The organism is Streptomyces sp. NPDC046931, assembly GCF_040644655.1.
In the GTDB taxonomy this organism is placed as follows: Bacteria; Actinomycetota; Actinomycetes; order Streptomycetales; family Streptomycetaceae; genus Streptomyces.
The window spans coordinates 115,344-229,714 of the sequence record NZ_JBEYWX010000002.1 but is presented as its reverse complement, the minus strand read 5'-3'; the positions used below and the strand labels follow the sequence as shown (position 1 = coordinate 229,714).

96 protein-coding genes, 4 tRNA genes, 5 pseudogenes and 1 riboswitch (2 of these 106 cut by a window edge) are annotated in these 114,371 nt (G+C 69.8%); of the genes and pseudogenes, 52 read left to right on the top strand and 53 right to left on the bottom strand.

Annotated features, from left to right (window positions below; genetic code table 11):
• The 4 genes from rsmG to ABZ876_RS05075 form a co-directional block, all read left to right on the top strand.
• Window positions 1-97 carry the 3' portion of a 16S rRNA (guanine(527)-N(7))-methyltransferase RsmG gene (rsmG, locus tag ABZ876_RS05090; protein WP_361774434.1) on the top strand. It extends 620 nt beyond the left edge of the window, so 97 of the gene's 717 nt are visible here — the last part of the coding sequence; its start codon lies off the left edge, out of view; its stop codon occupies window positions 95-97.
• Window positions 98-402: 305 nt separating this feature from the next.
• Window positions 403-1,476: a ParA family protein gene (locus tag ABZ876_RS05085; RefSeq protein WP_361775552.1), complete on the top strand. Its 1,074-nt coding sequence runs from the start codon at window positions 403-405 to the stop codon at window positions 1,474-1,476.
• Window positions 1,473-2,576 (top strand): ParB/RepB/Spo0J family partition protein, encoded by a 1,104-nt coding sequence (locus ABZ876_RS05080; protein WP_361774431.1) that lies wholly within the window; start codon window positions 1,473-1,475, stop codon window positions 2,574-2,576. The genes ABZ876_RS05085 and ABZ876_RS05080 overlap by 4 nt, the downstream gene beginning before the upstream one ends.
• A 329-nt stretch (window positions 2,577-2,905) precedes the next feature.
• On the top strand, window positions 2,906-3,523 hold the full coding sequence (locus tag ABZ876_RS05075) for a GNAT family N-acetyltransferase (protein ID WP_361774429.1): 618 nt from the start codon (window positions 2,906-2,908) through the stop codon (window positions 3,521-3,523).
• A gap of 95 nt (window positions 3,524-3,618) precedes the next feature.
• Here the strand turns inward: ABZ876_RS05075 and trxA are convergent, their stop codons facing one another.
• The 7 genes from trxA to ABZ876_RS05040 all read right to left on the bottom strand — a co-directional run bounded on the left by trxA (window position 3,619) and on the right by ABZ876_RS05040 (window position 13,430).
• Window positions 3,619-3,954, bottom strand: coding sequence for a thioredoxin (gene trxA / locus ABZ876_RS05070; RefSeq protein ID WP_361774426.1), 336 nt, complete (start codon window positions 3,952-3,954; stop codon window positions 3,619-3,621).
• Between the two features lie 42 nt (window positions 3,955-3,996).
• Window positions 3,997-4,968, bottom strand: coding sequence for a thioredoxin-disulfide reductase (trxB, locus tag ABZ876_RS05065; protein WP_361774423.1), 972 nt, complete (start codon window positions 4,966-4,968; stop codon window positions 3,997-3,999).
• A 186-nt stretch (window positions 4,969-5,154) separates the two neighbouring features.
• Window positions 5,155-6,084 (bottom strand): hypothetical protein, encoded by a 930-nt coding sequence (locus ABZ876_RS05060; RefSeq protein ID WP_361774420.1) that lies wholly within the window; start codon window positions 6,082-6,084, stop codon window positions 5,155-5,157.
• Entirely contained in the window at window positions 6,081-6,794 is a 714-nt protein-coding gene (gene sigM, locus ABZ876_RS05055) for an RNA polymerase sigma factor SigM (protein ID WP_361774417.1), read from the bottom strand. Before sigM ends, ABZ876_RS05060 begins: the two co-directional genes overlap by 4 nt.
• Before the next feature lie 25 nt (window positions 6,795-6,819).
• Entirely contained in the window at window positions 6,820-8,544 is a 1,725-nt protein-coding gene (locus ABZ876_RS05050; protein ID WP_361774414.1) for a protein kinase family protein, read from the bottom strand.
• A 118-nt stretch (window positions 8,545-8,662) separates the two neighbouring features.
• Window positions 8,663-10,957: a murein biosynthesis integral membrane protein MurJ gene (gene murJ / locus ABZ876_RS05045; protein WP_361774411.1), complete on the bottom strand. Its 2,295-nt coding sequence runs from the start codon at window positions 10,955-10,957 to the stop codon at window positions 8,663-8,665.
• Between the two features lie 46 nt (window positions 10,958-11,003).
• Window positions 11,004-13,430, bottom strand: a complete 2,427-nt coding sequence (locus ABZ876_RS05040; RefSeq protein ID WP_361774408.1) for a DUF6049 family protein — start codon at window positions 13,428-13,430, stop codon at window positions 11,004-11,006.
• A 243-nt stretch (window positions 13,431-13,673) separates the two neighbouring features.
• On the opposite strand from ABZ876_RS05040, the gene ABZ876_RS05035 reads away from it, so the two are divergent.
• Window positions 13,674-15,143, top strand: a complete 1,470-nt coding sequence (locus ABZ876_RS05035; RefSeq protein WP_361774405.1) for a CCA tRNA nucleotidyltransferase — start codon at window positions 13,674-13,676, stop codon at window positions 15,141-15,143.
• Window positions 15,144-15,262: 119 nt separating this feature from the next.
• Here the strand turns inward: ABZ876_RS05035 and ABZ876_RS05030 are convergent, their stop codons facing one another.
• The 4 genes from ABZ876_RS05030 to ABZ876_RS05015 form a co-directional block, all read right to left on the bottom strand.
• On the bottom strand, window positions 15,263-15,775 hold the full coding sequence (locus ABZ876_RS05030) for a hypothetical protein (protein ID WP_361774402.1): 513 nt from the start codon (window positions 15,773-15,775) through the stop codon (window positions 15,263-15,265).
• Window positions 15,776-15,890: 115 nt separating this feature from the next.
• Window positions 15,891-17,153, bottom strand: a complete 1,263-nt coding sequence (locus ABZ876_RS05025) for an MFS transporter (RefSeq protein ID WP_361774399.1) — start codon at window positions 17,151-17,153, stop codon at window positions 15,891-15,893.
• An 81-nt stretch (window positions 17,154-17,234) separates the two neighbouring features.
• Window positions 17,235-18,317: an inositol-3-phosphate synthase gene (locus tag ABZ876_RS05020; protein WP_361774396.1), complete on the bottom strand. Its 1,083-nt coding sequence runs from the start codon at window positions 18,315-18,317 to the stop codon at window positions 17,235-17,237.
• Between the two features lie 44 nt (window positions 18,318-18,361).
• Window positions 18,362-19,042 carry a helix-turn-helix transcriptional regulator gene (locus tag ABZ876_RS05015; RefSeq protein WP_361774393.1) on the bottom strand — a complete coding sequence of 227 codons (681 nt, stop codon included), beginning with the start codon at window positions 19,040-19,042 and terminating at the stop codon, window positions 18,362-18,364.
• Window positions 19,043-19,413: 371 nt separating this feature from the next.
• Between ABZ876_RS05015 and ABZ876_RS05010 the strand changes: the two genes are divergently transcribed.
• Together ABZ876_RS05010 and ABZ876_RS05005 are read left to right on the top strand one after the other, a co-directional pair.
• Window positions 19,414-22,077, top strand: coding sequence for a transglycosylase domain-containing protein (locus ABZ876_RS05010; RefSeq protein ID WP_361774390.1), 2,664 nt, complete (start codon window positions 19,414-19,416; stop codon window positions 22,075-22,077).
• 120 nt (window positions 22,078-22,197) lie between these two features.
• Window positions 22,198-23,715, top strand: coding sequence for a glycosyltransferase 87 family protein (locus ABZ876_RS05005; RefSeq protein ID WP_361774387.1), 1,518 nt, complete (start codon window positions 22,198-22,200; stop codon window positions 23,713-23,715).
• A gap of 97 nt (window positions 23,716-23,812) precedes the next feature.
• On the opposite strand, the gene ABZ876_RS05000 is transcribed toward ABZ876_RS05005, so the two are convergent.
• From ABZ876_RS05000 to ABZ876_RS04990, 3 genes are all read right to left on the bottom strand, one after another.
• Window positions 23,813-24,844: an alanine racemase gene (locus ABZ876_RS05000; RefSeq protein ID WP_361774384.1), complete on the bottom strand. Its 1,032-nt coding sequence runs from the start codon at window positions 24,842-24,844 to the stop codon at window positions 23,813-23,815.
• 123 nt (window positions 24,845-24,967) lie between these two features.
• Entirely contained in the window at window positions 24,968-26,086 is a 1,119-nt protein-coding gene (femX, locus tag ABZ876_RS04995) for a peptidoglycan bridge formation glycyltransferase FemX (protein WP_361774381.1), read from the bottom strand.
• Between the two features lie 159 nt (window positions 26,087-26,245).
• Window positions 26,246-26,566, bottom strand: coding sequence for a hypothetical protein (locus ABZ876_RS04990; protein WP_361774379.1), 321 nt, complete (start codon window positions 26,564-26,566; stop codon window positions 26,246-26,248).
• A gap of 275 nt (window positions 26,567-26,841) precedes the next feature.
• Between ABZ876_RS04990 and rpsF the strand changes: the two genes are divergently transcribed.
• From rpsF to rplI, 4 genes are all read left to right on the top strand, one after another.
• Window positions 26,842-27,132: a 30S ribosomal protein S6 gene (gene rpsF, locus ABZ876_RS04985; RefSeq protein WP_014673750.1), complete on the top strand. Its 291-nt coding sequence runs from the start codon at window positions 26,842-26,844 to the stop codon at window positions 27,130-27,132.
• Between the two features lie 75 nt (window positions 27,133-27,207).
• Complete coding sequence (locus tag ABZ876_RS04980) at window positions 27,208-27,795, top strand: single-stranded DNA-binding protein (RefSeq protein WP_361774376.1); 588 nt, start codon at window positions 27,208-27,210, stop codon at window positions 27,793-27,795.
• Between the two features lie 81 nt (window positions 27,796-27,876).
• Complete coding sequence (rpsR, locus tag ABZ876_RS04975; protein ID WP_003949403.1) at window positions 27,877-28,113, top strand: 30S ribosomal protein S18; 237 nt, start codon at window positions 27,877-27,879, stop codon at window positions 28,111-28,113.
• Window positions 28,114-28,131: 18 nt separating this feature from the next.
• A complete protein-coding gene (gene rplI, locus ABZ876_RS04970) occupies window positions 28,132-28,578 on the top strand; it encodes a 50S ribosomal protein L9 (protein ID WP_361774373.1) in 447 nt (148 codons plus the stop codon).
• Between the two features lie 154 nt (window positions 28,579-28,732).
• Here the strand turns inward: rplI and ABZ876_RS04965 are convergent, their stop codons facing one another.
• Window positions 28,733-30,070 carry an MATE family efflux transporter gene (locus ABZ876_RS04965; RefSeq protein ID WP_361774370.1) on the bottom strand — a complete coding sequence of 446 codons (1,338 nt, stop codon included), beginning with the start codon at window positions 30,068-30,070 and terminating at the stop codon, window positions 28,733-28,735.
• A gap of 459 nt (window positions 30,071-30,529) precedes the next feature.
• Here ABZ876_RS04965 and dnaB point away from each other — a divergent pair, with 459 nt between their 5' ends.
• Entirely contained in the window at window positions 30,530-32,005 is a 1,476-nt protein-coding gene (gene dnaB, locus ABZ876_RS04960) for a replicative DNA helicase (RefSeq protein ID WP_361774367.1), read from the top strand.
• Between the two features lie 89 nt (window positions 32,006-32,094).
• On the opposite strand, the gene ABZ876_RS04955 is transcribed toward dnaB, so the two are convergent.
• Window positions 32,095-33,219 (bottom strand): FAD-dependent monooxygenase, encoded by a 1,125-nt coding sequence (locus ABZ876_RS04955; protein ID WP_361775549.1) that lies wholly within the window; start codon window positions 33,217-33,219, stop codon window positions 32,095-32,097.
• A 68-nt stretch (window positions 33,220-33,287) separates the two neighbouring features.
• On the opposite strand from ABZ876_RS04955, the gene ABZ876_RS04950 reads away from it, so the two are divergent.
• Together ABZ876_RS04950 and ABZ876_RS04945 are read left to right on the top strand one after the other, a co-directional pair.
• Entirely contained in the window at window positions 33,288-33,968 is a 681-nt protein-coding gene (locus ABZ876_RS04950) for a TetR/AcrR family transcriptional regulator C-terminal domain-containing protein (protein WP_361774364.1), read from the top strand.
• Window positions 33,969-34,133: 165 nt separating this feature from the next.
• Window positions 34,134-35,519, top strand: coding sequence for a serine hydrolase domain-containing protein (locus ABZ876_RS04945; RefSeq protein ID WP_361774361.1), 1,386 nt, complete (start codon window positions 34,134-34,136; stop codon window positions 35,517-35,519).
• An 8-nt stretch (window positions 35,520-35,527) separates the two neighbouring features.
• Here the strand turns inward: ABZ876_RS04945 and ABZ876_RS04940 are convergent, their stop codons facing one another.
• From ABZ876_RS04940 to ABZ876_RS04930, 3 genes are all read right to left on the bottom strand, one after another.
• Window positions 35,528-35,980, bottom strand: a complete 453-nt coding sequence (locus ABZ876_RS04940) for a GNAT family N-acetyltransferase (RefSeq protein WP_361774358.1) — start codon at window positions 35,978-35,980, stop codon at window positions 35,528-35,530.
• 25 nt (window positions 35,981-36,005) lie between these two features.
• Window positions 36,006-36,491 carry a MarR family transcriptional regulator gene (locus tag ABZ876_RS04935; protein ID WP_361774355.1) on the bottom strand — a complete coding sequence of 162 codons (486 nt, stop codon included), beginning with the start codon at window positions 36,489-36,491 and terminating at the stop codon, window positions 36,006-36,008.
• Window positions 36,492-36,729: 238 nt separating this feature from the next.
• Window positions 36,730-37,596, bottom strand: a complete 867-nt coding sequence (locus ABZ876_RS04930) for a GNAT family N-acetyltransferase (RefSeq protein ID WP_361774352.1) — start codon at window positions 37,594-37,596, stop codon at window positions 36,730-36,732.
• 527 nt (window positions 37,597-38,123) lie between these two features.
• Between ABZ876_RS04930 and ABZ876_RS04925 the strand changes: the two genes are divergently transcribed.
• Window positions 38,124-39,641, top strand: a complete 1,518-nt coding sequence (locus tag ABZ876_RS04925) for a globin domain-containing protein (RefSeq protein ID WP_361774349.1) — start codon at window positions 38,124-38,126, stop codon at window positions 39,639-39,641.
• Between the two features lie 65 nt (window positions 39,642-39,706).
• Here the strand turns inward: ABZ876_RS04925 and ABZ876_RS04920 are convergent, their stop codons facing one another.
• The 5 genes from ABZ876_RS04920 to ABZ876_RS04900 form a co-directional block, all read right to left on the bottom strand.
• A complete protein-coding gene (locus ABZ876_RS04920; RefSeq protein WP_361774346.1) occupies window positions 39,707-40,189 on the bottom strand; it encodes an NUDIX hydrolase in 483 nt (160 codons plus the stop codon).
• Window positions 40,190-40,319: 130 nt separating this feature from the next.
• Window positions 40,320-41,225, bottom strand: coding sequence for a LysR family transcriptional regulator (locus ABZ876_RS04915; protein ID WP_361774343.1), 906 nt, complete (start codon window positions 41,223-41,225; stop codon window positions 40,320-40,322).
• Between the two features lie 258 nt (window positions 41,226-41,483).
• Entirely contained in the window at window positions 41,484-42,689 is a 1,206-nt protein-coding gene (locus ABZ876_RS04910; protein WP_361774340.1) for a cystathionine gamma-lyase, read from the bottom strand.
• Window positions 42,686-43,177 (bottom strand): low molecular weight protein-tyrosine-phosphatase, encoded by a 492-nt coding sequence (locus ABZ876_RS04905; RefSeq protein ID WP_361774337.1) that lies wholly within the window; start codon window positions 43,175-43,177, stop codon window positions 42,686-42,688. The genes ABZ876_RS04910 and ABZ876_RS04905 overlap by 4 nt, the downstream gene beginning before the upstream one ends.
• A gap of 8 nt (window positions 43,178-43,185) precedes the next feature.
• Entirely contained in the window at window positions 43,186-43,566 is a 381-nt protein-coding gene (locus ABZ876_RS04900; RefSeq protein WP_361774335.1) for a phage holin family protein, read from the bottom strand.
• A gap of 68 nt (window positions 43,567-43,634) precedes the next feature.
• On the opposite strand from ABZ876_RS04900, the gene ABZ876_RS04895 reads away from it, so the two are divergent.
• The 4 genes from ABZ876_RS04895 (at window position 43,635) to ABZ876_RS04880 (ending at window position 45,967) form a co-directional block, all read left to right on the top strand.
• Window positions 43,635-43,952 carry a cupin domain-containing protein gene (locus ABZ876_RS04895; protein ID WP_361653866.1) on the top strand — a complete coding sequence of 106 codons (318 nt, stop codon included), beginning with the start codon at window positions 43,635-43,637 and terminating at the stop codon, window positions 43,950-43,952.
• Between the two features lie 166 nt (window positions 43,953-44,118).
• Window positions 44,119-44,331, top strand: a complete 213-nt coding sequence (locus ABZ876_RS04890) for a DUF5326 family protein (RefSeq protein WP_361774333.1) — start codon at window positions 44,119-44,121, stop codon at window positions 44,329-44,331.
• Window positions 44,332-44,715: 384 nt separating this feature from the next.
• Window positions 44,716-45,429, top strand: a complete 714-nt coding sequence (locus ABZ876_RS04885) for an IclR family transcriptional regulator C-terminal domain-containing protein (RefSeq protein ID WP_361775546.1) — start codon at window positions 44,716-44,718, stop codon at window positions 45,427-45,429.
• Window positions 45,430-45,529: 100 nt separating this feature from the next.
• Complete coding sequence (locus ABZ876_RS04880) at window positions 45,530-45,967, top strand: SsgA family sporulation/cell division regulator (RefSeq protein WP_361774332.1); 438 nt, start codon at window positions 45,530-45,532, stop codon at window positions 45,965-45,967.
• 56 nt (window positions 45,968-46,023) lie between these two features.
• On the opposite strand, the gene ABZ876_RS04875 is transcribed toward ABZ876_RS04880, so the two are convergent.
• Window positions 46,024-47,388: a YibE/F family protein gene (locus tag ABZ876_RS04875; protein WP_361774329.1), complete on the bottom strand. Its 1,365-nt coding sequence runs from the start codon at window positions 47,386-47,388 to the stop codon at window positions 46,024-46,026.
• A gap of 71 nt (window positions 47,389-47,459) precedes the next feature.
• A riboswitch (TPP riboswitch) is annotated at window positions 47,460-47,615 on the top strand.
• Here ABZ876_RS04875 and thiC point away from each other — a divergent pair.
• The gene (gene thiC / locus ABZ876_RS04870) at window positions 47,608-49,410 is read left to right on the top strand and encodes a phosphomethylpyrimidine synthase ThiC (protein ID WP_361774326.1); all 1,803 of its coding nucleotides are present in this window, start codon (window positions 47,608-47,610) and stop codon (window positions 49,408-49,410) included. Its footprint overlaps the riboswitch before it by 8 nt.
• Before the next feature lie 95 nt (window positions 49,411-49,505).
• Here thiC and ABZ876_RS04865 read toward each other — a convergent pair whose 3' ends face one another.
• The 3 genes from ABZ876_RS04865 to ABZ876_RS04855 form a co-directional block, all read right to left on the bottom strand.
• On the bottom strand, window positions 49,506-50,378 hold the full coding sequence (locus ABZ876_RS04865; protein ID WP_361774323.1) for a hypothetical protein: 873 nt from the start codon (window positions 50,376-50,378) through the stop codon (window positions 49,506-49,508).
• A 194-nt stretch (window positions 50,379-50,572) separates the two neighbouring features.
• The gene (locus ABZ876_RS04860; RefSeq protein WP_361774320.1) at window positions 50,573-51,679 is read right to left on the bottom strand and encodes a metallophosphoesterase; all 1,107 of its coding nucleotides are present in this window, start codon (window positions 51,677-51,679) and stop codon (window positions 50,573-50,575) included.
• A 255-nt stretch (window positions 51,680-51,934) separates the two neighbouring features.
• Window positions 51,935-53,047, bottom strand: coding sequence for a LacI family DNA-binding transcriptional regulator (locus ABZ876_RS04855; RefSeq protein WP_361774317.1), 1,113 nt, complete (start codon window positions 53,045-53,047; stop codon window positions 51,935-51,937).
• Window positions 53,048-53,562: 515 nt separating this feature from the next.
• Here ABZ876_RS04855 and hisC point away from each other — a divergent pair.
• From hisC to ABZ876_RS04830, 5 genes are all read left to right on the top strand, one after another.
• Entirely contained in the window at window positions 53,563-54,642 is a 1,080-nt protein-coding gene (hisC, locus tag ABZ876_RS04850) for a histidinol-phosphate transaminase (RefSeq protein ID WP_361774314.1), read from the top strand.
• A gap of 263 nt (window positions 54,643-54,905) precedes the next feature.
• Window positions 54,906-56,414: a cytochrome ubiquinol oxidase subunit I gene (locus ABZ876_RS04845; protein WP_361774311.1), complete on the top strand. Its 1,509-nt coding sequence runs from the start codon at window positions 54,906-54,908 to the stop codon at window positions 56,412-56,414.
• 20 nt (window positions 56,415-56,434) lie between these two features.
• Window positions 56,435-57,454 carry a cytochrome d ubiquinol oxidase subunit II gene (cydB, locus tag ABZ876_RS04840; protein WP_361774308.1) on the top strand — a complete coding sequence of 340 codons (1,020 nt, stop codon included), beginning with the start codon at window positions 56,435-56,437 and terminating at the stop codon, window positions 57,452-57,454.
• Window positions 57,455-57,514: 60 nt separating this feature from the next.
• Window positions 57,515-61,048 carry a thiol reductant ABC exporter subunit CydD gene (gene cydD, locus ABZ876_RS04835; protein ID WP_361774305.1) on the top strand — a complete coding sequence of 1,178 codons (3,534 nt, stop codon included), beginning with the start codon at window positions 57,515-57,517 and terminating at the stop codon, window positions 61,046-61,048.
• 144 nt (window positions 61,049-61,192) lie between these two features.
• On the top strand, window positions 61,193-62,254 hold the full coding sequence (locus ABZ876_RS04830; protein ID WP_361774302.1) for a M23 family metallopeptidase: 1,062 nt from the start codon (window positions 61,193-61,195) through the stop codon (window positions 62,252-62,254).
• Between the two features lie 337 nt (window positions 62,255-62,591).
• On the opposite strand, the gene ABZ876_RS04825 is transcribed toward ABZ876_RS04830, so the two are convergent.
• From ABZ876_RS04825 to ABZ876_RS04810, 4 genes are all read right to left on the bottom strand, one after another.
• Window positions 62,592-63,461, bottom strand: a complete 870-nt coding sequence (locus ABZ876_RS04825) for an HAD-IIB family hydrolase (protein ID WP_361774299.1) — start codon at window positions 63,459-63,461, stop codon at window positions 62,592-62,594.
• A gap of 128 nt (window positions 63,462-63,589) precedes the next feature.
• Complete coding sequence (locus tag ABZ876_RS04820) at window positions 63,590-64,492, bottom strand: LLM class flavin-dependent oxidoreductase (protein WP_361774297.1); 903 nt, start codon at window positions 64,490-64,492, stop codon at window positions 63,590-63,592.
• 79 nt (window positions 64,493-64,571) lie between these two features.
• Window positions 64,572-65,132, bottom strand: a complete 561-nt coding sequence (locus tag ABZ876_RS04815; RefSeq protein ID WP_361774294.1) for an RNA 2'-phosphotransferase — start codon at window positions 65,130-65,132, stop codon at window positions 64,572-64,574.
• Window positions 65,133-65,376: 244 nt separating this feature from the next.
• Complete coding sequence (locus ABZ876_RS04810) at window positions 65,377-67,134, bottom strand: SDR family oxidoreductase (protein WP_361774291.1); 1,758 nt, start codon at window positions 67,132-67,134, stop codon at window positions 65,377-65,379.
• 310 nt (window positions 67,135-67,444) lie between these two features.
• On the opposite strand from ABZ876_RS04810, the gene ABZ876_RS04805 reads away from it, so the two are divergent.
• The 6 genes from ABZ876_RS04805 (at window position 67,445) to ABZ876_RS04780 (ending at window position 71,725) form a co-directional block, all read left to right on the top strand.
• Window positions 67,445-68,407, top strand: coding sequence for an ABC transporter ATP-binding protein (locus ABZ876_RS04805; protein ID WP_361775543.1), 963 nt, complete (start codon window positions 67,445-67,447; stop codon window positions 68,405-68,407).
• Complete coding sequence (locus ABZ876_RS04800; protein ID WP_361774288.1) at window positions 68,397-69,305, top strand: ABC transporter permease; 909 nt, start codon at window positions 68,397-68,399, stop codon at window positions 69,303-69,305. Before ABZ876_RS04805 ends, ABZ876_RS04800 begins: the two co-directional genes overlap by 11 nt.
• Complete coding sequence (locus tag ABZ876_RS04795) at window positions 69,302-70,213, top strand: ABC transporter ATP-binding protein (protein WP_361774285.1); 912 nt, start codon at window positions 69,302-69,304, stop codon at window positions 70,211-70,213. The genes ABZ876_RS04800 and ABZ876_RS04795 overlap by 4 nt, the downstream gene beginning before the upstream one ends.
• Before the next feature lie 10 nt (window positions 70,214-70,223).
• A complete protein-coding gene (locus ABZ876_RS04790) occupies window positions 70,224-70,943 on the top strand; it encodes an ABC transporter permease subunit (RefSeq protein ID WP_361774282.1) in 720 nt (239 codons plus the stop codon).
• Window positions 70,944-71,122: 179 nt separating this feature from the next.
• Window positions 71,123-71,362: a hypothetical protein gene (locus ABZ876_RS04785; protein ID WP_361774279.1), complete on the top strand. Its 240-nt coding sequence runs from the start codon at window positions 71,123-71,125 to the stop codon at window positions 71,360-71,362.
• A 275-nt stretch (window positions 71,363-71,637) separates the two neighbouring features.
• Window positions 71,638-71,725, top strand: a tRNA-Ser gene (locus ABZ876_RS04780).
• 52 nt (window positions 71,726-71,777) lie between these two features.
• Here the strand turns inward: ABZ876_RS04780 and ABZ876_RS04775 are convergent.
• The 9 genes from ABZ876_RS04775 to ABZ876_RS04735 all read right to left on the bottom strand — a co-directional run bounded on the left by ABZ876_RS04775 (window position 71,778) and on the right by ABZ876_RS04735 (window position 81,947).
• Window positions 71,778-72,596, bottom strand: a complete 819-nt coding sequence (locus tag ABZ876_RS04775) for an HAD family hydrolase (protein ID WP_361774276.1) — start codon at window positions 72,594-72,596, stop codon at window positions 71,778-71,780.
• The gene (gene serS, locus ABZ876_RS04770) at window positions 72,593-73,870 is read right to left on the bottom strand and encodes a serine--tRNA ligase (RefSeq protein ID WP_361774274.1); all 1,278 of its coding nucleotides are present in this window, start codon (window positions 73,868-73,870) and stop codon (window positions 72,593-72,595) included. The genes ABZ876_RS04775 and serS overlap by 4 nt, the downstream gene beginning before the upstream one ends.
• Before the next feature lie 539 nt (window positions 73,871-74,409).
• Window positions 74,410-75,342, bottom strand: a complete 933-nt coding sequence (gene pheA / locus ABZ876_RS04765; protein ID WP_361774271.1) for a prephenate dehydratase — start codon at window positions 75,340-75,342, stop codon at window positions 74,410-74,412.
• A gap of 107 nt (window positions 75,343-75,449) precedes the next feature.
• Window positions 75,450-76,841: an iron uptake transporter deferrochelatase/peroxidase subunit gene (efeB, locus tag ABZ876_RS04760; RefSeq protein WP_361774268.1), complete on the bottom strand. Its 1,392-nt coding sequence runs from the start codon at window positions 76,839-76,841 to the stop codon at window positions 75,450-75,452.
• Between the two features lie 7 nt (window positions 76,842-76,848).
• Entirely contained in the window at window positions 76,849-78,867 is a 2,019-nt protein-coding gene (locus ABZ876_RS04755; RefSeq protein WP_361775540.1) for a copper resistance protein CopC, read from the bottom strand.
• A 127-nt stretch (window positions 78,868-78,994) separates the two neighbouring features.
• On the bottom strand, window positions 78,995-79,456 hold the full coding sequence (locus ABZ876_RS04750) for a copper chaperone PCu(A)C (protein ID WP_361774265.1): 462 nt from the start codon (window positions 79,454-79,456) through the stop codon (window positions 78,995-78,997).
• Entirely contained in the window at window positions 79,453-80,127 is a 675-nt protein-coding gene (locus ABZ876_RS04745; protein ID WP_361774263.1) for an SCO family protein, read from the bottom strand. Before ABZ876_RS04745 ends, ABZ876_RS04750 begins: the two co-directional genes overlap by 4 nt.
• Window positions 80,128-80,233: 106 nt before the next feature.
• Window positions 80,234-80,977, bottom strand: coding sequence for a YcnI family protein (locus tag ABZ876_RS04740; RefSeq protein ID WP_361774260.1), 744 nt, complete (start codon window positions 80,975-80,977; stop codon window positions 80,234-80,236).
• 151 nt (window positions 80,978-81,128) lie between these two features.
• Window positions 81,129-81,947 (bottom strand): hypothetical protein, encoded by an 819-nt coding sequence (locus ABZ876_RS04735; protein WP_361774257.1) that lies wholly within the window; start codon window positions 81,945-81,947, stop codon window positions 81,129-81,131.
• 245 nt (window positions 81,948-82,192) lie between these two features.
• On the opposite strand from ABZ876_RS04735, the gene ABZ876_RS04730 reads away from it, so the two are divergent.
• On the top strand, window positions 82,193-82,648 hold the full coding sequence (locus ABZ876_RS04730; protein WP_361774254.1) for an ATP-binding protein: 456 nt from the start codon (window positions 82,193-82,195) through the stop codon (window positions 82,646-82,648).
• Window positions 82,649-82,796: 148 nt separating this feature from the next.
• Here ABZ876_RS04730 and ABZ876_RS04725 read toward each other — a convergent pair whose 3' ends face one another.
• Window positions 82,797-84,275 carry an aminopeptidase P family protein gene (locus ABZ876_RS04725; protein ID WP_361774251.1) on the bottom strand — a complete coding sequence of 493 codons (1,479 nt, stop codon included), beginning with the start codon at window positions 84,273-84,275 and terminating at the stop codon, window positions 82,797-82,799.
• A 94-nt stretch (window positions 84,276-84,369) separates the two neighbouring features.
• A complete protein-coding gene (locus ABZ876_RS04720) occupies window positions 84,370-85,887 on the bottom strand; it encodes a PP2C family protein-serine/threonine phosphatase (RefSeq protein WP_361774248.1) in 1,518 nt (505 codons plus the stop codon).
• 479 nt (window positions 85,888-86,366) lie between these two features.
• Here ABZ876_RS04720 and ABZ876_RS04715 point away from each other — a divergent pair, with 479 nt between their 5' ends.
• A complete protein-coding gene (locus ABZ876_RS04715; RefSeq protein WP_361774245.1) occupies window positions 86,367-87,032 on the top strand; it encodes a bifunctional DNA primase/polymerase in 666 nt (221 codons plus the stop codon).
• Window positions 87,033-87,088: 56 nt separating this feature from the next.
• The gene (locus ABZ876_RS04710) at window positions 87,089-87,697 is read left to right on the top strand and encodes a hypothetical protein (protein ID WP_361774242.1); all 609 of its coding nucleotides are present in this window, start codon (window positions 87,089-87,091) and stop codon (window positions 87,695-87,697) included.
• Window positions 87,698-87,969: 272 nt separating this feature from the next.
• Here the strand turns inward: ABZ876_RS04710 and ABZ876_RS04705 are convergent, their stop codons facing one another.
• From ABZ876_RS04705 to ABZ876_RS04695, 3 genes are all read right to left on the bottom strand, one after another.
• Complete coding sequence (locus ABZ876_RS04705) at window positions 87,970-88,935, bottom strand: DUF5926 family protein (RefSeq protein ID WP_361774239.1); 966 nt, start codon at window positions 88,933-88,935, stop codon at window positions 87,970-87,972.
• A 327-nt stretch (window positions 88,936-89,262) separates the two neighbouring features.
• Window positions 89,263-89,892, bottom strand: a complete 630-nt coding sequence (locus ABZ876_RS04700) for an ATP-binding protein (protein WP_361774236.1) — start codon at window positions 89,890-89,892, stop codon at window positions 89,263-89,265.
• A 122-nt stretch (window positions 89,893-90,014) separates the two neighbouring features.
• Window positions 90,015-90,824, bottom strand: a complete 810-nt coding sequence (locus ABZ876_RS04695; RefSeq protein WP_361774234.1) for a glycerophosphodiester phosphodiesterase — start codon at window positions 90,822-90,824, stop codon at window positions 90,015-90,017.
• 279 nt (window positions 90,825-91,103) lie between these two features.
• On the opposite strand from ABZ876_RS04695, the gene ABZ876_RS04690 reads away from it, so the two are divergent.
• The gene (locus tag ABZ876_RS04690; protein ID WP_361774231.1) at window positions 91,104-92,534 is read left to right on the top strand and encodes a trypsin-like peptidase domain-containing protein; all 1,431 of its coding nucleotides are present in this window, start codon (window positions 91,104-91,106) and stop codon (window positions 92,532-92,534) included.
• Between the two features lie 89 nt (window positions 92,535-92,623).
• Window positions 92,624-92,708, top strand: a tRNA-Ser gene (locus ABZ876_RS04685).
• A gap of 196 nt (window positions 92,709-92,904) precedes the next feature.
• Here ABZ876_RS04685 and ABZ876_RS04680 read toward each other — a convergent pair.
• Entirely contained in the window at window positions 92,905-95,142 is a 2,238-nt protein-coding gene (locus ABZ876_RS04680) for a VCBS repeat-containing protein (protein WP_361774228.1), read from the bottom strand.
• A 434-nt stretch (window positions 95,143-95,576) separates the two neighbouring features.
• Window positions 95,577-95,879 (bottom strand): annotated as a pseudogene (locus ABZ876_RS04675) (PP2C family protein-serine/threonine phosphatase); the annotation flags it as partial.
• A 67-nt stretch (window positions 95,880-95,946) separates the two neighbouring features.
• Here ABZ876_RS04675 and ABZ876_RS04670 point away from each other — a divergent pair.
• On the top strand, window positions 95,947-96,126 hold the full coding sequence (locus ABZ876_RS04670) for a hypothetical protein (protein WP_361774225.1): 180 nt from the start codon (window positions 95,947-95,949) through the stop codon (window positions 96,124-96,126).
• Window positions 96,127-96,262: 136 nt separating this feature from the next.
• Here ABZ876_RS04670 and ABZ876_RS04665 read toward each other — a convergent pair whose 3' ends face one another.
• The gene (locus ABZ876_RS04665) at window positions 96,263-97,135 is read right to left on the bottom strand and encodes a bifunctional DNA primase/polymerase (protein WP_361774222.1); all 873 of its coding nucleotides are present in this window, start codon (window positions 97,133-97,135) and stop codon (window positions 96,263-96,265) included.
• A gap of 345 nt (window positions 97,136-97,480) precedes the next feature.
• On the opposite strand from ABZ876_RS04665, the gene ABZ876_RS04660 reads away from it, so the two are divergent.
• The 6 genes and pseudogenes from ABZ876_RS04660 to ABZ876_RS04635 all read left to right on the top strand — a co-directional run bounded on the left by ABZ876_RS04660 (window position 97,481) and on the right by ABZ876_RS04635 (window position 103,217).
• Window positions 97,481-97,792 carry a hypothetical protein gene (locus ABZ876_RS04660; protein WP_361774219.1) on the top strand — a complete coding sequence of 104 codons (312 nt, stop codon included), beginning with the start codon at window positions 97,481-97,483 and terminating at the stop codon, window positions 97,790-97,792.
• A gap of 199 nt (window positions 97,793-97,991) precedes the next feature.
• Complete coding sequence (locus tag ABZ876_RS04655; protein ID WP_361774216.1) at window positions 97,992-98,903, top strand: bifunctional MaoC family dehydratase N-terminal/OB-fold nucleic acid binding domain-containing protein; 912 nt, start codon at window positions 97,992-97,994, stop codon at window positions 98,901-98,903.
• A 55-nt stretch (window positions 98,904-98,958) separates the two neighbouring features.
• Window positions 98,959-99,315, top strand: a pseudogene (locus tag ABZ876_RS04650) (MaoC/PaaZ C-terminal domain-containing protein); the annotation flags it as partial.
• Between the two features lie 203 nt (window positions 99,316-99,518).
• A complete protein-coding gene (locus tag ABZ876_RS04645) occupies window positions 99,519-100,685 on the top strand; it encodes a lipid-transfer protein (RefSeq protein ID WP_361774213.1) in 1,167 nt (388 codons plus the stop codon).
• A gap of 202 nt (window positions 100,686-100,887) precedes the next feature.
• On the top strand, window positions 100,888-101,463 hold the full coding sequence (locus tag ABZ876_RS04640; protein WP_361774210.1) for a SigE family RNA polymerase sigma factor: 576 nt from the start codon (window positions 100,888-100,890) through the stop codon (window positions 101,461-101,463).
• Between the two features lie 77 nt (window positions 101,464-101,540).
• Window positions 101,541-103,217 carry a long-chain fatty acid--CoA ligase gene (locus ABZ876_RS04635; protein WP_361774207.1) on the top strand — a complete coding sequence of 559 codons (1,677 nt, stop codon included), beginning with the start codon at window positions 101,541-101,543 and terminating at the stop codon, window positions 103,215-103,217.
• 98 nt (window positions 103,218-103,315) lie between these two features.
• On the opposite strand, the gene ABZ876_RS04630 is transcribed toward ABZ876_RS04635, so the two are convergent.
• Both ABZ876_RS04630 and ABZ876_RS04625 read right to left on the bottom strand, forming a co-directional pair.
• Window positions 103,316-107,473 carry a PAS domain-containing protein gene (locus ABZ876_RS04630; RefSeq protein WP_361774204.1) on the bottom strand — a complete coding sequence of 1,386 codons (4,158 nt, stop codon included), beginning with the start codon at window positions 107,471-107,473 and terminating at the stop codon, window positions 103,316-103,318.
• A 188-nt stretch (window positions 107,474-107,661) separates the two neighbouring features.
• The gene (locus ABZ876_RS04625; protein WP_361774201.1) at window positions 107,662-108,141 is read right to left on the bottom strand and encodes an SSI family serine proteinase inhibitor; all 480 of its coding nucleotides are present in this window, start codon (window positions 108,139-108,141) and stop codon (window positions 107,662-107,664) included.
• Window positions 108,142-108,351: 210 nt separating this feature from the next.
• Between ABZ876_RS04625 and ABZ876_RS04620 the strand changes: the two genes are divergently transcribed.
• From ABZ876_RS04620 to ABZ876_RS04605, 4 genes are all read left to right on the top strand, one after another.
• Window positions 108,352-108,442: transfer RNA gene (locus tag ABZ876_RS04620), tRNA-Ser, on the top strand.
• Between the two features lie 228 nt (window positions 108,443-108,670).
• A tRNA-Arg gene (locus ABZ876_RS04615) sits at window positions 108,671-108,743 on the top strand.
• 654 nt (window positions 108,744-109,397) lie between these two features.
• A complete protein-coding gene (locus ABZ876_RS04610) occupies window positions 109,398-109,586 on the top strand; it encodes a hypothetical protein (protein WP_361774198.1) in 189 nt (62 codons plus the stop codon).
• Window positions 109,587-109,714: 128 nt separating this feature from the next.
• The gene (locus tag ABZ876_RS04605; protein WP_361774195.1) at window positions 109,715-110,200 is read left to right on the top strand and encodes a hypothetical protein; all 486 of its coding nucleotides are present in this window, start codon (window positions 109,715-109,717) and stop codon (window positions 110,198-110,200) included.
• 162 nt (window positions 110,201-110,362) lie between these two features.
• On the opposite strand, the pseudogene ABZ876_RS04600 reads toward ABZ876_RS04605, so the two are convergent.
• Window positions 110,363-110,527: pseudogene (locus ABZ876_RS04600) on the bottom strand (DUF4345 family protein); the annotation flags it as partial.
• Here ABZ876_RS04600 and ABZ876_RS04595 point away from each other — a divergent pair.
• Window positions 110,522-110,935: pseudogene (locus tag ABZ876_RS04595) on the top strand (TetR/AcrR family transcriptional regulator); the annotation flags it as partial. The pseudogenes ABZ876_RS04600 and ABZ876_RS04595 overlap by 6 nt on opposite strands.
• Window positions 110,936-110,949: 14 nt before the next feature.
• Here ABZ876_RS04595 and ABZ876_RS04590 read toward each other — a convergent pair.
• Window positions 110,950-111,522, bottom strand: coding sequence for a DUF1707 domain-containing protein (locus tag ABZ876_RS04590; RefSeq protein ID WP_361774192.1), 573 nt, complete (start codon window positions 111,520-111,522; stop codon window positions 110,950-110,952).
• Window positions 111,523-111,937: 415 nt separating this feature from the next.
• Between ABZ876_RS04590 and ABZ876_RS04585 the strand changes: the two are divergent.
• The 4 genes and pseudogenes from ABZ876_RS04585 to ABZ876_RS04570 all read left to right on the top strand — a co-directional run.
• Window positions 111,938-112,201, top strand: a pseudogene (locus ABZ876_RS04585) (hypothetical protein); the annotation flags it as partial.
• Between the two features lie 88 nt (window positions 112,202-112,289).
• Entirely contained in the window at window positions 112,290-113,156 is an 867-nt protein-coding gene (locus tag ABZ876_RS04580; protein ID WP_361774189.1) for a DUF2797 domain-containing protein, read from the top strand.
• An 84-nt stretch (window positions 113,157-113,240) separates the two neighbouring features.
• Window positions 113,241-113,663, top strand: coding sequence for an antibiotic biosynthesis monooxygenase (locus tag ABZ876_RS04575; protein WP_361774187.1), 423 nt, complete (start codon window positions 113,241-113,243; stop codon window positions 113,661-113,663).
• Between the two features lie 112 nt (window positions 113,664-113,775).
• Window positions 113,776-114,371: the 5' portion of a response regulator transcription factor gene (locus ABZ876_RS04570; RefSeq protein WP_361774184.1), read on the top strand. 145 nt of this gene lie beyond the right edge of the window; the window shows 596 of its 741 coding nt (coding positions 1-596); its start codon is at window positions 113,776-113,778; the stop codon falls past the right edge of the window.

Genomic DNA, 114,371 nt, shown 5'->3' with positions numbered 1-114,371 from the left:
GGTCCGTGTAGAGGTGGGGGAGAGCCCTGGCGGCGTGCGCTTCGCGGCCAAGCGGGCGAAGGCGGCCCGGACGGGACGCGTGCGACGACGTCGCTGATCGCCCCGCATCCTGGATGAGCCGCGGTACTCCACCCAAGCTGCCCCGCCTACGCATCTCGGAGTGTCGCGGAGGTCCGGGCAGGGCCGCTGTGCATCGTGTTTCACGTGAAACGTCGCTCACTGCTGCACGGCATCATCAGTCGGGGCCGCGCTGCGGCCGAACCCCGCGACCGTAAACCGCTCGGAACCCTTGGAGGGCTGTCCACCTCGGGAGCTCCGTCCCCCGGGAAGGGCACGCAGTTGTCCACAGAGGTGGATTTCTCCACAGAAGACCAGACCTCACTGGTTCACCACCCCGAAGGCATGGGAGGCTCTGTTCATCGCGAGCCTGAAGTCGAGGAGAGTGAATCCTTGCGGTCCGACGCCAACATCGCGGGACCGATGACCGATCCGGTCCCCGGTCCCCGTACCGAGTCGATGGGGGAGGATGTTTCACGTGAAACACCGCCCCCAATGGACGACACTCCCATCGGTCGTGCTGCCCAACTGGCGGTGGAGGCACTGGGGCGCGCCGGTGAGGGCCTGCCGCGACCGGAGCAGACCCGGGTCATCGTGGTCGCCAACCAGAAGGGCGGGGTGGGCAAGACCACGACGACGGTCAACCTCGCTGCGTCGCTTGCGCTGCACGGTGGCCGTGTCCTGGTGATCGACCTCGACCCTCAGGGCAATGCGTCCACGGCGCTGGGGATCGACCATCACGCCGAAGTACCTTCCATCTACGACGTCTTGGTCGAGAGCAAGCCCCTCGCTGAGGTGGTCCAGCCCGTTCCCGATGTCGAGGGTCTCTTCTGCGCCCCCGCAACCATCGATCTCGCCGGTGCGGAGATCGAGCTGGTGTCTCTCGTAGCGCGGGAGAGTCGACTGCAGCGGGCAATCCAGGCCTACGAGCAGCCGCTGGACTACATCCTCATCGACTGCCCGCCGTCGCTCGGCCTGCTGACGGTCAACGCGTTGGTCGCTGGGCAGGAGGTCCTCATTCCGATCCAGTGCGAGTACTACGCATTGGAGGGCCTGGGCCAGCTGCTGCGCAATGTCGACCTGGTGCGGGGACACCTCAACCCCGCCCTGCATGTGTCGACCATTCTGCTCACCATGTACGACGGCCGGACGCGTCTTGCCTCTCAGGTCGCGGAAGAGGTGCGGAGCCACTTCGGCGACGAGGTGCTGAGGACGAGCATTCCCCGCTCGGTCCGCATCTCGGAGGCCCCGAGTTACGGGCAGACGGTGCTGACCTACGATCCAGGGTCGAGCGGTGCTCTCTCGTATCTTGAGGCGGCACGAGAAATCGCGCTGAAGGGTGTCGGCGTCAGCTATGACGCGGAGCAGGCCCATATCGGCGCTCAGAACGAACAGAGCATGGTGGAGGGGATCCAGTGAGCGAGCGACGGAGGGGGTTGGGCCGTGGTCTCGGCGCCCTGATCCCTGCCGCCCCGACAGGGGAGAAGGCGGCGGCCCCGGCTGCGACGGGCGGCGGTCCGTCCGTCTCGCCGGGGGCGATGCCCGTACTGACCACGGACCGAGGAGTGGCGGCCGCGAAGGTGGCCACGCTTCCGTCGGTTTCACAGGAAACCGAGGAGTTGTCGGCGACCGGCACCGGAGAGACGCCCGCGCCTCCGATGGGTGCCCACTTCGCCGAGCTGCCCCTCGACTCGATCACCCCGAACCCGCGGCAGCCCCGTGAGGTGTTCGACGAGGACGCGCTCGCCGAACTCGTCACCTCCATCAAGGAAGTCGGACTGCTCCAGCCCATTGTGGTGCGGCAGCTGGGTGCTTCGCGCTACGAGCTCATCATGGGCGAGCGGCGCTGGCGTGCCTGCCGTGAGGCCGGCCTCGACGCCATTCCGGCGATCGTGCGGGCCACGGACGACGAGAAGCTCCTCCTGGACGCCCTCCTGGAGAACCTGCACCGGGCCCAGCTGAATCCGCTGGAAGAGGCCGCCGCCTACGACCAGCTCCTCAAGGACTTCAACTGCACCCACGACCAGCTGGCGGACCGCATCGGCCGGTCGCGCCCGCAAGTGTCCAACACCCTGAGGCTGCTGAAGCTGTCGCCGGCGGTGCAGCGCCGGGTCGCTGCCGGGGTGCTGTCCGCGGGGCACGCCCGGGCCCTGCTGTCCGTGGAGGACTCGGAGGAGCAGGACCGGCTGGCTCACCGCATCGTGGCCGAGGGGCTGTCCGTGCGAGCCGTCGAGGAGATCGTCACCCTCATGGGCTCCCGGCCGCAGAGCGCTCCCCGCTCCAAGGGGCCGCGCGCGGGGGCTCGCGTCTCCCCCGCACTCAGCGAACTGGCGACCCGACTCTCCGACCGCTTCGAGACCCGGGTGAAGGTCGACCTCGGTCAGAAGAAGGGCAAGATCACCGTCGAGTTCGCCTCGATGGAAGACCTCGAGCGAATCCTGAGCTCGCTCGCGCCGGGTGAGGGACCGGTCCTTGAAAGGAGCCTGGCCGACGACGACTCCGAGGAGTCCGAGGTCTGAGCCCGCCGCTGACACCGCGGGAGCCGATCGACCGTCGTAGAGAAAGCGGGCTGTGTCCGGTGTGTACCGGAACACGGCCCGCTCTTTGCTTTCAGGGCGTATCGAGCGAATCGCATCATGGATACGATGCGAGGGGTTATGGCGCATCCACCTGGCGGTACCTTCATTAGGGAGGCGGGGGCCATGCGAACCATGGGCCGTACCGGACTGATGACCGCGGGCTTGAGCCTGGGAGCGGTCGGCGGGTTCGTCGGCAGCCTGCTCAGGGAGCGGAGTGCTCTGACAGCCGCCCGTGGTGCTGCGGGCGAAGGAAGCGAGGAACTGCCTTCATGGGGCGTCGGCTCGTACCGCTCACGCTGGACAACCTTCCGGACGTTCCCAAGCGCTGTCGCGCGTGTGTCTTCTGGGAGCTGGACCCCGTCAGCGCTGAGGCAGCGGTAAAGACCGGAACCTCCGCGCTGGAGAAGGAGGCGTGGATCTCCGCCGTTCTCCTGGACTGGGGTTCCTGCGGCCGGGTGGTCTATGTGGACGACGTGCCGGTGGGCTTCGTGCTCTATGCGCCCCCCGCCTACGTTCCGCGCTCCACGGCGTTCCCCACGAGTCCGGTCTCGCCGGATGCGGTCCAGTTGATGACCGCCTTCATCATGCCCGGATACCAGGGCCAAGGGCTCGGTCGTGCGATGGTCCAGACGGTCGCCAAGGATCTGCTGCGTCGAGGCTTCAAGGCGATCGAAGCCTTTGGTGATGCCCGCTGGAAGGAACCGGCGTGTCTCCTTCCCGCCGATCACCTTCTGGCCGTGGGCTTCAAGACGGTCCGTCCGCACCCGACGTACCCCCGGCTGCGGCTGGAGCTGCGCTCGACGCTCTCCTGGAAGGAAGACGTGGAGCTGGCGCTCGACCGCCTTCTGGGAGCCGTACAGAAGGAGCCGGCGCTGCGGCCGCTGTGACCGGAGAGCACTCATGGGAATGGGCCGGCCCTTCCGGGCCGGCCCATTCGCGTTTCACGTGAAACATTGCCGCTTCGAGTCAGCGGCGTCACCGCTCACGACTCGGCGATGAAGTCCTCGAGGTCGCGGACGATCGCGGCCTTCGGCTTGGCACCCACGATGGTCTTGGCGACCTCGCCGCCCTGGTAGACGTTCAGGGTCGGGATCGACATGACACCGTACTTGGCCGCGGTGGCCGGATTCTCGTCGATGTTGAGCTTGACGACCTCGAGCTTGTCGCCGTACTCAGCGGCGATCGCCTCCAGCGACGGTGCGATCTGGCGGCACGGACCGCACCAGGCGGCCCAGAAGTCCACCAGGACGGGCTTGTCGCTCTTGAGTACGTCCTGCTCGAAGGAGTCGTCGGTCACGTTCTTCAGGGTGCCGGCCACAGTGGGCTCCTTATATCGATGGTGCAGTGGGGCGGGAGGGGGTCAGACGGAGGTCTTCTCGGGCTCGGCCTGCTGCTCGGTGTCCGCGAGGGCCGCGAGGAAGCGCTCGGCATCAAGGGCGGCGGAGCAGCCGGTACCGGCCGCGGTGATTGCCTGGCGGTAGGTGTGGTCGACGACGTCGCCGGCGCCGAAGACACCGGTCAGGTTGGTCCGGGTCGAGGGGGCGTTCACCTTGAGGTAGCCCTCCTCGTCGAGGTCCAGCTGGCCCTTGAACAGTTCGGTACGCGGGTCGTGTCCGATCGCGATGAACAGACCGGTCGCCGGCAGCTCAGTGAGCTCCCCGGTCTTCAGGTTGCGCAGCGTCAGGCCTTCCAGCTTCGGGTCGCCCTTGATCTCGGCAACCTCGCTGTCCCAGACGAACTTGATCTTCGGGTCGGCGAAGGCGCGGTCCTGCATCGCCTTGGAGGCGCGCAGGGTGTCACGGCGGTGGACGATCGTGACTGACCTGGCGAAGCGCGAGAGGAAGGTGGCCTCCTCCATCGCGGTGTCGCCGCCGCCGATCACGGCGATGTCCTGGTCCTTGAAGAAGAAGCCGTCACAGGTGGCGCACCAGGAGACACCGCGCCCGGAGAGGGCGTCCTCGTTCGGCAGGCCCAGCTTGCGGTGCTGCGAGCCGGTGGCGATGATGACGGCCTTCGCCATGTGGACCGTGCCGACGGTGTCCGTGACCGTCTTGATCTCACCGGAGAGGTCGACGGAGACGACGTCGTCCGGAACCAGTTCGGCACCGAAGCGCTCGGCCTGCGCACGCATGTTGTCCATGAGCTCGGGGCCCATGATGCCGTTCGGGAAGCCGGGGAAGTTCTCCACCTCGGTGGTGTTCATCAGCGCACCACCCGCGGTGACGGCGCCCTCGAACACCAGCGGCTTCAGCGAGGCTCGCGCGGTGTAGAGCGCCGCCGTGTAGCCGGCGGGCCCGGAGCCGATGATGATCACGTTACGGACGTCGCTCACGGCTTGATTCCTCGTCTCTGGAGACTGCTGCTGATACTGCCGGTGGGAGCTTCTCTCAGTACTCTCACCCCACCCAACGGATCCTAAGGGGCCCGCATTCCCGGTGTGCCCGGGCACACGCGGGGCCCGGGCACCGCACACACATGCCCGGCGGCGCCTGGGTGGGAACCGTCCGGTGCGCGAGCCTCAGGAGCGTTCGTACGAACGCGTCAGCAGCAGCTTGCCAGGCGTGACCGATGCCTTCTTCACACAGGCGGCGTCGACGAGGTAGGCCGTGACCTTGGTGGTGTCGGAGGCGTCGGGGGTGACGACGAGATAGACGGTGATTCCCCGGTACACGCCCTTGTCCGCGGTGAGCATGGTCTGGTGAGTGCGGATGGCCTGCTCGATGCAGCTCGGCACGTTGGCGGTGGTGTCCTGGAAGGTCCTGTTGGGCCGCATGCCTGTGGGCCCCGACGTGTCCCCTTCGGACTCGACGCCCCACGGCTTGCCGCTGCCGGCGCGGCCCCCGCCCCTCTTCTGTCCGGCGAGCAGGTCGGTCACCTGCTTCTGGAGGGTGTTCTCGGCGTACGTGTGGGCCGCGTCGGTGTGCTGCTCTGCGACCGTGTTCCGGGTCTTGCCCGTGTCATCGCCCAGGGTGTGCATCAGCAGGGCGCCCAGGCCGAGGGCCCCGGTCGCGAAAGCGGCTCCCAGCAGGACGGTCCTGCGGCCGGCTCGACCTGTGCGCGGGGTACGACCGGGTCCCGTGGCTCCGCGGCCGTGCCCCGAAGGACGGTCGGCCGGAAAAGCGGGCGATGTTTCACGTGAAACACGCATGGCTGCCGACTCCACGGAGGGAGTCTCCGCGGTGTCGGGCGCGGTCGCGTCCAGTAGGGCCTCCGCGGCAAGTGCGGCGTCGATGCGGCCCGCGACATCGTCCGGCATGCGCTGCGGTGCCGGCAATGTGCCCAGGAGACCGCGGATCTCCGCGAGGGAGTCGTAGACGTCCGCACAGAGAGTGCAGTCGTCCAGATGCCGTCGCACGTCCGCGGTACGAGACGGCGGGAGGAGACCTTCGCTGAGGTCGGAGAGCTCCTCGACTTCCGGGTGTCCGGCCGTGCCGGTCGTGGATGTCACGCTCGCCCACCTCCGCCCTTCACAGCAGCTGAATCACTGGACCCGGTGTCACGTGGTCCCGCTGCGGGTGGGACGGATGTTCCCCGCGTCCGGTTCCGCCCGTCGACCGACTTCTTGCCGTCCCGGCCGCTGCCCTCCGTCCGTAGATGGGTGAGCAGCGGCAGCAATCTGGCTCTACCGCGGGCGCAGCGGCTCTTCACCGTGCCGGTCGGCACATCGAGGATGCGGGCGGCCTCAGCCACCGGATAGCCCTGCATGTCCACCAGGACCAGGGCAGCCCGCTGGTCGGCCGGAAGAGTGCCCAGGGCTTCCAGCAGCTCGCGGTGGAGATCGTTGCGCTCGGCCGGGGCGGATGCCGACTCGTGCGGCTCCAGGAGCTGCTCCAGCCGTTCCGTGTCGTCGACGGGTGAGGTCTTCCTGGATGCTGCCTTGCGGGCGCGGTCGAGGCAGGCGTTCACCGTGATCCGGTGCAGCCAGGTCGTGACGGCCGACTGCCCGCGGAAGGTGTGGGCGGCCCGGTAGGCGGAGACAAGGGCGTCCTGGACGGCGTCTGCGGCCTCCTCGCGGTCCCCCAGCGTCCGCAGGGCCACCGCCCAGAGCCGCTCACGGTGGCGCCGGACCAGCTCACCGAAGGCGTCGCTGTCGCCCTCCACGTGCCGGGCGAGGAGGTCCTGATCGCTCGCATCGCCGTATGCGGCTTCGTCCGCCACCGGACCCCTCCCCCTCGGCGTCTGCTCAGCCCGTGAACTTCACGTCGCTGATGGCCTGCTTGTAACCGGCGCCGGTGTACGCGCTGGCATCGGAGCCCGAGTACGGCACGGCGGTGAGCCACACGAGCACGTACTGCGTCTTCACCGGCTTGGCGACCTTCACCGTGGCCGTGGTACCGCTCGTCGTGATGGTGCCGATCTTGGTCATCGAGGTCAACGACGACGGCGTCAGGGAGTCGGCCGCGTACAGATCGACCGTCGTGTGATCGCCGCCGTACCGGAGCCCGATGGACGCCGTGGCGAGCTTCTGGGCCGAACCGAGGTCGTAGACGATGCCCACGCCCGGCTTGTACGGCGCGAGGGCCGGGCCGTCTATGAACGTGCTGGTCTTCCAGAAAGTCGAGCTGTTGCCGTCATACGTCTTGTCGACGTCGTTGGGGTGCTGCGCATCGCCCTTCGCCACGAACTCCCTGGCGCCCTGGACCTTGATCTGCGCGCCGGTGCTGTTCTTGCCGTCGCTGTTCTTGTCGTTCCCGCCGGGCGTCTGCGTCTGGTGGGTGTCGTTGGACTTGTCGCCCTGGTGCATCAGCGCCTCGGCCAGCTGCCAGCTCCCCAGTCCCAGCGCGGCGATCAGCAGCGCCGACACGACCCACTTGAGGGCCTTGCCGGTGCGGCTCTGCAACGGGGGCGGGGGCGTCGGCACGGGCTGGGTGAGGCCCGGGGCGCCCGAGGGACGGCCGTAGGTGCCCTGCTGATACGTGGTGCGCTGATATTCGGGCGGCGCTGTGAACGCCGACTCCGGGGGACGGATGCGGGGCATCTCACCGATGGCCTTCGCCAGTTCCTCGGGCGTGGTGCACGGGGACTCGTGGCGAGAGGCGGTGGCACCGTTGTTGGCGAGCGCCCGCATGGCCAGCTCGGACAGGCCCCGGTGGACGCCGGCGCGTACCTGGTCGGGGGCGATCAGGCCGACGCCCTTGGGTAGCCCGGACAGACCGTAGGCGTCGTCCTCGTACGGCCAGCGCTGGGTGAGGGCGGCGTACAGGAGGGCGCCGATGGCCTCCGTGTCGGTGCGCTGCGGTGTGTCGGAGCCGATGCCGCGCAGCGCGGCATTCACGGCGAGGCCACGGATGCGCCACTGACCGGAGGAGGTACGCAGCACGGTGCCCGGGTTCAGGCGCAGATGGGAGAGTCCCTCGCGATGGGCGGCGGCCATCGCCTGGGAGACATGGGTGACCATCTGGTAGGCGTCATGGGCCTCCAGGGGCCCCGAGGCGAGCAGCGTGGTCAGCTCGGTGGCGTCGGGAAGCCACTCGTGCACGACATAGACGAGGTCGTTCTCGTCGACCGCGTCCAGGACCTGCACGAAGCGAGGATCACCGAGCAGTGCGGAGGAGCGGGCCGCGGCCAGCACGGAACGGGCCCGCGCATGGTCCGCGGGCAGGATGTGCACACCGACGGCGCGGCGGAGTTTCTCGTCCACCGCACGCCAACTGCTGAAACCGTCCAGACGGGTGAGGCACTCCTCGAGACGGTACCGTCTGGCGAGTTTGTGGCCGCTGTGCAATTCGGGTGGTGAGGCCTTCCCGGGATGCCCGGTTCCTCCGCCCCCCGGCGTGTCGTCGGCGTCCGTGTCCCTCTCCCGCTTCTGGGCCACCCCGTCGGACGTGGACTGGTCCGCCTTGGCGGTCAGCGGCTCGTCACCGCTGTTGTCTGCCACGTCGACGGCAGCCGTGCTCCGTTCCGCCACCGTCGTCCCTGCCTCCCCATCCGTTGCGCGCTGTCCGACGCAGAAACCAATTGTGCCCACAGTCCGTCGCTATGCACGACACACGGCGACGCACGATGGTTGTGCGCGTACCCCCGCCTCAGCGCCCCAGGCGCCCGCGGACCATCCCGACCATTGAGTTGAGTTCCTCGATGCGCATCTTGCGTGCGGCGACGTAGAAGACACCGAGGAGCAGGGCGCCACCGCCGACCAGGGCGGCGAGCGAGCCGCCGACACCCTGGCCCAGCGTGTGGCCGATTGCGTAGCAGGCGGCGCCGCTCAGCGCGGCGGCCGGTACCGAGGCGATCGCGAGCCGTGCGTATGTACGCAGTACCCGGGCGCCGTCCAGGTCGCCGCCCAGCCGCTTGCGTAGCCGTGCCCAGGCCACTCCGACGCCGATGGCGTACGCGAGGCCGTAGGCGGCCGCCATACCGATCACGGCCCAGCGGGCCGGGAGCAGGATGTAACAGGCGGCCGAGGCGCCCGCGTTCACGGCGGCGACGATGACCGTGTTGTAGAAGGGGGTGCGGGTGTCCTCGTAGGCGTAGAAGGCACGCAGCACCACGTACTGCACCGAGTAGGGGATCAGGCCCAGACCGAAGGCCATCAGCATGTACCCCATGTTGGTCGCGGAGCCGGTGCCCGAGGAGCCGAAGATCAGTGTGCACATCGGGATGCCGAGCGAGAGGAACCCGAAGGCGATCGGCACGATCGCGACGGCGGTCGTGCGCAGGCCCTGGGAGATGTCGTCCCGGACGGCGCCTCCGTCGCCTTCGGCGGCGGAGCGCGAGATGCGCGGCAGCAGGGCGGCCATCAGGGAGACGGTGATGATGGCCTGGGGGAGGCCCCAGATCAGCTGGGCGTTGGCATAGGCGGCGAAGCCGGTACCGGGGAACTTCTTGCCGGCGTGCTCGCCCGCGGCGGTGGACAGCTGGCTGACGACCATGGCACCTGCCTGGTTCGCCAGGACGAAGAGCACGGTCCACTTGGCGAGCATGGCGGCCTTGCCCAGGCCGTGGCCCTTCCAGTCGAAGCGCAGGCGCAGCCGGAACCCGGTCTCGCGCAGATACGGGATCATGGCGAGGGCCTGGACGACGAGGCCGAGCAGCACACCGACGCCGAGGAGCCGCTGGCCCTCCGGCGGGATGTTGTCCACCGTCATCCCGGAGTGCGCGGCGCTGCCGTAGACCCAGAGGAACATGCCCAGCGACACGATGATGACGATGTTGTTCAGGACCGGGGTCCACATCATCGCGCCGAACCTTCCGCGGGCGTTGAGGATCTGCCCCATCACCACGTGGATGCCCATGAAGAAGATCGAGGGCAGGAAGTACCGGGTGAAGGTGACAGCGACCTCATTGGCCTGCGGGTTGCTCGCGACCGAGTTCGACAGCACCCGGACCAGCAGTGGCGCCGCGACCATCGCGAGTGCCGTCAGCAGGCCCAGCGCCACCATCACGAGCGTGAGCAGCCGGTTCGCATACGCCTCGCCGCCGTCCTCGTCCTCCTTCATCGCGCGGACGAGCTGGGGTACGAAGACGGAGTTCAGGCCGCCGCCGACAGTGAGGATGTAGATCATCGTCGGGAGCTGGTAGGCGACCTGGAAGGTGTCACCGAGTACACCGACGCCCAGGGCGGAGACGATCATCGCCGAGCGGATGAAGCCCGTGAGCCGGGAGACCATCGTGCCCGCCGCCATCACCGCGCTGGACTTCAGCAGGCCCGAGGCCCGCCCGCCCTTCTTGGCCGGTGCGGCGGGTGCGGCGGCCGGTGCGGCGGCGGGAGCCGCTGCGTCGGTCGGCTCGGGCGTGTACGGCCCGACCGGGGCGGACGAGGGGGCGGGGGCCGGTTCCTGGAAGTAGCCCACGGCGTCCTGGCCCGGAGCGGGGGCGGGCACGGACGTCGGCTGCGTGTACGGCTGACCGCCCTGCTGCTGGTCCCGGAAGAGGTGGGCGAAGGCGTCCGGCTCATGGCGTTCTTCGCCGGCCTGGATGACCAGGTCGTCGACGCCGACGAACTGCGTCGTGCGGGGGTCGTCGCCGTAGGGAAGGTACTGCGTCGGTCCCTCGGGCTCGGGCGCGGGCGGCTGGGCCCACACACGGGAGTCCGGGGCGTACTGCGGCGCCGGCGGCTGTCCGTAGAGCGGCTGCTGCGGCTGGTAGGTGCCCGGCGGTGGTGGGGGGTGTGCGGCGCGGTCGTAAAGGGCCTCGGTGACCGGGTCCTGGGCGGAGAGGTCCTGCGCCCGGTAGGGGTCCTGCTGGTAGGCGTCCTGGAGGTACATGTCCGCGGGGGGCTGCGGCGGAACCTGGCCGGGCTCGCGCGGCGGCGGGCCCTCGGGGTGGCCCGACCCGCCCACGGCGCCCTGGCCGTGGTCACCGTCGTACGGCGCGTTCATGGTTACCCCACCTCGTTGTCCCCGGGCCCACCGGCCACGACGTCGCTCAACGGTCCACTCTCTCACCCGCGCTGGACGGGTCGGCGCTTTCGGGTGCGGTGTCCGGTGCCGGGTCACTCGGCTGCTCCGGGTCGTCTGCCCCGGGCTCCGCGTCCGACACCTGTTCGGGGTCCGCCGCGGAGCCGCCGGTGTCTCCAGTGTCTACGGTGCCGTCCGTGGAGTCGTTCAGACCCCCCGGCTGCGGGGTGGCGTCCGGGTCGTTCCGTTCCTCCTCGGCCTCTCGCGCGGCCAAGCGCTTGCGCTGGGTGTACATGCGGAACCCGGCGAGGACCAGCAGCAGCACACCGCCCGCGATGACCAGCATCACCGTGGGCGTGATCTCGGTGACGTTCACGTCGAAGGTGACGGCCGGGCCGTACGCCTGGCCGTCCTCCGTGAAGAGCTGGGCGACCACGGTGGCCCGGCCGTTGGCGTTGGCCGTGGTGGTGAACTTCACGGACTGGCTGTGCCCGCCGGACACGGTGACGAGCTTCTCCGAGTAGGGACCGTTGCCGATCTTGAGTCGCGTCGGCTGCTGCGAGGTGAGCCGCAGCACCAGGTGGTCGACCCCTTGCATGAGGTTGTTCTGCACCGTCACCGGGATCGTGGCGCTGCGGCCCGAGAGCTTGGTCTCCGACTTCTCGATCAGCCGGACCTGGTCGGTGAGCCCGTCGAGGTAGGACCCCACGCCCAGGCGGAACCCCGACGCGTCGGTGGAGTGCCCCCGCCAGGAGGTGGACATGGCGCGGTCTATGGCCCGTCCGAAGGGGGTGACGACCCGCGCGGGGTCGGTGAGGATCACCTTGAAGTTGTCGAGCTTGTCCTGGGTGTCCTCGATCTCCTGGAACGCCGACTGGGGCAGCTGTTCCCGGCGCAGCGAGGAGGGGTAGCGGGAGGTGGACGGCACCCGAGTCGTGGCCCGCGGGTCCGGTTTGGCGTCGGCGGCCGCGGACAGCCCGGAGGACTGCGACCAGGCGCCGGACTGGAGCGCCTTCAGCGCCTGTGCCATCGACTGCGCCTGGCTCGCGGACGGCATCCGCTGCGGGGCGACCACGATGCTGCGCTGCTTCTGCGGCTCCTCCAGGTTGATCATGAGGCTCTGGGCCAGGAACTTCTGCACCGCCAACGTGGAGCCGCCGGCCGAGCTCATGTCACCCCCGAACGCGGTCGACAGGCCGGTGTCCGCGACCACCGCCGTGGTGCCGCCGCCGATGGGGCGCGCCGAGGTCGGGGTGTACGGCAGGCCGCCGGTCTCCTGGAGGCTGTCGCTGCGGGCGATGATCTTGTCGGCACCGGCGGAGGTGGCGACCTTGACGATCGAGGGATCGATCGCGCCGTCCACGGGCCAGGCGAAGTCGGTCTCGGGTTTCACATGGAGGATGGTCTCCACGGTGCTCCCGGCCACGTCCGTGGCGTCCTTCAGGTGGCTGAGGGAGCCGGTGACGTTCCTGCCGTCGTGCGCGAGCGAGGCGAGGTCGGGGTCGGCGAAGGGAAGGGCCACGACCTCCTTGCCCTGGACCGCCTGCTCGAGCTCGGCGAGCCACTGCTTGGCGACCGCCTGGTTCTTGCCGGTCGTCACCGAGCCGCCGTCGCCCTTGACGCTGTAGCTGCCCGCCATGGCGTCCACGGAGGCGAGCAGATCCGGATCGATCACCCAGGTGACGTTCAGGTCCCTGCCCAGCGACAGGAGCTGGGAGAGGCGCCCGCCTGGAGCGATCTCCCTGGCCAGGTCGTCGTTCTGGAAGACGGGTGTCTGCTGCTGGTTGGGAAGGGTCTCCGCGCTCATGTGGACGGAGGAGATCAGAGGCCAGAGGTACGTCGTTTTCGTCTTGGCGTCGGCGCCGTCCGGCTGCCAGGGCAGGAACGTCCGCTGGATGCCGAGTACCTGCTCGTAGGGCTGTGCGGAGGTCTGGCCGGAGAGCGAGATGCCGAGCTGGTAGACCCCGTCGGAGTGCAGGTCCAGCTTCTTGACGGGCACGGAGAGGGTGAAGCCCTGCGCGACCCCGGGGTCGAGCTTGGGGAACTTCTCGGCGTACTTGCCGCCGATCTCGGTGCCGTCGAGACCTGACGCGAAGCCGGTGCGGCGGGCGGCGTTGTCGATCGACCCCCGGCTGTTCAGCGACGGGCCGACCCGCAGGCCCACGTGTGCGTCCGTGATCGCCTGCTTGCCGTTGTTGGTGACCGTTCCGGAGACCGTCAGGGTGTCGCCGTCGGTCGGAGCGCCGGGACTGACCGAGTCGAGGGAGACACTGACCGTGCGGGAGCCGCTCGCCGCCACCGGAGCGCTCTTCGCGGCGGCGTGCGCCATCGGCCCGGCGGGCAGCTGCAGCAGGCCGGCCAGCAGGGGCGCACCCGCGAGCAGTGCTCCGGTACGCCGGAGCCACCGGCGGGCAGGTGAGGGACTCATCCCCTGGAATTCTGCCGCCTCGGCCACGCGCTCGCCCGTCCCTCGTCGTCGTCAGTGCTCGTCGGAATGTGCGTCCAGGCATGGTAACGATGTGCGCGGAGGTGAAGTGCCGCGGTCCGCCTCCCAAGATCGGGGAGCAGGGAGGGCTGTCCTGTATAAACGCGTATCGAGCAGGGCATCCGTACCGTGCGCTTATGTATGAATGCGGAGAGCTTGTGCCCGTTTAATGGAGGCGCCGGCGCCCGCACGGGCCACGTACCCTTTTCTGTTGTGCCGAACGCCAACGAAGACAATCCCAGTGCCCTGAGTCAGGTGCAGCACCGTGCGGTGAGCGAACTGCTGCGGGTGTCCCCTGTCGCCGACGACCTCGCCCGCCGTTTTCAGGAGGCGGGGTTCTCGCTCGCCTTGGTCGGCGGCTCGGTGCGGGATGCCCTCCTTGGCAGGCTCGGGAATGACCTGGACTTCACGACCGACGCCCGCCCCGAGGATGTTCTGAAGATCGTGCGGCCGTGGGCGGACGCCACGTGGGATGTCGGTATCGCCTTCGGCACGGTCGGTGCTCAGAAGGACGCGCGCGTCGGAGACGCTGTACAGCGCTTCCAGATCGAGGTGACGACCTACCGGTCCGAGGCCTACGACCGGACCTCGCGCAAGCCCGAGGTGTCGTACGGCGACTCGATCGAGCAGGACCTGGTCCGCCGTGACTTCACGGTGAACGCCATGGCCGTCGCGCTGCCCGAGAAGGAGTTCATCGATCCGCACCATGGGCTCGACGACCTCGCTGCCCGGGTGCTGCGCACACCGGGTACCCCCGAGGAGTCGTTCTCCGACGACCCGCTGCGGATGATGCGGGCCGCCCGGTTCGCGGCTCAGCTGGACTTCGAGGTCGCTCCCGAGGTCGTCGCGGCGATGAAGGAGATGGCCGAGCGCATCGAAATCGTTTCCGCCGAGCGTGTGCGGGATGAGCTGAACAAGCTGCTGCTGTCCGCACAGCCACGTAACGGACTGAGGCTGCTGGTCGAGACGGGGCTTGCGGACCATGTCGTGCCGGAGCTTCCCGCGCTGCGGCTGGAGCGTGACGAGCACCACCGGCACAAGGACGTCTACGACCACACACTGATCGTGCTGGAGCAGGCGATGGCGCTCGAGGAGGAGGGCCCGGATCTGACTCTGCGGCTTGCCGCCCTGCTGCACGACATCGGCAAGCCGAGGACGCGTCGCTTCGAGGGGGACGGCCGTGTCTCCTTCCACCATCACGAGGTGGTGGGCGCCAAGATGACCAAGAAGCGAATGGCGGCGCTCAAGTACCCCAATGAGCTGGTGAAGGATGTCTCCCGGCTGGTCGAGCTCCACCTGCGCTTCCATGGCTACGGCACCGGAGAGTGGACGGACTCCGCGGTGCGCCGCTATGTCCGTGACGCGGGCCCGCTTCTCGACCGCCTCCACAAGCTGACCCGGTCCGACTGCACGACCCGCAACAAGCGCAAGGCGGTGGCGCTGTCCCGTGCGTATGACGGTCTGGAGGAGCGCATCGCCCAGCTCCAGGAGCAGGAAGAGCTGGACGCGATCCGACCCGACCTCGACGGCAACCAGATCATGGAGATCCTGGGCGTCCGCCCGGGCCCGGTCGTCGGCCAGGCGTACAAGTTCCTGATGGAGCTTCGTCTGGAGAACGGCCCGATGGAGCACGATGCCGCAGTGGCGGCACTCAAGGAATGGTGGGCCGAGCAAAGCGCCTGAGGCGGGGAGCCAGCGCATGTTTCACGTGAAACATGCACCCAGGACGCACGTAGGGGCGATGTTTCACGTGAAACATCGCCCCTACGTCGCGTGCGAACCAGAGTTGTACGGCCTGCGTACTACTTATTCTCCTTCAGGCAGAGCACCACCTTGTGGGTGGCCTCCGTCTGGTAGTAGGCGATCGTGGCGTCCTGAACGCTCTTGCACTTGTTGTCGTCGCTGGTGTTGTCAAACTTCTTGACGACCTTGTACTGCGCCGAGCTGGAGGAGCAGTCGACTTCCTTGAGATTCGCGTCGGACTCCGTGCCGTCATTGTGCATGCACGCGCCCACCGAAGTGCTCTCCGCATCCGTCTGGTTCGCCCACCAGCCGATGCCGAACTTCACGCCCAGGGCGATGATGCCGACGATGATGGCACCGACAATGCGCAGTGCCTTCTTACCCGCGCGCTTGCCCGAGCCCGCCTGCGGGGGCATCGGGGCGGGAGCTCCCTGGTGCGGGAACGGAGCGTAGGGGGCCCCGGGGGCGCCGGCCTGCTGCGGCGGAACTCCGGGCTGACCGGGCTGCTGCCCCATGGGTGCGCCGGGCTGCTGGGCGTACGGGTTCGCGCCCTGGGGCGGCGGAGTGGTCACTGCGGGGGTCCCCTCAAATGTGGATGTGTCATGTACGAAGTAAGACGGACGTAAGTTACCGGTCCCCACTGACAACGTTGAAGCTGAGGGGGGCTCCGTAGCCTTGATGTGACACTTACCGGCGTTCGAAGCGGGACATAGCCGTAGCAACTGCCGCGTAGATAACGGCGACCGTGACCACCAGGGCGGCTGAGCGGCCGTCAGGAGGCAGCATGAGGGCGGCGAGTCCGGCCGCGCCGACGAAGGCGGCGTTGAACAGCACGTCGTACACCGAGAAGATCCGGCCCCGGAAGGCATCCTCGACCGCCGACTGGACGATCGTGTCCGTGGAGATCTTGGCCCCCTGTGTGATCAGCCCCAGGACGAAGGCCGCGACCAGCATGGGTCCGGTGGCGAACGGAAGGCCGAGCGCGGGCTCGAGCACCGCGGCCCCCGCGGCGCACACGACGATCCAGCGGCCGGGACCGAGCCGTCCCGCCGCCCAGGGAGTCACCACGGCCGCGGCGAAGAAACCGGCACCGGACACCCCCAGCGCCAGCCCCAGCAGGGCCAGGCCGCGGTCCGAGTCCGGGGCCAGGGCGTACCGGCACAACATGAGCAGCAGGACGAGCAGTGCTCCGTAGCAGAAACGCATCAGCGTCATCGCGGTGAGCGCCCAGGCGGCCTCCCGGCGTGAGGGCTCTGCCAGATGGCGTACGCCCGCCGCAAGGGCGCGCAGGGTGCCGGCGAGGGCCGTGCCCAGCCGCGGTGGCACCGGCTCCCGGTCGGGACCCAGCAGTGCCGGTGCCAGGCTGAGCGAGACGAGGGCCGAGCCCAGATACAGCGTCGCGCCCAGCAGCACCACCGCGGCGTCGGAGCCCTCGGCCACCAGGCGCACCAGGAAGGCGAGTCCGCCGCCCGCGGTCGCGGCGAGCGTGCCGGCCGTCGGGGAGAGGGAGTTGGCCATCACCAGGCGTTCGCCGTCGACCACGTGGGGCAGCGCCGCCGACAGGCCCGCGAGGATGAAGCGATTGACCGCGGTGACGCAGAGTGCGGAGACGTAGAAGAGCCAGTCCGGGACGTGGCCCAGTATCAGAGCGGCTGTTCCGCAGGCGAGCAGGGCACGCAGCAGGTTGCCGTAGAGGAAGACCTGGCGCCGCCGCCAGCGGTCCAGCAGGACGCCCGCGAAGGGGCCGACGAGGGAGTACGGAAGGAGCAGTACCGCCATCGCGGAGGCGATGGCCGCTGCGGACGTCTGCTTCTCCGGGGAGAAGACGACATAGGCGGCGAGTGCGACCTGGTAGACACCATCGGCTCCCTGGGACAGCAGCCGCACGGCGAGCAGACGCCGGAAGCCCTGGAAGCGCAGGAGGACGCTCAGGTCGCGCGCGACGGACATGGGGCCCAGCCTCACATACGCGAAGGGTCCCCGGGCACATGGCCCGGGGACCCTTTCACCGTTCGCAGGGGAACGCGGAGATCAGCGGTCGACCTCGCCCTTGATGAACTTCTCGACGCTCTCGCGGGCCTCGTCGTCGAAGTACTGGACCGGCGGGGACTTCATGAAGTACGAGGACGCCGAGAGGATCGGGCCACCGATGCCGCGGTCCTTGGCGATCTTCGCGGCGCGCAGGGCGTCGATGATGACACCCGCGGAGTTCGGGGAGTCCCAGACCTCGAGCTTGTACTCCAGGTTCAGCGGGACGTCGCCGAAGGCGCGGCCCTCGAGGCGGACGTAGGCCCACTTGCGGTCGTCGAGCCAGGCCACGTAGTCGGACGGGCCGATGTGCACGTTCTTCTCGCCGAGGTCCCGGTCGGGGATCTGGGAGGTGACGGCCTGCGTCTTGGAGATCTTCTTGGACTCCAGGCGCTCGCGCTCGAGCATGTTCTTGAAGTCCATGTTGCCGCCGACGTTCAGCTGCATCGTGCGGTCCAGGATCACGCCGCGGTCCTCGAACAGCTTCGCCATGACGCGGTGCGTGATGGTGGCGCCGACCTGCGACTTGATGTCGTCACCGACGATCGGGACGCCCGCCTCGACGAACTTGTCGGCCCACTCCTTGGTGCCGGCGATGAAGACCGGAAGGGCGTTGACGAAGGCGACCTTGGCGTCGATGGCGCACTGGGCGTAGAACTTCGCCGCGTCCTCGGAGCCGACGGGCAGGTAGCAGACGAGGACGTCGACCTGCTTGTCCTTGAGGATCTGGACGACGTCGACCGGCTCCTCGGCGGACTCCTCGATGGTGGCGCGGTAGTACTTGCCGAGACCGTCGAGGGTGTGGCCGCGCTGGACCGTCACGCCGGTGGAGGGGACGTCGCAGATCTTGATGGTGTTGTTCTCCGAGGCGCCGATGGCGTCCGCCAGGTCGAGGCCGACCTTCTTGGCGTCCACGTCGAACGCGGCGACGAACTCCACGTCACGGACGTGGTAGTCGCCGAACTGGACGTGCATCAGACCCGGGACCTTGGACGCCGGGTCGGCGTCCTTGTAGTACTCGACTCCCTGCACCAGCGATGCGGCGCAGTTGCCCACGCCGACGATGGCTACGCGAACCGAACCCATTCCGGTTGCTCCCTGTGTGTGTGAGGTGAAGCCCCGACTGGACCTCACGTGGTGGTGTCGTCGGACGGATCCGGCCGGGTGCTGTCCCGGTGCCGGGGCAGGCCGCCCGTCTCTCCAGATGTGCTGCCGTGAGCGGTGCCATCGGCGGTGGAACCCCTGAGGTCCCGTCCGGCCCGCTCACTTTCGATGAGCTCGTTCAGCCAGCGCACTTCGCGCTCCACGGACTCCATTCCGTGGCGCTGGAGCTCGAGGGTGTAGTCGTCGAGGCGCTCCCGGGTGCGCGCCAAGGAGGCCCGCATCTTCTCCAGGCGTTCCTCCAACCGGCTGCGGCGGCCCTCCAGGACGCGCATGCGCACGTCGCGGGACGTCTGCCCGAAGAAGGCGAAGCGAGCGGCGAAGTGCTCGTCCTCGTACACGTCGGGGCCCGTCTGGGAGAGCAGCTCCTCGAAGTGCTCCTTGCCTTCGGCCGTCAACCGGTAGACGATCTTGGCCCGTCGCCCCGCGAGCGGAGCCGCGTGAGCGTCGTCGCTGGTATCGCTCGTCTCCTCGATCAACCAGCCGTTGGCGACCAGCGTCTTGAGGCACGGGTAGAGCGTCCCGTAGCTGAACGCACGGAATACACCCAGTGATGTATTGAGCCGTTTGCGCAGCTCATAGCCGTGCATCGGGGACTCGCGGAGCAGGCCGAGGACGGCGAACTCGAGGATCCCGGAACGCCGGCTCATGTGCGCCTCCTCTCTGCCGCTGTCTCGTCCGTACGGTCTTTATACCGTGCTGATGTATCGACTCGATACATCAGCACGATAGAACGCCTCTCCGAGTGCGACAAGAGGGGGCAGGGTGAACGGGGTCACATCACCGATTAGTGGGAAGCAAGTTGCCTGATTTGGGGTGAACTTCAGGGATCGGCGGGTTTTGGTGGTGCGTAGTCTGTGCGGCATGCACATCACCGGGAACCGAGTGACGCTCGGGGACGTCCTCGTCCTCGGTGCAGTACGGATGAATGCGAAAACGACCGCATCCGTACTTCGGGGGGACCGGAAACCTGCCGCCGTTTCCAGGCGCGCGATGCGCCTGCCCGAGGAGTAGTCGTTCGATGAGCGAGCACCGTCGCAAACCGCCGCCGCCGCAGGGAGGCGGACGTGCCGCGGCCCGACGCGGTCAACCGGCGTCCCCCGGCCGCCGGGCTGCACCGGGAGGCGCCGCAGGGTCTCCTTCCGGCTCCTATGGAACCGGAGGAGAGGAGCGCCCGTACGGTGGCCGTGCCGAGGCCCGTCGGGCGGCCCAGAGAAGCGGTGGCAGTCGGCGCAGAACGGCCGACGCCCCGGGAGGCGGCCCCGGAGGCCCGGCCGGGCCGGGCCGGGGCAGGGGGCGCAACAGTCCTCCCCCCCGGAAGCGATTCATCGACTACCCGCGAGCGGACAAGTCCGGCTTCGGCCGCTGGGTACCGTCGTGGAAGCTGGTGACGGGGCTGTTCATCGGCTTCATAGGGAGCATGGTGGCGGTGGCGGGCGTCGGCTACGCGATGGTCACCATTCCGGACGTGGCCAAGACGGCGAAGGCCCAGAACAACGTCTTCTACTGGGCAGACGGCAGCCAGATGGTGGCCACCGGCGGTGAGGTCAACCGCCAGATCATCAACTACGCGCAGATTCCGAGGAATATGCGCTACGCCGTCATCTCCCAGGAGAACAAGACCTTCGAGACCGACAGCGGCGTCGATCCGAAGGGCATTGCGCGCGCACTGTTCAACATGGCCCGGGGCGGTCAGACGCAGGGTGGCTCGACCATCACCCAGCAGTACGTGAAGAACGCGATGCTGGACGACCAGTCGCAGACGATCTCCAGGAAGTTCAAGGAGATCTTCGTCTCGATCAAGGTGGGCGCCGAGGTCCACAAGGAAGACATCATGGCCGGCTACCTGAATTCCGCCTACTACGGGCGGAGCGCCTACGGGCTTCAGGCGGCCTCGCGCGCGTACTTCAACAAGGACGCCACCGATCTCGATGCGGGTGAGTGCGCCTTCCTGGCCGCGATGCTCAAGGGCGCCACGTACTACGACCCGGCCGGCGCGACGTCTCTCGATCCCAAGGCCACGGCCCAGGCCAACAGCAAGCGGGCCCTGGTCCAGATGCAGGACACCCTGAACAAGATGGTCGAGTACGGCCATCTGAGCCCCACGGAGCGGGCTCGGTTCACCAAGCTGCCCAAGGTCCAGAACCCGCGGTCGAACAGCCGGCTGAGCGGCCAGGTCGGCTATCTCGTCGACCTCGCCAAGGCGTACCTGGTCAACAACACCGACATCACGCCCAACGACCTGCAACGGGGCGGTTACTCGATCTACACCACCTTCGACAAGAAGAAGGTCCAGCAGCTCGAGAACGCCGTCAAGAATGTGCAGAAGGCCAACATCAAACCGAAACTGCGCCCGAACACGGACAAATATGTCCAGTTCGGCGGGGCTTCCGTGGATCCGACCACCGGTGCCATCAAGGCGATCTACGGCGGTGAGGACGCGACCAAGCACTTCACCAACAACGCCGACCAGACCGGTGCGCAGGTGGGCTCGACGTTCAAGCCGTTCGTGCTCGCGGCGGCGATGTCGTGGGGCAAGCGCAACCCGGACCTCGGTGAGTCGCAGGCACAGGACGAGCGCACCATCGTCTCGCCGAAGAGCCTCTACAGCGGCCAGAACAAGCTGAAGATCCGGGAGTACAACCACGAGGTCTGGAAGAACGAAAAGGGAGAGGAGTGGCTGCAGACGAACGACGGCAACGAGTCGGTCGGCGATGCGCCGGACTACAAGATCGACCTTCGTGAGGCCATGCGGCTCTCGGTGAACTCCGCCTATGTCCAGCTCGGCATGGACGTCGGTCTGGACAAGGTCAAGGAGGCGGCTCTGAACGCGGGCATCCTCAAGACCAGTCTCGCGAGCGCCAACTACCCGTCGTTCTCGATCGGAACCTCCGACCCCAGTGCCATTCGCATGGCCGGCGCCTACGCCACCTTCGCGGCCAGCGGTCAGCAGAACGACCCATACTCGGTCCAGAAGGTTACAAACCAGGACGGAACGGTCTTCCAGCACAAGAGCAAGTCCCAGGAGGCCTTCACCTCCAAGGTCGCCGACAACGTGACCGACGTTCTGAGGACCGTTGTCGAGAAGGGCACCGGAACCGCCGCGCAGCTGCCCGGCCGCGAGGTCGCGGGCAAGACCGGTACCACGGACGGCAACAAGTCCGCCTGGTTCGTCGGGTACACCCCGCAGCTCGCGACCGCGATCGACATGTTCCGGATGGATGACAACGAGAACAACAAGTCGCGTGAGTTCCTGAAGATGTACGGAACAGGCGGCCAGAAGAAGATCCACGGAGCCTCGTTCCCGGCCGAGATCTGGCACGACTACATGCTTCAGGCGCTCAAGGGCGAGCCGGTGAAGACCTTCCCGACACCCGAGCCCATCGGTGTGGTCGTGAACGACACCCCGAGCCCGAGCGTGACCCCCACGCCCACGCCGAGCATCACATCGAGCCCGACGCCGTCCCCGACGCCGAGTGAGACGCTCATCTCTCCCACGCCGACGCCCAGCGACACCTGTGGCAACTTCCGTTGGAACTGCGGTAGCGACAACGGCGGTGCCAACGGTGGGGGCGCTGACGGCGGCAGCACGGGCGGGGTGACCCCGAGCCCGACGGAGACCTTCGGGAACGGAAACACCAGAGGCAATGGCAATGGTGGGCTATTCGGTGGCCCGAACGGATAGCCATCACCGACCGTGTTTCACGTGAAACTCTGCGTTTCACGTGAAACAGGGCCCGAAGAGGGGCCGTCCCGCCGATCAGGTGGGGCGGCCCTCGGCTTTTTCCTAGGTGCATGCGGCAGGATGGCCCCCATGCCCAGTGGAGAGACGACGCGAGCGAGCGTCCAGGAGCCGGACCTGGTGCGGCCGACCCGGGAGGACGAGGTCGCCGCGGCCGGAAGCGAGCTGATCGGTGGTCCCATCGGACGACGCGCACTGCTCGGGACGTCCTGGTGGACTCCCGTGCGGGTCGTGGCGCTCGTCGCGATCGGCATGTTCGCCCTCGGCATGGTCCAGAAGCTGCCCTGCTACGACAGCGGCTGGTTCTTCGGCGCCAGCTCGCAGTACACGCACGCGTGCTACTCGGACATCCCGCACCTCTACCAGGGCCGCGGCTTCGCCGATGGGCGCGTGCCCTACTTCGACAAGCTCCCCGGCGACATGGACTACCTCGAGTACCCGGTACTCACGGGTGTGTTCATGGAGGTCGCTTCCTGGCTGACCCCGGGCAGCGGTGCCCTCCAGTCCCGGGAGCAGACCTACTGGATGGTCAACGCCGGGATGCTCCTGGTGTGCACCGTGGTCATCGCCGTGTGCACCTCGCGGATCCACCGCCGACGGCCCTGGGACGGCCTTCTGGTCGCCCTCGCGCCCGCCTTCGCGCTGACGGCGACCATCAACTGGGACCTGCTCGCCGTGGCCCTGCTGGCCGTCGCGATGCTGATGTGGTCGCGTGGCAGCGCCCTGGCCTTCGGAGTCCTGGTGGGACTGGCCACGGCCGCCAAGTTCTATCCCTTTCTCGTGCTCGGACCGCTCCTCGTGCTGTGCTGGCGGGCCGGCAAATGGCGTGAGTTCACGACCGCCGTGCTGGGCGCCGTCGGGGCGTGGCTCGTGGTCAACGTGCCGGTGATGTTCCTCGCGCCCGAGGGCTGGTCGAAGTTCTACCGCTTCAGCAAGGAGCGTGGGGTCGACTTCGGATCGGTCTTCCTGTTCGTCTCGCGCTGGCTCAACATCAACATCACCGCGGACACGGCCAACACCTGGGCCCTGGTCATGATGGTCGTTGCCTGCGCTGTTGTCGCGGCCATCGCGCTGACGGCCCCCCGGCGCCCGCGATTCGCGCAGCTGGTCTTCCTGATCGTTGCGGCGTTCATCCTCACCAACAAGGTCTACTCGCCGCAGTACGTGCTCTGGCTGGTCCCCCTCGCCGCGCTGGCCCGGCCGCGCTGGCGGGACTTCCTGATCTGGCAGGCCTGCGAGGTGGCGTACTTCCTGGGGATCTGGATGTACCTCGCGTTCACGACCAGCGGAGACGCCCACAAGGGGCTGCCCACGGACGGATACCAATGTGTCATCGCCGTCCACCTGCTGGGGACGCTCTATCTGTGTGCCGTCGTCGTGCGGGACATCTTCATGCCGGAACGGGACATGGTGCGCCGGGCCGGTGACGACGACCCGTCCGGCGGTGTGCTGGACGGTGCGGAGGATGTCTTCGTGCTGGGAGCCGCCGCTCACCCACCACGGCACGCGGCGCACTTCGAGAGTCCCCATGTGGAGTGGGGCAGTCGAGGAGCGGAGCCACCGAGGGACGGTTCGCTCTGAGCGAACAGGCCGCGGGGCCCCCACGCACAAGGCCGTACACGGGCTTCCGTGTACGGCCTTGGTGCTTTTCCGGTTGGGCGGCGGTCGACGCTCTGGGTCAGCAGTCGACGAGGCGGTCGAACTGAGTGGTGGTGTGCCGCAGATGGGCCACCAGTTCGTCGCCCACCTTCGGCTCCGTCGCATCGGCGGGGATGAACAGGATCGAGACCTGCATGTGCGGGGGTTCGGCGAACCAGCGCTGCTTTCCCGCCCAGACGAACGGCGAGAGATTCCGGTTCACCGTCGCGAGGCCGGCCCGGGCGACGCCCTTGGCGCGCGGCATGACGCCGTGCAGGGCCTTGGGAGCCTCCAGGCCCACCCCGTGGGACGTTCCGCCCGCCACGACGACCAGGAAGCCGTCGGAGGCCGCCTTCTGCTGCCGGTAGCCGAAGCGCTCGCCCTTGGAGACACGCGTGACGTCCAGGACCGCCCCGCGGTACTCGGTCGCCTCGTGGTCCCCCAGCCACAGCCGGGTGCCGATGCGGGCCCGGAAGCGGGTCTGCGGGAACTGCTGCTGGAGGCGGACCAGCTCCTCCGCCTTGAGGTGGCTGACGAACATCGTGTGCAGCGGCAGCCGGGCCGCGCGCAGCCGGTCCATCCAGCCGATGACCTCCTCGACGGCGTCCGAGCCGTCCGTGCGGTCGAGCGGAAGGTGGATGGCGAAGCCCTCGAGCCGGACGTTCTCGATGGCCGAGTGCAGTTGGGGCAGGTCCTGCTCGCTCACCCCGTGCCGTTTCATCGAGGACATCACCTCGATGACCACACGGGCGCCCACGAGTCCGTACACGCCGTCCACGGACGACACCGACCGGATGACGCGGTCCGGCAGCGGTACCGGTTCCTCGCCGCGCCGGAACGGCGTCAGCACGAGCAGGTCACCACCGAACCAGTCCTTGATCCGGGCGGCCTCGTACGTCGTGCCCACGGCGAGAACGTCCGCGCCCAGTCGCGTGGCCTCTTCCGCCAGCCGCTCGTGGCCGAAGCCGTAGCCGTTGCCCTTGCAGACCGGGACGAGCCCCGGGAACTGCTCCTGCACGTGCTTGTGGTGTGCCCGCCAGCGCGCGGTGTCGACGTAGAGCGTGAGCGCCATGGCCGGTCCCGGAACCTTTCTCGTGGCTGCGGTGTATCAGAGGTCTGAGAGGGAATTGTGACGGATCCGCCGGCCGGGAGGCCCGCCGGACCGCTCGGGCGGTCCGGCACGGGGGCTCCGGCGTCAGCGGCGCGACATGTAGATGTCGAGTGCCTTGTGGAGCAGCTTGTTCAGCGGGAAGTCCCACTCGCCGAGGTACTCGGCGGCCTGTCCGCCCGTGCCCACCTTGAACTGGATCAGGCCGAAGAGGTGGTCCGTCTCGTCCAGTGAGTCGGAGATGCCGCGCAGGTCGTAGACGGTCCCGCCGAGCGCGTAGGCGTCGCGCAGCATCCTCCACTGCATCGCGTTGGAGGGACGCACCTCGCGGCCGATGTTGTCGGAGGCGCCGTAGGAGTACCAGACGTGGCCGCCGACGATCAGCATCGTCGCAGCGGACAGGTTGACGCCGTTGTGCCGGGCGAAGTAGAGCCGCATGCGGTTGGGGTCCTCGGTGTTGAGGGCCGTCCACATGCGCTGGAAGTACGACAGCGGGCGGGGCCGGAAATGGTCGCGCACGGCCGTGATCTCGTAGAGCCGCTGCCATTCCTCGAGGTCGTGGTAACCACCCTGGACGACCTCGACCCCGGCCTTCTCGGCCTTCTTGATGTTGCGGCGCCACAGCTGGTTGAAGTTCTTGTGGACCTCTTCCAGAGAGCGGTTGGCGAGCGGAACCTGGAAGACGTAGCGGGGCTGCACATCGCCGAAGCCGGCGCCGCCGTCCTCGCCCTGCTGCCAGCCCATGCGGCGCAGCTTGTCGGCCACCTCGAAGGCGCGCGGCTCGATGAAGTCGGCCTCGATGTCGCGCAGGCGCTTCACATCCGGGTCCTGGATGCCCTGCTTGATGGAGTTGGCCTCCCAGCGCCGGATGATCACCGGCGGGCCCATCTTCACGGAGAACGCGCCCTGGTGCTTGAGGTGGGCGAGCATCGGCTGGATCCAGTCGTCCAGGTTCGGCGCGAACCAGTTGATGACCGGGCCCTCGGGAAGGTAGGCGAGGTAGCGCTTGATCTTGGGCAGCTGGCGGTACAACACCAGTCCGACGCCCACCAGTTCGCCGTTCTTGTCGAACCAGCCGAGGCTCTCGGAGCGCCACTCCGCCTTGACGTCTGCCCAGGCCGGAACCTGCATGTGGCTCGCCGCCGGCAGGCTCTGGATGTACGCCAGATGCTGCTCGCGACTGATCGTCCTCAGGGTCAGGCTCATACGGGGCGCTCCTCGGGCTGGTGTGTCCCCATGGGTACAGGGGCTCCGGCTCTCGCGCCGAAGCCTACTGCGCCCCGCGAGCGCCCCGTCTGGCCGTATGGAACCTGTGCGCCATGAGGTGGCCGGCCGGCCCCGCGGCCCGGCCGGCCACCTCACCGGTCAGCCGCCGACGATCCCGCCGAAAAGGCCGCCGTGGGCCATACCCAGGAAGAAGCCGACGGCCGAGGCGCCGAGCCCCAGGATCAGTCCGAAGCGCTGACGGGTCGTGACGGAGATGAACTGGCCGTACGCGCCGGTGAAGATCCCCACCAGGCCGGTCCAGGAACTGACCAGATGCAGGCCTTGAGAGACCAAGGCAGTGACGAAGGCCGCGATCCCGAGCACCAGGGTCACCAGGAGAAAGGTGTCCTGGACGGGATGGGCCTTGCCGTCCGTGGCCAAGAGAGAACCGGTGGTGTTGGGTCGCAATACCTGTGCCATAGGGCACCTCCTGCGGAAGGCAGCGCATCGTAGCGCCTTACACACCCGATGTGTACAGATTGACGGCCTTCGCGGCCGGATTTCAACCGGAAGCTTGTGTGCGGGTACTCTGTACCGTCTGCACCGGTGTCTGCCCAGGCCGAGCCAGGTCAACCGTCGACCGACCCTGATTGTCAGTGACGGCTGATTGAGTGGCAGGCACTGTTGCGTACGCATCACAACCCTCCTGCCACGGAACGACCGTGGCCGCTGAGTCCAAAGGAGGTGGGTTCCACATGCGTCACTACGAGGTGATGGTCATCCTCGACCCCGATCTCGAGGAGCGCGCTGTCTCCCCGCTGATCGAGAACTTCCTTTCTGTCGTCCGTGACGGTGGCGGAAAGGTCGAGAAGGTCGACACCTGGGGCCGTCGTCGTCTCGCGTACGAGATCAAGAAGAAGCCCGAGGGCATCTACTCGGTCATCGACCTGCAGGCCGAGCCTGCGGTCGTCAAGGAGCTCGACCGCCAGATGAACCTGAACGAGTCGGTCCTCCGGACCAAGGTCCTCCGTCCCGAGACCCACTGAGCTTCCGCTCAGCTGATCTCGGGATTCGAGTAGCAGCACAAGCAGCCAGCAGCAAACCCGCCGAGAGGTTCCCCCATGGCAGGCGAGACCGTCATCACGGTCGTCGGCAATCTTGTCGATGACCCCGAGCTGCGCTTCACCCCGTCCGGTGCGGCGGTCGCGAAGTTCCGCGTCGCGTCCACTCCCCGCACCTTCGACCGCCAGACCAACGAGTGGAAGGACGGCGAGAGCCTCTTCCTGACCTGCTCGGTCTGGCGTCAGGCGGCGGAGAACGTCGCCGAGTCGCTCCAGCGAGGCATGCGCGTCATCGTGCAGGGCCGGCTGAAGCAGCGGTCCTACGAGGACCGTGAGGGCGTCAAGCGCACGGTCTACGAACTCGACGTCGACGAGGTCGGCGCGAGCCTGCGTAACGCCACGGCCAAGGTCACCAAGACCGCGGCCGGACGCGGTGGCCAGGGTGGTTACGGCGGCGGTGGCGGCCAGGGTGGCGGCGGCTGGGGCGGTGGCCCCGGTGGCGGCCAGCAGGGCGGCGCTCCGGCCGACGACCCTTGGGCGACCGGCGCTCCCGCCGGTGGCGGCCAGGGCAGCGGTGGCCAGGGTGGCGGCGGCTGGGGCGGTGGCTCCGGCGGCGGTGGCGGCTACTCGGACGAGCCCCCCTTCTAGGCCTTTGTGCCGGGTCCCCGGACCCGGACGGGTCGAGGGTGGGCCGTATCCCCAACTTCTTGATCACACAGGAGAAACACCATGGCGAAGCCGCCTGTGCGCAAGCCGAAGAAGAAGGTCTGCGCTTTCTGCAAGGACAAGGTCACGTACGTGGACTACAAGGACACGAACATGCTGCGGAAGTTCATTTCCGACCGCGGCAAGATCCGTGCCCGCCGCGTGACCGGCAACTGCACGCAGCACCAGCGTGACGTCGCCACGGCCGTCAAGAACAGCCGTGAGATGGCGCTGCTGCCCTACACGTCCACCGCGCGATAAGGGAAGGGTGACCGACTCATGAAGATCATCCTCACCCACGAGGTCTCCGGCCTCGGCGCTGCCGGTGACGTCGTCGACGTCAAGGACGGTTACGCTCGCAACTACCTGATCCCGCGGAAGTTCGCGATCCGCTGGACCAAGGGCGGCGAGAAGGACGTCGAGCAGATCCGTCGCGCTCGCAAGATCCACGAGATCCAGACCATCGAGCAGGCCAACCAGGTGAAGGCCCAGCTCGAGGGCGTGAAGGTCCGTCTGGCCGTCCGCTCCGGCGACTCCGGCCGTCTCTTCGGTTCCGTCACCCCGGCCGACATCGCTTCGGCGATCAAGGCTTCCGGTGGCCCCGAGGTCGACAAGCGCCGCATCGAGCTGGGTGCCCCGATCAAGACGCTGGGCGCCTACGAGACGTCCGTGCGTCTGCACCCCGAGGTTGCTGCCAAGGTCAACATCGAGGTCATCTCGGCCTGATGCCGGGCTCGGCTTGAGCAACGCAGAGAAGGGCCGTACCCCCTGGGTACGGCCCTTCTTCGTGGCCGGCGACGGGGCTCGCGGGGCCCGTTTCACGTGAAACGGGCCCCGTTTCACGTGAAACAGGACGGCATCGGTCAGGCCGTGGCCGCGCTCAGCGCGTCGCACCCGTCACGACCCAGCGTCCCGAGCGGGCACGTAGCCACAGTGTGGCCATCCGCATGGTCATCATCAGCGTCATCGCCGCCCACAGCGCGGTGAGCCCGCCGCCGAGGACCGGGACGAGCAGGGCCACGGGAGCGAAGACTGCCAGGGTCAGCAACATCGCCCAGGCGAGATAGGGGCCGTCGCCCGCACCCATCAGGACCCCGTCCAGCACGAAGACCATGCCGCAGACGGGCTGGGAGACTGCCACGAGCACCAGGGCGGGCAGGGCCGTGCGGTGGACGGCCGGGTCAGCGGTGAACAGCGGCAGGAAGAGTGGGCGGGCGGCGAAGACCAGCAGCCCCAGAGCCAGGCCGGTGGCGATTCCCCACTGGACCATGCGGCGGCATGCCTCCCGGGCGCCCTGTGTGTCACCTGCTCCGAGATACCGTCCGATGATGGCCTGCCCGGCGATGGCGATCGCATCCAGGGCGAAGGCAAGCAGGCTCCACAGCGACAGGATGATCTGGTGCGCGGCGATGTCGGCGTCTCCGAGCCGGGCGGCGACGGCCGTGGCGATCATCAGGATCGCCCGCAGCGAGAGCGTCCGCACCAACAGAGGGACCCCCGCTTGGGCACAGGCGCGTATGCCCGCCGCGTCCGGACGTAGCGAGGCGCCGTGCCGACGGGCGCCGCGGACGACGACATACAGATAGGCGCCGGCCATGCCGCACTGGGCGATGACGGTGCCCCATGCGGAGCCGGCGACCCCCCACCCGGCCCCGTAGACGAGGCCGGCGTTGAGGGCGGCGTTGGCGACGAAGCCGACGACGGCGACGTACAGCGGTGTCCTCGTGTCCTGAAGGCCCCGTAGTACGCCGGTCGCGGCGAGGACGACCAGCATGGCGGGGACACCGAGCATGGAGATCCGCAGATACGCCGTCGCATAGGGGGCAGCCGTCTGTGAAGCGCCGAAGAGTTCGACCAGGCCGGGCGCCGTGGGGAGCACGAAGGTGATGGCGGCCGCTCCGATCAGCAGTGCCAGCCAGATGCCGTCCATGCCCTGGCGGATGGCGGCTCGCAGATCGCCGGCGCCGACGCGGCGGGCGACAGCGGCCGTGGTGGCGTAGGCGAGGAACACAAAGACGCTCACCGTGGTGGTGAGGAGCGCCGAGGCGACGCCGAGTCCGGCGAGCTGAGCGGTGCCGAGATGGCCGACGATCGCGCTGTCGGCCATCACGAACAGGGGCTCTGCCACGAGGGCGCCGAAGGCCGGAACAGCCAGGCCGATGATCTCCCGGTCATGCCGGCGTCGGGCGGCGCCGGGTGGCGCGGGAGTCTGTGTCATGGCCACCAATCTAATCGTCCACAGGTAAGTGATGCAAAGCGTTAGTGTCCCTTACTGTGGTCGGCGCGGGGCGCGGTCCCGTGCACCCTTCGCAGTGATCTTGATCCTGCTGGGGAAGTTTTTCTTCTGCACAGCCAGTGGACGGGAAAGGTGCAGGTCAGGTGGGGTTCTCCAAATCGGCTGAGGGCTTGTTCACAGGGCTGTCCACCGTGTCGTGCACAGGTTTTGAGGAGTTCTCCACAGCATCGGGGCCGTCGTCCACATGGCCTGTGGATAACCAGATTGGCTGACGCTGCCGACAGGCCTAACGTGGTGCGGCGCCCGCTCCCCCTCCGCCTTTGAAAAGCGCGTGAGAAAGACGCGTCTGAACCGGAGCTGGGCTGCTCGTTTTGTCAGTGTCGTGCCCTAGAAATGAGGGGCACGGCGAGGTCCGCGCGGCGGACGGGAGGAGGCGGCCCGGTGAGCATTTCCGAGCCCTTGGACGATCCGTGGGCCGACAGCGGCCCCAGTGATCGTGTTCCCGCTTCCCGCCGGGGCCGGGACGGTGGCCGGGGCCGCGAGGAGCAGCACGACCGCGGTAGCGACAGCGGCGCCTGGGACGGCGGAGGCGCATCCTTCGAGCGCGTACCGCCGCAGGACCTGGACGCCGAGCAGTCGGTCCTCGGCGGCATGCTCCTGTCCAAGGACGCGATCGCGGACGTCGTCGAGGTCCTCAAGGGCCATGACTTCTACCGGCCCGCGCACGAGACGATCTACCAGGCGATCCTCGATCTGTACGCGAAGGGCGAGCCGGCCGACCCCATCACGGTCGCCGCCGAGCTGACGAAGCGGGGCGAGATCACCAAGGTCGGCGGCGCCCCGTATCTGCACACCCTGGTACAGACGGTCCCTACCGCGGCGAACGCCGAGTACTACGCGCAGATCGTGCACGAGCGCGCGGTCCTGCGTCGGCTGGTCGAGGCCGGCACGCGCATCACCCAGATGGGATACGCGGCCGACGGCGACATCGACGAGATCGTCAACAGCGCCCAGGCCGAGATCTTCGCGGTCACCGAGCAGCGGACGGCCGAGGACTATCTGCCGCTCAGCGAGATCATGGAGGGTGCCCTCGACGAGATCGAGGCGATCGGTTCCCGCTCGGGGGAGATGACCGGTGTGCCGACCGGCTTCACCGACCTCGACCAGCTCACCAACGGTCTGCACCCCGGCCAGATGATCATCATCGCTGCCCGTCCCGCCATGGGTAAGTCGACGCTGGCCCTGGACTTCGCGCGCGCGGCGTCCATCAAGCACAACCTGCCGAGCGTGATCTTCTCGCTCGAAATGGGCCGTAACGAGATCGCGATGCGTCTGCTGTCCGCCGAGGCACGCGTGGCCCTGCACCACATGCGGTCCGGCACGATGACGGACGAGGACTGGACCCGTCTCGCGCGCCGGATGCCGGACGTCTCGGCCGCGCCCCTCTACATCGACGACTCGCCGAACCTGTCGATGATGGAGATCCGCGCCAAGTGCCGCCGCCTCAAGCAGCGCAATGACCTGAAGCTGGTCGTGATCGACTATCTGCAGCTGATGCAGTCGGGCTCCAAGCGGTCCGAGAGCCGGCAGCAGGAGGTCTCCGAGATGTCGCGAAACCTGAAGCTGCTGGCCAAGGAACTGGAGCTGCCGGTGATCGCGCTTTCACAGCTCAACCGAGGCCCCGAGCAGCGGACGGACAAGAAGCCCATGGTGTCCGACCTGCGTGAGTCCGGATCGATCGAGCAGGACGCCGACATGGTCATCCTGCTGCACCGCGAGGACGCGTACGAGAAGGAGTCGCCGCGCGCGGGCGAGGCGGACATCATCGTCGGCAAGCACCGCAACGGCCCTACGGCCACGATCACCGTCGCCTTCCAGGGCCACTACTCCCGTTTTGTGGACATGGCCCAGACCTGAGCCACCGACCTGTAGGGTCTCGAATTTCGTGGCACAGGGGGCTGCCGCGGCCGGCTGGGCGGCCGGTTGCCTGGTCGTATTCGGTTACTTCAGCCAGGTTGGAAGAACGCGAGCATCTTCTGGCCGGCGTCGGGCGACGCCAGCATTTCCTGGACGTGCGCGGACTGCCGGCCGACAGCGCTGGCGCGTTCGAACATCTCGCGTTCGTATTCTTTGACGGCGGCGGGAAAATCGTCCGGGTGCGCGGCCAGCGCCAGGCCGAGCAGGGCGCCGTCGAGCAGGGCCATGTTGGCGCCCTGTCCCACCGGCGGCATCAGGTGCGCGGCATCGCCGACCAGCGTGACGCCTGGTGTCGACGGCCAGGTCAGGCCCACCGGGAGAGCGGTGATCGACCGTGGCAGGACCGTGTCGTCGCAGGCTGCGATCAGTGCGGTGAACCGTGAGTCCCAGCCGGTGAACAGGTCGATCAGCCGCAACCGGGCGGCGGCCGGGTCGTCGAACGGGATCCCACTGGTCGCGAACCAGTCCTCGGCGGAGTTGTAGAAGCTGAGGTAGATGCGTACGCGGCCGTCACCGTTGCGCTGCGCCGCCAGGGATTGTCCGTTGCCGAGAACCCAGTAGTTGCCGCGTCCAACCATCGTCGCGAGGTCGGGGTGGGTGCGGTCGATGTCGGGAATGCCAAGCTCGACGACGTTTTGGCCGATGTGTACTGGTCGAGCGTCGGTGAGCTGCGCGCGGACGCGGGAGTGTGCGCCGTCGGCGCCGACCAGCAGGTCATCCGCCGACAACGGCCTGCTGCTGCCGTCGGCGAAGTGCAGCAGGCCGTTGTCGGCGGATTCGAAAGCGTGCCCCCAGCGCACCGCGTGTTCGGGGAGAGAGTCCAGCAGCAGGCCGCGCAGATCGGCACGGTCGACCTCAGGTCGCTCGAGCGGGGCGTCGTCGGGCGTGTCCTCCTGGAGCAGAAGGGTGCCGTCCGGCTCGAGAAGACGCATGTCCTGCCCTGCGCCACGGGCGATCGCGTGGAACTGGTCGATCAGACCGGCCTCACGCATCGCCCGCTGCCCGGTCCCGGAGTGCAGGTCGAGCATGCCGCCCTGACCGCGCGCGCCGCGTGACGGTTCGCGTTCGTATACGACGGCGTCGATGCCGTTCACGTGCAGCACACGGGCAAGAGCCAGGCCGCCGAGGCCGGCTCCGACGATGGCGATGGTCATGGTTGCCCCTTCGATACACCGTATGAGTCGATACACTGTATCGCTCGATGCGATGTATTGTTGGCGGCATGTTGGTGTGGGAGAGGCCGGAGCCACCGAATCGACCCGTGCCGGCCCCGTTGAGCCGGGAGAGGATCGTGCGAGCGGCGATCCAGCTGGCCGACGCGGACGGCCTGGACGCGGTGTCGCTGCGCAAGGTCGCCACCGCGCTGGACGTCCGTCCGATGCGGCTGTACGGCTACATCGCCGGCAAGGAGGAGTTGCTCGACCTGATGGTCGACGCCGTCCACGCCGAGATCCGACCGGTCGGAGACGGCTGGCGGGAGGTGCTCCGGTCTCTTGCCGAAGCCACTCGGCACGCCGCTCACGAGCACGAATGGCTCGCCGATCTACTGGGTGGCCGACCCCAGCTCGGGCCGCATGCGCTGGCCAGCGGGGAGACCGTGGTGGCCGCACTGGGCGGCGTCGACGTGGACGCCGTCATGCCGGTGGTCGCCGCAGTCAACGCGTACGTGATCGGCGCGGTGCGTCGGGAGATCGCCGAGCGACGTGCCGAGCGGGCCACCGGGATGGACGAGAAGCGTTGGCAGGCCTCACTCGGGCCCTATCTGGAGCGGACCTTCGCCACCGGCCGATTCCCCGCGCTGGCCACGGTGGTGCGCGATGCCACCCACTGGGACGCCGACCACACGTTCCGGATCGGCCTCGACTTCCTGCTCGACGGCATCGAAGCCCGCATCTCAAGGTGACGCGCCGCCGAAGGGCCGGGGGCCGGTGCCGCCCGTAGCACCAGATCGGCGCTGACGCGTTGAGGCGACACAACCTCACCGAAGCGTGCGGACGGGGAGGACGCTGGGGAAGACGCCGGGGAAATGGACTCGACGCGGGATTCCGTGCCGGGTGGACTGGGGGGCATGACGACATCGCAGGAAGAACTGCTCCCCGCCACGCGCCGTGTCCTGCTGCATCGCATCGCCGTGGCCCAGGCCGAGGGGCGGGCGCCCTCACTGGTCGCCGCGGTCGTCCGGGACGGCCGGACGGTGTGGCACGGCTCGCGCACCTCCGTGGACGGCCACGCCCCGGACGAGAACGTGCAGTACCGGATCGGATCGATCACCAAGACGTTCACGGCGGTGCTCGTTCTGCGGCTGCGCGACGAGGGCGTCCTGGATCTCGGGGACCCGCTGGAGAAGTATCTGCCCGGCACGGGGGCGGGCGAGGCGACCGTTGCCGAGCTGCTCGCGCACACAGGCGGGCTGGCGGCCGAGTCGCCCGCTCCGTGGTGGGAGCGCACACCCGGCTCAGTACGCCCGGAGCTCGCGGATGTGCTCGGCCAACAGCCGTTCCTGCACGCGGCCGGCCGGCGGTTCCACTACTCGAACCCCGGCTACACCCTGCTGGGAGCGCTTGTCGAGGAGCTGCGCGGAGCCCCGTGGGAGGAGGTCCTTGGGCGGGAAGTGCTCGAACCCCTGGGCCTGCAGCGCACGAGTACGCGACCGCAGGCGCCGCACGCGGGCGGCTGGGCGGTGCATCCCTGGGCCGATGTCATGCTGCCGGAGCCGGCCGAAGACCTCGGCCGGATGGCCCCGGCCGGACAGCTCTGGTCCACCACGGGGGACCTGGCGCGCTTCGCGGCCTTCCTGGCCAAGGGCGACGACCGGGTGCTGAGCGCCGCATCGCTCCTGGAGATGCGCACTCCGGCGGCTCCGCCCCAGGCCGCGGACGTGGCGGCCGGATACGCCTACTGCCTGGGGCTGGAGATCCGGCGCTCGGGCGGACGGCTCCTCGTGGGGCACACCGGGTCCCTGCCGGGGTTTCTCGCCTGCCTCACGCTCAGCGTGGAGGACGATGTCGCAGCCGTCGTGCTGGCCAACTGCACCTCCGGCCCTGTGCTGTCGGCCGTGGGGGCCGACCTCGTTCGTATCGTGGCCGAGGCCGAACCGAGGATGCCCGAGCCCTGGCGCCCGCTCCAGGACGTCGACCCGTCCGTGCTGGAGCTGGCGGGGCAGTGGTACTGGGGGACGCAGGGCTTCGCCCTGCGGTACTCGGCGGACGGGCTCGTCTCCCTGGAGCCGCTGTCGGGTACGGGCCGACGCTCGCGTTTCCGGGCGAACGGTGACGGCACATGGACGGGGCTGGAGGGCTACTACACCGGAGAGCGCCTGCGTGCCGTACGACGTGCGGACGGGTCGGTGAGTCATCTGGACCTCGGATCGTTCGTCTTCACGCGTCAGCCGTACGACGAGGGGGCTCCGGTGCCCGGAGGGGTGGATCCGGAGGGATGGCGAGGGATCGGCTAGGCGCCGTGTCAGAGCTGGAGTTTGAAGCCCACGTGTGAGGCCTCGAAGCCGAGACGCTGGTAGAAGCGGTGGGCGTCGGTCCGACTGGTGTCGGAGGTGAGTTGCACCAACTGGCAGCCCAGGCGCCGGGATTCGTCGATGGCCCACTCGATGAGCCGGGTACCCAGTCCGCTGCCGCGCTCGTCGGCGTGGATGCGTACCGCCTCGATGACGGAGCGGGTCGCACCCTTCCGGGACAGCCCCGGGATGATCGTGAGCTGAAGGGTGCCGACGACGCTTCCGTCGCGGACGGCGACCACCAGATGCTGGTTCGGATCGCTGTTCACTCGGTCCAGCGCGGCCAGGTAGGGCGTCAGGTCGTGCGGTGACTCCCGCCGGGCGCCGAGTGGGTCGTCCGCGAGCATGCTCACGATCGCGGGGACGTCGTCCGCGACGACGCGTCGTACCTCAAGATCTCCCATGTCCGCAGCCTATGCGGGACGGCGTTCACTGGTGTGCGGGGAGCAGCCGGTTCCAGGAAGGCACCTTCAGCGACTCGACCACGCGGACGAGGGGCTCCAGCTCGGGGTTCCTCGCCGCTTCGTCGAGCGCCTCGCGCAGAGCGGCGTCATTGGTGGGGCGAGCCTCTTCGAGGAGCTTGAGACCTGCCTCGCTGACGTTGGTGTAGATGCCGCGGCGGTCGGTCGGACAGAGGTAGCGCGCGAGCAGTCCGCGGTCCTCGAGTCTGGTGACCAGCCGGGTCGTGGCGCTCTGACTGAGGACCACCGCTTCGGCGACCTGCTTCATCTGGAGCATGCCGCCCACGCCGCTGTGCTGCCGGCTGAGCACGTCGAGCAGGGAGTACTCCCGCACGCTCAGCCCGTGTCCGGCCTGCAGGGCTCGCTCGATGTGGGCCTCGATCCTCCCGTGCAGCAGGGAGAGGGCGCACCAGCCCTGAGCGAGGGCGGTGAGCGCGGGGTCCGTCGCTGTCATGGCGTTCTCCTCCGTGCCGAGGCGGCTCCTCCCCAGGATAGAGCAACCTCGCAATAGACAGCTGATGCAAGTATCGGGCGCCTGCAATTATTCCGGAGGTGGAAAACGGCCCGTTCAAAAGCCACCCGTTCAAGAGGCGCCCGTTCAAAAGCCGCCCGCTCACGAGGGCGCTTCGGCCGCCTTCAAGAACGGTCACCGGCATCGCGGTGCGAGGCAGGCCCGGCCCGCCACGGCCGGCTCAGCCCGCCGCTACCGTCAGCGGGGCGAAGCGCCGCGTCCAGTCACCGGGCAGATCGGGGATTCCATACGTCATGACCGCGTTCACACCGACGGTGGCGAGCCCCCGCTCCTTAAGCCAGGCCAGCAGGTCCTCGTGCCGCACGTCGATGTCCGTGCGCAGCGGGCGGTCGGTGTGGGCGGCGAGAGAGGCGATCAGTGCTTTGGCCGTCTCGGTGTCGCGGGCGATGAGGGGGCCCACGACATGCGTGTCCATGTTGGGCCAGGCGGCCGCGTACCCGATGATCCGCCCGCCCTCCTCGGCGATGCGCACCTGGTCGGCGAAGGCGGGTAGCCGGGTGATCACATGGGTGCGGTCGGCGCCGAAGACCTCCTCGTCCAGCCGGACGAGCGTGGCGAGGTCCTCCCCGGTGGCCGGGCGAGTGCCGACGGGGGACGGCCGTCCGTCGGCCCTGAAGTGCCCCAGCACCATCTCGGAGCTGCCGGTGACCTTGAAGCCGAGTTCCTCGTAGAGGGGACGGCCGTACGGGGTCGCGTACAGCGTGAGCGGGGTGACGTCCCTCTCCGCCACCACATGGCGCATCAGCCGACGGCCAACCCCCCGGCGGGAATGTCGCTGGGCGACCAGCACCATGCCGATGCCGCAGAGGTCCGGACGGTAACGCGATCCGTATTCGGTCACGACGCAGGCCGCGACAAGACCGCCTTCGGGGTCGTCGATGCCGTATCCCTTCCCAGCGGCCAGGAGCAGACCCCATTTGTGTTCCTCCCGGGGCCACCCCCGGTCCTCGGACAAGTCGGCGCAGGCGCTGAGATCGCGAGGCGTCAGACGGCGGATGGGCAGAGCGCTGAGGGGAGGTGTCGACACGCAGGTCAGGCTGTCCGACAGGGGCCACCGACGTCCACCGGTTTGTGGCCGAACAGACACGCTTCAAGCCAGATCATGTTCCACCACACCACTTTCACCACACCACAAGGACAGGCGTTTCACGTGAAACGTAAACGTAAGGGACCGGATTCCTGCCGTTCCGGAACAGCCACCTGAATTGGCGGGCAGTCCGCGGAAGTTGAGGGAATTGCCTGCCTTGGGGCGACCGCTCTTCGGCGTCGACTCAAGGGGGCACTTGTGTGTGGGACGGTGACCGGTATGGTCGAGTCCGGTTCGCGTCCGGCGTGATGCGCGCAGGTTCCGCGGGGTGTGAACGCAGGCCGATGCAGCCTAACGGGACGGAGAGATCGAAGACCCGCATTTTCTGTTACGCGGCCGGGCCGGAGTCCGGAGTGCGATGCTGCGGTCCGGGTACCGCGACCAATGTCAACGGGGAAAAAGAGCAAGGCCGCCGGCGAGGAAACCGACGCCCGCCGACAGGGATAAGTGCGCAGACCGACCGAAAGATGTTCGAGGCGAGGCACACCATGGACGCTCCCACCACCACGTCGCCCGACAAGGGCACACCCGGTGGCGGCGGCGGGGGCGGCTGGTTCACGCCCCGTACGAAGCCCCAGACCCCCCCGAGCGAAGAGCAGGAGATACCCGAGGGCAGCCGCCTGGCGGCGATGCGCCCTGTCGGTCGGCAGACGCCGGATGCGGACACCGAGCAGTCGCGCATACGCCCTGCCGCGCCGGGGACCGCATCGGCGGAGCACCCTTCCGCCGAACCGGAACCGTCCAATGGGACAGCCGCCCCGGCCGTCTCCCCGCACGAAACCCGGACCCCCGAGGGCCCGCGGTCCGAGAACCGCCCCGCACCACCGGTCCCCGTCCGGCGACCGGCACCGGATCCCCGAGGCTCCTCCGACGCCGTGCTCGTCCGCCGGACCATGGCCGAGGTCGCTCCCGTCGCCGACAAGGTCACCTCCTACTTCTACGCGCTGCTCTTCGTACGCCACCCCGGTCTGCGGTCGCTGTTCCCCGCCGCGATGGACACCCAGCGAGACCGGCTGCTCAAGGCGCTGCTGACCACGGCCGAGCACATCGACAACACCGAGGTCCTCCTCGCGTATCTGAAGAACCTCGGCCGGGGGCACCGCAAGTACGGCACCCGGGCCGAGCACTACCCGGCCGTCGGGGAGTGCCTCATCGGAGCACTGAGCAGGTACGCCTCCGCGATCTGGGACGAGGAGACCGAGGCGGCCTGGGTGCGGACGTACACGACCATCTCCCAGGTGATGATCGACGCGGCGGCTGCGGACGAGCTGCTGGCCCCGGCCTGGTGGTACGCGGAGGTCGTCTCGCACGAGCTCCGGACACCGGACGTCGCGGTGATCACGGTCCGCCCCGACCAGCCGTACCGGTTCCTGGCCGGTCAGTACACCGGTGTCGAGACCCCGTGGTGGCCGCGGGTGTGGCGCCACTACTCCTTTGCCTCGGCGCCGCGCTCCGACGGACTGCTCACTTTCCATGTGAAGGCGGTCCCGGCGGGCTGGGTGTCCAATGCGCTGGTCCATCGGGCCCGCCCCGGTGACATCATCCGGCTCGGTCCGCCCGCCGGCACGATGACCGTTGACCACACCACGGACAGCGGACTGCTCTGTCTCGGCGGCGGCACCGGGATCGCGCCCATCAAGGCCCTGGTCGAGGACGTCGTCGAGCATGGTGAGCGACGCCTGGTCGAGGTCTTCTACGGTGCCCGGACCGGCCACGATCTCTACGACATCGACACCCTGCTGCGGATACAGCAGAGCCATCCCTGGCTTTCGGTCCGCCCGGTCGTCGACGAGCAGACACACCTACAGCTGCCGGACGCCATCCGCGAGTGGGGACCGTGGAACGAGTACGACGCATATCTCTCGGGTCCGCCCGGCATGATCCGCAGCGGCGTGAACGCGCTCCGGCACATCGGTGTCCCCTCGGAACGCATCCGCCACGACGCGGTGGAGGAGCTGGTCCTGGCCGGCGGAGGGGCGTCGTAGGGCCGCCGTAGGCCGCCGTCCGTCGAGCGCTCCCGGACCACGTCCCATAGGCGTGCACTGCGGCTTCAGCCCAGGTCGGGCGCGTGCATCGCGCGTACTCCCTCGATGTTGCCGTCCAGATAGTGCCGCAGCGACAGCGGTACGAGATGGACGGACGCGATGCCGACGCGGGTGAAGGGCACTCGTACGATCTCGTACTCGCCCTCGGGCCGCTCGACTTCGGGGCCGTGCCGCAGGCGCTCGTCCATGGACTCGAGACGACAGACGAAGAAGTGCTGGACCTTCACGCCGGTCGCCCCGCCGTTCTCGCCGATGTGCTCGACCGTGTCCACGAAGCAGGGGACCACGTCGATGATCTTGGCTCCGAGTTCTTCGTGCACTTCACGGTGGAGCGCGTCGACAACGGTCGCATCCGTCGGCTCGACCCCGCCGCCCGGCGTGAGCCAGTAGGGATCGACTCCGGGCCTGGTCCGTTTGATCAGAATCAGGTCGTCACCATCCAGCAGGATGGCGCGGGCAGTGCGCTTGACCACGGGGCGAACGGTCATGGGTGAAATGTGGCCCAGCTCGTTCCACGTGAAACATCTCACACCCCACTTGGAGCCGACATCGAAGTGACCAGTGGGTGGCCGGGCGCGGGGCCCGGCAGTGGAACGCGCCGTGCTCGCCTCCCAGGTCTCAGCCCCAGCGGGTCGAGGACCGCAGCAGCCATTCGTAGGCGCGAGCGATATGAGGCATGGCCAGGGTCCCGGTACGGACCGCCAGGAAGTACGTCCGCAGCGGGGGCACCGCCGGTTCGTGAAGGGCTACAACCTCGCCCCGCTCCAGAGCGGAGGCGCACAGGTAACGCGGAAGCACGGCGAGCCCGGCTCCGGTGCTGGCGCAGGCGAGAACCGCCCGCAGGTCGGGGACGACGACCGTGCCGGAGGCGGCCGGCCGGCAGTCGAAGACGGAGGCCCAGTAGCGGGAGACGAAGGGCAGCGACTCGTGCACCTCCACCACCGGCAGGTTCTCCAGCAGGTGTGCGCCCCCGCGGCGCACCTTGCCGCGGCCGATCCGGTCGGCCCAGCGGGGGGCTGCGACCAGCACATGCTCCTCGTCGCAGAGCGGGGTCGCCGTGAGCAGGGCGCCGCGTGGCCGGGCCGTGGTGATGGCCAGGTCGTGGTGCCCGGCGGCGAGCCCTTCCAGCGTCTCGTCGGCGTTTCCGAAGGAGGCGCGGAGGGCAAGCCCCTGGCCGTCCCTGTCGGTCAGCTCGGCCAGCGCGGGCAGAGCACGCTCGGCGGTGAACTCCGGCGGACCCGCGAGATGGAGGGTGCGCAGCGACGAGTGCTCGTCGAGGCCGGTCTCGGCGATCTCGATCAGGGCGTCGAGATGCGGGGCGGCCTTGTGTGCGAGTTCGTCGCCGATGGATGTGGGGGTCACGCCGCGGGCCTGGCGCAGGAAGAGGGGGCGGCCCAGCTGCCGTTCGAGGGTGCGTATCTGGGAGGTGACCGCCGGCTGCGAGAGGCCGAGCAGGGCCGCGGCACGGGTGAAGGAACCGGCCCGGTGCACCGTCACGAAGGTGCGCAGCAGGGCCAGATCCATGGTGCTTCCTCCCCTCCCGGCACCCCGCGACCGGGCCAACTATAAATAAGTCGATAGGTCTCTGTCGCTACTGTGATTGGACACTGACACAGAGTCAACTAGCCTTGACCGCGCGGTTCTTCAAGCGCGGAACCGGGGCGGTCCGAGCCACGAGGGGGGAGGCTCGGACCGTCCGTTGTCCGTAGAGGAGCCGTCCGGGGGACCGCACCGCCTCCACGGATGTGCGTAGCCGGAACCGGCGCGTGGCTCGGGACGTGGTCACTTCGCCGACTCGTCGAGCGCACGCAGCACATCGGCCACCAGGTCCTCGGGGTCCTCGGCACCGACGGAGAGGCGGATGAAACCCTCCGGGACCGCGTCGCCGCCCCAGCGGCCACGCCGCTCGGCGGTGGACCGGACCCCTCCGAAACTGGTCGCGTCGTCGACGAGGCGGAGCGCGTCCAGAAAGCGGTCGGCACGCGCACGCGTGGGCAGCGAGAACGACACCACGCATCCGAAGCGCCGCATCTGCTGCGCGGCGATCTTGTGCGAGGGGTCGTCGGGCAGGCCCGGATACCGCAGGCCGGTCACCTCGGGCCGGCCGCGCAGCGCCTCGGCGACCGTCAGCGCGTTGGCCGACTGCCGGTCCGCGCGCAGCCGCAGGGTGGCCAGCGAGCGGTGTGCGAGCCATGCCTCCATGGGGCCCGGGATGGCTCCCACGATCTTGCGCCAGCGTCGTACGGCGGCCATCAGCCCGGCATTCCGGGACGTCACGTATCCGAGCAGGAGGTCACCGTGCCCGGTGAGCATCTTGGTGCCGCTGGCCACGGAGAAGTCGGCGCCCAGCTCGAGGGGCCGCTGGCCGAGGGGCGTGGCCAGGGTGTTGTCGACGGCGACGAGGGTGCCCTGCGCGTGAGCCGCCGCCACGAGTCGGCGCACGTCACAGACGTCGAGTCCCGGGTTGGACGGAGTCTCGATCCACAGCAGCTTCGCGCCGTCGAGGGCACCGAGCTGGGCGTCGTCACCGGTCGGCGCGGTGCGCACGTCGATGCCGTACGCGGTCAGCTGTTCGCCCACCAGCGGCAGTACCTGGTAGCCGTCCGAGGGCAGCACCACGGTGTCGCCGGCACGCAGCTGGGAGAAGAGGACCGCCGAGATCGCGGCCATGCCGGAGGCGAAGGTGAGCGTGTCGACACCCTTCTCGCCGGGCGCCTCCAACTCACCGATGGCGCGCTCCAGATGCGTCCACGTGGGATTCTCGTCCCGCCCGTAGGCGTACGGGCCGGTCGGCTCGCCGGGCAGGTGGAAGTGCGCGGCGAAGACCGGGCCCGGCAGGGTCGGCTCGTGCTTGACCGGCTCGGGCAGCCCCGCCCGCACCGCACGCGTGCCGTCGCCGATCCCCCGCGTGCCGTCGCCAGTCCCCCGCGTGCCGTCGCCGGTCCCCGCGCCGGACGCGGGCGCGGCCCCTGTGTCCCCTGTGCTCATGCCGCCCGTCCCTCCACCTGCTCTCGTACCTCGGCGAGCAGTCCGGGGCTCGCCGCTTCCACCATCTCAAGACACTCCTCGAACCCGTCCATCCCCCCGTAGTACGGGTCGGGCACGTCGAGGTTGTCGTCGGCGGCCGGGTCGTACGAGCGCAGAAGCCTGACCTTGGCTGCGTCCTTCGGGGTGGGGGCGAGCCGGCGCAGGGCCTTCAGATGGCCGGCATCCAGGGCGATCACGAGATCCAGCCGGGAGAACCAGGAGGGCTGGAACTGGCGTGCGGTGTGCACGCTGTCGTAGCCGTTGTCTTCCAGGACGGCGACGGTGCGCGGATCCGCGGCGTCACCCTCGTGCCAGCCGCCCGTACCCGCGCTGTCGACCTCGACAAGGTCGTCGAGACCGGCCTCCGCGACGTGGGCGCGGAAGACGGACTCCGCCATCGGCGAGCGGCAGATGTTGCCGGTGCAGACGAAGCAGACGCGATAGGTCATGCGCTCCCTCAGTCCTCGTCGTCGGGCAGCACCAGGTGCAGCGCCCAGGAGACGATCGAGATGATCAGGCCGCCCAGGACGGCGGTCCAGAAGCCCTCGACGTGGAAACTCAGGTCCAGTTTGCCCGCCACCCAGGAGGTGAGGAGCAGCATCAGAGCGTTGACGACCAGGGTTATCAGCCCGAGCGTCAGGATGAACAGGGGGAAGGTCAGCACCTTCACCACCGGCTTGACCAGGAAGTTCACCAGCCCGAAGATCAACGCGACCACGATGAGCGTGCCGGTCTTCTTGGCCGTGCTCGTGCCCGTCAGAGTGATCTTGTCGAGCAGCCATACGGCGACGGCCAGGGCCCCCGCGTTGGCGATCGTCTTGACTACGAAATTCTTCATGTGTCTGATCGTGGCAGACGGGACCAGAGGCGAGTAGTGAGCAAGGACGGGCAGAAGCGATGAAGGCTATGAAGGCTTTCCGGCTGGACGAACTGGAGGCGGAGCGCGCCGCCAACGACGGCGCGTATCTGCAGTTCCTGCGGGAGCGGAACATGTCGGTCGGCCTGTACGCGCTCGACGCCGGCGACCTCGACCCGCAGAAGCCGCACCAGCAGGACGAGGTGTACTTCGTCGTCAGCGGCCGCGCCTCGATCACCGTGGGCCTGGAGACCACCCAGGTCGCACGGGGGAGCGTCGTCTACGTGCCCGCCGGGGTCGCCCACAAGTTCCACCACATCACCGAAGACCTGAGGGTACTGGTGGTGTTCTCTCCGCCGGAGAGCTGAGACCCGCCTCGGGGTTCCCTAGGGGAACGATCAGGGGAGGACAAGGGGCGCGAGTGCCGCGTTCCGCCCCTTCGCGGTCCTAGCATCGAGGCAGGACGGAAGGACCCGGTTGGGGAGCCCCCGAAATGGACGCGGGGCAACGGGCGGACAGACAAGGACGAGGGCCATGCGAGAGATCTTCGCGGGTTTGCCGTGGTGGGTGAAGTGGATCGCGGTGCCGGTCATCGCCCTGGTGGTTTTCGGCAGTGTGATAGCGACCGTCGTCGGCTTCGTGGTGCTGCTGCTGTTCAAGGTGCTTCTCTTCGTCGCTCTGGTCGGCGGACTGATCTACGTCGTACGGAAGTTCATGTCGAGTTCGTCCTCACGCGGCGACTGGTGAGCCACCCGGAGCGCAGCGGGCGGGGGACAGGCCCCGCGGGGTGGCACAGGGCCGACCCGGCGGTCGGCAACAGGCCGCCGGTAACAGGAACCTGAGGTTCCCTCGGGCGAGGGAAGTTTTCCCGGTGACGCCGTCGGCGGCCGGTGGGGGGCCGTTAAAGTCCGGAGCCCGTGGCGCGGCAGTCCCGCGCGCGGTGCATTTCCCTCCCGTGTCCCCGCACGGGAGGCCCACTTCGTGCTCCGGGAGTGACCTTTGGCCACGGTTGGCGCCGCACCCGCACAGTCGTCCGCCCCACCCGCACAGCGGCGCGCCTCTCCGGCGGAGGAGCACCTCCCGCCCACGTCGGCGCAGTCCAGCACCCTCATCGGATCGGTGCAGCGGGCGATGCGGCTGCTGGAGGCCGTCGCCGAGCACGAGTACGGGGCCCCCGCCAAGCAGTTGGCCCGTGAGGTCGGTTTGGCGCTGCCCACGACGTACCACCTTCTGCGCACCCTGACCCACGAGGGCTATCTGCGCCGGGAGAAGGGCCTGTTCTTCCTCGGGGAGGCAGCCGAGCGGTTGAGCGGCAGCGCGGCCCAGCAGAAACGTCGCACCATGGTGAACGACGCGCTCGAACAATGGCGTGATTCGATCGGTGTCCCGGTCTACTACGCGGTATACCGCGAGGGTGAGATCGAGGTCCTCGGTGTTGCCGACAGCCCGGGCAGCCCGGCGGTCGGGGAGTGGGCGGACTTCCGGGAGACCGGGCACGCGCACGCGATCGGTCAGTGCCTGCTGTCGCAGCTCGACGAAGAGGCCCGGCGCGATCATCTCGACCGCTATCCGGTGCAGCCGCTCACGCCGTACACGGTGCGTGACAACCGCAGCCTGGAGCGCCGTCTGGAGCACGTGGAACCGGGGGAACCGGTCATCGAGCGCCAGGAGTACACGCTCGGTACGGCCTGCGCTGCGATCCCCCTCACCGTGGGCCCGACGGCTGCGGCGGTAGCCATCTCCCTGCCTTCACAGCAAGCCGACCGGCTGCTGCCGGCGGCCCGTCGGTTGCAGGCGGAGAGCGGCAGACTGCTAGGGACACTCACCCTCTCTATCAGTATCTGAAAACTCACTCCTTGTGATCTGCTGTGTACGTTCAGCAAACTTCCAGCAGGTGTCAGGGGGATCATTCCTGGCCAGTCGACGGCTACTGACGGGGTAGGCGATGCGCGAGTCGGTGCAGGCAGAGGTCATGATGAGCTTTCTCGTGTCCGAGGAGCTCTCCTTCCGCATTCCGGTGGAGCTGTGTTACGAGACCTGTGATCCCTATGCGGTACGTCTGACCTTCCATCTGCCCGGCGACGCACCCGTCACCTGGGCGTTCGGTCGTGAGTTGCTGGTGGACGGGGTGGGCCGGCCGTGCGGCGACGGCGATGTCCATATCTCCCCCGCCGAGCCGGACACTTTCGGCGATGTGCTGATCCGGCTCCAGGTGGGCGGCGACCGGGCGGTGTTCCGGTCGGGTGCGGTCCCCCTGGTGGCGTTCCTCGACCGCACCGACAAGCTGGTGCCGCTCGGGCAGGAGGGATCACTCGCCGACTTCGACGCGCATCTGGAGGAGGCGCTGGACCGGATCCTGGCGGAGGAGCAGAGCGCAGGCTGAGGCGGCGCGCGGCGCCGTAACGCTTCTGCTGGGGCGTCCTCCCGGTCCGGGACGTCTCAGCGCTTGCGGCGGCGCCCTCTCCCCCCACGGGCCGGGGCCGCCGCAGCCGGGGCGGCGGCTGTTCCCGGCCGGTCGGTCGAGACGACGACGGCGGCCAGGATCGTCGTCACCGGCACCGAGGCGACCAGCCCGATCGAGCCGACCAGCGTGCGCACGATCTCCTCGGCGACCAGCTCGCTGCCCGCGACCGAGACCACGCTGCTCTGCGCGATCGAGAAGAGCAGCAGCAGGGGCAGGGCCGCGCCCGCGTATGCCAGGACCAGCGTGTTGACGACCGAGGCGATGTGGTCGCGGCCGATACGGATGCCCGCACGGTACAGACCGCGCCAGCCCATCGACGGGTTGGCCTCGTGCAGTTCCCAGACCGCGGATGTCTGCGTGACGGTCACGTCGTCGAGGACGCCGAGCGAACCGATGATGACCCCGGCGAGCAGCAGTCCGCTCATGTCGATATGCGGGTACAACCCGTGGATCAGACCGGTGTTGTCGTCCGTGTTGCCGGTCAGTGCCGCCCAGCCGATGAACTCCGAGCCCAGTACACCGATCAGCGACAGGGAGATGAGCGTGCCGAGTACCGCGACGGAGGTACGGGCCGAGAGACCGTGGCACATGTAGAGGGCGATCAGCATGATGGCGCTCGACCCGACCACGGCCACGAGCAGCGGATTCGCGCCTTGCAGGATCGCGGGCAGGATGAAGAAACCGAGCACCAGGAAGCTGACGGCCAGCGCGACGAGCGCCATGATCCCGCGCATCCGGCCCACGACCACCACCGCCACGGCGAAGATGCCGGCGAGCAGGGCCATGGGGAACTTTCGGTCCACATCGGTCACCGAGTACTGAAGGTCCTTGGGCGCGGAGGGCTCGTACGCGACCACGACCTTCTCGCCCTCGTGCAACTGCCGTGACTGGTCCGGCTGCACGATCTCCGTGAAGGTACGGCCCTCATCCTTGCCGGTGTCGACGCGGACCGTCGCCTTCTTGCATGTGCCGGCCGGCCGCTGGGGGGCCGAGCCGTCGCCGGTGGACGCGTTCCCGGTCGGGGCCCCACCCGGGGCGTTCACGGAGGCACAGTCCACCGCCACGACCCTGGTGACCGTCGCCTGTTGGGTCTGCCGGTCGAACCCGACGCCGGAACGCTTGTGCGGCGGGACGCCACCGGGCCACAGCACCACGAGCCCGACCACGACCGCCGCCGTGAACGGGATGAGAATCGCGGCGATGACCCTGCGCAGATGCCGTGAGACAGGGGCGGCGGGGCCGTGGCTGTGGCTGTGGGAGTGGACGTGTCCCTCGTCCGGGCCATGGTGGTGACGCGGCTCGGACGGTGGGTGCGAGGGGGGATGCGGGGTCGGGGTCACCGCCCGATCATCGCAAGAACCCGTGAGGCCCACTGTTCAGCTTGCCCAATCAGACGCTAGCGTGAAAGGACCTTTGCACACGCGGGAGCTCGGAGCACCGGGCTGAGAGGGCGCTGACCTCCGCAGGCGCGATGTTTCACGTGGAACATCGACGGCGGAAACCGCTGCGTCGACCGCTGAACCTGTTACCGGGTAATGCCGGCGTAGGGAGTAGGTCTCATGACCATCAAGGACGCACGCACGCCTGCCTCCGTCCAGGGCGAAGAGCCCCAGGAGGCCGGGAAGTCCATCGGCTGGCACAAGGCGTACATCGAGGGCTCGCGCCCCGACCTGCGGGTGCCGGTCCGTCAGGTGCATCTCACCAACGGGCGGTCGGTCACCCTGTACGACACCTCCGGCCCGTACACCGATCCGGTCGCCGAGACCGATGTCCGCAGGGGCCTTGTGCCGCTGCGGGAGAACTGGATCGTCGCTCGCGGCGACACCGAGGAGTATGCGGGCCGCCCCGTCCGTCCCGAGGACGACGGGATCAGGCACACCTCGCCGCGTGGCGGCCTGCGGAACCTCGACGCGGTGTTCCCGGGACGCCCGCGCCAGCCGCGTCGCGGTCGCGACGGTGCCGCGGTGACACAGCTCGCGTACGCGCGCCGCGGGGAGATCACACCGGAGATGGAGTTCGTGGCCCTCCGCGAGAACGTCTCCCCCGAGGTCGTCCGCGAGGAGATCGCGGCGGGCCGGGCGGTGCTGCCGGCCAATGTCAACCACCCGGAGATCGAGCCGATGATCATCGGCAAACGGTTCCTGGTGAAGGTCAACGCCAACATCGGCAACTCCGCGGTCACCTCCTCCATCGAGGAGGAGGTCGAGAAGATGACCTGGGCGACCCGCTGGGGCGCCGACACGGTCATGGATCTGTCCACCGGCCGCAACATCCACACCACCCGTGAATGGGTGCTGCGCAACTCCCCCGTGCCCATCGGCACGGTGCCGCTCTACCAGGCGCTCGAGAAGGTCGACGGTAAGGCCGAGGAGCTGACCTGGGATATCTACAAGGACACGGTCATCGAGCAGGCCGAGCAGGGCGTGGACTACATGACGGTCCATGCGGGTGTGCGCCTGGCGTACGTACCGCTGACGGCGAACCGCAAGACCGGCATCGTCTCGCGCGGCGGCTCGATCATGGCGGCGTGGTGCCTCGCGCACCACAAGGAGTCGTTCCTCTACGAGAACTTCGAGGAGCTCTGCGAGATCCTCGCGGCCTACGACGTCACCTACTCGCTGGGCGACGGCCTGCGGCCCGGTTCGATCGCGGACGCCAACGACGCGGCGCAGTTCGCGGAGCTGCGTACCCTCGGGGAACTCGGCCGCATCGCAAGGGATTTCCACGTACAGACCATGATCGAGGGCCCGGGACACGTCCCGATGCACAAGATCAAGGAGAACATCGACCTTCAGCAGGAGATCTGCGATGAAGCTCCGTTCTATACGCTCGGCCCGCTGACCACGGACATCGCGCCGGCGTACGACCACATCACCTCTGGTATCGGTGCCGCGATGATCGCCTGGTGGGGCACGGCCATGCTCTGCTATGTCACCCCCAAGGAGCACCTGGGCCTGCCCAACCGTGACGACGTCAAGACCGGCGTCATCACCTACAAGATCGCTGCCCACGCGGCCGACCTCGCCAAGGGGCATCCGGGTGCACAGGAGTGGGACGACGCGCTGTCCGACGCGCGTTTCGAGTTCCGCTGGGAGGACCAGTTCAACCTGGCCCTCGACCCGGACACGGCCCGTGAATTCCACGACGAGACCCTTCCCGCCGAGCCCGCCAAGACGGCCCACTTCTGCTCGATGTGCGGTCCGAAGTTCTGTTCCATGAAGATCAGCCAGAGCATCACGGAGCGGTTCGGCGGTGAGGTGGCCGCGGGTGCGACGGCGGACGAGATCGCCGAGGGGATGCTCCAGAAGTCGAAGGAGTTCGCGGCGAGCGGGAACCGGGTGTACCTGCCGATCGCGGAGTGATCCCCCGCTGTGCGGTGCCGGGACAGGTCCCTGGCCGAAGTTCCGGCCCGCACCCCCTCAAGAGAACGCGGGCCGGCTTCGGTGCTCGAGGTCCGTCACTCCGGCTGGTGTTCCGGGCCCCCGAAGTCCGGGCTGGTGAAGTCCGGGCTGGTGAAGCTGGGGCGAGGGCCCGCGGCGGGGCCGCTGTCGGGGCTGCTGAAGCCCGGACGGCCGTAGCCGAGGTGCGGCATGCGGCTGGGGGTCGGTTCCGGTGCCGTGCGGCTCATCGCGGCCGCGCCCGGATCGGCGAGGGCGTCGCGGAGGAACGGCAGGATGCCGCGCTCCAGCAGTGCCTCGTGCCAGGCCTCCCGGGCCCGTGCCACCTCCGTGATCAACTCGTTCCGGGCGTCGGCGTCCCGGGCCGATGAGCTGTTGCGCAGGGCGGTGAGCAGCAGGCCGATCGCGGCGACCAGGATCGCCGCCGCGGTCACCGCGCCGAAGACCCACCCGGTGGTCAGGAGGGTCCGGGCGAATGCCTGGTCGGGGTTGACCATCTTGAGGATGTAGCCCACGAGCAGGAAGATCGCCGCGGCGGCACCGGCGAGGAAAGGGGCGAGGACCGCGGCGACGGCACCCGCTCCGGCGCTCGCCGCGGCCTCCGACATGGTGGCGGCGAGCCCCTGGCCGTCCGCGTCCGGCTCCGCGGCGTCGGCTTCCTCGGCGTTCTCCTGGACGGACGGGGCGGAAGGCGCCGGCCGACGCAGTTCCTCGCGGATCTGCACATAGTGCTGGTATTCGGCCGCCGCCGCCTCGGTGATGAGGGTGGTCGCGTTCAGCGCCATGGTGCGCAGCTGTTCGGGGTTGAGCCGCTGTCCCACAGCGGCCAGATCCGGGCGGTGTGGTGCGGAGCGCAGCGCCTCACCGAGGATCCGCTCGTAGTCCTGGCGGTCCTCGCTCAGCAGGTGCTGCGGAACGCTGTTCATGTGCATCCCCCGATGCTCCGTAGGGCTTGTGGCTCGGCATGCTGACGAGCCGTCGGGCAGAAACGGAGGGGAGCCTGCTACGGATAAGCCGATGGTAGAGCGGTGACGGCACACGGTGACAGGGGGTTTCCGGAAATTGCCCCCTCGGTTCGGGTGCTCCCGGGACGGTCCCCGCCGGGCGGCGCCGTCCCGTCGAACCCTCAGTCGTCCAGGGGGAGTTGCTGGACCAGCAGTTTTCCGGCCATGGTCACACCGCCGTCCATCGCGATCGCCAGACCGTCCGCGTAGATGTGGGGGCCTTCGACGACCGGGCCCGTGTCGTCCTCGCCGTCCTCCGAGCCGACCTCGCCGAGCAGGTAGGGGATGGGGCTGTGGCCGTGGACGATCCGCCTGCCGCCGTAGGTCTGGAGCAGGGACCGTACGGCGTCGGCGCCGCCCTCGTCGCGGAAGGAGAAGCGCTTGGTGAACTTCCGGAAGAGATCCCATACCTCGTCCGCGTCATTGCGCGTGAGGGTCTCGCGGATGGTGTCGTTGACCGCTTCGATGGAGTCGCCGTAGTCGAGGTAGGCGGTGGTGTCCGAGTGGACCAGAAGGTGTCCGTCGACCTCCTCCACCGCGTCGAGACGGGCCATCCACTGAAGGTGGTGGTCCTGCAGGCGGTCCATGTCCGTCTTCTGGCCCCCGTTGAGCAGCCAGGCCGCCTGGAAGGTTGCGGTGCCCGCGCCCGAGTTGACGGGCGTGTCGCCGAACCGTTTGGCGCCGAGCAGCAGCAGTTCGTGGTTGCCCATGAGCGCCTTGCAGTAGCCGCCGGCCGCGGCCGCCTCCGCGGACAGCCGCATCACCAGGTCGATCACACCGATGCCGTCGGGTCCGCGATCGGTGAAGTCCCCGAGGAACCACAGCCGCGCCGTGCCCGCGGACCACTGGCCCTGGGCGTCGATGAGGCCCTTTTCCCGGAGCGCCGCGACGAGCTGGTCGAGATAGCCGTGGACGTCTCCGACCACGAACAGCGGTCCGGGCCCTTCGGCGGGGGGCTCGGCGGGGACGGGGACCGGGTCGACGACCACCTGCGTGTCACCGCGGTTGATGACCGGGAGATCCCGCTCGGTGGGTGTGTACGCGTCGGAGTATCCGGGGGGGTACTCCTCCGGCGGTGCGGGGGGTCCGGTGACCTCATCGGGGGGCGTGCTCTGCGCGTACGGACCGGGCTCGTGGACGTACGCGGGCACCCGGAAGTCGCGCAACGTCTCCGTCCGTTCCGCCTCGGGTCCCTGACCGGCCCCCTGAGTCATCGACCCCTCCACCATCGCGCCGCATCTGCACCACATCGGACTGCCTGGTCGCAGCGGTCCGCGGTGTCGTGGGCCCATCATAGGAATGCGGATCGCGCCATGTGATGACCCAGGGGTGGTGAATCGGGGAAGGACCCCCGGTCACCGCGGCTTTCGCCCTAAATGGACGGTGCTTTCCCTGCTGCGACCAGGTGCGTCACCCGCCTGCGGGCAACCTGCGCGTCACCCTTCCGCGGGCGGCCGGTGTGCCACCCGTGGCTCACCGACGGGCTACCCTCGCTCGGGGGACCGGGGCGGGCTGACGGTGGTGCGGGGCTGCCGCCGCTGGGACGATGTGCGCACGATCAGCTCCGTCGGTATGACCTGCTCGACCGGCTGGTCCGAGTCGATTCCCTCGATGGCGTCGATGAGGAGCTGGACCACGGCGGTACCGATCCGGCGCGGTTTGAGGGAGAGCGTCGTGACGGGCGGCTCGGTGTTCGCGTACACGGCGGACTCGCTGCAACAGACGAGCAGCAGGTCGTCGGGGACGCGCAGTCCGTAGCGGCGGGCGGCCGCCAGCAGATCGGTGCCGTTCGGGTCGAAGAGCCCGTAGACCGCGTCGGGGCGGTCGGGGCGGGCCAGCAGCCGGTCGGCGGCGACGGTGCCCGCGCCCGGGTCGTGGGCGGGATAGGCCTCGTAGACGGGCTCTTGTCCGACGCGCTCGCACCAGTTCAGGTAGGCGGTCGTGGACAGATGGGTGTACGTGTCCGTCGTGGTGCCGGTCAGCAGCCCGATACGGCGGGCGCCGGCGGCGGCCAGGTGGTCGAGGATGCCGAGGACCGCGGCCTCGTGGTCGTTGTCCACCCAGGCGGTGACGGGAAGGGAGCCGGCCGGCCGGCCGTCGGAGACGACCGGTAACCCCTGCCGGACCAGCTCGCTGACCACCGGGTCCTGGTCGGACGGATCGATGACGACCGTGCCGTCCAGAGCGACGTTCGACCAGACGTCGTGGCGCGAGGTCGCGGGCAGGATGACCAGGGCGTAGCCCCGGGCGAGCGCCGCGGAGGTGGCGGCCCTGGCCATCTCCGCGAAGTACGCGAACTCGGTGAAGGTGAAAGGTTCATCCCCGTACGTGGTCACCGTCAGGCCGATGAGGCCTGACTTGCCGGTGCGGAGGGTGCGGGCGGCGGCGGAGGGCCGATAGCCCAGCCGGTCGGCGACCTCGCGGACATGGCGTCGGGTGGCGTCCGGCAGTCGGCCCTTGCCGTTGAGGGCGTCGGAGACGGTCGTGATGGAGACTCCGGCGGCGGCGGCCACGTCTCTGATGCCCGCCCGGCCCGGCCGGCCGCCTCGGCGGGAGGTCTCCGCCCGGCTCACCTGGTGCTTCCCTGCTGCTGTCATGGCGAGCCGATAGTAGGGCTCATGCGGTGGGGTAGTGCGGACGCATATGCACGCGTTGACAGGCACGTTTCTGCACGGTCAGCGGTAGGTAAATGCCTTTGAATGCAAGGTAGTTGAACGGCCGGAGGTCAGTACGTGACGTGTCGGCACGCATGAGCCTGCCAAGTTCGCCATATTTCGAAGAGGTCTCAACTCACCTTCACGGGGGATGCGCGCCACGGCGCGAGCCACCAGCGCGTGCGGCAAAGGGCGACGCGCCCCCCGATATGTGCGCTTTTCCTGTGGTGATGCGTCCGGGTTCGTACGGTGAAGCGCTCGGCTTCGTCCGGCGCCCTCGGGTTCGCACCGTGATGTGCTTGGTTCCGTGCGGTGATGCGCCCGGTTTCCGGTGCGGCACCACGGAGACGGAAGCGGTTGTCCACAGCCCATTCGCAGGGGCGCCGAATCCTCATAAGGTGAGAAGCATTGGAAGCCGGTGGCGGTCATGAGCCGGTGCGTGCGCGAGGAGGACTGCGGTGAGCGAGACGAGCCCGAGGCTGCGTGCCGAGCTGGACGGTATCCCCACCTACCGGCCCGGCAGGCCTGCGGCATCCGGCGGACCGGTGGCCTACAAGCTGTCCTCGAACGAGAATCCGTATCCGCCGTTGCCGGGCGTGATGGAGAGCGTGATCGAGTCGGCCGGGTCGTTCAACCGCTATCCCGACATGGCGTGCACGGGCCTGATGCACGAGCTGTCGGAGCGTTTCGGCGTGCCGCAGTCCCACCTCGCGACCGGCACGGGCTCGGTCGGTGTCGCCCAGCAGCTGCTCCAGGCCACAAGCGGCCCGGGCGACGAGGTGATCTACGCCTGGCGGTCCTTCGAGGCGTACCCGATCATCACGCAGATCAGCGGCGCCGCTTCGGTGCAGGTGCCGCTGACCGCGGGCGACGTGCACGACCTCGACGCGATGGCGGACGCGATCACCGACCGGACCCGGCTGATCTTCGTCTGCAACCCCAACAACCCGACCGGCACCGTCGTGCGGCGGGCCGAGCTGGAGCGCTTCCTGGACCGGGTGCCGCGCGATGTGCTGGTGGTGCTCGACGAGGCGTACCGGGAGTTCATCCGTGACGTCCAGGTCCCGGACGGGGTCGAGCTGTACCGCGAGCGGCCGAACGTCTGTGTGCTGCGTACCTTCTCCAAGGCGTACGGTCTCGCCGGGCTGCGTGTCGGTTTCGCGATCGCCCATGAGCCGGTGGCGGCTGCGCTGCGCAAGACGGCGGTGCCCTTCGGTGTGAGTCAGGTGGCGCAGGTGGCGGCGGTCGCCTCGCTGCGCGCGGAGGACGAACTGCTCGGCCGGGTCGGCTCGCTGGTGTGCGAGCGCAAGCGTGTGGTCGACACACTGCGTGGCCAGGGCTGGACGATCCCCGAGACCCAGGCGAACTTCGTGTGGCTGCGGCTGGGGGAGCGCGCGGTCGACTTCGCTGCCGCCTGCGAGCAGGCCGGCGTGGTCGTGCGGCCGTTCCCGGGCGAAGGGGTGCGGGTCACGATCGGTGAGTCCGAGGCCAATGACATCTTCGTGAAGGTGGCGGAGGCCTTCCGCAGGGAGCTCTAGGCCCACGGGCTCAGGGAGGCGGGCCGCCGTCCGGCGGCCCGCCTCTTGGCGTGCGATCCCCAAGCCCGGACGGGCCCCGGGGCCGGTGGTCTCTCTTGGAGACCCGTTTAGGGACCCCCACCTGTTCAACCTCGAACCTCTATGCGCCATAATTGCTTGTGAATGTGAACGCGTTCACAAAGCCGCCCGGATTGCTCCTGATAGGTGTGACAAATGGGGGCAAGCTGCCGCTTGTGACCACGGCGACGTAAGGAGAAGACGACGTGGACCTGGCCTTGGCGCCGGAGACCCTGGCGCGCTGGCAGTTCGGCATCACCACCGTCTACCACTTTCTGTTCGTCCCGCTGACGATCTCGCTCGCCGCGCTGACGGCCGGCCTCGAGACCGCCTGGGTACGGACGGAGAAGGAGAAGTACCTCCGGGCGACGAAGTTCTGGGGCAAGCTCTTCCTGATCAACATCGCGATGGGTGTGGTCACGGGCATCGTCCAGGAGTTCCAGTTCGGTATGAACTGGTCCGACTACTCGCGCTTCGTCGGTGACGTCTTCGGGGCGCCCCTCGCGTTCGAAGCCCTCATCGCGTTCTTCTTCGAGTCGACCTTCATCGGGCTGTGGATCTTCGGCTGGGACAAGCTGCCGAAGAAGCTCCACCTCGCCTGCATCTGGATGGTCTCCATAGGCACGATCCTGTCGGCGTACTTCATCCTCGCGGCCAACTCCTGGATGCAGCACCCCGTCGGCTACCGGATCAACAAGGCGAAGGGGCGCGCCGAGCTCACCGACTTCTGGCACGTCCTCACCCAGAACACCGCGCTCACCCAGGCGTTCCACACCCTGACCGCGTCCTTCCTCACGGGCGGCGCGTTCATGGTCGGCATAGCCGCCTACCACCTGCTCCGCAAGAAGCACGTCACCGTGATGAAGACGTCGCTGCGGCTGGGCCTGGTCACCGTGGTCATAGCCGGCCTGCTCACCGCGGTCAGCGGTGACCTGCTCGGCAAGGTGATGTTCAAACAGCAGCCGATGAAGATGGCCGCCGCCGAGGCGCTCTGGGACGGCCAGGACTCCGCACCGTTCTCGATCTTCGCCTACGGCGATGTGAGCAAGGGCCACAACAGCGTCGAGCTGTCCGTGCCCGGCGTGCTGTCCTTCCTCGCCGACGACGACTTCGGTTCGTATGTCCCCGGCATCAACGACACCAACAAGGCGGAGCAGCAGAAGTTCGGCCCCGGCGACTACCGCCCCATCGTTCCGGTCACCTTCTGGGGCTTCCGCTGGATGATCGGCTTCGGAATGGCGTCCTTCGCCCTGGGTCTGGCCGGACTCTGGCTCACCCGCAAGAAGTTCATGCTGCCCCCGCATCTGCGGGTCGGTGAGGACGAGGTGCCGCATCTGGTCCTCTCCCGGAACAAGGTCCTCGGCCCGGTGCTCACCACGTGGTACTGGCGCATCGCGATAGGGACCCTGGCGTTCCCGCTCATCGCCAACTCCTGGGGCTGGATCTTCACCGAGATGGGCCGTCAGCCGTGGGTCGTCTACGGAGTGCTGCGCACCAGAGACGCGGTCTCCCCCGGTGTCTCCCAGGGTGAGGTCATCACCTCGATGACCGTGTTCACGCTGCTCTACGCGATCCTCGCGGTCGTCGAGGTCAAGCTGCTCGCGAAGTACGTCAAGGCCGGACCGCCGGAGCTCACCGAGTCCGATCTCCACCCGCCCACCAGGATCGGCGGCGACTCCCGGGACGCCGACAAGCCGATGGCCTTCTCCTACTAGGCCGAGGGAGCGCTCACCTCATGCAACTTCACGACGTCTGGTTCGTCCTCATCGCGGTTCTCTGGACCGGCTACTTCTTCCTGGAGGGCTTCGACTTCGGGGTCGGCATCCTCACCCGGCTGCTGGCCCGCGACCGGCCTGAACGGCGGGTACTGATCAACACGATCGGCCCCGTCTGGGACGGCAACGAGGTATGGCTGCTCAGCGCGGCCGGCGCGACCTTCGCCGCGTTCCCCGAGTGGTACGCGACCCTCTTCTCCGGGTTCTATCTGCCGCTGCTGATCATCCTTGTCTGTCTGATCGTGCGCGGTGTCGCCTTCGAGTACCGGGCGAAGCGGCCCGAAGAGAGCTGGCAGCGCAACTGGGAGACCGCGATTTTCTGGACCTCGCTGATCCCGGCGTTCCTGTGGGGGGTGGCCTTCGGCAACATCGTCCGGGGCGTGAAGATCGACCAGCATCTGGAGTACGTGGGCAGTGTCTGGGATCTGCTCAACCCCTTCGCGCTCCTGGGTGGACTGGTGACCCTGACCCTGTTCACCTTCCACGGAGCGGTGTTCACGGCGCTCAAGACCGTCGGGGACATCCGGCATCGGGCACGGAGGCTGGCCCTGGCGGTCGGACTGGTCACCACCGGGGTGGCGCTGCTCTTCCTCGGCTGGGCGCAGGTCGAACAGGGTGACGGCAAGAGCCTGGTCGCCCTGGCGGTGGCGGTCTGCACTCTCGTCGCGGCACTCATGGCCAACCAGGCCGGACGTGAGGGATGGGCGTTCGCGCTCTCCGGCGTCACCATCGTGGCAACGGTCGCGATGCTCTTCCTGACGCTCTTTCCGAACGTCATGCCGTCCACGCTCAACGCCGACTGGAGTCTGACGGTGAGCAACGCCTCGTCGAGCCCCTACACCCTGAAGATCATGACCTGGTGCGCCGGCATCGCCACACCGATCGTCATGCTCTACCAAGGCTGGACCTACTGGGTGTTCCGCAAGCGCATCGGAACCCAGCACATCGCCGCCGACGCGGCCGCCGGCGCCGTGCACTGAGTCTGGTGGGTGGGGTGTTTCACGTGAAACTCCCCACCCGCTCCGAAGGGCGTGTTTCACGTGAAACCGATCGATCCCCGTCTCCTCCAGTACGCGCGCGCCACCCGCCTCTTCCTCCTGGCGGTCATCGGTCTGGGCGTCGTCGGAGCGTCACTGGTCATCGCCCAGGCGATGCTGATCGCCCAGGTGGTGGTCGGTGCCTTCCAGCACCATGACTCCGTTGCCGCGCTGGGTACCCCGCTGCTGCTTCTGGCGGCCGTCGCGGTAGGTCGTGCACTGATCTCATGGCTCACCGAACTAGCCGCCCACCGAGCGAGTGCGGCGGTGAAGTCCGAACTGCGGGGGCGACTGCTGGAGCGCGCGGGAGCGCTCGGTCCCGGATGGCTGAGCACCCAGCGGACCGGGTCGCTGGTCGTCCTGGCCACGCGAGGAGTCGACGCCCTCGACGACTACTTTGCGCGCTATCTGCCGCAGCTGGGACTCGCTGTCGTCGTGCCGGTGGCCGTGCTCGCACGGATCGTCACCGAGGACTGGATGTCGGCGGCGATCATCGCCGCCACGCTGCCGCTGATCCCACTCTTCATGACTCTCATCGGCTGGGCCACGCGTTCCCAGATGGATCGTCAGTGGCGCTTGCTCTCCCGGCTGTCCGGGCACTTCCTCGACGTGGTCGCAGGGCTCCCGACCCTGAAGGTGTTCGGCCGGGCCAAGGCGCAGGCGGAGTCGGTGAAGAGGATCACGGGCGAGTACCGGCAGGCGACCATGCGGACCCTGCGGATCGCCTTTCTGTCGTCCTTCGCGCTCGAGTTGCTGGCCACGATCTCGGTCGCGCTCGTCGCGGTGACCATCGGCATGCGGCTCGTTCACGGCGACATGGACCTGTACATCGGCCTGATCATTCTGGTGCTCGCTCCCGAGGCCTATCTGCCCCTGCGTCAGGTCGGTACGCAGTACCACGCGGCCGCGGAGGGACTCTCCGCAGCCGAGGAGATCTTCACGGTGCTGGAGACACCGGTACCGAACTCGGGGACGCGGCGCCTCCCCGACGGTGAGATCGCCTTCGAGGGTGTAGCCGTGCGCTACCCCGGGCGGTCGTCCGACGCGGTGTCCGCGCTGTCCCTGACGGTCGCACCGGGAGAGACGGTCGCCCTCGTCGGACCGAGCGGCGCGGGCAAGTCCACGTTGCTGAGCGTTCTCCTCGGATTTGTGCCGCTCACCGAGGGGCGCGTACGGGTCGGAGGAGTCGATCTCGCCTCGGCCGATCTGGAGGAGTGGCGCTCGCGGATCGCCTGGGTGCCGCAGCGACCGCATCTGTATGCGATGACCATCGCCGAGAACGTCCGTTTGGCGCGACCCGACGCGGAGGACGCGGCGGTACGCAGGGCGCTGACCGACGCCGGTGCGCTCGAGTTCGTGGACGCGTTGCCCGCCGGGGCCGACACCGTGCTCGGCGAGGAGGGTGCAGGGCTCTCCGCGGGCCAGCGCCAACGGCTGGCCCTGGCCAGGGCGTTCCTCGCCGACCGGCCGGTGCTGCTGCTCGACGAGCCGACCGCGTCCCTGGACGGGACGACCGAGGCGGAGGTCGTGGAGGCGGTGCGCCGGCTGGCGGCCGGACGGACGGTGCTGCTGGTCGTGCACCGCCCTGCGCTGCTCGGGATCGCCGACCGGATCGTCCGCCTGGGCGCGGACGAGTACCCCGCGAACGGTCCTGTGCGCTCCGGAACCGCGCCACTGCCCCGCCCCCGGATGCCGGAGGCGGCCACGACCCCCGACGAACAGCCGTCCCGTCCCTCACGGCGGGGGCGCGGCGGGGTGCTTGCCCGAGTCCGCGCGACGGCCGGCCCCCGCCAGGGGCGGCTGACGCTCGCCCTGCTGCTCGGCAGCCTCGCGCTCGGAAGCGCCGTCGGGCTGATGGCCACCTCCGGATGGCTGATTTCGCGGGCCTCTCAGCAGCCGCCGGTGCTGTACTTGATGGTCGCCGTGACGGCCACACGGGCGTTCGGCATCGGACGGGCCGTGTTCCGTTACGCGGAGCGGCTCGTGTCGCACGATGCCGTGCTGCGGATGCTGGCCGACACCCGGGTCGCCGTCTACCGGCGACTGGAACGGCTCGCACCGGCCGGTCTGCGCACGACTCGGCGCGGCGATCTGCTGTCGCGGCTCGTCGCCGATGTGGACGCGCTACAGGACTACTGGCTGCGATGGCTGTTGCCCGCGTGCGCCGCGCTGGCCGTCTCGGCGGGTGCGGTCGGTTTCACTGCCTGGCTGCTGCCGGAGGCCGGTGCCGTCCTGGCTGTCGGGCTGCTGGCGGCCGGGGCCGGCGTACCCCTGGTGACCGGTGCCGTGGCACGCCGGGCGGAGCGCGCGCTGGCGCCCGCCCGGGGACTGCTGGCGACCCGGGTGGCCGATCTCCTCACCGGGACCGCCGAGTTGACGGTCGCCGGCGCGCTGCCCGCGCGGACCGACGAGGTGCGGCGGACCGACGGGACGCTCACGCGTATCGCCTCCCGCGCGGCGACCGCCACCGCGCTGGGCAGCGGGCTCACCGCGCTTGTCACCGGGCTGACCGTCGCGGGCGCGGCCCTCGTGGGCGCGCAGGCCGTGGCCGACGGACGGCTCGGCGGCGTCACCATGGCCGTCGTGGTGCTCACTCCGCTGGCCGCGTTCGAGGCGGTTCTGGGGCTGCCGCTCGCCGTACAGCACCGGCAGCGGGTGCGCCGGAGCGCCGAGCGCGTGTACGAGGTGCTGGATGCCCAGGAGCCGGTCCGTGAGCCGGAACGGCCGCTGCCGGCGCCGTCGTCGCCCTTCCCGCTCGTCCTCGAAGGGCTGACCGCCCGCCACGACGGGCAGCAGCGCGACGCGCTCACCGGGCTCGGGCTGACCCTCGAACAGGGCCGCAGAATCGCCGTGGTCGGCCCCTCGGGGGCGGGCAAGACGACGCTCGCGCAGGTGCTGCTGCGCTTCCTGGACCCGGCCGCCGGCGCGTACACACTGGGCGGGACGGACGCCCGTGCGCTCGACGGCGACGAGGTACGGCGCATGGTCGGACTGTGTGCTCAGGACGCGCATCTCTTCGACAGTTCGGTACGGGAGAATCTGCTGCTCGCGCGGAAGGACGCTGGCGAGGGGCAGTTGCGGGACGCGCTGGCGCGGGCGCGGTTGCTGGACTGGGCCGACGGGCTGCCCGACGGCCTCGACACACTGATCGGCGAGCACGGCGCCCGGCTGTCCGGCGGCCAGCGTCAGCGGCTGGCGCTGGCTCGAGCCCTGCTCGCCGACTTCCCCGTCCTCGTCCTCGACGAGCCCGCCGAACACCTCGACCTGCCGACGGCGGACGCGCTCACGGCGGACCTGCTGGCCGCCACAAAGGGCCGTACGACGGTGCTGATCACCCATCGGCTGGCCGGCCTCGAGGCGGTCGACGAGGTGGTCGTGCTCGCGGAGGGCCGGGTGGTTCAGCGCGGGCCGTACGAGGAACTCGCCGCGTCGGACGGCCCGTTGCGCGCGATGGCGCAGCGGGAGGCCCAGCGGGCTCTGCCGGGCGAGTGGAAGGAACACACGGGTGCGACGGCGCCGGCTTTCGCCGACGTCTGAGAGGCAGCATCCTCAGGGCAGATCGGATGGAGCAGCGGTGGGCCTCCGGGTGGGGGACGGTACTGGGCCATCCGTACCCGCCTGTTCCTCCGGCCGTGGGACGTCGGCAGGACGGTGGCCGGGACACGGGCCACGATCGTTGACATGCCTTCACTTCTCCGTTCTTCGATAGTCGTTTCTCTTCTCCTGGGGACCGTCACGGCGTTCCCGGCCCGGTCCGCCGCGGCAGGGGGTGGGAGCGGTGCGGCGGGCGACGGCGCGCACATCCGTGCCAGTGCCCGGGTGGCGCAGCTGTACGACCAAGCGGCCACGGTGACGCGGCAGTACGACACCGGGCGCCGGGAGGCCGAGAAGCAGCGCTCCATAGCGGGGCGGGACGAGCAGCTCCTCGCCCGTGAGCGCGGGCTGATCGCGGCCCTGCACCAGGATCTCGGCCGGATCGCGCGCGTCCAGTACGGCCACAGCGGCGGGCTCCCGTACACCGCGCACACCCTGCTCCCGGACAGTGCGAAGGAGGTGATAGCAAGTCAGAGGACGCTCGCCCGGTTGGACCTCACGGTCGGGAACGCGGTCATCCGCAGCCGTCTGGCGGAGGTCGGCCTCGCCGCGGAACGGGTGCGGGCGTCGGCGCGGTGGCGGACACTGCAGAAGCGGAACGGTGAACTGGCCGTGATGCAGCGGGACCTCCAGACCAAGCTCGAGGAGGCGCGCTGGGCGCTGCAGAGACAGGCCGACGCGTCCGCGACCTCGAGAACGTGCCAGGGGGCGGTCCACTTGGACCAGCCACGGCGGAAGGCCAAGCGTTCCTGGATCTCGCCGGTGGAGGCGTACCGGCTCTCCGCGGGGTTCGGCAGCGGCGGCGACCGCTGGGCGCACCGCCACACGGGCCAGGACTTCGCGGTGCCCATCGGCACGCCGGTGCGGGCGGTCGGGTCCGGGCGGGTGGTGCGGGTGACGTGCGGGGGCGCGTTCGGCATCGAGGTCGTGATCAGGCATTCGGGCGGCTACTGCACGCAGTACGCGCATCTCGCCGCCGTCACCGTCGGCCCGGGCGATCGGGTGGGCACCGGACAGTTGATCGCCCAGTCGGGAACGACCGGCAACTCGACCGGACCGCATCTGCACTTCGAGGTCCGGTCCACTCCGGAGTGGGGGTCGGGCATCGATCCCGTGCCGTGGCTGGCGGCGCACGGCGTGCACCTGTGAACTCCCCGGCGGAATACGGCCGATGGCGGCCTGAGTCCGTTACCGGCCCCGGGCCCTCTCCCGCCTACAGCCGTTCCCCGCCCTGCGCCCGTTCCCGGTCTAGCCCGTTCCCGGGCCCCGGGCCTTCCCCGGCCTGCGCCCGTTCCCGGCCCCGGACCTTCCCCCGTTCCCCGCCCCGGACCTTCCCCCGTTCCCCGCCCCGGACCTTCCCCCGTTCCCCGCCTAGGTCCGTTCCCCGGCCTAGGCCCGTCCCCCGCCCAGGCCCGCTCCCGGCCCCGGGCCTTCCCCGGCCTACGTCCGTCCCCCGCCTACGCCTGTCCCCGGTCCGGCTCCCGGCCTACGACCGCTCCGCGAGGATCCGCTCGATCACCACGGCCACCCCGTCCTCGTTGTTGGCGACCGTCCGCCCGGATGCCGCCGCGACGACGTCCGGATGAGCGTTGCCCATCGCGTACGACCGGCCCGCCCAGGTGAGCATCTCCACGTCGTTCGGCATATCGCCGAAGGCGACGACCTCCTCGTGGGAGATACCCCGCTCGGCGCAGCACAGCGCGAGCGTGCTCGCCTTGGAGACGCCGGGCCCGCTGATCTCCAGCAGCGCGCTAGGACTGGACCGGGTGATGGAGGCGCGGTCGCCGACGGCGAGGCGGGCCAGGGTCAGGAAGGCGTCCGGGTCCAGCTCCGGGTGGTAGGCGAGGATCTTCAGCACCGGCTCGTGGGCGCCCGGTGCATCCGGTGCCAGCAGCTTCTCGGCGGGCTCCAGGAGGTCCGGGATCTCCATGTGCAGCTTCGGGTACGCCGGCTCCTGGTGGAAGCCGTACGTCTGCTCGACCGCGTACACCGTCCCCGGTGCGGCGTCCCTCAGCAGCCGTACGGCGTCGAGAGCGTTCTCCCGGGCGAGCTCGCGGACCTTGACGAACCGGTGCGTGCCGGGACCGCCGTGCAGGTCCACCACGGCCGCCCCGTTGCCGCAGATCGCCAGCCCGTGCCCGTGGACGTGGTCGCTGACGACATCCATCCAGCGGGCGGGGCGGCCTGTGACGAAGAACACTTCGATACCGGCCTCCTCGGCGGCGGCCAGTGCGGCGACCGTACGCTCGGAGACCGACTTGTCGTCGCGCAGCAGGGTGCCGTCGAGGTCTGTCGCGATCAGCCGGGGCGGAACGGTGTGGGCCGGGGTCTCCGGCTGTCGGGTCGCTGAGGTCACGGGCGTCATTCTCCCGCATATGCCCGCACGGGCGTGCGTGAGTCCGCGCAATCGTGACTGGTGACGCTCCTCACCAGCGCCGTCACACCCCGTCACACGATGTCATGCGCAGTTCTGCTCAGTCCTGCTCAGTCGAGCTGGGCCAGGGCCTCCATGGCGATCTGCTCGAAGACCTTCTCGTCCGCCGCGAAGCCGGAGTCGGGAATGGGCCAGTGGATCACGATGTCGGTGAAGCCGAGCTCTGCGTGACGGCCGGCGAAGTCGACGAACGCGTCAAGGGACTCCAGCGGCCGTCCGCGATCCGGGGTGAAGCCGGTGAGCAGGATCTTGTCGAGTTCCGTCACATCGCGGCCGATCGCGGCGCACGCCTCGGCCAGCTTCCCGGTCTGTGCGCGCAGGGCCTGCACCGACTGCTCCGGAGTGCCGGTCTCGTACAGCTTCGGGTCGCCGGTCGTCACCCACGCCTGGCCGTGGCGGGCGGCGAGCTTCAGACCGCGCGGCCCGGTCGCGGCCACCGCGAAGGGCAGCCGGGGGCGCTGGACGCAGCCGGGGATGTTGCGCGCCTCGTGTGCGGAGTAGTGCGAGCCCTCGTAGGTGACGGAGTCCTCGGTGAGCAGCCGGTCGAGCAGCGGCACGAACTCGCCGAACCGATCGGCGCGCTCGCGCGGCGACCAGGGGTCCTGGCCGAGCGCGGTGGCGTCGAAGCCGGTACCGCCCGCCCCGATGCCCAGCGTGATCCGGCCGCCGGAGATGTCGTCGAGGGAGATCAGCTCCTTGGCGAGGGTGACCGGGTGCCGAAAGTTCGGCGAGGTCACCAGGGTGCCGAGGCGCAGACGGTCGGTGACGGAGGCCGCGGCGGTCAGGGTCGGCACGGCGCCGAACCACGGTCCGTCCCGGAAGGACCGCCACGACAGGTGGTCATAGGTGAACGCGGTGTGAAAGCCGAGCTGCTCCGCGCGCTGCCATGCGGAACGCCCGCCCTCGTGCCAGCGGACGTACGGCAGGATCACGGTGCTCAGACGCAGACTCATGCCTTCGAGCGTAAGCGGAGGCGCGGGGTGCTCTTTGCGCCGGCTTGTTCGGGCAGGCCCGGACATCAATGGCGGAGGGTCAGCGCGGCCCCGGGGAACGCAGGTATCGCGGTGGAACGGCTTTGGTGAGCCACACCCCGTTCGCGCTCACATGGAAGACATGGCCGTCCCGGTGCATGGCGGCGGCGTCGACGGTGAGGACGACCGGACGGCCACGGCGGGCACCGACCCGGGTCGCGGTCTCGCGGTCCGGCGACAGATGGACGTCGTGCCGGCTCATGGGCTTGAGGCCCTCCGCCAGGATGGCGTCCAGGTGGCGCGCCACGGTCCCGTGGTACAGGTACGCGGGCGGGGTCGCCGGAGGCAGCCCGAGATCGACGTCGATGCTGTGTCCCTGGCTGGCGCGGATGCGGGTGCCCTCGATCGCGAAGCGCTTCTTGTCGTTGGCGGCGACCACGCGGTCCAGCTCCGCGCGGGTGATCCGGAAGCCGTGCGCGGCCGCCGCGGCGAGCAGTGCCTCGATCTCCACCCAGCCGCGTTCGTCGAGCGTGAGGCCGATCCGTTCCGGCTGGTGCCGCAGATGTTTCGAGAGGTACTTCGACACCTTCACGGTGCGCCTCTCGTCATTCCCTTCTGTCACCCTTCCAGCGTGTGGGAGAGGTGCGGATCACGCATTTGATTTTGTTCGGCAGGTTTGATCCACAAGCAAGGGCCGTTATCCACAGGCGAATTGGCGTCGCTGTGGACAACTAGCCTGCTACGGCGAGGCTTTCGTCAACTCATGTCCGAGGAACAACACTTGATGCCCGGTGTGGTAAAAGTGCTTTGTCCTGGCCCGGTTGCCCGAATGGCTGGCTGCGCAGCAGAGTTGACGATCTATCAAATTATCGGAGCCGCACGTTCCAGTGGGCGATCGCCCGCCGCAGACCCGGCGCGAACCGGAACATCAGCCAGGCCGCGCGTGCCTCCGAAGTCACCGTCACGAAGCGCCTGTTGCGCACGACGGCACGGAGGATCGCGTCGGCGACCTTCTCCGGCGGATATCCCCGCAGGCGGTACAGCCGCGCGGCCCTCCGTCGCAGGCGCCCCTCCTCCGCCGCTTCCACGCCCGTGAAGCGCGCGGTGGAGGGGATGTTCGTGTTGACGAAGCCGGGGCAGATCGCCGATACGCCGATGTCCTGGCCGGCCAGTTCGGCGCGCAGGCACTCGCTGAACATCAGGACGGCGGCCTTCGACGTACTGTAGGCGGGCAGCGCCCTGGAGGGCTGATACGCCGCCGCCGACGCGACGTTGACGATGTGGCCGCCCTGGCCCCGCTCGGCCATCTGCCTCCCGAACAGACGGCAACTGTGGAGAACACCCCACAAGTTGACGTCCAGAACCGCGCGCCAGTCCTCGGCGCTCGTGTCGAAGAAGGACCCCGCGAGGCCTATCCCGGCGTTGTTCACCAGCACGTCCACCACCCCGTAGTCGGTGGCGACCCTCTCGGCGAGCCTCTCCATGGCCTGTTCGTCCGACACATCGGCCTTCTCGGCCCACGCATCCGGCGCGCCGAGCAGCCGGGCCTTCTCCGCCGTGCGGGCCGCGCTCTCCGCGTCCCGGTCGACGGCCACCACACGCGCTCCCGCCTTGGCGAACGCGAAGGCCGTGGCCCGCCCGATTCCGCTGCCCGCGCCGGTGACGAGCACGAGTTGTCCCGCGAACCGGTCCGCGTACGGCCCGTTCGCCGCCGGTGACGGTCGCCCGCTCTCGACGGACGTCACGAACCCCGCGATCCACGAGGCCACTTGATCGGGGCGGGTGCGCGGGATCCAGTGCCGGGCCGGCACGGTGCGCCGCGTCAACTGAGGGACCCAACACTCCAGTTCGTCATGGAGCCGCTGCGACAGGAACACGTCTCCGAGGGGGGTGATCAGCTGTACCGGAGCGTGCGCGTACGCGTCGGCGCGCGGATGGCGCAGCCGGGGCCGTACGTTGTCGCGGTACAGCCAGGCGCCGTGGGCAGCGTCCGTGGGCAGCGACGGGGTCGGGTAGTCGCCGCCGGGGACCTTCTCGACGCGCCGCAGGACGTCCGCCCAGCGTCTGCCGAGCGGGCCGCGCCAGGCGAGTTCGGGCAGGGCGGGGGTGTGCAGCAGGTACACGTACCAGGACCGGGCGCCCTGACCGAGCAGTTGGCCCACCCGTCGCGGGGTCGGCCGGCGCACCCGCTGCTTGATCCAGTGCCCGAAGTGGTCCAGGGACGGCCCGGACATCGAGGTGAAGGACGCGATCCGGCCCTCGGTGCGCCGGACGGTGGTGAACTCCCAGGACTGCACCGAGCCCCAGTCGTGCCCCACGAGGTGCACGGGCCGGTCCGGGCTGACCGCGTCCGCGACCGCCAGGAAGTCGTCCGTCAGCTTCTCCAGCGTGAATCCGCCGCGCAACGGCCTCGGTGCCGTCGAGCGGCCATGGCCGCGGACGTCGTAGAGCACCACATGGAATCGGCCGGCCAGCCGGGCGGCCACCTCCGACCACACCTCTTTGCTGTCCGGATAGCCGTGGACGAGCACCACCGTGGGCCGGCCGGGATCGCCCAGCTCGGCCACGCTCAGCTCCACCCCGTCCGCTTGCACCCGGCGCTCCCGCGCCCCCTCAAGTGTCACTTGCCCTCCGCCCGGCCGCGCGGACGAGGCAGCGGTCCTTTCGGCGAACCGCACCGCCGTCCACTCCGGCCACAGTTGGTGTCCGTCCCGTGACACCGGCGAATTTCGCACTTGTTAGAGAATGCGTCAACAGGCCCGAGCCCACCTGTGGACAACCTCGGCAATGGGGACAACACCGGCCGGTTCGACCACCCGGTTGTTCGACCTGAGGGTGACCCCTACGGGCCCGTACGACTGGAGGCTGACCCGCAGACAGCTCTTCGGTCTGACGACGGCAGTGGTACTCGTCACTACCGTCGATGACGTGACTGTGATCGCGACCGAAAGCCTGAGCAAGCGGTTCCCCCGGGTGACCGCGCTTGACCGGCTCTCCGTGGACGTCGGACCCGGTGTGACGGGGCTCGTCGGCGCCAATGGAGCCGGCAAGTCAACACTGATCAAGATCCTGCTGGGTCTGTCCCCCGCCACCGAGGGCCGTGCCGAGGTCCTCGGCCTGGATGTCGCCACCAAGGGCGGCGCCATCCGCGAGCGCGTGGGGTACATGCCGGAGCACGACTGCCTGCCGCCCGATGTGTCGGCCACCGAGTTCGTCGTCCACATGGCGCGGATGTCCGGGCTGCCCCCGGCCGCCGCCCGTGAGCGCACCGCGGACACCCTGCGCCACGTCGGCCTGTACGAGGAGCGCTACCGCCCCATCGGCGGCTACTCGACCGGCATGAAGCAGCGCGTGAAGCTTGCCCAGGCCCTGGTCCACGACCCCCAGCTGGTCTTCCTGGACGAGCCGACCAACGGTCTCGACCCGGTCGGCCGCGACGAGATGCTCGGCCTGATCCGCCGGGTGTACACCGACTTCGGCATCTCGGTCCTGGTCACCTCGCACCTGCTGGGCGAACTCGAGCGCACCTGCGATCACGTCGTCGTCGTCGACGGCGGCAAGCTGCTGCGCTCCAGCTCCACCCGGGACTTCACCCAGACCACCACGACCCTCGCGATCGAGGTGACCGACACCGACGAACACCCGGACGGCACCAGCGCGGCGCGCGACGCGCTCCTCGCGCGCGGGGTGACGACGCACGACGGCAGCGGGCTGCCGGGCGCCGGGCACATCCTGCTGCTGACCGCGGAGGGCGAGCAGACGTACGACCTGGTCCGGGACGTCGTCGCCGACCTGGGCCTCGGCCTGGTCCGCATGGAACAGCGCAGGCACCACATCGCGGAGGTCTTCAAGGACAGCGACGACCAGCGGAAGGAGGCGGTCGGCCATGGCGGTTGAGCAGCCCACGGCCCGCGCGGCCGAGCAGACCCGGATCCACAACATCGGCTACCGCGCGTACGACGGCCCGCGCCTGGGCCGCGCCTACGCCCGTCGTTCGCTGTACTCGCAGTCCCTGCGCGGCGCCTACGGCCTCGGCCGCTCGGTGAAGTCCAAGGTGCTGCCGATGCTGCTCTTCGTGGTGATGTGCGCGCCCGCACTGATCATGGTCGCGGTCGCGGTCGCCACGAAGGCGAAGGACCTGCCCGTCGACTACACGCGCTACGCGATCATCATGCAGGCCGTCATCGGCCTGTACATCGCCTCGCAGGCACCCCAGTCGGTCTCCCGGGACCTGCGCTTCAAGACCGTGCCCCTGTACTTCTCACGCCCCATCGAGACCGCCGACTACGTCCGCGCCAAGTACGCGGCCCTGGCCTCCGCCATGTTCATCCTGACGGCCGCGCCGCTGCTCGTCCTCTATGTGGGGGCGTTGCTCGCCAAGCTGGACTTCGGCCACCAGACGAAGGGATTCGCCGAAGGACTGGTCTCCGTGGCCCTGCTCTCCCTGCTGTTCTCCGGGATCGGCCTGGTGATCGCCGCGGCCACCCCCCGGCGTGGCTTCGGCATCGCAGCCGTCATCGCCGTCCTGACCATCTCGTACGGCGCCGTCTCCACCATCCAGGCCATCGCGGACGCGCAGTCGGGCGACTCCGCCGCCATCGTCTGGATGGGACTGTTCTCGCCCGTCACGCTCATCGACGGTGTGCAGACCGCCTTCCTGGGCGCGAGCTCCTCCTTCCCCGGCGGGGACGGACCCTCGACCGCACAGGGAGCCGTCTATCTCCTCGTCGTCCTGGGACTCATCGCGGGCAGCTACGGCCTGCTGATGCGCCGCTACCGAAAGGCCGGACTGTGACCACGCTCACCATCGACCACGTCTCGCGCTGGTTCGGCAACGTGGTCGCCGTCAACGACGTCACGATGACGATCGGCCCCGGCGTCACCGGCCTGCTGGGTCCGAACGGCGCGGGGAAGTCCACCCTCATCAACATGATGGGCGGCTTCCTCGCCCCCTCCACCGGCTCCGTCACGCTCGACGGACAGCCCGTGTGGCGCAACGAGGAGATCTACCGGCACATCGGCATCGTCCCCGAGCGCGAGGCGATGTACGACTTCCTCACCGGCCGCGAATTCGTCGTCGCCAACGCGGAGTTGCACGGCCTGGGAGCGAAGGCCGCCCAGCGGGCGCTCGCCACGGTCGAGATGGAGTACGCGCAGGACCGGAAGATCTCCACGTACTCCAAGGGCATGCGCCAGCGCGTGAAGATGGCGTCCGCGCTGGTGCACGATCCGTCCCTGCTGCTGCTCGACGAGCCGTTCAACGGCATGGACCCCCGCCAGCGCATGCAGCTGATGGAACTGCTGCGGCGCATGGGTGCCGAGGGCCGCACGGTGCTGTTCTCGTCTCACATCCTCGAAGAGGTCGAGCAACTCGCCTCGCACATCGAGGTGATCGTCGCCGGACGGCACGCGGCGAGCGGCGACTTCCGGAAGATCCGCCGCCTGATGACCGACCGCCCGCACCGCTATCTGGTGCGCTCCAGCGACGACCGGGCGCTCGCGGCCGCGCTGATCGCCGACCCGTCGACGTCCGGCATCGAAGTCGACCTCATGGAGGGCGCCCTGCGCATCCAGGCGGTGGACTTCGGGCGGTTCACGACCCTGCTGCCGAAGGTCGCGCGCGAGCACGGCATCCGGCTGCTCACGGTCTCGCCGTCCGACGAATCCCTCGAGTCCGTCTTCTCGTATCTGGTCGCGGCGTAGGAGGCCGAAGATGTACGACCCCACAGTCGCCCGCCTCACCTACCGGGGCCTGCTCGGCCGCCGCCGGGCCCTCATCCTCGGCGCGCTGCCCGCCCTGCTGATCGTGATCTCCGCGGTCGTCCGGGCGCTGACCGGCGCCGACGACCAAGTGGCCCACGACGTCCTCGGCGGCTTCGCGCTCGCCACCATGGTGCCGATCATCGGCGTCATCGCGGGCACCGGCGCGATCGGCCCCGAGATCGACGACGGCTCGGTGGTGTATCTGCTGGCCAAGCCGGTGAAGCGGCCCACGATCATCGTCACCAAGCTGATCGTCGCGATCGCGGTCACCATGGCGTTCTCGGCGCTGCCGACGTTCATCGCGGGCCTGATCCTCAACGGCAACGGCCAGCAGATCGCGGTCGCTTACACGGTGGCGGCGCTGGTCGCCTCCATCGCCTACGCCGCGCTGTTCCTGCTGTTCGGCACCGTGAGCCGGCACGCGGTGGTCTTCGGACTGGTCTACGCGCTGGTCTGGGAGGCGCTCTTCGGCTCGCTGGTCTCCGGGGCGCGCACGCTCAGCGTCCAGCAGTGGGCGCTCGCCGTGGCACACAAGGTCTCCGACAGCTCGCTCGTCACGTCGGACGTCGCACTGCCCACCGCGACGGTGCTGCTGATCGTGCTGACCCTGGGCGCCACCTGGTACGCGGGCCAGAAACTGCGGACGCTGACGCTGGCGGGCGAGGAGTGACAGCGCCCGAGGGGCCTCGGCGGGGCTCCGGCGCGGGTGCGGCCCGGGAGGAGGCCGCACCCGTAGGCGTCTCGGACACGGGCCGTTGTTCTTGTCTTATTCGAAGGCGCTTTTGACAGCGGCTTCACATCGGCTTGGGCACACTGGGCACAGGGGATGCGCTGCGGAAAGGACCGGGCATGACAGCGGACGCACCACAGGGCGAAGGGCCGGGAGAGACCGGGGAAGCCTGGGACGGCGTCGCGTTCGACGAGGACTTCATACGATCCGCGCCGACGACGGAGCCCTCCGCGCGCGCCCGGATGCTGGCCGCCCGCTGGCGGAACCAGTCGCCCGACCCCCAGCCCTGGCGTTCGGACGAGCCGCCCGCCGGCTGGTTCTTCAGCAAGGCCCGCCGCCGCAGGTGGCGTCGGCGGTAGCGGCCATGCGCCCCGCGGCGGGCGGAATTTAATCGGTGGCGCCCGATGCGGTGGACGGGCACAGTGGCTGTGTCCACGACGCCGGATCGAGCCGGCGCCACATTCTGGGAGAGGAGCTGGGCGATGTCCATGCACGGCAGTACGCCGGGCTCCCGACAGGGCAGCCCGCGGCGGGCTCCGGAGTAGTTACCCCTCCGTCGAGCCCGCCCCGCACGGGGAGCTGCCCGGGGCGGCCGCTTCGAGCACGCGAAGGGATTCGCGTGGGCCGCCCACCCGGAGGATTGGCCGAGCGGTAAGGCACAGGCTTGCTAAGCCTTGGTCGGGCCTGAAAAGCCCGCGCGCGTTCGATCCGCGCATCCTCCGCGAGACATGAACCGCGAGACATGACCGTATCCGGCGCACGGCGCCGCACCGGCTAACCCAGCAACCGCTCCAGCACCACCGCGATGCCGTCCTCCTCGTGGGAGAGCGTCACCTCGTCCGCGACCGCCTTGAGGTCCGCGTGCGCATTGGCCATGGCCACGCAGCAGCCCGCCCAGGCGAACATCGGTATGTCGTTCGGCATGTCCCCGAAGGCGATCGTGTCCGCGGCCTTCAACCCCAGGCGGCGGGCCGCCAGCGACAGCCCCGTGGCCTTCGTCAGGCCCAGCGGCAGGATCTCCACTATCCCCTGGCCCGCCATCGTGACGCCGACCAGACCCCCGGCGGCCTGCTGCGCCGCCTCGGCCAGCTCGTCGTCGCTCAGCCTCGGGTGCTGGATGTAGACCTTGTTCAGCGGTGCCGACCACAGGTCCGCCGGGTCACTGACCGGCCGGTACGGCAGCGGTCCGTCATGGACCCGGTAGCCGGGGCCGACGAGGACCTCCCCGTCCAGGCCGTCCCGGCTCGCCGCCAGCAGCAGCGGGCCCACCTCCGCCTCGATCTTCGCCAGCGCGAGACCCGCGATCTGCCGGTCCAGGGTCACCGACGTCAGCAGCCGCCGCTCCCCCGCGTGGTACACCTGTGCGCCCTGGCCGCACACCGCGAGCCCCCGGTACCCGAGGTCGTCGAGGATGGGGCGGGTCCACGGGACCGCGCGACCGGTGACGACGATATGCGCCGCGCCCGCCGCGGTGGCCGCGGCGAGCGCCGCACGGGTGCGCGCGGAGACCGTCTCGTCGGGACGCAGAAGCGTCCCGTCGAGATCGGTCGCGATCAGCTGGTACGGAAAACGGTCGGACCCGGCCGTGCTCACTTGGCCACGGGCTCCAGCAGCTCCCGGCCGCCCAGGTACGGGCGCAGGATCTCGGGCACCCGCACGGAGCCGTCGGCCAGCTGGTGGTTCTCCAGGATCGCCACGATCGTCCGCGGTACGGCGCACAGCGTGCCGTTCAGCGTCGCCAGCGGCTGCACCTTCTTGCCGTCCCGCATGCGGACCGACAGACGGCGGGCCTGGAAGCCGTCGCAGTTGGAGGTCGAGGTCAGCTCACGGTATTTGCCCTGGGTGGGGATCCAGGCCTCGCAGTCGTACTTGCGCGAGGCGGACGCGCCCAGGTCGCCCGTCGCCACGTCGATCACCTGGAACGGCAGTTCCAGGGCGTTGAGCCAGTCCTTCTCCCACTCCAGGAGCCGCTTGTGCTCGTTCTCCGCGTCCTCGGGGTCGACGTACGAGAACATCTCGACCTTGTCGAACTGATGCACGCGGAAGATGCCACGCGTGTCCTTGCCGTACGTGCCGGCCTCGCGGCGGAAGCACGGGGAGAAGCCCGCGTAACGCAGCGGCAGCCGGTCCGCGTCGATGATCTCGTCCATGTGGTACGCGGCGAGCGGGACCTCGGACGTGCCGACCAGATAGAAGTCGTCCTTCTCCAGGTGGTAGACGTTCTCCGCCGCCTGGCCGAGGAAGCCCGTGCCCTCCATGGCGCGCGGACGGACCAGGGCCGGGGTGAGCATCGGGATGAACCCGGCCTCCGTGGCCCGCGCCATCGCCGCGTTGACGAGCGCCAGCTCCAGCAGGGCGCCGACGCCCGTCAGGTAGTAGAAGCGCGAACCGGAGACCTTCGCGCCACGCTCGACGTCGATCGCGCCGAGCGCCTCGCCCAGCTCGAGGTGGTCCTTGGGCTCGAAGCCCTCGGCACCGAAGTCGCGGATGGTGCCGTGCGTCTCCAGGACGACGAAGTCCTCCTCGCCGCCGACCGGGACGTCGGGGTGCACCAGGTTGCCGAGCTGGAGCAGGAGCCGCTTGGTCTCCTCATCGGCCTCGTGCTGTTCGGCGTCGGCCGCCTTGACACCGGCGGCGAGCCGGCTCGCCTTCTCCAGCAGTTCGGCCTTCTCGTCTCCGGAGGCCTTGGGGATCAGCTTGCCGAGCGCCTTCTGCTCGGAACGGAGCTCGTCGAAGCGGACGCCGGACGACCTGCGCCGCTCGTCGGCGGAGAGGAGGGCGTCGACGAGCGCGACGTCCTCACCACGGGCGCGCTGGGACGCGCGAACACGGTCGGGGTCCTCACGGAGCAGACGAAGGTCAATCACCCCTCAAGGCTACCGGTGCGGAGTTGCGGCCTACGACTCCGTTTATCGATCCGCGCCACATGTTCCGTTCTGTGACAATTACGGAGCGTGTCAAGAAAGAGGGTACTGCCCCCGGAAGGAGGCGTTCCGGGCGCGCTCCATTGACTGCAATTCCTTGTGGACACCGGGATTTGAGCTTCGCTTGTCCACAGGTATCCACAGGCCCCCTGGAGTTATCCACAGGCTGTGCGGAAGATCTGTGGACTCCGAAGTTGATCATTCTGACGGCTCTCCCATGAGTCGGGAATTCGCGGAGCAAACCCTCACGACTTGCACTTTCGGGTGTAAAGGGGTCGCCTCAAAGTGTTGATCGAGAGAAACGGGTGGACAACAGTGTCGAACGCGGCGGTAGACGGACGGGGGGTCACGGGAGAGATTTGTCGACCCAGAAGTACCGCGTTGTCGACTTGTCCCCAGATCGAGAAGCCAACCTGTGGATAACTTCTGTGGACAACGAAAATCCGCAGGTAGTACCGGGCGCCCTGAACCGGCCGCCCTGGCTAGAACCGGCCGTCCTGGCAGCGGGCCACCCAGTCAGCGGCCTCCACGAACTCGCCGTCCGACGTCCCCGCCGGCGGAATCCGGACCTCGTCCGGCGTGATACCCGCACGCGGGTACGAGCCGAGGAACCGCACCTGGAGACAGATCCGCTTCAGCCCCATCAGGGCCTCGGCCACCCGGCGGTCGGAGATATGGCCCTCGGCGTCGATACAGAAGCAGTAGTTCCCGATTCCCGCTCCCGTCGGGCGGGACTGGAGCAGCATCAGGTTCACACCCCGGACGGCGAATTCTCCCAGCAGGTCGCGCAGGCCACCGGGGTGGTCGTCTCGCTGCCACAGAACGACCGAGGTCTTGTCGGCGCCCGTCGGAGCCGCCGGCCGGGCAGGCCTGCCGACCAGCACAAACCGTGTCTGCGCGTTCTCCGCGTCGTGGATGCCGGTCTCCAGCGCCTCAAGGCCATAACGCGCGGCGGCGAACTCGCCCGCGAACGCGGCGTCGTAGCGGCCCTCCTGGACCAGGCGGGCGCCGTCCGCGTTGGAGGCGGCGGACTCCCAGACGGCGTCCGGAAGGTGGGCCTTCAGCCAGTTGCGCACCTGCGGCTGCGCGGCCGGATGCGCGGTGACCGTCTTGATCTCGGAGAGCCTGGTGCCGGGCCTGACCAGCAGCGCGAAGGTGATCGACAGGAGGACCTCCCGGTAGATCATCAGCGGTTCACCGGCGACCAGCTCGTCGAGCGTGGTCGTGATGCCGCCCTCCACCGAGTTCTCGATCGGCACGAACGCGGCCTCGGCCTCGCCGTTGCGGACGGCGTCGAGCGCCGCCGGGACCGACACCATCGGGACGAGCTCCCGGGTCGCGGACTCCGGCAGCGTGCGCAGGGCCACCTCGGTGAAGGTGCCCTCGGGACCGAGATACGCATAGCTGGCTGGCATGACCTCACCCTAATGGGCCGGGCGGAAACCCGGCTCGCATCCATGGACAACGGCTGCGGCGTCGGACAGCGGCTGCGGCTTCGGACAACCGGTTGCGGGGTCCCCGGTCACCCCTCCAGCAGCCGCTGTCCGACGTACTCCCCCTGCGCAGCTCCGCCCGGCACCGCGAACAGGCCGCTCGCCTCGTGGCGGATGAACGGCGACAGCGCATCCCCCCGGTCGAGCTTGCGCTGGACCGGGACGAAACCGCGCACCGGGTCCGCCTGCCAGCAGATGAACAGCAGGCCCGCGTCGGGCGCCCCGTCCGCGTCGAAGCCGTCGTGGAAGGAGAACGGGCGGCGCAGCATCGCCGCGCCCCCGTTCCGGTCGGGCCGGGTGATACGCGCGTGCGCGTTCAGGGGCACGACCGGGGTGCCGTCGGCACCGGACTTCTCCAGGTCCATCTCGGTCGTCTCGGTGCCGCCGCTGAGCGGTGCCCCATCGGACTTTCGGCGTCCGATGACCGCCTCCTGCGTCTGGAGCGAGAGCTTCTCCCAGTCGTCGAGCAGCATGCGGATCCGGCGTACGACGGCGTACGAGCCGTTCGCCATCCATGCCGGGTCACCGGATGCGGGGACGAAGATCCGCCGGTCGAAGTCGGTGTCGGTCGGCTTCGGATTGCGTGTGCCGTCGATCTGGCCCATCAGATTGCGCGCCGTCATCGGGTGGGCGGTGGCGCCCGGGGAGCGGTTGAAGCCGTTCATCTGCCAGCGCAGCCGCGCCGCGCCGCCCGCCTCCTTCTGGATGGCGCGCAGGGCGTGGAAGGCGACGAGCGCGTCATCGGCACCGATCTGGACCCACAGATCGCCGTCGCTGCGGGACTTGTCCAGCCGGTCGGAGGAGAAATCGGGCAGCGGGTCCAGGGCGGACGGACGCTGCTTCTCCAGGCCCGTACGGGAGAAGAAGCTGTTACCGAAGCCGAAGGTGATCGTCAGGGCCGAGGGACCCGCGTCACGGGCGACGTCGGTGTCGTCGTGCGGGGCCGCCTCACCCGCCATCAGCCGCTCTGCGGTGACCGACCAGCGGCGCAGCAGCGCGGCGGCCTCCTTGCGGCCCGCACCCGGCGCCAGGTCGAAGGCGGCGAGATGGCCTCGCGCCTGGAGGGCGTCGGTGATGCCCGGCTGATGTTTCCCGTGAAACATCGCCCGGCCCGTGCCGAGGGAGGTCAGGGGAGGGGTCTTCGCGGATGGTGCCGCCGCGTATCCGGCGGCACCGCCGGCCGCGCCCAGCGCGAGCCCGGTGGCCCCGGCGGTCCCGAGGAGCCGCCGCCGCGAGATCGCTGCCCGCGGGAGGACACTGCCGGAAGCGGGCTCCCCGGGGGCGCTCCTGACGGGAACGGTCCTCTTCGAGGACCCCTTTGCCGCGGCTCCCCTGGGCGAGCGCTCGGCGGTGGGGTGGCCGGGCGCCTTCTGGGAAGGGATGCCCTCGGGGGACGCCTCCGGTGTGGACTGGTCAGCCATGGTGGGTTCAGCCGATCTTCGCGTTCTCGGTGACGGTTGCCTGGTCGATGTCGGAGGTCCGGACGGTCACCGCGATCTTCCAGTCGCCCGCCATGGGGATCTGCACGCCGCGCGCCGACCAGTGCCCGGTGGCGATGCGATCGGGCACGACGGGGAGCGGTCCGATCGCCTTGGACTCCAGGGTGAAGGCGACCTTGACCTCGGGGACGTCGAAGGCCTTGCCGTTGGGCCGCACCACATAGACGTGCATCTCGTTTCCGCCCACACGGGCCGGGTCGAGGGTGACCTCCACGGTGCCCTTCCCCTCCTGGCCGCCCGTGTCGAAGGGGACCTTCAGCGACAGGGGGCCCGACCGCTGCGAGGCGGACGCGGTGGCCGCCTTGGCCGCCTCCTCCGTACGCCCCGGCTCGGTCGTGGTGAGCGCGGTGGTGACGGCGAGCAGGACGATCGCGACGCCGGCCTCGGCGAGCACGGAGCGCCGCAGCGCCGAACGGACGGGGTCGGCCTCGCGGGCCCGCTTGGCCTGTGCCGCGGCCACCGCAGCCTGCTGCCGGGCCAGCTGCGCGGCCCGCTCCGGGTCGGGCACATTCCCCCGCGCGCTGCCCTCCGCCGACGCCTTCACCGATCCCTTGCCCGGCGCCTTCGCCGACGCTTTCACCGATCCCTTGGCCGAGGCCTTCGCCGCGACGGTCGCGCGCTTGGTCTCCGTCGTGCGCTGCTTCCCCGCCGAGCCTTCCGTCACCACCGCCGCGGCCGGCCCATCCGCCAGCCGCGCCGTCCAGCGCCGTGAGATCCAGGCGATACCCACGAGAACGGCGACCAGGGCGACCTTCACGAGCAGCAACTGCCCGTAGGACGTCCCGGTCAGGGCGGACCACGAGCCGAGCTGACGCCACGCCTGGTAGACCCCGGTCGCTGTCAGCGCCACGACGCTCCCGAAGGCGAGGCGCGAGAAGCGCCGCACGGCCGCCGCCTCGAACGAGGGTGCCCGGTACAGCACCACGAGCAGGGTGGTGAGCCCGCCCAGCCAGCAGGCGACAGCCAGCAGATGCAGGACGTCGACCGGCATCGAGAGACCGGTCTGGATGCCGGTCGAGGCATGCTCGGCCATCGCCCAGGTCGCCGCGAGTCCCGCCGCCACGACGGCCCCGCCGAGGGCGAGACCGAAGGTGAGGTCCCGCTTCTCGGCGTCCTGGGCGGCGGCGTCCTCGAAGGAGGAGCCGTCTTCGCCGTCCGCGCCCTCGCCGTCCGCGCCCTCGCCGTCCGCGTCCTCGCCGGCCGCCGCCTCGGCACCCGTGTCCCGTCGCACGTACGCCCCGAAGAGCACCGCGATGAAGAGCGCCCCCGCCGCGAGCAGCAGCAGCCGGGAGACCAGCGCCGCCCCGGCCTTGGTCTGGAGCACCTGCCCGGCCAGGGACACCTCGAAGATGTCGGCGACCCTCCCCGAGCCGGTGTACGAACCGCGCAGGAGCAACAGCGCGAGCGTCGCCGAGGTGAGGGCCACCCACCCGGAGACCACCAGCCGCTGCACCGCCCGCACGCCGGCGCCCCGCTGCCAGCAGGCCAGCACGAAGGCCGCGCCGCCGACCAGGACGATGAACCCGGCGTAGGAGACGTACCGTCCGAGACCGTAGAGCCAGCCGACGACGCCGCCGCCCGCGGCCGGGCCGGAGGCCGAAACCGTGGTCGCGGACGGCGCGCCGACGGAGAAGGTGAAGGCGCCGGAGACAGGGTGGCTGTCCGCCGACACCACCTGGTACGTGACGGTGTACGTGCCCTTGGGCAGGCCCGCGCGCACCCGCACCCCGTACATCGTCCCGCTCAGGTTGGACGGCTTCCCGGTGTCGACGCGCTGTCCCTGTGGATCGAGGACCCGTAGTGAGCCGTCGGAGAGCGCCACGTTCTCGGAGAAGGTGAGGGTGACCTGGGTGGGCGCCTTGTCGACCACCGTTCCCTGCGCGGGGTCGCTGCCGATCAGCGCGGCGTGCGCGGAGGCGGGCGCGGCCCCGGCGAAGAGTGCGCCCATCACGGCGAGCAGCAGCACCAGCAGTGCCTGGAGCGCCTGGAGACGCCGCGTGCGCGGCAGCGCCGTGCGGATGTTTCTCCGGACGTGCGCGTCGGGAGCGATGGCCTGCGTCACGGTGATCCCTCTCTCAGTGCCCGGTCTTCGGGGAGTACGTCGCCGACTTCACCGGCATCTCGACCGTGACCGTTCCGGACTTGGCAAAGTGCAGCTGCACGGGCACCTTGTCGCCCTGCTTCGGCTTGCGGGTGAGGTCCTCGAACATCAGGTGGCTGCCGCCGCTCGCGAAGTCGAGTGTGCCGTCCGCGGGCACCTGGAACGACTTCTCCTCCTCCATCGCTCCGTCCTTGGTGGAGTGCAGCGTGACGTCACGGGCGGCGCTGCTCGTGACGGAGGTGAGGGTGTCGGCGCCGCCGGAGTTGGTCACGGTGAAGAAGCCGGCCGCCATGTCGCCGGTGACGGGCGCGGGCATGTAGGCGCCGTTGACCTTCAGTTCGGGCCGCGCCGAGGAGGAGCCGCCCGAGCCGCCGCAGCCCGCGAGCACCAGACCCGCCGCCGTCAGCGCGGCGACCCGGCCGAGACGGAGACTCACGGGTTCTCTCCCTTGATGATCTTGGGCAGGTCCTTGGTGTAGTCGTCGACGGTGGCATCCTGGCCGTAGAGCAGATAGCCCCCGTCGGTCTTCGGCGAGAACGCGATGACCTGGGTGCCGTGGGTTGAGGCGATCTTGCCGTCCTTCCCCTTCCGCGGCGCCTCGACGGTGATGCCGAGGCTGCGGGCGCCGGCCTGGATCGTGGGGAAGTCGCCGGTCAGGCCCACGACGTCGGGGTCGATGCCCTGGAGCCACTTGCCGAGCGCGGCAGGGGTGTCACGCTCCGGGTCGGTGGTGACGAACACGATCCGCAGCGAGTCCTTCTGCGCCTGGGTCAGCTCCTTGCTCTTCTCCGTCTCCTTCCTGGCGACGGCGAGGTTGTTCATGGTGAGCGGGCAGACGTCGGGGCAGTGGGTGTAGCCGAAGTAGACCAGCGTCGGCTTGCCCTTGGTCTGTGCGCGCAGGTCGTACTTCCTGCCGTGGGTGTCGGTGAGGACGAGGTCCGGCTTCTCGAACGGCTGGTCGAGAACGGTGGCGGCCTTGTTCGAGCCGGACTCCGCGGAGACCTCGGCGACCGGCTTGTCGCCGTCGACGCCGGTTCCGCAGGCGGAGAGGGTGAGCACGGCGGCGGCGAGGAGAGCGGCCGCGGCGAGCGTCTTCTTCGTGCGCATAGAGAAATGTCCCAGAGGTAAGGGTTCAGATGTGCGCCGGGGTCATGCGGGACGCGTCACGGCGATGCCGTACGACCCCGGCGCGTGTCCGGAAGGGAGTCGGAACTCAGGCCTGCGGGGCGCGTCGGCGGCCGGCCAGAACGCCGTACGCCACGCCTGCCGCGCCGACCACGATGCCCACGATGCCGAGGACGCGGGCGGTGGTGTCACTGGAGGGGGAGCCCTCGGCCGCGGTCTCCTCGGCGGCCGACCCGGTGGAGGCGTCCCCGGCGCCGGAACCGTGGTGACCGGAGGCGGCGGCGGTCAGCTGGAGCACCGGGGCCGGGTTCTCGGGCTCCTCCTGGCCCTCCTTCTCCGGTTCGATCCAGCGCACGACCTCGTTGTCGGAGTACGTCTGGAGCGCCTTGAAGGCGAGCTGGTCGGTGTTCTCGGGGAGCTGGCCGACGGAGAGCGGGAACTTCTGGAAGTAGCCCGGTTCGATGCCCTTGCCGGTGGCGGTCCAGGTCACCTTGGTGACGGCCTCGTCGATCTGCTTGCCGTGCAGCGTGAGCGGCTTGTCCAGCTTGGACTTGGTGACCTGCACCTTCCAGCCGTCGAGGGGCTGCGGCATCACCGAGGCGAGCGGATGGTCGGCCGGGAAGGTGACCTCGAGCCTGGTGGTCGAGGCGTTGTCACGCTCGTTCGGGACCTTGAAGTCGACGACCGCGTAGCCGCCCTTGGCGGCCGCGCCCTCCGGCTGCACGGTGACGTGCGCGAACGCGGGGACGGACAGGAACAGCACGGCCGACGCGGCGACGGCACCGGTGACGGCGAGACGGGACGGCTTCAGGGAGCTCTTGATGGACTTCATGACGCGAGAAACACTCCACTCCGAGTGAGAGTCCGTTGAGGAAGAGGGGGCGTGTGCGCAGGGGGCGCCACGGTCGTGGCGCTTCACGGGCACGCGCGCGTGCCGCGCGACGGCGGCCCCTTCCCAACAGGACGAGGGGCGGCGTGTCGCGTCAGGCAGCGAGGACGCAGGAAGTGGGGGAGGGCGGTCCGCGCCGGATCACCGCATGCCGCAGCGCGGTCGTCCGTGGCTTCGGCGCCACGAGGAACACGGTGCGCGGGCGGGCGCCCGCTTCGGGGGGCGTGGGAAGCCCGGCCAGCAGGGCGCGCACAAGGGCGAACGAGGACCGCAGCGCCCGTACGAGCGCCCCTTCGGCGACCCCGTGCGCCGACAGGCTCATGAGCCGCAGCAGCGCCCTGTCCCCGTGGCGCAGCAGCCACCCGGCGGCGACGGCCGCGAGGACGTGGCCGAGCAGCATCGGCACGGACGGCAGCACCGACCACCACGAACCGGCCGTGGTCGACAGCGCGTCCGCCGGGTGGTGCATGGCGGCCATGTCCGTCCCCATGCCGAGCCGCGCGTCGGTGAGGATCTTCTGGGCTTGGGCGGGGGAGATCGCCGCCGCGGTGGTGCCGCACAGCAGGTGTGCGGCCCGTGCCACGAGCGTGGCATCGGCCGTCGCCGTCGCGTTCGACGCCATCGACGGCGCACCGGAGTGGTGCCCGAGCCCGAACAGGGTGTGCAACACGCTCTGGCCCACCGCGAGGAGAGCCGCGATGCCCGGCAGCGAGCGCTCGCGCCCGGCGAGCACGGCGGTGACGGCGAACACGCCGAGGAAGCCGGCGCCCAGCGTCCACAGCGGAATCGTGGCGCAGGAGGCGAGTGCGTGCCCGGCACCGGCCAGCACGACGCAGACCGCGGCGAACACCGCGGCCCGCAGGAACCGCAGCTCGCATCCGGTGCGCGGCGTGCGTTGGTGGGGGGCACTCATGGCGGCCTCATCATCGCACTGACCGTTCGGCGCCCATGCGGCAGGTCCGCAAGATGGCTTTCGTGCGGTATGCGGAGGGGTGTTCTCGGAAAATCGCATTCCGGCGATGCGGGCTGCGTGCATACACCCCTTCCCGGCCTCGGCGCATCCGCCGTACGGGCGGGATCTCGTCGCACGGGTGATTGCGGCCGCGTACGCGCGGCAATACGTAACGGTATGTCGAGCCGCAGCCAGGAGGCTGGAGCATGAGCATCTGGTGGTCACTCCAACTGCGGCGCGAGGCTGCGAGCGTGCCGCTCGCCCGACGGCTCCTGATGGGCACGATGGAGACCGCGGGCGTCGACCCGGACATCTCCTACGACATCTCCGTCGCCCTGAGCGAGGCCTGTGCCAACGCGGTCGAGCACGGCGGCGGCACCGCCCTCGGCGGCATGTCGGAGGGGTATCGGGTCACGGCGTACCTCGACGGCGAGACGTGCCGCATCGAAGTCGCCGACTCGGGCCCGGGCTTCCCCCTCGGCAGATCCCGTGCTGTGACCCTGCCGAGCTGTACCGACGCGGAGCACGGTCGGGGGCTGTGCCTCATCGAGGAACTCGCCGACCATGTCCACATCGGCAACACGCCGGGGCGGGACGGGGCGGTGGTGAGCTTCGACAAGATCCTGAAGTGGAAGAAGGGTTCCCCGCTGGCGGTCGTGTAGCCGGGGCCCGGCCTGCGGGCGGCCGCAGGGAGCACGCCGCCCCGCCGCGCCCGAGGGCGCCTGAGGCCGTCAGGTACCGGGGGCCTCCGCCGCTCATGCGAAAGGCCGGGTGCACCGCTCCACGGTCACCCGGCCCTTCACCGCCGTATCAGCTCTTCAGGGACGCCATCCACGCCTCGACCTCGTCGGAGCGCCGCGGAAGGCCCGCCGACAGGTTCCGGTTGCCGTCCTCCGTGACCAGGATGTCGTCCTCGATGCGGACGCCGATGCCGCGGTACTCCTCCGGGACGGTGAGGTCGTCCGCCTGGAAGTACAGGCCCGGCTCGACCGTGAGCACCATGCCCGCCTCCAGCGTGCCGTCCACATACGTCTCGGTGCGCGCGGCGGCGCAGTCGTGGACGTCCATGCCGAGCATGTGGCCCGTGCCGTGCAGGGTCCAGCGACGCTGCAGGCCCAGCTCCAGGACGCGCTCCACAGGGCCCTCGACCAGGCCCCACTCGACCAGCTTCTCGACCAGCACGCGCTGGGCGGCGTCGTGGAAGTCGCGGAACTTGGCGCCTGGCTTCACCGCCGCGATACCGGCCTCCTGGGCCTCGTACACGGCGTCGTAGATCTTCTTCTGAATCTCGCTGTAGGTGCCGTCGACCGGAAGCGTGCGGGTGACGTCCGCGGTGTAGTACGTGTGCGTCTCCACGCCCGCGTCCAGCAGGAGCAGGTCCCCGGAGCGGACCGGGCCGTCGTTGCGTACCCAGTGCAGCGTGCACGCGTGCGGGCCCGCCGCGCAGATGGAGCCGTAGCCGACGTCGTTGCCTTCCACGCGGGCGCGCAGGAAGAACGTTCCCTCGATGTAGCGCTCGGAGGTGGCCTCCGCCTTGTCGAGGACCCTCACCACGTCCTCGAAGCCGCGCACGGTCGAGTCGACGGCCTTCTGGAGCTCACCGATCTCGAAGTCGTCCTTGACCAGACGGGCCTCGGAGAGGAAGACGCGCAGTTCCTCGTCGCGCTCGGCGGTGACCTTGTCGTGCAGCGCGGCCTCGATGCCGGCGTCGTGGCCGCGGACGACCCGGACCGGTCCGGTGGCCTCCTTCAGCTTTTCGGGCAGCTCGCGCACGTCCGACGCGGGGATGCCGTACAGCTGCTCGGCCTCGGCGAGCGAGTGGCGGCGGCCGACCCACAGTTCGCCCTGGCCGGAGAGCCAGAACTCGCCGTTCTCACGGTTGGAGCGGGGCAGCAGGTAGATCGTCGCCTTGTGGCCGCTCTTCCCGTCCGGGGAGGTGGCCGGCTCCAGGACGAGAACGCCGTCCTCGGTCTGGTTGCCGGTGAGGTAGGCGTACTCGACGGAGGCCCGGAAGGGGTACTCGGTGTCATTCGAGCGGGTCTTCAGATTGCCCGCGGGGACCACCAGGCGCTCGCCCGGGAAGCGCGCGGACAGAGCGGCGCGGCGGGCGGCGGTCTCGGCGGTCTGGGCGATCGGCCGCAGGCCGTGCAGCTCGGTGTCGGCCCAGCCGGATTTCATGTTCTCGGCCAGCTCGTCGGAAACGCCCGGGTACAGGCCGTTCTTGCGCTGCTTGATCGGCTCTTCGGTCTCGTCCGGGGTCGCCGGAGTGAGCTCGTCCGCCACGGTCATCCTCCTTGGATACGGCACTGGGCCCCCACCATCGTACGGTCGTACTGAAGGGGGCCCAGGGACGGAACGCCTGTTACCGAAGGAAGCCGTGCCCTTACTCGAACCGTGCCGCCAGCAGCACCACGTCCTCCGTGCTGTCCGCCTCGTCCAGGCCGTCGGGCAGCACCGTGCGCAGTACGTGGTCGGCGACCGCCCCCGGGTCGGCGCGCACCGGCCTCGGCACGCCGGCGGCCGCCGCGTGCAGCCGGGCGAAGGCGCGGTCCAGGGAGTCTCCGGTGCGGTGCAGCAGCCCATCGGTGTACATCAGTACGGTTTCGCCCGGCTCCGCGGTCAGCTCGATGCTGGGCGCCTCCCAGCAGGCCAGCATCCCGAGGGGCGCCGACAGCGAGGTCTCGACGAACTCCGTGCGCCGCGGGCCGATCAGGAGTGGCGGGCTGTGCCCGGCGCCGGCGAGTGTGAGCCTGCGCAGCGCGGGCTCGCAGTATGCGAACAGGGCGGTGGCGGAACGGGCGGGTTCGGTGAGCCGCAGCAGCAGCTCCAGGTCGGACAGGACCGCCACCGGGTCCTCGCCCTCCATCACGGCGTAGGCGCGCAGGGAGGCCCGCAGCCGTCCCATGGCGGCGACCGCGCTGGACCCCGACCCGGTCACGGAGCCGACCGCGAGACCGAGTGCGGCGTCGGGCAGCGGCAGCGCGTCGTACCAGTCGCCGCCCCCACGCGGGCCGGTGCGGCGCCGGGCGGCGAGCTGGACGCCCGAGACCCGGGGCAGCCGGGTCGGCAGCAGCTCCTCGGAGATCGTCGTCAGGCACACGCGCGTGCGCTCGATCTCGACCATCCGCGCCAGATGCTCGGTCGCGTAGCGGGCGTAGAGGCCGACGAGGTGGCGCTGGCGCTCGACCGGTTCGGCGGGTTCGTCGTAGAGCCACACGGCGGCGCCGAGACGGCCGGCCGCCTCGCTGGACAGCGGAAGGGCGTAGCTGGCGGCATAGCCGAGCCGGGCGGCGACCTCGCGGTGGCGGGGGTCGAGGCCGTCCTCGGAGAACAGATCCGGCTGAGCGATCTCGCGCTCACCGCCCGGCAGTCCGTCCAGGATCCTGCCGTACGACAGCGCGCTGCGCGGCACGGTCTCCATGTGCCCGAGGTCGGCGCGCGCCAGGCCGAGGCCGATCGTGGTGTCGGGGCCGAGCCCGTCGCGCGGCTCCAGTACGACAAGACCGCGCCGGGCCCCCACGAGGGCGGCTCCGGCGCGCAGCAGTTCCTGGAGCGCATCGGCGAGCGAGTCCGTGCGCGCAAGGCGTTCGGTGAGTTCGTGGAGGGTCGTCAGATCGGAGACCCAGCCGGCGAGCCGGTCCTGGAGGAGGGCTCCCGGCCCGACGGGGACGGTGGGCACGGCCGAAGGCGCACCCGTGGCGGCAGGCGTCGGCGCAACAGTGTGTGCGGGCGGAGGAACCGCTGAATCGATTCCGGCCACTTTCGGAGGGTGAGGGGCGTTCATGGCGTCCGGCTTTCGAACCGGTGCGTATTGCTGGATAGCATCGCAAACCCCCATGTCAATCTGCGCCGCTAGCGGTGTCTCCACATGTACACGCACTCGTAAGGGGATGTCCAGCATTGTCCTGCTGGGATTCCTGGTGTCCGTGTGGCGCTCTTACTCTCTTGCGAGGATGCAAAGTTGGCTTAAAACCGCCTCGGGTATCGGCCTATTGCGGTCGACTGGCCTTGTTCGACGGAGCGTCACAGCGGTCGTGATGGGTACGTACTCGGTGAAGGCCAGGGGTGGTTGGGGATCACCCGGAACCTGGCGCCGGACCCGGGCGTCTTAACCACCGACGATCGAGCCCCATCCTCCCGTGACGGAGGCGGCGAGCAAGAGCGGGACGGCACATCGCCAGGCGCCGCCACCCCACGCCATGCCCATGCTGGTCATGGGCGCAGTATGGACGGACGCAGCCAACGCTCGGCCCATAGGGGTTCCCCTTGTCCACGACAGGGGTGTGATGCGCCAGTAGGTACGCACAGTGAAGTGATCGACACATGGTGTGATGTGGTCCTCGGTGTTGCCAGGCGTGCAACGGAAAGGAACGAGCGCTCATGCGCGAGATCCTCGGAAGGCGACGCAGGCTCCTGTCCACGCGGAGGGACGGAAAGCCTGAGCTGATCGGCGCGGCTCTGACCTTCGCGACCGCATGGCAGTGGCCGGTTCTCCCGGGTGTGGCACCCGACCCGCAGGGACGTGCCCGCTGCGGATGCCCCGACCCGGAGTGCACGGTGCCCGGCGCGCACCCCTTCGACCCCGGGCTGCTCGCGGCCAGCACCGACGAGCGCATGGTGCGCTGGTGGTGGACCAACCGGCCCTCCGCACCGATCGTGCTGGCCACCGGGGGCAGGGCGCCGTGCGCGGTGAGCCTGCCCGCCCTCGCGGCCTCGCGCGCCCTGGCCGCGCTCGACCGGAAGGGCATGCGTCTCGGCCCGGTCGTGGCGGGGCCGCACCGCTGGGCGATCCTCGTGGCGCCGTACTCCATGGAGCAACTGGGCGAACTGCTCTACGCCCAGGACTTCGTCCCCGGCTCGCTGCGCTTCCACGGCGAGGGCGGCTATCTTGCCCTCCCCCCGTCCGAGACCGGGCACGGGCAGATCCGCTGGGAGCGCGCCCCGCTGCCCGGCTCCGCCTCGCCCTGGGTCCCCGACGTGGAGGCCGTCGTCGACGCCGTCGTGGAGGCCCTCACTCGTAAGGGTGTGAGCGCCCCCGAGTTGTAGGGGTGTCGGGCGCGCACCGAACCGGGCGCCCCTGATCGGCGGATATCTTCGCACTCATGCTGATGAGTCCGGGGGGACACGGGAAAAGGGGGCTCGGCTCCGGGGAGGAGCCGCAGGGGCCCGGTCGGCCCGACCCCCGTGGGATGCGGCTGCTGGCGCTCCTGAGTGTGGCCGCGGCCGTGGCCGCGCTGCCGCTCACCGTGGCCTTTGCCGGACAGGTCGGCGAAGCGGGCCGCGTCGCGGTCCGCCAGCCGGCGCACGATGACGCGAAGCGATCGGTCTCCCTGCGTTCCCCGCTGGTGCGGGGTCCCGGGCTCGCCACCGCCGTCCGCTGCGGATCGCCACTCTCCTCCGGCGACGGCATCGAGGCTCAGACCTGTGTGCTGACGCGGGCAGGGGACGTCTGGGCGCGCACGTACTACCGCAACGCCAGTGGCGAGCGCCTGAGTTCCGTCCTGAATCTGATGACGCCCGACGGACGCACCGTCGAGACGCGCTGCGCGGTCGCCGCCGCGGACGATCCGGAGACCTGCGAGACGCCCGGGCAGCATGTGGCGGGCGACCCGGGGGCGTACGCGGCGGTCGCGGAGTTCGCCCGGGGAGACGGCGGCGGACCGCTGCTGCTGCGCTCCGGGAGCGAACGGCCCGAGTCGAGCGAGCAGTAAGTCGCGTGAGCGGTAACTCGTGTGCTGCTCAAGGCGGTTGATGTACGCGCGTGACGGAATGTGCGCACGTGTACATGGGAAGACCCGGTTGCTGGCGACGGGGGATGCACCAGCAACCGGGCTACTGGAACGGTAACAAGAGATCGGCGCTTCGCAAATTCGATCTCGGCTATTCGGACATCGATTTACCTGTCACATCGGCAACTTGTGACAGGAGTCACCTGCCCGAGAGCCCGGGACCGTCTGAACGGTCGGTTGGCGGCGGTGGTGGGTCAGCTGAGCGTCACCTGCCGGTTGGTCAGCCCGCCGCGCGCGCGGCGCTCGTCCGCGGTGAGCGGTGCGTCCGCCGCCAGGGCGGTCGCGAGACGCTCGGCGAACTCGGCCGCCGGCTTCTCGATGTCCGCCGCGCTCACCTCGCTCGGCAGGTCCCACACCGGCACCGTGAGCCCGTGGGCACGGAAGGAGCCGACCAGGCGGGTGCCTTCGCCGAGGCTCGACTGGCCGGCCGCATGCAGCCGTGCGAGAGCGTCCAGAAGCCGCTCCTCGGGGTGCGGCATGACCCACCGCAGGTGGTTCTTCTCGGGAGTCTCGCACCAGTAGGCGGCGTCGACGCCCTCGAGCTTCACGGTCGGGATGGCAGCGGCGTTGGCCCGCTCCAGGGAGGCGGCGACCTCCGGCGTCGCGTTCTCCGCGTCCGGGACCCAGAACTCGAAGCCGCTGTGCACGACCGGCTCGAAGGGGCCTTCGGGGTCCAGCAGATCCTGAAGCCGCGGTCCGTCGGCGGGTGCGCGGCGGCCCTGGACCGGCGTGCCCGGCGGGGCCGTCAGGGCGCGCTGGAGGGTGTCCGCGAGGTCGCGGCTGATGTCGCCCGACGCCGTGTCGTTCTGAAGGCCGAGCAGGACCGAGCCGTCGTCGCGGCGCAGGGCCGGCCACGCCATCGGCAGGACCGTGACGAGCGTGACCGAGGGGACGTCCTCGGGGAGGTCCTCCCTGAGCTTCAGCTCGGCGGTCGCCGCCGGCACCAGCTCGCGCAGCGCGATCCAGTCGCACTCGCTCGGAAGTCCCTCGAACGGACGCTGCACCAGCTCGGTCACCGCGTGCGCGGCGGCCCGGCCGTGGCAGGCCTTGTAGCGGCGGCCGCTGCCGCAGGGGCAGGGCTCACGCGCGCCGACGACCGGGATCTCGGCCTCCGTGAGCTGCGGCCGCTCGGCCTTGGTCTGGAGTCGCTTCTTGGCCATCGTGGGTGTCTCCCGGTTACGGCTCGTCTCGTACGGGCGCGAGCCTAGCCGCTCGTACGACGCCCGACGGGATCCTGTGGACAACGCACCGAGGCGTCCTCGAAGCGGTGCTCCGTTCCAGGTCGAAAGGCGCCGACCGGGCGGGCGTCGGCCGTTCCTCCCGCGCCCCGGCCGACCGCCGGGCGACGGGCGTCCCCGGCCGCTGGGATCCGGGTCGGCGGGGTGTCCGGACGGCGGCCTTCGGGCTGTCCCGTTCCCTGTGAGGAGCCTTCGGGGGAGCGCCGCCCCTCGGTGCCGTTCCCGGTCCGGCCTGCCGATGCCGCCGTCTCAGTCCAGGTCGTCGAACGCGTCCGCGAAGTCCAGGCCGGGTATCTGCGACACGGACGGGGAGGTGACACGCGTAGCGAAGTCGTCGCGCCGGTGTGCCGATCCGACGTCGTCCTGGACCACGACCCAGACCGTGACCTCGCCGTGGACGTCGTCCCGGACGCCCCAGTCCTCGGCCAGTGCCGTGATGATGTTCAGTCCACGGCCGCCGTGCGCGGTGACCGAGGGGGTCGCGGGAACCGGACGGGTGGGGCCGCCGCCGTCCGTCACCTCGACCGTGAGCCGCCCGGAGGCGTCGACGCGCCATGCGGCGCGCACGTCCCCGTCCCCCTGCAAGCAGTCGCCCAGTGGTCGGCCGTGGCGACACGCATTGCTGAGCAGTTCCGAAAGGATCAGTACGGCATCGTCGATGACCGATTCCGCCACGCCACCGGTTCGCAGCTGATCGCGCATCCGATGTCTTGCTTTCCCCACGCCCGCAGGACCATGGGGTACGGCCATGCTCGACGACGTGGGCACCTCCTGTGCCACCACCAACGCCACCCCCGAGACCTCCTTCGCCCCACGCCACGGTGTGAATGCCCCATGGGAATGGCCTGGAAACCGGACCGTGCACCTGTGCTGACGCATTGTTCACGCTCGAACACGCAGCGAACGCGCCGGTGCACACCCTGTTGTCAATTGGCTGGTTTTCGTCCCCTTATGCGGTGGATTCGCGGTGGTTCTCAGTGACGGAACTCTCGCGCAGGCGTTCACCGGCCGAGCTGGTTGAGTACCGCGCGCGGGCGGTTGGTGATGATGGCGTCCACGCCCAGCTCGAGACAGAGGTCGACGTCCTCGGGCTCGTTCACGGTCCACACATGAACCTGGTGGCCGACCTGCTTCAGCCGCTGGATGTAGGTGGGGTGGCTGCGCACGATCCGCATCGAGGGGCCCGCGATCCGGACGCCCGCGGGCAGCCGTCCGTCCCGCAGCCGGGGTGAGAGGAACTGCAGCAGATAGACCGTCGGCAGGTTCGGGGACGCGGCCCGGACGCGGTGCAGCGAGCGCGCCGAGAAGCTCATGACCCGTACCGCCGACTCGGCCGCGGACGCCGGGGCGTCCAAGCCGAATCGCTTCAGCAGAAGCAGCAGCCGCTCCTCCACCTGCCCCGCCCAGCGTGTGGGGTGCTTGGTCTCGATCGCGAGGTCGATGGGGCGCCCGGCGTCGGCGACGAGTTCGAGCAGACGCTCCAGGGTGAGGACGGAGGTGTCCTCGGGGTCCTGCGGGCGGTGCTCCCAGTCGGGCTCCTCGTCGCTCCTCTTCCAGGAGCCGAAGTCCAGGGCGGCGAGGTCGGCCAGCTCCAGCGCGGAGACCGCGCCTCGGCCGTTGGACGTACGGTTGACGCGTCGGTCGTGGACACAGACGAGGTGTCCGTCCGCGGTCAGCCGGACGTCGCACTCGAGGGCGTCGGCGCCGCCCTCGATCGCCTTCTTGTACGCGGCCAGGGTGTGCTCGGGGGCCTCCTCGGAGGCTCCGCGGTGGGCGACCACCTGGACCAGGTGCTGTCGTGCGTGGGTCACCGCGTCATGGTGCCACCGTCAGGGGGAAGGCGTGGGATCGGAAGGCGACGCGACGGTATCGGCGAGGTGTCGGGAATGCAGATTTTTGTTCGGACAGGTCCGATATAAAGGGAAGGGGCAGACCCACAGCCGCCGCTTATGGTGCCCTGACGTCCCGTGGGAAAAGCTTGACGGCATACGAAAGACTTGCACAGGTGAAACGCGCCCGGCGTCTCGCAGGGTGAGCGGATGCGGCCGAGTGCAACCGATTGGAACAGCCGTGGAACGAGGAGAAGAGCTGTGAGCACCGAGAACGAGGGCACTGCGGTACCCCCGGCCCCGTCTGCACCTCCCGTGCCGGTGGACGCTCCCGCTTCCGCGCCGGGCGCGGCTCCCCAGGGGCGGGCGCCGTCCGCGGCGCCCGGCCCGGCCCAGCCGGAGGGCGCGCCGACCACACAGTTCCCGCCCGTGCCTCCGGGGCGGCCCGGCGCCCCCTCGGCCGCCGCGGCGGGCTGGCCGCCGCCTCCGCCTGTCATGCCCGTGTACGGGGGTGGCGGCGGTGCGGGTGGCGCCTGGGGCGCCTCGTACCAGGAGCCGGACCCGAAGCCGAAAGGGAGCCGTGGCGGCCTGGTCGCCGCGATCCTCGTCGCCGCTCTGGTGGCGGGCGGCGTCGGCGGCGGCATCGGCTACCAGTTGGCCAGGAACGACGACTCCACCGGCTCGACGACCGTGTCCGCCGCCACCAGCGGTGGCGACGTCAAGCACGACAACGGCTCGGTCGCGGCAGTGGCCGCCAAGGCCCTGCCGAGCACGGTGACCATCGAGGCCGAGAGCAACAACGGCCAGGGCGGCACCGGCACGGGCTTCGTCTTCGACAAGCAGGGCCACATCGTCACCAACAACCACGTGGTCGCGGAGGCGGTCGACGGCGGAAAGCTCTCGGCGACCTTCCCGAACGGCAAGAAGTACGACGCCGAGATCATCGGGCACGCACAGGGCTACGACGTCGCCGTGATCAAGCTCAAGAACGCCCCGTCGGACCTCCAGCCGCTCCCGCTCGGCGACTCCGACAAGGTATCGGTCGGCGATGCGACGATCGCGATCGGCGCCCCCTTCGGCCTGTCGAACACGGTGACCACGGGCATCATCAGCGCCAAGAACCGCCCGGTGGCCTCCAGCGACGGCAGCTCTTCCAGCAAGGCGTCCTACATGAGCGCCCTCCAGACGGACGCCTCCATCAACCCGGGTAACTCGGGCGGCCCCCTGCTGGACGCCCAGGGCGCGGTCATCGGCATCAACTCCGCGATCCAGTCCACGGGCAGCAACGGCATGGGCGGCAGCAGCCAGTCCGGTTCGATCGGTCTGGGCTTCGCGATCCCGATCAACCAGGCCAAGTACGTCGCCCAGCAGCTGATCAAGACGGGTAAGCCGGTCTACGCCAAGATCGGCGCCTCGGTCTCGCTGGAGGAAGGCAGCGGCGGGGCGAAGATCACGGACCAGGGGGCGGCCGGCACCGCCGCCGTTGAGCCGGGCGGCCCGGCGGACAGGGTGGGCCTCAAGCCGGGTGACGTGATCACCAAGCTCGACGACAGGGTGATCGACAGCGGCCCGACCCTGATCGGCGAGATCTGGACCCACAAGCCGGGGGACAAGGTCACGATCACCTACGAGCGCGACGGAAAGTCCCACACGGTCGACCTGACCCTGGCCTCCCGCGCCGGCGACAGCTGATCCGGCGGCCCGCGCCATCGGCGGTGACCCCCGCGCGCCCCTGCCAACCCGTTACTCTTGTCCCGCGCCCGCGATCACGGTGGGCGCTGGGTGGGTTGCCCGAGCGGCCTAAGGGAACGGTCTTGAAAACCGTCGTGGCGCGAGCCACCGTGGGTTCAAATCCCACACCCACCGCTTGTAGGTCAGCGTATGTGCTGGTCAGAAGGGGTGTCTCTCGGCGAGAGGCACCCCTTCTGCACGCACCTTGTCTCACTTCCGGCTCGCCCGTATCCCGGGCTTGACCAGGGCGTATGGGCCATCTGTGGGCCAGGAAGCGGGATGGGGCCATGTCCGACAGGGGACGCCGGGTCCCCTATCAGAGGGCTCCTGGCTAGGCGATGTTGTTGAACTTGGTGCCCTCGCCCGCGTAGAGGTTGGTCGTCAGCCGGCTGAACGGGGCCGTCGTCGAGCCGGTCGAGCGGTAGACGTACGTGCCGTTCGCGCCGTAGGCGATCAGGTCGGGGCGGCCGTCGGCGGTGACGTCGCCGGCGCCGACGAGGTGGGAGAAGGCGTTCCAGCCGGAACCGATCCTGACGCGGGTGGTGAAGTTGCCCTTGCCGTTGCCCTGGTAGAGCCAGAGGACGCCGTAAGTGTCGCGGGCGACGAGGTCACCGGCCGTGGTGCCCGCGATGTTGCCGACTGCGGTGATCTGGTTGTAGATCTGCCAGCCGCTGCCGAGCCGGAGGCGGGTGGCGAAGGGGGCGGACGAGCTGCCGGTGCCCTTGTAGAGCCACAGGACGCCGGAGGCATCGGTGGCGAGGAGGTCGGCTCGGCCGTCTCCGGTGAGGTCGCTGCCACCGGTGATCTTCTTGTAGATCTGCCAGCCGGTGCCGACCTTGACGCGGGTCGCCAAGGTGCCGTCGCCCCTGCCCAGGTACATCCAGAGGACGCCCGAGGTGTCGCGGGCGACGAGGTCGCCCGTCGAGGCGCCGGCGAGGTTCCCCGCGGCCTCGATCTGGTTGTAGACCTGCCAACCGGTACCGATCCTCGTCCGCTTGGCCGTGGTCACCTTGCTGCCCGACGGCCAGTCGAAGAGGTCGTCCCGCCACAGCACACCCGAGGCGTCCCGCGCGAGGACGTCCGTCGAGCCGTTGTCGTTGAAGTCGTGCGGGTTGGCCTGGCGCGAGACCTGAAAGCTCCCGTGGGCGGTCGCCGGGCCGCCGACGCCGTCCGTCGGGGTGGCGGTGATCTGCCAGGTGTAGGCGCCGTTCGGGGCGCTGATGCCCTCCAGGACGCCGTCCCAGACGAAGGCGAAGCGGCTGTCGGAGACCGGCTGGGGCAGGCGCTTGGTGAGCTTCTTGCCGGTGGCCGTATGCGTGAGCGTGAGGTCCACGGTGGCGTTCGCGCGGGACAGGTTCCACTCCATCGGGACCGTGGTGCCCGGCTTCTCCAGGCTCACCGCGGTGGGGACCTTCGACTCGGTCACCTTGACGGCCAGGACCCGGCCCGTGTCCGCCACGAGCGTGGCGCTCGGGAGGCCGTCGTTCCCCTCCCAGATCCGGAACAGCCCGTCGGCGTCGGCCGTGGCGCCCCGCACGAGCAGACCGCCGTCCGGCGCGTGGGCCACGCTGGAGAAGTGCTCCAGGAGTTTGTACGGCGCGGCGGTGGAGTCGGTGATGCTCCGGGCGTACAGCGGGCTCAGCGTCTCGTCGGCCGCCTTGCCCGGGACCCCGTAGAGCAGCGTGTCCCTGGTGACGCCGGCGATGACGGCACCACTCATGGAGCTGTCCATGGCGAACCTCTGGTGGACGCCCGTCCCGTCCACGACGAGTTCGGTGACCCCGGCCCGGTACTCGGCCCACGCCTCGTAGTCGGCGGTGTAGGCGCCCGTCGAGGCCTGGGTCCACGGGGCGGTGTTCTCCCTGCTGCCCGACTCGATCGTCGCGTCGCTGTCGACGGACGTGCGCGTCTTCCAGTACTCGGTCCGGAAGGTCGTCGAGCTCGGGAAGACCCGGTTGCTGCTCAGGACGAGCAGGACGTCGCTTGTGGAGGCGACGACCTTGAAGTCCATGCTGTAGGGGTTGGACGAGCGCTTCGTCTTCTTGGCGACCCCGTCGACCTGGGCGAGCTGCCACAGCTCGTGGTAGTCCCCGCTGCCTGTCGGAACCTTCACGAAAAGGTTGTCGCCAACCACGCCGACGAGCTTCGCACCGGGCTTGAACTCGGACGCGAGGTCGTAGGACGCGGACCAGGTGGCGCCTTCCTTCATGTCCCGCAGGAAGACCATGCTGCCGCCGTCGCTGGTCACGACGATGTCGGAGTTGCTGTCGTAGCCCATGGTGCCCGTGCTGACCGGCAGCACCGAGCCGTCCACGTACTTGCGCCACTCCAGGACCTTGTTGCCGGAGTCGTCCATCCGGGACGTGAGGTAACCGGTGTCGCCGGTGCTGACGATCTCGGCACCGAGGGGCAGATTCGTCTCGTCGGCGGGGGCGGCGGTGGCCCCGGTCATGGCAGCGGGAGCGGCCACGGCCCCGGGCGAGGCCTGGACGCCGGCACCGACCGTCACGGCGAGAACGGTGGCGACGGAGGCGCCGAGACGGCGTCGGGTGCCGCGTATGGAAGCCAAGGAAGTCCTTCCTGATGAGCCGAGCTATACGCACATCCGTGCGTGACGCTCGATCGGACCCGCGAAGAGGGAGGGTGGTTGTACGAGTTGCTCTTGTTTTTCGCGACAACGAGCGGACCGGGAGCGCGGGGCATGCCCTCACCTGCGTAAACTCGCTCTCCAGGAGCTTCTCGGGCAGCTCTTCAACACCACCGCCATGACCATCGGCCGTGCGGTCAAAGACGTCCGCCCGCTCCTGGAAGCCCACGGCGTCTGCATCCCCGCTTCGGCAGCCCGTTTCCGCACACCAGCCGGCATCGCCAGAACCGCAACTTCGGCAGCATGCCGGCCAGAGCGCCAGCGGGCGCGAGCCATTCAGGGCTCACGCCGAGACTCCCAAGTACAACTACCTTCACAGTTACGGTGATTACGATGTGCCACTTCGCACCGTGTGCAGGATGGCCGGCGCTGCTGTAGGTGATGGTGCGGGTCTCCCAGTCGATGAATGCCGTGGCCACGGTGGTGTTCTCGGCGCCGTCGATGGTGCGGGCGTAGAGTCCGAGGACTTCCAGGGCGCGGGCGGGGCCTTGGGCGACGAGGCAGGCGGCGGTGAGGGCGCCGCGCAGTTGTCCCATGACGCCGGCCGCGGGCAGGCCGTGGCCGACGACGTCGCCGACGGCGATGGCGATGCGGTGGCCGGGCAGGTCGACCAGGTCGTACCAGTCTCCGGCCACGTTCAGCGCTTCGGAGGCGGGCCGGAGCGTACGGAACGGCCTGTGGCCATCGTCCGGGCAGGGCACGATCTCCGGGAAAAGGGGGAATCCGATGGTTGTGTTGCTCGGTGTGGTGCTGGTGCTCACGGTGGCCGGGTGTGGGGCCGTGGTGTGGGCGGCACGCGGTGGCCCTCGGTGGGTGCGTGCCGTGGCGACCGCAACCCTCGTCGCGGGTGAGCTGGTCAGGCGTTCCGGCAAGGACAAGCGCAGAAGGCGCACTCTCGAGGACTAGGGCTCCTCAACCGCCCTCGACGGAGGTCTTCGTCTTCTCCATCGGGTGCTCGTCGGCGTGGCGGACGAGTTCGAGGAAGCGTGAGTCCCCGGCCACCGCCAGCAGTTTCTTGCCGGTGACCGGTGCGGAGACCGTGTCAGGCCGGCCGCCCCGTCATCCGTGCCGCCGACGCGACCGTCGAGCGGGCCTCGCGCCGGGTGAGGCCGGTGCGGATCGCCGCGTCGACCAGGGCGGGGGCGAGGGCCGGTCCGATGCCGTTCTCGTAGGCCCGGCAGGCGGCCCAGAAGAGGCGGGTGTTGCGCTGGCCCTCATGCGCGGCGAGGACGAACTCGACCAGGCCCTGGCCGTGCCGCCCGGTCGACGAGGGCGTCGGGTGGGGGTCCCGGGGCGGGGGCGTGAGCAGGCGCAGCAGAGCGGGCGGGCACGGCGCGGGCGCCAGGTGTGCGGTGCCCGGCGCGATGCCGTACGCCCCGTGCTCGGTGCGTGAGCCGGGGCCGACCAGATAGCCACCGGCTCCCCGGACGTCGATGCCTGGGGCCAGACGGCTCGCCGAGTTGGGGACGACGACGTCCGGAGACCCGCTCAGCCACAGGTGACGGCCGCCGCTCGGGGTCAGTATGACGACCGTCTCGGGGATGGTGAACAGATGGCGCGACGCCAGTTCGCGCAGGGCGGCCGAGGAGTCGGTGCCGGACTTGGTGTCGAGGTCGATACCGATCAGGTGGTGGGGACGCAGGCCGCAGGCGATGCCGTAGCCGGTGGCCCAGGGCGCTGCGGCGAACAGTGCGCGGATGCGGCGGGGGTCGGTCGTGGCGTCGTACACCCCGTGGCCGAAGCGGCCGCACTCGCCATGGCACACGGGGGTCGTCGGTTCGGGGTCGTCGCGGTGGGGTGAGCGCAGGGCCGGCAGCTTCGTCCGGGACAGCGGGATCACCGCGAGCCCGCGCTCCGCGGCGGACAGGGCGTGTGCCAGGGCCAGGGTGGTGGCCTGCCGGTCGATGGTGGCCATACATCCATGTTCGTACACACGTTCGAAAAAGGGAAGAGGGGGTGGCCTTGGGGCGGGCTTCACCGGGCCCGCTTCGGCCCTTGGCGCGTACGGGATCCGACGGCCTCGGTCGGCCGGTGTGCGGGCACCTGCAAGGGAATGTCGTGAAAGGGGTTTATCGACCGCTCCTCACGCTTGCGGGCGAATCGCGGCTTCCAGGGCGATTCGCCGGTGATGCGCTGGGCAACTCTGGAGTCGCGACGTCGTGCACCGTCCGAGGTGGTCGGCCAACTGCCTTGGCACAAGCCGTACTTCACGTACACACCGGCGACCTGGCCGGCGCGTACAGGGTTCTGGAGGAAACACATGGCAAGCATCCGTACCGCCCGCGTTCTCGCCACCGTCGCGGCCCTGCCCCTCGCGGCCGCCCTCTTCACGGGCGTCGCCTCGGCGGACAACGGCGCCTTCGCGGACGACGGATCGAACGCGGCGGCGGCGAGTATCACCGGCAGCGGCGTCGGCCGCGACAACAACGGCAACTCGTCCACCACACAGCAGCAGGCGGTCGGCACCGGTGCCTCGAACCAGAGCAACACGGCCCAGGTGAACCGCTCCGCGTTCACGGCCATCAATCAGCGGAGCCAGACCGTGCTCATCCACTTCACCCGGCTGTGGTGAGCGACGGGCCGATGCGCCGTCATCGGCCCTGATGTACGTCTGGGTGCTTTCTGGGGTCATCACACGTCCGCGCGGCGGTGCTTCGGTGCCGCCGCGCGGACGTTTTCCGGCGCCCACGCGCGCGTGCGGGCGGTTCCCTTGACAGCCGCCATGAGCTGACGGACAGTCAGAAAGTCTTGCTCCGGGAGAGGAGGAGCCGATGAGCGACGCGGGCGAGGGTGCGTTCGCCGCGCGGCTGAAGACGTACGAGGGCCGGCCGGCCGCCGTCGCGGGCGTCGGCAAGGACCGGGTCAACGCGCCCATGATCCGGCACTGGTGCGAGGCGATGGGCGACACCAACCCCGCGTACACCGGCCCCGACGCCATCGCCCCGCCCACCATGCTCCAGACGTGGACGATGGGCGGTCTCTCCGGGCACGGAGGGCGCGCGGGGGCGTACGACGAGCTGCTCGCACTGCTCGATGAGGCCGGCTGCACCTCGGTCGTCGCCACGGACTGCGAGCAGGAGTACGTGCGCCCGCTGCGGCCCGGCGACGAGGTCACCTTCGACGCGGTGATCGAGTCGGTCTCGGACCGGAAGCGGACGAAACTCGGCACGGGGTACTTCGTGACGACGCGGATGGACCTGCGAGTGGACGGGGAGCCGGTGGGGACACACCGGTTCCGCATCCTCAAGTACGCACCCGTGCGTGCCAGGCCCGGCGGCCGAAGGCCCCGCCCGGTGATCAACCGGGACAACGCCGGGTTCTGGGAGGGCGTGGCCCGGCACCGGCTGCTGATCCAGCGGTGCAGCGGCTGCGGCACCCTGCGCTTCCCCTGGCTGCCGGGGTGCAACGCGTGCGGCTCCCCGGAGTGGGACACGGCCGAGGCGAGCGGCGCCGGGACGGTCTTCTCGTACGTGGTCATGCATCATCCGCCCTTTCCGGCCTTCTCCCCGCCCTATGCGGTCGGCCTGATCGAGCTGGCGGAGGGCGTGCGGATGGTCAGCAATGTGATCGGGGTGCCGTACGACAAGGTGCGGATCGGTATGCCCGTGCGTCTGGAATTCGCACGGTACGACGACGAGCTGGAGCTTCCGGTGTTCCGGGCCCAGGACGGGGACGGGAGCTGACATGGACTCCCCGCGCATACCGGTGGACATCCCGCGTACGGCAGTCGCGGCGGGGATGCGGCTGACCCCCCTCGAGATCGAGATCACGCGCACGCTGATCGTGGCCGGTGCGATCGCCTCCCGTGACTACCAGGACGTGCATCACGACGCGGAGCTGGCCCGCCGGAAGGGTTCACCGGACATCTTCATGAACATCCTGACCACGAACGGCCTGGTCGGACGATATGTCACGGACCACTTCGGCCCTCATGCGGTCCTGCGCAGGGTCGCCATACGGCTCGGCGCGCCCAACCACCCGGGGGACACCATGGTGCTGACCGGCACGGTCGAGGAGGTCGACGGGAACACCGTCACGGTGCGGGTGGCCGGGGAGAACGGCATCGGCCGGCACGTCACCGGCACGGTCACCGTCGTCCTCCAGGGCACCGGCACCGGCACGGACACGGACACCGGCACCGGCACGGATACGGGCACGGACACGGATACGGGCACGGACACCGGCACCGGCACCGGCACCGGCACGGATACGGGCACGGATACGGGAACGGACACCGGCACCGGCACGGACACCGATACGGACACCGCCACCGCAACCCTCCCGGTCGGGAGTCCCGAATGAGCGTGCGCACGAAGGACGCCCTCGGCGGACGGGCGGCGATCGTCGGGATCGGGGCCACCGAGTTCTCCAAGGACTCCGGCCGCAGCGAGCTGCGGCTGGCGGTGGAGGCGGTGCGGGCCGCACTGGACGACGCGGGGCTCACGCCCGCGGACGTCGACGGCATGGTCACGTTCACGATGGACACCAGCCCCGAGATCACCGTGGCCCAGGCGGCCGGGATCGGCGAACTGTCCTTCTTCTCCCGGATCCACTACGGCGGCGGGGCGACGTGCGCGACGGTCCAGCAGGCCGCGCTCGCGGTGGCGACGGGGGTGGCCGAGGTCGTGGTCTGCTACCGGGCGTTCAACGAACGCTCCGGCCGCCGCTTCGGCTCCGGGGTGCAGCACCGGGAGCCGTCGGCGGAGGGGACGGCCTTGGGCTGGCCGCTGCCGTTCGGGTTGCTCACCCCCGCGTCCTGGGTGGCGATGGCGGCCCAGCGCTACCTCTTCACCCATGGGCTGACCCCCGAGGCGTTCGGCCAGGTGGCCGTGGTGGACCGCGGGTACGCGGCGACCAACCCGGCGGCGTACTTCCACGGGCGGCCCATCACACTCGCCGACCACGCGGCCTCGCGCTGGATCGTGGAGCCGCTGCGGCTGCTGGACTGCTGCCAGGAGACGGACGGCGGCCAGGCGCTGGTGGTCACCTCCGTCGAGCGGGCCCGTGACCTGCCGCACCCGCCCGCGGTCATCGCGGCCGCCGCCCAGGGTGCGGGCCGCGCCCAGGAACAGATGACGAGCTACTACCGGGACGACCTGACCGGGCTGCCGGAGATGGGCGTGGTGGCCGGTCAGCTGTGGCGGACATCGGGCATGGGACCCGAGGACATCCACGTGGGCATCCTCTACGACCACTTCACGCCCTTCGTGCTGATGCAGCTGGAGGAGTTCGGGTTCTGCGCACCGGGCGCGGCGGCGGACTTCGTGGCCGCGCGGACTCTGCCGCTCAACACCCATGGAGGACAGCTGGGAGAGGCCTATCTGCACGGGATGAACGGCATCGCGGAGGCCGTACGCCAACTGCGCGGCACCGCGGTGAACCAGATACCCGGCGCCACCCGCACCCTGGTCACCGCGGGAACCGGGGTCCCCACCTCCGGCCTCGTCCTGACGGCGGACGGATGACCCGGCCCCCTCCCTCAGGGCCCGGTACCCCTCTTCGCACCTGCTCCGGTGCTCGTCTCTCAGGGGTGAACCCGCACGCGTGCGCACCGGCTCGTCCACCTTCAGTAGGTAAGGCCGACCTCCCGCATACAACCTGAGGGGGAGGCCGCTTCGGGACCTCCGGCCGATCCGCCGCACGGGGAGGCGAACCTAGCGTGGAGCCATGACCACACCCGTCTGCACCAGCGCTCCGAACGCCGCTGCATCAGCGAGGCAGACCCTTCCCTATCCGTCGTTCTCGTCGTACGTCAAGGAACGCCAGCCGGTGCTGCTGCGCACCGCCCGGTCGCTGACCGCGAACCCGAGCGACGCGGAGGACCTGCTGCAGACCGCCCTGGCGAAGACCTATGTCGCGTGGGACCGGATCGAGGACCACCGCGCGCTCGACGGGTATGTGCGCCGGGCACTGCTGAACACGCGGACCTCGCAGTGGCGCAAGCGCAAGGTCGACGAGTTCGTCTGCGACGAACTGCCCGAGCCGGAGCGGATGCCCGCCGCGGACCCGGCCGAGGAACAGGCCCTGCACGATGCCATGTGGCGGGCGATCATGAAACTTCCCGCACGTCAGCGGGCGATGGTGGTCCTGCGGTACTACGAGGACCTGAGCGAGGCCCAGACGGCGGAGGTGCTCGGCGTCTCCGTCGGCACGGTGAAGTCGGCGGTGTCCAGGGCCCTGGGCAAGCTCCGCGAGGACCCCGAACTGGAGTCCGTGCGCTGGACATCACGTCCCGGATACTGATCGATCATTCCGGGGAGTAGTGACATACCGCGCGGTATGTGCGCAGAATCAGCGCAACCCCCTACACCGCGTAGGCAATGTCGCCCCGGGAGGACGCCGTGCAGAGCACGATGCAGGACGTACCGCTGCTGATCTCGAGGATTCTGACCCATGGGTCGACGGTCCATGGATCGTCTCAGGTGATCACCTGGACCGGCGAGGGAGAACCGCACCGCCGCTCCTACGCCGAAATCGGCGCCCGCGCCGCCCAGTTGGCGCACGCACTGCGGGAGGACATCGGCGTCGGGGACGACGACCGGGTCGCCACCCTCATGTGGAACAACGCCGAGCATGTAGAGGCGTACTTCGCGATCCCCTCCATGGGCGCGATCCTGCACACCCTCAACCTGCGCCTTCCTCCAGAGCAGTTGGTGTGGATCGCCAACCACGCCGCCGACCGGGTCGTCATCGTCAACGGCTCCCTGCTGCCGCTGCTCGCCCCGCTGATGCCGCATCTGAAGACGGTCGAGCACGTGGTCGTGTCCGGCCCAGGCGACCGTTCGCTGCTCGAGGGCGTCTCCGCCCAGGTGCACGAGTACGAGGACCTCCTCGCCGGCAAGCCGACCACCTATGACTGGCCGGAGCTGGACGAACGCCAGGCCGCCGCCATGTGCTACACCTCCGGCACCACCGGCGACCCCAAGGGCGTCCTGTACTCCCACCGGTCCATCTATCTGCACTCCATGCAGTGCAACATGGCGCAGTCGCTGGGCCTGACCGACGAGGACACCGCGCTCGTCGTGGTTCCGCAGTTCCACGTCAACGCCTGGGGCCTGCCGCACGCCACCTTTATGACCGGCGTCCATCTGCTCATGCCGGACCGCTTCCTCCAGCCCGGGCCGCTCGCCGAGATGATCGAGAAGCAGCGGCCCACGTACGCCGCCGCCGTCCCCACCATCTGGCAGGGTCTGCTCGCCGAGCTGACCGCACGGCCCCGGGACGTCTCGTCCCTCGGCAATGTCACCGTCGGCGGCTCGGCGTGTCCGCCCTCGCTCATGGCGGCCTTCGACAAGCTCGGGATGCGAGTCTGCCACGCCTGGGGCATGACCGAGACCTCCCCGCTCGGCACGGTCGCCCGCCCGCCCGCCCAGGCGGTGGGCACGGAGGAGGAATTCGCCTACCGGCTCACCCAGGGACGTTTCCCGGCCGCTGTCGAGGCCCGCCTCACCGGTCCCGCCGGGGAACGGCTGCCCTGGGACGGCAAGTCCGCGGGCGAGCTGGAGGTACGCGGACCGTGGATCGCGGGGGCGTACTACAACGGCCCGGACGCCGAGCCCCTGCGCCCGGACGACAAGTTCAGCGAGGACGGCTGGCTCAAGACCGGGGACGTCGGCACCCTCAGCCCCGACGGCTTCCTCACCCTCACCGACCGAGCCAAGGACGTCATCAAGTCCGGCGGCGAGTGGATCTCGTCCGTCGACCTGGAGAACGCGCTGATGTCCCACCCGGAGGTCACCGAGGCGACGGTCGTCGCCGTGCCTGACGAGAAGTGGGGTGAGCGCCCGCTGGCGATCGTCGTGCTCCAGGAGGGCTCCACGGCGGACTTCCCCACCCTGCGCTCCTTCCTGGCCGAGGAGGCGAGGATCGCCAAGTGGCAGCTCCCCGAGCGCTGGACGATTCTTCCGTCGGTGCCCAAGACGAGCGTCGGCAAGTTCGACAAGAAGCTGCTGCGTCGGCAGTACGCGGCGGGTGAGCTGGAGGTCACGCTCATCTAGGGCCGATCAGGCACGTTGAGCACATGGTGTGGGGCGGTGTTTCACGTGAAACACCGCCCCACGCGACGTATGAACCGGTAAGTCCCTTTCGGGGGGACTCAGTTGGTGCCGACCCGCGCCAGCAGATCCACGATCCGGTCCTGCACCTCGGGGCTCGTCGAGCGCTCGGCCAGGAACAGCACCGTCTCCCCCGAGACCAGCCGGGGCAGCTCGACCTGGTCCACGGCCGCGGTGTAGACGACGAGGGGGGTGCGGTTGAGCAGGTTGTTCGCGCGCAGCCAGTCGACCACCCCGGCCTGTCGGCGGTGTACCTGCATCAGGTCCATCACCACCAGGTTCGGCCGCATCTGCGCGGCCAGCGTCACCGCGTCCGTATCCGAAGCGGCTCGCGCGACCTGCATGCCACGCCGCTCCAGGGTCGCGGTGAGGGCCAGCGCGATCTCCGCGTGCTCCTCGATGAGCAGCACGCGCGGCGGGTGCTGCTCGGAGTCCCGCGGGGCCAGCGCCTTGAGGAGTACGGCAGGGTCGGCGCCGTACGCCGCCTCCCGCGTCGCCTGCCCGAGCCCCGCCGTGACCAGTACGGGAACCTCGGCGGTCACCGCCGCCTGGCGCAGGGACTGGAGCGCGGTCCGTGTGATCGGTCCGGTGAGCGGGTCGACGAAGAGGGCGGCCGGGAAGGCGGCGATCTGCGCGTCGACCTCCTCACGGGAGCTGACGATGACGGGCCGGTAGCCGCGGTCGCTGAGCGCCTGCTGGGTCGTCACGTCCGGCGCGGGCCAGACGAGCAGCCGACGCGGGTTGTCGAGCGGCTCCGGGGGCAGTTCGTCGTCCATCGGCCGCGACTGGGGCTGGTCGGCGACCTCCACGGCGCCGCCGGGGCCGTCGAGCGGCTCGGGGCCCTCGTCGGCGTTCACGTCCGGAGCCCCTATGGCGTACGACCGTCCGGCGCCCTCGCTGGCTCCGGCCAGGCGGGACTGCCCGGCCATGGAGGGCTGCGCCGGCAGCGGAGCCGAGGGGGACTGGGGATGCGGGCGCGCCGCCGTGTCCTGGCGCTCGCCCGCGGGCTCCGGAGGCGTTCCGAGCTTGCGGCGGCGACCCGAACCGTTCGGTGAGTGCGGCGGAGGCGTGGCGGACTGGGGGCGGGGCTGGGTCCCCGGCTGGGCCGCGGCCTGACGCGCGAAGGGCACGCCCTGCCCGAGGGTCCGCACGCTGATCGCCCGCCCCTGCGTCGAGTTGGGGTCCATGGGCGCGGCGGCCTCGGCCGGAAGCGGCTGGGCGGTCCGCGGCTGCGGGGTCCCGGCCCGGGGGGCTCCCGGCCGGGCGGCGCGCTCCGGAGGCAGCGGCGTGCCCGCCGACGGCGTGGGCTGCGGTAGCGGCATCCCGGGGACACCGGCCCCGGACGCGCCCTGAGCGGGCACCATCGGCTGCGGGCCGGGCTGCGCCTGCGCCGCGGGCTGCGGAGCGGCGGGGGGCTGCCCGGGGACGGACTGAACGGCGGGGGCCGGAACCCCCTGCGGAGGCACGGTCGGCGAGGGCACCACGGGTGCGGGGACGCCCTGTGCCGGGACGGGCTGCGGGCCCCCCGGAGCGGGCACGCCCTGCGCGGGCACCACCGGGGACATCTGCCCGGGAGTCCCCTGGGGAGACGCCACCGGTGCGGACACGCCGGGCGTGGCGGGCATCGGTCCGGGCACACCCTGGGCAGGCGGGTTTCCGGCTGCGTCCGCCCTGTCCGGCTGCTGCCCGGGCGTGGCGGTAGTCCGTCCGCGGCGGCGGCCCATGGGTGCGGCCACCGGGTGCGGCTGCGGCGGAGTGTGGTCGTCGGCCGTGTCGTGTGCCACCGCGTCATGGCGGCTCTCGTCCGCCGGGCCGGGGATGGGAGCCGGGCCGGGAACGGGAGCGGACTGCTCCGGCGCGCGGTCCGCCTCGGCGGGCGGCAGCGCGAACACGGTCCGGGCACCGGAATCCGCGGCGGCGGCCCGCTCGTTGGCGGCGGCCAGAGCGCGCCGACGGCGTCCGGTCGGCGTCTCGGCGGCATCGGGGTCCTGGGGGGACGGCGCACCGGCAGCCGCGGGCAGCGCGGGCGGCAGCGCCTGCGGTTCGGCGTCCCGGCGGGCGCGCCGGCCCGTGGGGACGGGCACTCCCTGCGGCGGTACGGCCCCGCCCAGTCCGGTGGCGGCCGCCGGGGCCCCGGCGGCATGCTCCGCCGCCGTCACGACCGATCCCTCGGCCACGCCCTCGGCACTGCTCTCGGCGGGGCTCGGCCGTCCGCGCCGTCGCCCCGTGCCGCCGGACGCGGGGGTCTCCACGGAGTCCTCGCCCTCGGCCGCCTGCGCCGGAACCGACGCCTCGGCGGCCGGCTCCTCCACCGGGCGCCGTCTGCGCCGCCCGGTGGGCGCCACCGCGGCCTGCTGCTCGGAGGACGGGGCGGACCCGGCGCCCACCTCGCTCTCCAGAAACGCGTCCACGGACGGACGGCGGGCCCGCCGGCGTCCGCCGCCCTGCTGTGCGGGCTGCTCCGGCGGCGCGATCTGCACGGGCCCGCCGACGGGTTCCTCCGCGGGTGTCTTCACCGGGGGTGCCGCGACCGCTCCGGCGCCGCCGCCGAGGGGCACCTCGAGCACGTATGCGCTGCCGCTCATCCCCGGCACTTCGTGCGTCTGCAGCACACCGCCGTGTGCGCGCACGATCCCGGCGACGATCGGCTGGTGCACCGGGTCTCCCCCGGCGTACGGGCCACGCACCTCGATCCGTACGACCTCGCCCCGCTGCGCGGCCGCCACCACGACGGTGTTGTCCAGGTAACCGCCCGCCGAGACCGGCGCGTTGCCCGTGGCGTCGACGCCCGCCACGTCCGCGACGAGATGCGCGAGCGCCTCGGCGAGCCGCTGCGGATCGACCTCGGCCTCGATGGGCGGGGCGTGCACGGCGAACTGCACGCGTCCGGGCCCGATCAGTTCGACGGCACCGTCGACACCCGCGGCGACGACCGCGTCGAGCATGACGGTCGTCCGTACGAGCTCGTCCTCACCCGAGTCCAGCCGCTGGTAACCGAGGACGTTGTCCACGAGCGTGGTGATCCGCGAGTAGCCGGCCGCGAGGTGGTGGAGCACCTGGTTCGCCTCTGGCCACAGCTGTCCGGCGTCGTCCGCGGCGAGCTTGGACAGCTCACCGCGCAGTTCGTCGAGGGGGCCGCGCAGCGACTGGCCGAGCACGGCGAGAAGTTGATCGTGCCGGGCGGTCAGTGCCTCGTAGCGGTCCTTCTCGCGCTCGCCGAGCGCGGCGTAGCGCTCCTCGCCGGCCGCGATCTCCTCCGTGTGCCGCTCGTGCAGTCCGGCCAGCTCGGCCGCGTGCTCCTCGCGCAGCCGCTCCAGCTCCTCCTCGTGCTCCTTGACGGTCCGCTCCAGCTCCTGCCGGTGCTGCTCGTCGGCCGCCTCCTTCTCCGCGACGAGCGTGTCGAACGGGCGCCGGTCGGTGAACGTCATCACGGCGCCGACGATCTGGTCGCCGTCGCGCACCGGCGAGGTCGTCAGGTCGACCGGCACCTTCTTCCCGGGCTTGGACCACAGCACCTGCCCGCGCACCCGGTGCTTGCGCCCCGAAAGCAGGGTGTCGTGCAGCGGCGACTCCGAGTACGGGAAGGGGGAGCCGTCCTCGCGCGAGTGCAGAATGAGGGTGTGCAGCTCCTTGCCGCCCAGGTCGCTGGCCCGGTAGCCGAGGATCTGGGCGGCGGCGGGGTTGACGAGCACGATCCGCCCGTCGGTGTCCGTGCCGATCACGCCCTCGGCCGCGGCCCGCAGGATCATCTCGGTCTGCCGCTGGGAGCGGGCGAGTTCGGCCTCGGTGTCGACCGTGCCGGAAAGATCGCGGACGACGAGCATGAGCAGTTCGTCGCCGGTGTAGCCGTAGCCGTCGTAGGCCTGGCGGCCGTCCTCGAGGTTGGCGCTCGTGACCTCGACGGGGAACTCGCTCCCATCGGTGCGCCGCGCGGTCATCCGGGTCGGCTTGGTGCGTCCGCGCGGGTCGAGGGAGTCGGGCCGCCGCATGGACCCGGGGATCAGCCGCGAGTCGAACTGCGGCAGCAGGTCGAGGAGCCCCCGCCCCACCAGGGCGGTACCGGGCGCTTCGAAGGCCTCCAGGGCGATGGTGTTGGCGTTGACGACCGTTCCGTTGGCGTTGACCAGCACCAATGCGTCGGGAAGCGCGTCCAGTATGGCAGCGAGGCGAGCAGCGCCTCGGGATGGCCTGCTGCTCACGAGACGCTTCCTCCCTGTTACCGCACCTTGCCGACCGCGGGTGCCATCTTGCCAACCGGCCCGCGGCGTGTCACGCGAGGGAGTCTACGGGCAGTGGCCCGGCACGCGGCGCCGGATGAGAGGGAGGTCGCTCGCGGAAGTGACGCAGAAGCTGTGACCGCGCAGGTCGCCGGGTGAAACCCCCGAAATCAGCTCGGACGCGCCCCGGCGCCGGCTGTCGTCCGGTGGTGCCGTTCGCGTGTACGCATGTCCGGCAGCAGGGGCACGAGGCTGTCCCAGCGGGCCACCTGACAGCCGTTGCGGCGGTCGTACTGCGCGTCGACCGGCCGTCCGGCCCAGGTCCCGGAGATGTGCGCGGTGGCCGGGCCGCCGTACTGCATCGTGCACAGGGCGCGCGGCGGCACCGGGGCGAAGGGGTCGCGGCCCCAGATGGTGCGCCGGTCGAGCATGGTGCACGCGATGGCGGGGTTCGGGTGGTTGCCGCGCGACGGGTGGCAGCGAAGCAGATACGTCCCGTCGGCCTGCCCGGTGTGCCGGACGGTGACGACGAGCTGGTCGCCGCGGGGAAGGGGCGGCGTGCCGTGGGCGTCGGCCGGGGCGGGGGCCGCGACGGCGGCGAGCAGGGCCGCGGCCCCGAGGAGCACGGAGCGCGAGGTGAACTGGATCATGCCATGACTAACGGTGGCGGAGCGGGACGGTTGCGTTTGTGACCCGAGTGGCGCATGTGGCTGCGGTGGCACCAGGCGGGTCCCGGATCAGCGGCCCTGTGCTTTGCCCTGTGACCGTTCTCCCTAGTACCGTGGGGGTCGATTGGTGACACACCGCTCGGCTGTGTCATCATCTGCACGCACCTTCGCGCTCGCGCGGACGGTTGTGCTGGAGGCGTCGCCTAGTCCGGTCTATGGCGCCGCACTGCTAATGCGGTTTGGGCCTTAAAGCCCATCGAGGGTTCAAATCCCTCCGCCTCCGCACCTGATCCCGAAGCCCCGGTCCTCCGCGACCGGGGCTTCGGCGTTGCCGGGCCCGTCCCCACCCGGTCGCCCGCGCATCGTCCCCAGCTCTCCCACATGGCGTTTCCGCAGGTCACAAGGGGTGTGCCTAATGGATTTCACATGGCGGCGGCAGTCATGTAATGTTCTTCCTGTCGCCGCGAGCGGGCCGGAAGAGCCGGGAGCGGGGACAGAAAACAGAAAACAAGCACTCGTAGCTTAACGGATAGAGCATCTGACTACGGATCAGAAGGTTGCAGGTTCGAATCCTGCCGAGTGCGCACAGATCAGAGGCCCCGGAGAGATCCGGGGCCTCTGGCGTTTCGAGGGCGTACAGCAGCGAAGTACGGCAACGGGGTCGCCGTCAGAGGGAGTCGGCGTCGCGGATGCGCTGCGCCGCCTTCGGGTGCACCGCAGTGGGATCATCCCGGAGCCCGGCACGACGGGCACGGCGCGTCCGGAGCGCCCCGAGACTCGGCCTCGGTAGCGGCAAGCAGTCGTCCGGCTCCTCCGTCTTGGTCTCCTGGTGGCACCCTTGGCGGCCTCCCGAAAGGGCCGCGGTATTGAATTGGCGCACGGGGAAGCGGCGAAACCGGATCCACAGTGCGCCGCGCAGGTGAGATGGTTTTACGTGTATTCAGACCGGCGGGATAATTCGATTCGAGTTCCAATCCCTGCCGAATTGCCGCCGAGATCGGCTCAACGTGTGGCTCTGCCGGACGGGACCAGTGTGCTGCGGCAACGTTTCGAGCCGGCCCTGTATCCCTTGGATGTTACGTGAGGCGATGGAAGGCCGGAGACGATGGTCGGGCGAAGGACGCCCCTCCGCTGGTAAGGGTGTTGGGTTAATGGGCCACGAACCCGCACGACCCTCACGAGGCGATCGGCACGTCGTCGACTTCGGTCGGCTGCCCATGAGGGTTTAACCGGAGCAGGTGACCAGAATCATCATGCAGGAATTCACCCCGCCGACGGCTACGAGCGCGTCGATTCCGGGCAGCGGCGCCGGGCTCCCGGCGACGTATATCCATCGCTGCCACCTTCTCGAACCCGACGACGACGACCTGATGCGCCCGTGGACGATCACCGGCGACGGAGACCACGGTGGCGGCCACGGCCAATGACTCTTCCCCGCGATCGGTTCCTCCCAACAGCAGCGCGAACGGTTGATCACCCGACACCAGTCCAGCGAACGGTCGTTGTACTCCGTGACGCACGGTCGGCGTCAGACACCCAACCTTCAGGAGGCACCATGCGCGTACTGCCCCAGCTGGCAGTCACTGTCACCGGGATCGGGGCCGCTCTGCTGTTCACCGCCGGGGTCGCTTCGGCTGCCGGCACGCCGTTGACGCAGGACCAGGCGGAGGATCGGCTGATCTCCAACGGCATCACGGCCACATCGCCCGGGAACTGCACCGACAAGAACAACCCGAGCTGCGTCTCGTACGAGGGGATCCTCAGCGGCACGGTGGACGGGGTGATCAACCTCAAGAAGGCCAGCGGCGTCGCGAGCCTCATCGTCATCGGCGGCACCGAGGTCGGCCACGGGGAAGGCGAGAAGTACACCCACGCCAACGGCTACAAGATCGACCTCCTGCCCATCCCCGCTCTCAACGACTACATCAAGGGCACCTTCCGATACGCCGGCCTCCGCGGCGACGGCTTCCCGCTGTGGAAGTCAGCATCAGGCGACCTCTACTGCGACGAAGGCAGCCACTGGGACATCATCTATTTCTAGTCCCCGGCTACACCTCCAGCTCACGCAAGCAGCGCGAAGACCGAGCGATCTGCCCCGATCCCCAGGGGCAGGTTCCTCGTAGGCGTGCCCGCGCGACGGGACGGTCCGGAAAAGGAGCGTCCGGACCCCGAATTGCAGGGTTCTTTTTGGGTCGGGCCACGTTCATCGCCCGGTGGGCACGGTCTCCGTGCCGCCGAGCAGAGCTCGTTCCTCCGCGTCGGCCAGCCAGAAGAAAACAGGCGGCAGGCCGATCTCGATCACCGCCGGTGCGATCTGGAACCACTGCGGCCAGCCGTGAACGGCGAGCGACAACAGCCGCCCGAATCCCGGCTCGACCCTGCCGACTCCCTGGTGGAGCAGCTCATCCAGGGCATGGACGTCCACCTCGACTACTTCGTCGCCAACCGCAACGCCGTCCTCGCCGCGAACCGGGTTCTCGCGGGCGACCCGGTGATTCAGTCGATCACGACGAACGAGCTGGACGCACTCCGTACGCGGCTGCCGGCCGTACTCCCACTCGCGGACGACAGCGCCCGCGAGGCCGTGTCCGCCGTGCTGAAAAGCTGGCTGGTCTTCGTCCAGGTCCTCTGCCTCGACTGGCTCACCCACAAGACCTGCACCCGCACCCGGCTCCGCGACATCTGCATCGGCGCCCTTCTCGGCGCCCTGAGGCCATTGCTCGCCGACGACCCCACCCATGAGTGGCCGCTACAGCGGCCCGACGCGGATGCCTAGGCCCTACCGGGTGCTCAAGGCCTGCGGCGAAGTCGCTGCCAAGGTGCGCGTCGTGGCAGACGGGCCACGATGTCGCCGCCCGTCGACCTGCCGCTCAGCACCACGCGCAGTCGTACCGGAGTCTCCGGACCGGTGACCGGGCGGACCTTGATGTCGCCGCGGCTGTAGGTGACGTCGTCGGCGTCGACCACGATCCCCGGTCCGGTGACCAGCGTCAGATTTCCGCCGATGCGCAGGTCGACCTCGATGTGCAGGGTGTCGTGGGTGATCACGGCCTCGGTGAAGTCGAGTTTCAGGTCGCTGAACATCAGCCGGATCTCCATCCGGCGGGGAACCAGCCAGCGACCGGAGCGCTTGCCCTCTCCGAAGCGCTGGTCGATCCGGATCACCTCGCGAGCCTGTGGCGGCATCCCTTCGAGCGGCAGATCGGCGACCAGTACCGCCAGGTCGGAGGCAGTGCGCGCCGCCAGCGCCGCTTCGACGCGCTCGTCCAGCTCGGCGGACGTCAGCCGGCCGTCCCCGGCCGCGACCCGGAGGATCTCCACGGCCTCGTCCCGCTCCCGATGAGACACCCGCTGCTCGGACACCGGGCGACGGTGAGAGTCGTCTGGTCCGGAGAGATCGCCTGACATGGTTTCAGTGTGCTGACGCGCTCAGGGGACGGGCAACACCCGATCGAGGAAATGGGGGATGTGGATCGGCCATGCGATGAGGAACCAAGCCCCCGGATCCTGCGCGGACTTGGGCGTTGCGGCAGACGGCGTCGTCCGGACCGGCGAGCCGTCGCTCAGCGTGCCTCCGCGAGGCCCGAGTCGCTCTCGCCGTCCGCGTGCGCGGTGTCGGTGGCGGCCGGCTCGGCGGTGACGGCCCTGAGGGCCCGGGCGGGGAGCTTCCGTCCTGGCCACCGACCAGGACGCTCGGGACGCCCTCGGCGGCGAGGAGGTCGTCGAGCCGACGCGCGGTGGGCAGGGGATGGCCGGTCCTGAAGGAGTAGCCCGACGACCGTCCCTGGACGAAGCCGTGATTCGCCGCATCGCCTGTGTCGTGGGCACGACGTACGAGTTCGAGTACAGCTTCCGCGAACTGGCCTAGCGGACCCTTGAAGCGCCGATCGCCCTCTTCAAGGCCCAGGGCGACGACTACTCCTTCATCGAGGGCCGCTCGGGCTACTCGGCGGCCGCCCCCCGGGGCGTGGAGCTGAGGGGCGACCACTACAGCGTCCTGAAGGAGCACGGCGTGGCGGACCTGGTCGCGGCCGTCCGCGCGGCGATGGGCCACCGAGGCCGGGCCCGCGTCGCCCGTCGGGCCCGCGTCGGTCCCGCAGTGTCAGTGGCGGAGCCTAGTCTCGGCGGTGATGACTCGGGTCTGGAGATGCGCGGGGCTGTCGTGGTCCGACGGCGGGCCCCGGCTGCACTGGGAGGGCGGGCGCCCCAGTGAGCTGGCGCGGGGGAGGCGGGTGGCCTTCGCCGTCGTGGCGGGGAGCGTGCGGACCTGTGTGGGGGCGCGGGGCCATGGATGCCCGATGCGGGCGGAGGTCTCGGGGCGGAGCACCGGTGCGCGGTGCGAGGAGTGTGCGCGCCTGAACCGGGCGCACTCCGTGGCCGCGGACACCGTCGCCGATGATCCCCGCCCGTACCGGGTGTATCTGGCGTGGTTCGGGCCCGGCATGGTCAAGGTCGGGATCACCGCGGCCGAACGCGGCCCGGCGCGGCTGCTGGAGCAGGGCGCCGTGTCCTTCGGCTGGCTGGGCACCGGGCCCCTGATGGCGGCGCGCCGCACCGAGGAGCTGCTGCGGGCGGCGCTGGGGGTACCGGACCGGATTCCCTACGCCGGCAAGCGCGCGGTGCGGGCCGCGTTGCCGTCCGCCGGGGAGCGCGCCGCCGAGCTGGCGGAGCTGCACGCCCGGGCGGTGGCGCTCGGCGGCTGGCCGGAGTCGCTGGAGCGGGCACCGTTCCGGGCGGTCGACCATGGCGCGGTGTTCGGCCTGGAGGGGCTGGCACGGGCGGAAGCTGTGGTGAGCGAGCTGGTCGCCGGCGGAGTGGTGAGCGGAGATCTGCTGGCCGCCGCCGGACCCGATCTTCATCTGGCCACCGGGCGCGGCGTCGTCGTACTCGACACCCGGCTGATGACCGGGTGGGAGCTGACGGGGGCTCCCGGTGATCGGCTGACTGTTCCGGTCAGGGAGTCGGGGGAGCCGGGCGTGCAGGACGGGTTGTTCTGAGCGGCGGTGCCGAGAAGGGGCCGACGTGCTGTTCCGGGCCGGGGGGGGTGGACGGGCGGTGCGGGCGTCGCCGATCGTGTCGGCATGAGCGATCAGCGCAGTGTGCCCGGCGCCCCCGCCTTTCCCGCAGTCCCGGCGGCCGCAGTCGGCGTCCCCGTCCCCGCCCCCGCCCACGAACCCCCGTACTACGCCGTCGTCTTCACCTCCCTGCGCACCGGGGCCGACCACGGGTACGCGGAGACCGCCGGGCGAATGGAGGAACTGGTCAGGGAGATTCCCGGATTCCTCGGCATGGATCACGCCCGTACCCCCGGCGGGCTGTCGATCACCGTCGGCTACTTCCGGGACGCGGCCGCCCTCGAGGCGTGGCGGACCGATTCGGAGCACCGGGCGGCCCAGAAGCGGGGGCGTGCGGAGTGGTACCAGGCTTACACGGTGCATATAGCCAAGGTCGAGCGCAGCCACGCCTTCGAACGCCCCTTCCCGCCCGGCCGAGAGCAGAACTGACGTATCGTCACAATTCTCCCAGGAGTTCCCTGAGAGGCGCCTGTGTGTTTCTCAGGGAAATCACAGAAAGGTGAAAGGACTCTCTCAGGGGACCTCGACAGGCTGTCCAGCCATGACCACGACCTCGCCCCAGGGGCGCACCGAACTGCTGAGGCCGGACGGGAGCCCCGTCCGAGTGCTGGTGGTGGACGACGAGTTGTCGATCACCGAACTGCTCTCCATGGCCCTTCGCTACGAGGGCTGGCAGATCCGCAGCGCGGGTGACGGACAGGGAGCGATCCAGACCGCGCGCGAGTTCCGGCCCGACGCCGTCGTGCTCGACATGATGCTCCCCGACATGGACGGCCTGAGCGTCCTGGGACGGCTGCGGCGCGAACTGCCCGACGTGCCCGTGCTCTTCCTGACCGCCAAGGACGCCGTGGAGGACCGGATCGCGGGTCTGACCGCCGGCGGGGACGACTACGTCACCAAGCCGTTCAGCCTGGAGGAGGTCGTCGCCCGGCTGCGCGGGCTGATCCGGCGCTCCGGCGCCGCGGACCGCCGCTCGGACTCCGTCCTGGTCGTCGGCGACCTCACCCTGGACGAGGACAGCCACGAGGTGTGGCGGGCCGGGGAGAGCATCCACCTGACCGCGACCGAGTTCGAACTGCTCCGGTTTCTGATGCGCAACCCGCGGCGCGTGCTCAGCAAGGCGCAGATCCTCGACCG

Excerpts from the sequence above, each read along its gene's own strand:
- ABZ876_RS05085 (WP_361775552.1), top strand. The coding sequence starts at position 403 with ATGGGAGGCTCTGTTCATCGCGAGCCTGAAGTCGAGGAGAGTGAATCC.
- ABZ876_RS05075 (WP_361774429.1), top strand. The coding sequence starts at position 2,906 with ATGGGGCGTCGGCTCGTACCGCTCACGCTGGACAACCTTCCGGACGTT.
- murJ (WP_361774411.1), bottom strand. The coding sequence starts at position 10,957 with ATGAACGCGCCGTACGACGGTGACCACGGCCAGGGCGCCGTGGGCGGG.
- ABZ876_RS05025 (WP_361774399.1), bottom strand. The coding sequence starts at position 17,153 with ATGTCCGTCGCGCGCGACCTGAGCGTCCTCCTGCGCTTCCAGGGCTTC.
- ABZ876_RS05020 (WP_361774396.1), bottom strand. The coding sequence starts at position 18,317 with ATGGGTTCGGTTCGCGTAGCCATCGTCGGCGTGGGCAACTGCGCCGCA.
- ABZ876_RS05015 (WP_361774393.1), bottom strand. The coding sequence starts at position 19,042 with ATGAGCCGGCGTTCCGGGATCCTCGAGTTCGCCGTCCTCGGCCTGCTC.
- ABZ876_RS05010 (WP_361774390.1), top strand. The coding sequence starts at position 19,414 with ATGAGCGAGCACCGTCGCAAACCGCCGCCGCCGCAGGGAGGCGGACGT.
- ABZ876_RS05005 (WP_361774387.1), top strand. The coding sequence starts at position 22,198 with ATGGCCCCCATGCCCAGTGGAGAGACGACGCGAGCGAGCGTCCAGGAG.
- ABZ876_RS05000 (WP_361774384.1), bottom strand. The coding sequence starts at position 24,844 with ATGGCGCTCACGCTCTACGTCGACACCGCGCGCTGGCGGGCACACCAC.
- femX (WP_361774381.1), bottom strand. The coding sequence starts at position 26,086 with ATGAGCCTGACCCTGAGGACGATCAGTCGCGAGCAGCATCTGGCGTAC.
- ABZ876_RS04990 (WP_361774379.1), bottom strand. The coding sequence starts at position 26,566 with ATGGCACAGGTATTGCGACCCAACACCACCGGTTCTCTCTTGGCCACG.
- rpsF (WP_014673750.1), top strand. The coding sequence starts at position 26,842 with ATGCGTCACTACGAGGTGATGGTCATCCTCGACCCCGATCTCGAGGAG.
- ABZ876_RS04980 (WP_361774376.1), top strand. The coding sequence starts at position 27,208 with ATGGCAGGCGAGACCGTCATCACGGTCGTCGGCAATCTTGTCGATGAC.
- rpsR (WP_003949403.1), top strand. The coding sequence starts at position 27,877 with ATGGCGAAGCCGCCTGTGCGCAAGCCGAAGAAGAAGGTCTGCGCTTTC.
- rplI (WP_361774373.1), top strand. The coding sequence starts at position 28,132 with ATGAAGATCATCCTCACCCACGAGGTCTCCGGCCTCGGCGCTGCCGGT.
- ABZ876_RS04965 (WP_361774370.1), bottom strand. The coding sequence starts at position 30,070 with ATGACACAGACTCCCGCGCCACCCGGCGCCGCCCGACGCCGGCATGAC.
- ABZ876_RS04955 (WP_361775549.1), bottom strand. The coding sequence starts at position 33,219 with ATGACCATCGCCATCGTCGGAGCCGGCCTCGGCGGCCTGGCTCTTGCC.
- ABZ876_RS04950 (WP_361774364.1), top strand. The coding sequence starts at position 33,288 with ATGTTGGTGTGGGAGAGGCCGGAGCCACCGAATCGACCCGTGCCGGCC.
- ABZ876_RS04945 (WP_361774361.1), top strand. The coding sequence starts at position 34,134 with ATGACGACATCGCAGGAAGAACTGCTCCCCGCCACGCGCCGTGTCCTG.
- ABZ876_RS04940 (WP_361774358.1), bottom strand. The coding sequence starts at position 35,980 with ATGGGAGATCTTGAGGTACGACGCGTCGTCGCGGACGACGTCCCCGCG.
- ABZ876_RS04935 (WP_361774355.1), bottom strand. The coding sequence starts at position 36,491 with ATGACAGCGACGGACCCCGCGCTCACCGCCCTCGCTCAGGGCTGGTGC.
- ABZ876_RS04925 (WP_361774349.1), top strand. The coding sequence starts at position 38,124 with ATGTTCGAGGCGAGGCACACCATGGACGCTCCCACCACCACGTCGCCC.
- ABZ876_RS04920 (WP_361774346.1), bottom strand. The coding sequence starts at position 40,189 with ATGACCGTTCGCCCCGTGGTCAAGCGCACTGCCCGCGCCATCCTGCTG.
- ABZ876_RS04915 (WP_361774343.1), bottom strand. The coding sequence starts at position 41,225 with ATGGATCTGGCCCTGCTGCGCACCTTCGTGACGGTGCACCGGGCCGGT.
- ABZ876_RS04910 (WP_361774340.1), bottom strand. The coding sequence starts at position 42,689 with ATGAGCACAGGGGACACAGGGGCCGCGCCCGCGTCCGGCGCGGGGACC.
- ABZ876_RS04905 (WP_361774337.1), bottom strand. The coding sequence starts at position 43,177 with ATGACCTATCGCGTCTGCTTCGTCTGCACCGGCAACATCTGCCGCTCG.
- ABZ876_RS04900 (WP_361774335.1), bottom strand. The coding sequence starts at position 43,566 with ATGAAGAATTTCGTAGTCAAGACGATCGCCAACGCGGGGGCCCTGGCC.
- ABZ876_RS04895 (WP_361653866.1), top strand. The coding sequence starts at position 43,635 with ATGAAGGCTTTCCGGCTGGACGAACTGGAGGCGGAGCGCGCCGCCAAC.
- ABZ876_RS04890 (WP_361774333.1), top strand. The coding sequence starts at position 44,119 with ATGCGAGAGATCTTCGCGGGTTTGCCGTGGTGGGTGAAGTGGATCGCG.
- ABZ876_RS04885 (WP_361775546.1), top strand. The coding sequence starts at position 44,716 with ATGCGGCTGCTGGAGGCCGTCGCCGAGCACGAGTACGGGGCCCCCGCC.
- ABZ876_RS04880 (WP_361774332.1), top strand. The coding sequence starts at position 45,530 with ATGCGCGAGTCGGTGCAGGCAGAGGTCATGATGAGCTTTCTCGTGTCC.
- thiC (WP_361774326.1), top strand. The coding sequence starts at position 47,608 with ATGACCATCAAGGACGCACGCACGCCTGCCTCCGTCCAGGGCGAAGAG.
- ABZ876_RS04865 (WP_361774323.1), bottom strand. The coding sequence starts at position 50,378 with ATGCACATGAACAGCGTTCCGCAGCACCTGCTGAGCGAGGACCGCCAG.
- ABZ876_RS04860 (WP_361774320.1), bottom strand. The coding sequence starts at position 51,679 with ATGGTGGAGGGGTCGATGACTCAGGGGGCCGGTCAGGGACCCGAGGCG.
- ABZ876_RS04855 (WP_361774317.1), bottom strand. The coding sequence starts at position 53,047 with ATGACAGCAGCAGGGAAGCACCAGGTGAGCCGGGCGGAGACCTCCCGC.
- cydB (WP_361774308.1), top strand. The coding sequence starts at position 56,435 with ATGCAACTTCACGACGTCTGGTTCGTCCTCATCGCGGTTCTCTGGACC.
- ABZ876_RS04830 (WP_361774302.1), top strand. The coding sequence starts at position 61,193 with ATGCCTTCACTTCTCCGTTCTTCGATAGTCGTTTCTCTTCTCCTGGGG.
- ABZ876_RS04820 (WP_361774297.1), bottom strand. The coding sequence starts at position 64,492 with ATGAGTCTGCGTCTGAGCACCGTGATCCTGCCGTACGTCCGCTGGCAC.
- ABZ876_RS04800 (WP_361774288.1), top strand. The coding sequence starts at position 68,397 with ATGGCGGTTGAGCAGCCCACGGCCCGCGCGGCCGAGCAGACCCGGATC.
- ABZ876_RS04790 (WP_361774282.1), top strand. The coding sequence starts at position 70,224 with ATGTACGACCCCACAGTCGCCCGCCTCACCTACCGGGGCCTGCTCGGC.
- ABZ876_RS04785 (WP_361774279.1), top strand. The coding sequence starts at position 71,123 with ATGACAGCGGACGCACCACAGGGCGAAGGGCCGGGAGAGACCGGGGAA.
- pheA (WP_361774271.1), bottom strand. The coding sequence starts at position 75,342 with ATGCCAGCCAGCTATGCGTATCTCGGTCCCGAGGGCACCTTCACCGAG.
- efeB (WP_361774268.1), bottom strand. The coding sequence starts at position 76,841 with ATGGCTGACCAGTCCACACCGGAGGCGTCCCCCGAGGGCATCCCTTCC.
- ABZ876_RS04755 (WP_361775540.1), bottom strand. The coding sequence starts at position 78,867 with ATGGGCGCACTCTTCGCCGGGGCCGCGCCCGCCTCCGCGCACGCCGCG.
- ABZ876_RS04745 (WP_361774263.1), bottom strand. The coding sequence starts at position 80,127 with ATGCGCACGAAGAAGACGCTCGCCGCGGCCGCTCTCCTCGCCGCCGCC.
- ABZ876_RS04740 (WP_361774260.1), bottom strand. The coding sequence starts at position 80,977 with ATGAAGTCCATCAAGAGCTCCCTGAAGCCGTCCCGTCTCGCCGTCACC.
- ABZ876_RS04735 (WP_361774257.1), bottom strand. The coding sequence starts at position 81,947 with ATGAGTGCCCCCCACCAACGCACGCCGCGCACCGGATGCGAGCTGCGG.
- ABZ876_RS04730 (WP_361774254.1), top strand. The coding sequence starts at position 82,193 with ATGAGCATCTGGTGGTCACTCCAACTGCGGCGCGAGGCTGCGAGCGTG.
- ABZ876_RS04725 (WP_361774251.1), bottom strand. The coding sequence starts at position 84,275 with ATGACCGTGGCGGACGAGCTCACTCCGGCGACCCCGGACGAGACCGAA.
- ABZ876_RS04720 (WP_361774248.1), bottom strand. The coding sequence starts at position 85,887 with ATGCTGGACATCCCCTTACGAGTGCGTGTACATGTGGAGACACCGCTA.
- ABZ876_RS04715 (WP_361774245.1), top strand. The coding sequence starts at position 86,367 with ATGCGCGAGATCCTCGGAAGGCGACGCAGGCTCCTGTCCACGCGGAGG.
- ABZ876_RS04710 (WP_361774242.1), top strand. The coding sequence starts at position 87,089 with ATGCTGATGAGTCCGGGGGGACACGGGAAAAGGGGGCTCGGCTCCGGG.
- ABZ876_RS04705 (WP_361774239.1), bottom strand. The coding sequence starts at position 88,935 with ATGGCCAAGAAGCGACTCCAGACCAAGGCCGAGCGGCCGCAGCTCACG.
- ABZ876_RS04700 (WP_361774236.1), bottom strand. The coding sequence starts at position 89,892 with ATGCGTCAGCACAGGTGCACGGTCCGGTTTCCAGGCCATTCCCATGGG.
- ABZ876_RS04670 (WP_361774225.1), top strand. The coding sequence starts at position 95,947 with ATGGTTGTGTTGCTCGGTGTGGTGCTGGTGCTCACGGTGGCCGGGTGT.
- ABZ876_RS04665 (WP_361774222.1), bottom strand. The coding sequence starts at position 97,135 with ATGGCCACCATCGACCGGCAGGCCACCACCCTGGCCCTGGCACACGCC.
- ABZ876_RS04660 (WP_361774219.1), top strand. The coding sequence starts at position 97,481 with ATGGCAAGCATCCGTACCGCCCGCGTTCTCGCCACCGTCGCGGCCCTG.
- ABZ876_RS04655 (WP_361774216.1), top strand. The coding sequence starts at position 97,992 with ATGAGCGACGCGGGCGAGGGTGCGTTCGCCGCGCGGCTGAAGACGTAC.
- ABZ876_RS04645 (WP_361774213.1), top strand. The coding sequence starts at position 99,519 with ATGAGCGTGCGCACGAAGGACGCCCTCGGCGGACGGGCGGCGATCGTC.
- ABZ876_RS04640 (WP_361774210.1), top strand. The coding sequence starts at position 100,888 with ATGACCACACCCGTCTGCACCAGCGCTCCGAACGCCGCTGCATCAGCG.
- ABZ876_RS04635 (WP_361774207.1), top strand. The coding sequence starts at position 101,541 with ATGTCGCCCCGGGAGGACGCCGTGCAGAGCACGATGCAGGACGTACCG.
- ABZ876_RS04625 (WP_361774201.1), bottom strand. The coding sequence starts at position 108,141 with ATGATCCAGTTCACCTCGCGCTCCGTGCTCCTCGGGGCCGCGGCCCTG.
- ABZ876_RS04605 (WP_361774195.1), top strand. The coding sequence starts at position 109,715 with ATGCGCGTACTGCCCCAGCTGGCAGTCACTGTCACCGGGATCGGGGCC.
- ABZ876_RS04580 (WP_361774189.1), top strand. The coding sequence starts at position 112,290 with ATGACTCGGGTCTGGAGATGCGCGGGGCTGTCGTGGTCCGACGGCGGG.
- ABZ876_RS04575 (WP_361774187.1), top strand. The coding sequence starts at position 113,241 with ATGAGCGATCAGCGCAGTGTGCCCGGCGCCCCCGCCTTTCCCGCAGTC.